Origin of the sequence: Paraburkholderia domus (assembly GCF_905220705.1) — a bacterium.
GTDB classification, from domain to species: domain Bacteria; phylum Pseudomonadota; class Gammaproteobacteria; order Burkholderiales; family Burkholderiaceae; genus Paraburkholderia; species Paraburkholderia domus.
This window is the reverse complement of record NZ_CAJNAT010000017.1, coordinates 1-115343: the sequence shown is the minus strand read 5'-3', so window position 1 is coordinate 115343 and position 115343 is coordinate 1. Positions and strand designations below refer to the sequence as shown.

Sequence of the window (115343 nt, the reverse complement as noted above, 5' to 3'; positions counted from 1 at the left end):
GGCCGATCGTCAGGTCAAACTGAACGGCAGGCGAATCGACCTCGACATGATCGAGCATCTGTTCCGGCGGCATCCTGCGATCAGAGAGGCGGCAGTCGTGCTCGCCGGACCGTCTCGCTCTTCGCTGCACCTGCACGTCAGCCTGCGCGACGATGCGCTCGGCGCGAACGGGGACGCGATTCGCGCCTGGTCGGCCACCGCGTTGCCTTACGGCCTGAGGCTGCCCGTCACGATCCACGGCGCGCTGCCGATCAACGCGAACCGCAAGCTCGATCGGCAAGCGCTGTTGAGATTCCACGAGCCGGTGGCGATGCCGTTGTTGGACGCGGGAACGCGGTCTGTGCTCGATGAGACGCCGCAGGCAAATGTGTCGTCCAACTCGCTCGAAGCCGGCATCGCACAAGCCTGGCATGACGTGCTCGGCCGCCCGCCCCGGAGCCGTGACGAAAGCTTCTTCGAGGCAGGTGGCCATTCGCTCGCGGCGATGAAGCTGGTGCTCGCGATTCGCCAGCGTCTGCCTGCCAACACGCATGTCGAGGTCAGCCACGTCTTCAAGTTTCCTTCGATCGCGACAATGGCCGAAGCGATGCTCGCACCGTACGAAGGTTCCGGCCGCGACCACATCATCGATGTCGCGATGCCCGATGCGGCTTCGCGAGAGCCGCTCTTCCTGATCCATCCGGTAGAGGGGTTGAGCCTCTGTTATCGCGGAATCGATCGATGGATTCCGAACCGGCGCATCGTCGCATTCAACAATCCGAGGCAGTTTGCCGACGCGAAATTTTCGACGTTGACGGAGATGGCGCAGCTTTACGTCGAGTGGGTGCGCGGGATAGCCGATGACGTGCCAGTCGCGCTCGGCGGCTGGTCCTTCGGCGGCGTCGTCGCGCTCGAAATGGCGCGGCAGATGCGCGCGCACGGCGGCGACGCGACGAAGGTCGTGATGATCGACAGCTACAACCTGTGTGGCTGCGATCCCGGCGACACATACCGGCGCATGCCGGAAATCGAAACCGATGTGGAACTCGCGCAAAGTCTGCGGAAGGAGATTGCGCACAATACGTATCTGTCGCTGTCCGCGACACCTCCCGCATTCGACGGCAACGTCGTGCTGCTTCAGGCGCAGGACGGCCGAGTGCCCGAGTTGGGACCCTGCAATGGCTGGTCGGGGCAACGCTGGCCCAAGCTGCGTGTTTGTCCGGTGGCGGGCGATCATAATCAACTATTTGGCCGCCATCTGGCGACGACCGCGATCGCAATCGCGTCGGCGCTCGACGAGCGGACTGACTGGCGGTGAATGCGATGACACGGATCGCCCCAGATATCGAGTGTTCGGTGCGTACGTTCACGGTTGCGTTCGACGCGAAACCCTTCGACATATTCGAGCTGCGAACGCGGGGAGAGCGACTGGTCGGCGTGAAGGCCGAGGTTTGCTGCGATCCGATGCAACCCGATGAGCGCCGAAAATGCTGCCTGATCGATGCGCCGATGATTCGTGGACGCATCGCCGGCACGCGCGTAACGGCGGACGGCGTGACCGTCTACTACCGGCCCGTCAGTGTGGCGTTCGCAAGCGAGTTGGTCGAGAATGCCGTGCATGATCCGGATGCATCGTTGAGTTATCCGTTCGCACGCATCGTGTCGCCGGGTGTGGAACCGGTATCCAGCGATGCCGACTGGAATCCGGCCCCTGAATTCTGTGCGGCGCTCGATCGCGACGAGATTCATTTTCGCGCGGCGTCGGTGAATACGCTGCGTGAACTGGGCTGGCATTCGGGCGTGGCCTATGATCCGGCCTGTTCGACCGGTGCGTTCCTCGCCCATGTGAAAGCGCACTTTCCGGCGACACACACGATCGGTCAGGATCGCAACGCCGGCATGGCCGCGTTGGCGCGCACGCGCCTGGACGAGGTGCACGTCGGCGACAGCATTACGCCGGCGCGAATGCCGCGTACGGTCGATCTGCTCGTGCTGAGACATCTGAACGTCGACGTCGTCACGTTCGCGCAGGCCGCGACGCTGTTCGATTCGGCAAGCGAAACGCTGCGTGCTGGCGGAATTTGTCTGGTCTTCGGGCACACGCCGGTGCAGTTGCCCGCCGCTTTCTTCGAGATGCGGGGCTACGACGTGCTGTCGCGACTCGCGGCAACGCCTTCGCGCGATGCGCTGTTCGAGTACTACGTGTTACGCAAGCGGTCGGGAGCACGATGATGAGCACGCAAGGCGACCAAACGATGAACCTGCTGAACGAGGCGGCCCGACGATATCCGGAGGCGATTTCGTTTTTGGCCGGACGTCCGCCGCAGGCGCACGTGAGCGCCCGGCACACGGGCGCATGGCTCGCGCATTTCATCGAGCGCACGGCGAAATCGCCGGACGACGAAGCGATACGATGGACCGATGCCGGCCAGTACAGCGACACCAGCGGCACGGTCCGCGAGACGGCGGCCGAATACCTGCGCCGCAGCGGACTTCCGATGGCTACTGCGCACGCCTGTGCGGTGACCAACGGTGCGCAGGAAGCATTCGCGATATGCCTCGCCGGGCTCGTGGGTCGCGATGGCGTCGCGTTCACGTCCGATCCGTGCTACATCGGTTTTTCCGGGGCGGCGCGTGTGCTGGGCATCGCGCTCGAGTGCGCACCGGACGACGGCAGCTTCATCGACCGGCTGCATGAGCGTCTTGTGGCGGGCGGACCGCCGGTCGCCTGCGTCTATGTCATTCCGGATTTTTCGAATCCCGGCGCACAGGTGATGTCGCTCGCAGACCGCGAGCGGTTGCTTGCGCTCGCGTCGACATATGAATTCACGATCATCGAAGATGCGGCTTACCGCTACTACCGGTTCAGTGGTACCGCGCTGCCGACGATCAAGTCGCTCGATCGCGACGGCCATGTCGTGTATGTGGAGTCGTTCGCGAAGACGGTGCTTCCCGGATTGCGCGTCGCCGTGATGTTCGCGGACCGGCAGGATGCACAGGCCGTGACGCTTGCCGACCGATTTTCATGGATCAAGAGTTATCTCTCCGTCGCAACCTCGCCGATCACGCAAGGCATGCTGGCGGGTTTGCTGATGCAGCAGGACTATCGACTGGAGCATTGGGTTGCGCCGCGCGTCGATGAAGTCAGGCGCAATTGCGAGCACATGTGCGAGGCGCTGGAGCGCGAGCTGGCTCCGCTGCGTGCGAGCGGCATCGCATGGCGCAAGCCCGAAGGCGGTTTCTTTCTGACCGTCGATCTCCCGTTCGTATTCGACACCGAAGGATTTCTCGACTGTGCACGCGACGACGGTGTACTGGCGATGCCGATGCAATTGTTTTCAACGATGGGTCGCGGGTGCAACCAGATGAGACTCGCATTCAGCAACGTGTCGCCAGCATCGATCGATGCCGGTGTCGCCCGGTTGTCCCGATTCATCGCCCGTCGTTGCGAAGCGACGCGGCCGGAGATGCGGGCGTCGCCATCGCCGGGTTGAGGCGCTCATGGCGGATCGACGATCACCCCCAATAGAGGCAGGAGGCAGCATGGAACCCGAAGAGCCGAAGCAGGACGACCGCGAAGACGACGATCCGTTCGAACACTGGCGCGTGGTGCGCAACGGGCGAGGCGATCATTCGATCTGGCCGAGCATCAAGGCATTGCCGGACGGATGGGAAGGATTGGGCGTCGAGGGCAGTCGTCACGCGTGTCTCGATTGGATCGAGCGGAATTGGAGCGGCCCGTCGCTGTGACCGGTGATGGCACAGAATCCTCGAATGTCGCGGGCCGACTCGCTGATCGCGGCACCGACTCCGCTGGTGACGGCTTCAGGGCCGGGTTTCGAGTTCTATCTGAAGCGCGATGATCTGCTCGCGCCGTGGGTCGGTTGCTCCAAGATGCGTTTTCTTTCGGCGCTGCATCCCGTGATCCGGGCTGAAGGTCACGATGCGCTGCTGTTTCTCGCATCGGCCGGTTCGTCGCTGGTTGCATCGGCCGCGTACGCGTGCACCGCGTGGGGAATCCAATGTCATGCGCTGGTGCAACCGCAAGCGGATACGCCCGGCGCCCGCGCCGCGATCTCGGCGGGGCTCGCGTTCGGCTGCCGCTATGAGCTGATGACGCATGGCGGATCGCTGCGAATGGCTACCTCGGAACCTCAACGCGCACTCGCGCGCCTGCGCTCGAGCGGGCTGTCGGTGCTGGTCATTCCGTTTGGCGGCGATCATCCTCAGGCACGTGTCGCGTACGTCGAAGCGGGATTGGAACTGGCGCGCGGGCTCGACGCGTTACCGGACGCGAACCGGCCGTCACGCGTCTATCTCGCGTGTGCGAGCGGCAGGCTTGCGGCGGGCATTGCCACGGGGCTGGCGGTATGGAACCAGGCGCGGCATGACGCGATGCGCGTGATGGCGGTTGCGGTGTCGCCGGCGGCGCCCACGACACGTGAGGCGTTCGCGCCGATGGTCGACGCGATGCTGGCGAGCGCGCGAACCGTGTGCGCGGGCGGCCTTCCGCAGCCGGAGACCGTGCTTGCGACGATCGAACCGGTCGACGGGCTTTTTGGCGGCGGCTACGGCGAAGCCGTGCCCGAAGCGACGGCGGCCGCGTCCTGGTTCGAGCGAGCGGTCGGCATCCGTCCGGACGAAACCTATACGGGCAAGGCACTCGCCGTGATGCTGTCGCGTGAGCGCGAGGATTTCAGGGCGCTGCTCTGGCTTTCGGGCGGTATCCGGCGTCCATCGGAGCGAGCGATTGACGAGGGCGATGCCGACCGTTTGTTGGTCCAGCAGCAGACGGCGGGAAATGGTCGATGAAGCGATTTCTGTTTCTCGCCGACGAACACATCGGCCATACGCATGCATCGATCGGCGTCGCACGCCGGCTTCAACGGCGTGGGCATTCGGTCGCGTTCGTCGGTGCTCGATCCGCACAGGCGATCGCCGATGCCGGATTCGCCTGCGAGCGCGAGGAGTGGATGGATGGACCGGGCGCGGCGGTTGAGCATGCGTCCCGCTGCGCCGGCAGGCTCGCGGCACTGCAAGACTGGCTGCGTGTCGCGGCCGGCGGCGCAACGCGCGTCATAGAGCGGCATGCACCGGATCTGCTTCTTTTTCAGCCGTTTCTTCTCGAGTTTTATCCGCTCTTTCATCGGCTCGGCGTCCCGGCAATTAGTTTCAGCACCAAGCCGCTGTTGAGTCCGGATCCGTTGGTTCCACCGTATACAAGCGCGACGGTGCCTCACGACGCCCTGTTCGAGCGCTGGAAGATCCGGTGCGAATGGTGGGGCGCGCGGGCGCGCTATGCCGCCTACCGCGCCGATTGTGTCTATCAGCAATGGCGAACGGGCGTGTCGCATCGTAGCGCGATGCTTGCCGCCGCGAGCGATACTGGATTTCCGTTGCGCGCCGAGAACGTGACGCGGCCGCTTCCGATCGATGTCGCGTTTCGATCGGTGCCGGAACTGGTGCTGCACGCGCGCGAGTTCGATTTTCCTCGTGTGAACACGCTGCCGGCTCGCATCGCGTATCTCGGCCCGTGCGTCGACACGGACCCAGTCCGGACGAACGCGTGTGCAACGCCACCCGGGGCAGGACCACTGATCTATTGCCACTTGGGCACGGTCGGTCGTCAGCAGGGGCACATGAAGCGGGATCTGTACCGTCAGGTGCTTGCAGCGTCTCGCCTAGCAACGGATTGGCGATGGCTCATCTCGACCGGCGACGAAGATACCGCGCGATGGCTGCGCGGACTTGCGAACGTGAACGGCCTAGGCATCGACATTCGCGTTTGGGTGCCGCAGATGGCCGCATTGTCGCGCGCGGACGTCGCGATTACGCATGGCGGCGCCAACTCGGTGAAGGAAGCGCTCCATTACGGAATTCCGTTACTGGTGCTGCCGCAATCGGCGGATCAGCCGGGGCTGGGCGCAAGAGTTGTGTATCACGGCGTGGGCATTGCCGAAGATGTGCGGCGATGCACGCCTGAACGAATCGCGCAACACGTGGGCGACCTGCTCGAGAACCCTTCGTATCGTGCGCGCGCGCTCGAGTTCAGCCGGATTTTTGCACGCTACGATCGCGACGAGGTGGCCGAGAACATGCTCGAGCAATACGCGGTCGGGCGCCGCGCTGGGCGGTGACGGCAATCGATCGGGCGAGCGCGAACGTGGCCTGCGCTTGGGAGTATGTCCGCCGAAGCGGCGGTGTCGGGCCGAACACGCAAATGGCCGACGTCGATGCGAACTGCATGAACCGCCAGCTGCCGGCCGTTCATGCTGCGCCGCGTCTCGTGCCGGAGAGAAAGGGGAGGGCGATCAATACAGGCCGTCCCGCTCGAGGGCGAGAAACAGGCGACGCACCGTTCGATCATTGAACGAACCGCCGCGCCGCTCGATCAATTCATACCGCACGTCGCTGGATGGGTCGCGTCCCACGAAAACCTGACGGATGCCTTCGCCGGCGATCACGTCGGAGTCGATGAGGACGTGACGGATGCGCAACCGCTCGATCGCGGCGTCGAGGTCCGACACGGCGAGCGCGATATGCTGGATACCTTGACCATGTCGGGCGATGAACCGGCTGATATGCGAATCCGCGCCGATGCCTTGGACCAGCACCACAATGGAGCGTCCAGCCTGGAGGACGGCGGAACGCATCCCCGTTCGATCGCTGGCGGTGACACGACGCTCGACTTCGCGAAATCCAAGTGCACCGCAATGCCAACGTAGCGCCGAATCCAGATCTTCGACTGCAAGTGCCACGTGATCGATCTCTATCACCAGATCGTGCAGCACGTTCATGGGTAAATTTTCAGCTTCGGATAGCGAGTCGGTCTGCATTGTCACTGCCTCTGTCGTCGAGGTTTCAACGGCAGTCGATCGACGAGCCCTGCGGCGGACGCGGTGGCATCCACTGCTGATCCCCGACATGACCGTCAATTGAAACGGCTATTGCAATGGCATTTCACACAACAATTTAGCTGCTCCTAACGGAAAGAGATTACTCCAAGAATCAGCGGCCACAAAGCAGATTTCAGCGAATTTATGCACGGAGAGCGCGTAACGGATCCGCGTCACCGGGCCGAGAAAGGTTCGCGGATGCGGACGTTTCAAATGGCGTCGAGACACGAATTCAATGCGTTTCAGGAATGCGGTTTTTTCTGAATTTCATAACCGCGCATTCGCCATTTTTCCAGCGCGCGGGCGCCGGTCGCACACGGCTGACTACCTCCGGCCATACGACCTCCGACGGCCCTATCGATTCGTCATTCACGATTCTGGATCGTCGCCTAATGTTGATTTCCTAGTAGGTGCAGTAATTCATGGCCGGGTGAACGCGCACGTAGCGTGGCAAGGTCGGCGTCGCCCGCCTCGTGATCTGACAGACGTGCGATCGGCGCGCGATCTGCTATGCCCAGCTTTCCACGTCGCCGGGCTTTGCACGGTGTGACGCGTGGGGAATAACTATTCGGCCAACGCCTTCAAGACTTACTTTCCGCAGGTCGCCGATCGAATTTGGGCGTAATTTCCCGGGCGCCCGGGTCGGTTAGGGTTTGCGTGGCGCTTCAGCGTCTATCAGGTGTCAAACGACACAAAGTTGTCCGGGAAATTGACTTAAAGTCGTCCCATAGGCAAATTCGGGAGCGCGTGATCTTGAAAAATCATTATTTATCAACGCGTTGTCGAATCATTGACGTAAAGTCGTCCCATTTAGCTGGAAGGCCGATGCCTTCAATGGCGAGATCTTGAGGCGGTTTTGCCGCGATGCCATGCCGATACGGTTGACTTGAGCGCCACGCGGCAAGTTCAGCCGGGCGCGCGAGAGCCGGGTGCAGGTGATAGGACTTGTACGGTCGCATGAACGACACGAGGCGATGCCATATCCAGGCTGACGTTGTTAGATCCTCCTGCAGCCAAGCTATCAACTGGTCGGTCCATTCGGCGTATGCGATCGCAAGAGGGCGATCCGGGCTATGTGCGAGCCAACCGGACAGACCCAATGCAGGCGTCGAGAGCCGGTGAACGCGATCGCATGTGCGAGCGAAGCCGAGCCAACTCAAATGCCATCCGAGGGCTGTCACTGTCTCGATGCTGACGGCATTGGTGGCGATGGTGAATTGCTGACGGCACAGCGTGCTCCACGCTGGCATATCGATGTTGCGAAGTGTGTGCCCAAAAAACGCGTCCTGAAATTGCAAGAGTGTTGACTCGAGTTCAAGAAACCGCTGCGTAAAGTGAGGCCAGTTCATCTGGCTGAAGCGAGGCCGGCCAGGCTCGGGTGAATCGGGTTTGGGACCGCGTGAGTCCGTGGAGGGCCGGGGTTGCCTTTCCAACAGATCGGGAATCATCGGCGGTGGAGTATCGTAAAGTCGGTTCGACATGCGTAGGTGGGCCGTGCGGCGAATCGAGGCTGCGCGATTGCGTTGCGCTGCTAGGAACTGGCCCGTCTGGGGATCGTGCTGTCGACGCGAGAGTTCCGAAAGGCGCGTGGTGGATTCGGCGACGTAAGCTTGCCACCTGCGCAGAATTCGAGCCGAGCGTCCCGATATCGGCGTGCATCGCCCAGCAGGCTTGTGCAAGTCCGGTACCCATTGCTTGCCGCATCGCACACAGACAAGTGGATACTCCGCCATGTTGCCCTGAAGCGTGTATTTAATGGGCCGTGTGCAACCGGGGCAACCGAGCCTGAGGGCGCGTTGATGCAGTGGACAACGCACGATGAAGCGCCACTGAAACCATGCGGCGTGAAAACCCTGCTGCAAGCATTCGCGACAGTAACGGAGTTCGGTGCTCGCGTTGGTAAGTCCGGGCGTGCTGTAGCAGAATGCGGTTGTCACGTCTGTCGGAGAAATCTGCAGCAGATCACCCAATCGTGCTGGGTCGAATCGATCGGCACGACGCAAATCTACGCCGTTTGTGGGAATTTCCTTCGGCGGCAGGAGGACCAGATTTGATAGTTCGTGCAACGTCAGCCGATTGCATAAAGAAAATTTCGACAGGCGCATCCACATGGATTCGCCGGCGGTGCTCCACTCGGGGCGTGACGTGAAGCGTGCTTCGGCAATGCTCTTCGCCTGCCAGAGAATCGGCGTTTCGTGTTCTTCTTGGCGATCATCGCGCATGATCCGTCACCTGCTGATTGCAGACAACGTGGTACTGCCGGCTTTCTGTGCCAGGACGTACCGACTGCGTTCGACCATCGATGTCCAGAACGGTGTATCGAAAGTCAACGTTGGGCTATCGCTAGCACTGCTAATCAGTAGAGAGGCTTCAGCAGCCGCCGTGAAATATTTCATGGGGATTTCGACCGGCCCGTCCAGCTGGGCCTTGATGTGGGCATCCTCGAATGCATGCCAGAGAGCGCCCGCGGAGTCCAGCATGCGCAAGCCGGCGTCATAGGCCTGAGGAACATGGAAGCGCGTATAGCACCAACCGGATGCCTCGGGATACTCGCCCTGATCATATGCCTTCAGCACGGCCCGACATTGTGCCGCTGAGGTGATGCCGCGAAACGCCAGCTCTTCAACCATAAATCGTGCGACGATCTGGCCTTTGTCCTGTGCCTGAAAGGCAGATTTTTGCGCGACCAGCTGAGATTGGCCAACCAAAAACACGAACAGACGCAATCCGTTGCTTTCCAGTTCATCGTGCAGGTCCCGCAACCATTCATAGTGAAGTTCATGCAAATTCTGGGCCTCGTCAGCAAACAGCACGATCCGTTCATCGCCCTTTGTATCGGCCACCTGTCTCAGTTTGTGCAAGAGCCGTCCGCGCAGGGCGGCCTTGGAGGCACCACTTTGCGCTGGATGATTCGCGGCGTACAGGAGGGCCGAGAAAAAGCTATTCTCTGAAGGTGTTTGCGATCGGGTACAGCGCATCTTGTAGATCGATAACCTGGGATGACGCCGCTCAAGATCGCGACGAATGAACTCGATGGCATAGGTCTTCCCGATACGCGGTCGCCCATGGATTAGCGCTCCAGTGATGTACAGCAGCAAACACTCGTCGACTAGAGCTCGAAAGGCAGCGATCGATGGCGTCGGGATCCGATAGGTGCGACGGCTGATCGGATGGTCCTCCAAACTTGCCGGTCGCGGTTGGGCGATAGCCATGAGTCTCCTCGAGTTATCGGTTTTGCACCGTCAGGTCACCGAGGTCGATAGGCGTTTGGTCGTCTTCCGATTGCTGTGATCGTGCGGCGGGAAGACTCGTTGCCTGGCTGGGTTCTTCCATCTGTGCGAGTTGCATCACTACGGTCCCATCCTTGCGGCTGCGTTTGGATGGATGACGTTGAGATTTCGAGAGCACTTGAACCGGATCCTGTTCGCCCGCGAAAACGAATCGGCCGAGGCGGCGCTGACGTAAAATATATCGACGCAAGCGCAATGTATGACGGCTGTATCGCCAACCGTCCAGTACGCTCAACCGACCCAACTCTGCCCCATTGGTCAGATACGCCCATGCTTCACGCATGTCGGTGGGGTTTGGATAAACCCGAATAGGTTGACGCAATAACCCGGTTGTTCGCTGAAGGACTTCGCTGCTGTAGCGCGCGCCATACAGGCTGATATAAGGTGCGGTGCCGCTTGCGACGCTACCTCGGACAGTGCAAAGATGAACCGACTGAAGTTGGTGCAGCCGGGAGCGTAGAAAAGTCGGCAGGGTTCGAACCGGTACAGTGTGATGGTCGAGCGCCAGGCGGAGTGCTTCAAGCGGGGTTCGTCCATTCAAGCCATCGTGTGGCGTGCAATGGTAGTTGGCGATGGTGACATCCAGCAGCTCTTCGAGTTCGTCAATCGTAATCAGTTGATCGACGGCCGTTTGCCTACCTTTCTTGCCGACGGGATCATTGGGGTGACGTCCTGTCGTGCCGTGCACCCTACGGGACATCCTGTCGGTCAGCGTCAGGAAAAAGCGTTCTATAAAGGGACGTCCCGTAGGTTCGCCAACGGGGCCTGCTTCCATTCGACAGCCGACGAACTCACAGACAGGAGCAAAGGTATCTTCGGTAAGGTGCGAGGCCGCATTGTCGACCTTCAGGACGTCCCAGCAGGCGTAGGCCAGTTCGGGTAGCTCGGAGACAAATCCCGCACCCTCCCGGTAGCCGAGGCCGGGAATCGTGAACTGATCACGTTTGCGTCGAGGGCGGAACGCATTCTGCAGCGTCGCGAGTACGTCGTGGTGATCGTATTCGGGCGCCGGAACAACGTGCCATCCAATCACGGCGCGGGTGCAGACGTCGATCATCGTTATCACAAACAGACGTTCGGTTTCGAGATCAACGCTGATGCCGGAAGGCTCGGTGAAACGCACACGTAGGCGCAGGTCCAGCTTGTGGCCGTCAAGCTCGATCACAGAGAACGGTCTGGCCGCCATTTGCCACGCGCCGTTGTCGCGCGGCAAGCGTAGGGGGATGCGATCCTCGAGCCGGCGCTTGACCCACCTCGCGAAAGAGCGATACCCCTTCTCGTCTTGGTTTAGAGGGTAGTCGGCTTCAGTTAGCCCGGCTTCATGGCATGCCGCGATCAGTTTGGAATGCGTTACGGTCAGGCCGTACAAGCGATTCGTCTGAGTCAGTCCTAAGCGGCCACTGCCAATCTGCCGTTCGATGATTCGGGGGAGTTGCGGCAAGTGCTCAAACAATTGCCCGACAGCGCCGGTCAGGCCGTGGGGCGATGTCTGGCGGTCCGCCCGCTTGCTTCGTCGATAGGTTTTAGCGCGTGCATGCGGAATAAGTCCCCGGAACCCCTGGATCCGGCCGTCAGTGTGTGCGGCAAGGCAGCGCGTGAGCAATCGTGAGAGGAAGCGGACGTCGATTTTATGGTCTCGCACGATGTCCACAATCGGCGCGCCGTTCAGGTAGGCCAGTATGGCTTGCTCACGTTGTTGGTAGATCGTTCGTCGCGATGAATCGAGCGCACCCGGATCCACGGACGGCCACGCCTGGAGGTTGGTGAGCGGTTCCGGGATGTCGCTACGTCGCACGATGCGCGGCCTTCGAGTACTGCTGTATTCGGGAGTTCAGCGTCCAGAGCTGAGTAACCAGATCGGGACTCAGGAGATCACCTGCGTGCAAGCCAGCAATGGCGGCAGTACGAATCAAAATCGGATCGTATCGGGTGAAGTGTTGCTCAAGCTCGAGAAACGATGCTTCTCGTTCGAAGAATGCGACGACATCTTTGGCCAGGGCGGCATCAATCAGGCGCATTCCGGTGTTCAGATAAGGTAACAATGTCATCCAGTTCTGGATCCAGATGCGGTGTTCGTCAAGATCGGCTGGCAGAATGGTTTGAATCAAAAGAGAGGAGGGCGTACCAACGGAAGAATCCTCATGAGGCGTCGATTCGCTGGCGAGCTCGAGTGCCAGACATTGGGGGTGGCCATTGAGCAGTAGCCAGAAAACGGCACGTGAATCACGTTGATTAGATACGAGGGCAGGCCGCTCGCAGTACGTCGTGACAGCCGGATTTGCTTCAAGCATGACCCAGAGTCGAACTTGATTAACCGAAGTGAGTACCAGTGTGCGTTGCAGCTTCGGCGACCAAACATGATGAAGCGTCTGCTTCGGCAGCCGGGAAACTGCCAGGGGTTCGGGTGGCTGCATGGCGACTATTCCGGACCAGCGATATGGGTCTACTTTAGGTCAAATTCAGCAAAATGGACAAGTTTGTGGCAATAAGAATTGACGCAAAGTTGACCAGCGCTGCTCGCTGCGCCTTATAAAATGGTCTTTGGGGGGGGACGACTTTGTGTCATTTGACAGTAGCCTGGTGGGAACTGTCGCGAAATCAGCCGATCCGGATGCCCGATCCGGGGGCTGGGGCAGGTTGCTGCCACGTGCGGAGCAGAGCCCCTTCGACTGAAAATCAGCATGAAAAGTATGAAGGATTGGCTAGTATGGATGAGGATACCCGGCTCCCCTGCACGTTGTGCCTTGCGCCTCCTGGCAGCCCCCCGCCCGATCGGCGCATGCCCGCGTCGATGGCAACGCGGCGGCCGTGCGAGGACGCGGACGCTGATGCGGACCCGAGACGTTCCGGCATTCCGGCGGAACCAGGCACCGGGCTGCGCGAAAGGCGGGCGTGTGGCGTCCGGCTGCGAGTCAGACTCCGGTGTGCTGCGGGTTCCCGGGCGCCCGCTGGACCTTGCCCGGGGGTGGGGGTGATGTATGACGACGGTGCTGCTGGTGGACGATGAGCCGGAGACGCTGGCGGCCTGGGAACTGTGCTGCGAGCACGACGGCTACGAAGTGAAAGCCGCAGGCGATGGCCAGGCGGCGCTGGCCGTCCTGACGACGGGCCCGGTTGACGTGGTCGTCGCCGACTGGCGGATGCCGAAAATGTCCGGCAGCACGCTCTGCCATCACATCCGGAACACATCCGGTCTGGCGGGGACGGTTTTTATCCTGGTGTCGGCCGAGTCAACTCCGCCCGCTTTTGTGCAGTACGACGGCTTTCTACGCAAGCCCGTCGATGTGCCGGAGCTGCTGGCGACGATGCGGCGCCTGCTCGCGGAGCACGCGGCCGACGGTGCCGCCGCGCACGGGCACACTGCGTCGCGTCACTGATACCGGGACGTGCAAGGTATCCATTCGATCCCGGCAGGTGCCCGGGAAACAGCAGGCTGGGCCTGGGAGGCGCCCGAAGGGCAGCGGGGAACACTCTGTCCACGCATGTGCGTGCACCGCGTCGCGTCTCACGGGAAGCCGACCTGGGAACGGGTGTCGTCGACGCATGCCTGCAGGTTCTGGTCCGGGCACCACGCAACCGTCCGATCCCATGAATACAGAAGATACAGAAAAAAGGTGGTCCTGGCTGAGGCCGATATCGCGCGCTTGGGTGGGAAGGAATTCGTGGTGCTGCTGCCGCAGTCGGCGCTCGAAGCGGCCTGCGCGATCGGCGAGCGTGTTCGGGCGGCCATCGCCGGCAGTGCGTTCGAGGTCGGCCTCGGGCGGTTGATCGAGGTCACGGTCAGCGACGGGGTGTTGCGGTTCGGCCGCGACGGCGACACGATCGACGCCATGTAGCGCGTTGCCGACGAACGTCTCCATCGCGCGAAACATAAAGGCCGCAACTGCGTGACAGCGGCGTAGCGGCAATTAGCTTGAGCAATCACCGGCGGATCACTCTGCAGGGAGACTTTCCCGACCGCTGACGGACGTCAAGGTCCAAATCCTGACAGCACTCCGAATAAGGCAGCTTTTCGTCCCCTGCTTGCCTGATTGCGCAAACAGGCCATTGACTACACTCACCACATTGACCTTAAGAGCCACGGCAAGCGCGGTGGCCATCGTCAGCAAGAGGACCGCAAGCCAGTGCTGGCGCGCTGGGTTCGTTGAGCGGAGTGCGGAAAACAGGGTTAGGGCGAAGTTGCCTCGGCACCGTTACACGGACGGAAACGGACAACCCGAACCTGCCGTTACCGCGAGATTCCGGCTCGACCGACCCGATGGGAATCGTGCACCCTCTCAGGGCACGCACTTCATTAGCGGCATGAGCGGAATCGGCGGACCTCAGCGATAGAGCTAGAAAAAGAGCAAGGAAGAGGCATGACACTTGCACACCACGGGCCCTCCACAGAGGGAGAACTGCGGCAGTGGACCGGGAGCGCTGAAAAACGATGAGATTGTGAGGTCCGTTCGGGAGCTTGGTGCGAGCTACCGTGCCGAGCGCAGTGAGTTCAGCCGAGGGTGCGACGTCGGTCGTTCCAGATCTTCAACGCCCGTAGGAGCTGCGAATGCTGCCCGCGACTGACCAAGAAACCAACGACATTATCGAGTACATGACGTGGCAGGCGCCCGACCTCACTGTCGAGATGGTACAGAAGGTCTATTCGGAGAACGTTTTACATGTCTGCCACGACGTCTGGGACGTTCATACCAACAACGACCGGTGGTGGGTCATAACCTCTCCGACAAACCTGTATTCGCAGGAGCAGTTTCCGAACATGGACCTCGCGCTGACGTTTCACGTTGGGCTGTGCCTGCGAATTCCTCGGAGCGAAAAACAGAAGCTCTCCGCGCTCCCGGTCGAGCCCTTTGCTGAAGCGTATCGCTGCCTCGACGAAGCGTCGGACGCACTGAAGCACGCGCAGGAAGTCGCCGATTGGCGACGATTGCCAAACCCGACTGACTGGCGTGTAACTCCCGAGACGGCGCGCCTGCTTCAGCACTGGCGGCACCACAACTTCAGCAGCATCCGCCCTTTCTTTTGTCAGGTCGAGGCAGTTGAAACGGCGATCTGGCTCACTGAGGTCGCGCCCCAGGCAGGTAAGGTGGGGGAGGGGTTTCTTGAACACCTCGCCAACGCCAACAACGACGCCAACCCGGAACTCATGCGCCTCGCCTTAAAGCTTGCAACGGGCGCGGGCAAGACTACCGTGATGGCGATGCTCATCGCATGGCAGACCATCAACGCGACGCGTCACCCGCAGAGCAAGCGCTTCACGCGCGGCTTCCTTGTAGTTGCACCCGGCATCACGATCAAGGATCGCTTGCGCGTCTTACAGCCGAATGATCCGGACAGCTACTACGCTAGCCGCGAATTGGTTCCAAGCGACATGTTGGAGGACGTAAACCGCGCCAAGATCGTCATTACCAATTACCACGCCTTCATGCTTCGCGAGCGTATCGACCTTTCCAAGGGCGGACGCTCCCTGCTTCAAGGACGTGGCGACGAACTGAACACCCTCGAAACCGATGGACAAATGTTGCAAAGGGTCATGCCCGATCTAATGGGCATTAAAAACGTTCTCGTGCTGAACGATGAGGCGCATCACTGTTACCGGGAGAAGCCTGGAGCGGATGACGAGGACGAACTCAAAGGTGATGACAAGAAGGAGGCGGAGAAGAACAGAGAGGCTGCCCGCGTGTGGATTTCCGGCCTTGAAGCGGTAAACCGCAAGCTGGGCGTGGCGCGTGTCATCGATCTCTCCGCGACTCCGTTCTTCTTAAGCGGTTCAGGCTATGCCGAAGGCACGCTCTTCCCGTGGACGATGAGTGACTTCTCACTCATGGATGCCATCGAATGCGGCATTGTGAAATTGCCGCGTGTCCCGGTGGCCGACAACATCCCTGGGGCCGAGATGCCTATGTTTCGCAATCTCTGGGAACATATCGGCAAGAAGATGCCGAAAAAGGGGCGGGGCAAGGGCAATTCGCTTGACCCTCTGAGCCTACCGCCGCAATTGCAGACTGCGTTGGAAGCTCTTTACGGTCATTACGAGAAGACATTCGAGCTTTGGGAGACGGCAGGGATTCGCGTACCGCCGTGCTTCATTGTGGTCTGCAACAACACATCCACGTCGAAGTTGGTCTACGACTACATCTCGGGCTTTCTCCGAGAGAACGATGACGGATCGAAGACCCCTATTGCCGGCCGCCTGGCGCTCTTCCGCAATTTCGACGAACACGGAAACCCGTTTCCGAGACCAAACACACTGCTGATCGACAGCGAACAGCTCGAATCAGGGGATGCGTTGGACGACAATTTTCGCAGCATGGCGGCTGATGAGATCGAGCGCTTCCGTCGCGAGATCATCGCGCGCGGCGGCAAGGCGGCCGAGGAGCTGCAGGGGGGCAAGGAACTTGCGGACGCAACGCTGCTTCGCGAAGTCATGAATACTGTGGGTAAGCATGGCCAGTTGGGTGGATCGATTCGCTGCGTTGTCTCCGTTTCCATGCTGACGGAGGGCTGGGATGCCAACACTGTGACCCATGTGCTGGGTGTGCGTGCTTTCGGCACCCAACTCCTGTGCGAACAAGTGATCGGGCGCGCGCTGCGTCGCCAGTCCTACGACCTGAACGAAGACAATCTCTTCAATGTGGAATACGCCGACGTGCTTGGTATTCCATTCGACTTCACTGCCAAGCCAGTCGTAGCACCACCACAGCCGCCGCGCGAGACCATCCAAGTCAAAGCGATGCGGCCCGAACGAGACGCACTTGAGATCCGGTTTCCGCGCGTTGAAGGCTATCGCATCGAGTTGCCTGAGGACCGTCTCTTGGCGGAATTCAATGATGACTCGGTGCTGGAACTCACGCCGGACCTCGTCGGCGCTACCGAGACTCAAAACTCCGGGATCATTGGGGAAAGGTCGGACCTCAATCTGGTTCATACCGGTGACGTGCGACCTTCGCAGGTTCTGTATGAGCTGACATCGCACCTTGTCCTGAACAAGTGGCGTGATCCGGGCGAAGACGCCAAGCTCCATCTGTTCGGCCAGCTCAAGCGCATCGGCAAGCAATGGCTCGACGGCTACCTTGTGTGCAAAGGCGGCACATATCCGGCGCAGCTCAAATACAAAATGCTCGCCGATATGGCATGCAACAAGATCATCGCTGGCATCAACCGCAAATTCGTGGGCGAGCGGCCCATCAAGGCCGTGCTCGACCCCTACAACCCCACCGGATCCACTGCGCTTGTCAATTTCAACACCTCCAAAACTGATCGATGGGAGACGGACGCACGCCGCTGTCATCTCAACTGGGTCATCCTCGACAGCGACTGGGAAGGTGAGTTCTGCCGTGTCGCTGAGTCTCACCCGCGTGTCCGTGCCTATGTCAAGAACCATAACCTTGGCCTCGAAGTCCCTTACCGCTTCGGCTCTGAGGCGCGCAAATATCTGCCCGACTTCATCGTGCTGGTGGATGACGGGCATGGCGATGACGACCTTCTGCACCTCATTGTCGAGATCAAGGGATATCGACGTGAGGATGCAAAGGAAAAGAAATCCACCATGGACACTTACTGGGTGCCCGGCGTGAATCACCTCGGCACACATGGCCGTTGGGCATTTGCCGAGTTCACGGAGGTGTACCAGATAGAAGCCGATTTTAAGGCCAAGGTCGAAAGCGAATTCAACAAACTGATCGAGTCCGTCGCCGCTTCGACGGTTGTAGAGGAAAAGTAACTATGGCCAGAACCCTCACCGCCAAGACCGTCGAAGCGCTCAAGCACGACGAGGCTACGCGGAAGAACATCCCCACCGCCGAATATCAATCGGTGATGCAGAAGGACGAGCAAAGCCCAGTGCGCGTCGCGTACGGACGTCGCAACCGCGACCTCGACCCGCAGCTCGTCTGGCGCGGCAAGGACGAGCAGGACTGGAGCGACCTCGTCGTTCACGCCCCGCCGCTGTACATCCAGGAAAAGGTCCACCCCAAGGCATTGATCGACGACTTGTTGAGTGAGACGCGGGAGCGCGAACACGAAGCCGGGCAGACCACCGCAGATCTCTTTGCCGACTTCAACGGCATCCCCAAGGGTGTAGACAAGACGGAGTTCTATCAACACGACCAGAACTGGTCGAACCGCATGATCCTCGGAGATTCCTTGCAAGTGATGGCGAGCCTAGCCGAGCGCGAGGGCCTGCGCGGCAAGGTGCAATGCATCTACTTTGATCCGCCCTACGGCATCAAGTTCAACAGCAACTTCCAGTGGAGCACCACCAGCCGCGATGTGAAGGACGGCAACGCCCAGCACATTACCCGCGAGCCGGAGCAGGTGAAGGCGTTTCGGGATACGTGGCGCGATGGGATTCACTCCTACCTGACCTATCTGCGGGATCGGCTGACGGTGGCGCGGGATTTACTAACGGATTCGGGATCAATCTTCGTCCAAATCGGGGACGAGAACGTGCATCGAGTGCGCATGCTCATGGATGAGGTGTTCGGCGACAACAATTTCATCGCGCAGATATCGACGAAAACCTCTGGCGGTTCTACCGGCGTCTATCTTCCGGGGGTAACCGACTACGTCCTGTGGTACGCCCGAGATCAAGAACAAACCAGGTACCGCGCGCTCTTTGGCTCAAAAGAGTTAGGCGAGGATGGCGCCGAGAAATACAGCCGCGTTCGTCTCGCGAACCTAGAGCGACGGGGCCTCAACTCAGTGGTGCGCGCCCCCAACGGGGAGCTGCCTGCTGGCTCACGTGTGTATCGCCAAGACAACCTGACTAGCCAAAGTGTTGGTCGGGAGAAGGGAGAAGGGGCCGCTTCTTGGTTCCCAGTGTCAATTGAAGGCAAGGAGATTCGGCCTTCGATCAAGGTCCGGTGGAAAACGAACGAAGCTGGTATGAGGCGCCTGCTTTGTGCTGAGCGAGTTGAGGTGACCGGCAACAGTCTGGCGTATGTCCGGTACCTTGACGACTTCAGCGCGTCGAACTCAAACAACGCATGGCTGAACATCGGTGGCGTTCAGAGTCGGGCTGATCCGAAAGTCTACGTAGTCCAGACACCAACAACGCTCATACAACGCTGTATCTCGATGACAAGCGATCCCGGCGATCTTGTCCTTGATCCTACCTGCGGTTCCGGCACCACTGCTACAAGATCAAGCGTGGGCGGCAGTTATCGCTGCCCGCAGCCAAAATCCGCAGTGGCGCCCGGTCGGGTGCGCTGTACGCGTACCCCCGGGAGAAGTCGGTTCAGCGCTTCATGGATCAGGTGCGTCGTCTTACAAAGCGATGTGTGCCGCTTCGAACGCGGGAGCTGATTGGACGGCTCAATCCCATCCTGCGGGGCTGGGGGCACTACTACAAGCGCTCCCACGTCCGGCGAATCTTCAACCGGCTCAACCGATGGATCGTGCGGCGCATCTGGTCGCATCGATTCAAGCGCTGGCGCAACATGGGCTGGAAGGTCTTGCCCGAGGCGCGGCTGTATGGCGAGTTCGGGTTGGTCAATCTTGTGCAACTGATACCTTCTATTGCGTCTCAGCATGCTGCATCTTCGTGAAAGCTGCATGCCGGAAAACGGCACGTGCAGTTTGAGCGGCGGACGGAGGCCAGCGCGTCAGCGCGCCTCCTCCGACCCAACAGCGACGAAGCCTGCGAACAACGCCGGGCAGCCGGCTGCGGAGTGGGTGGAGCCAAGGGCGGGGACCAAGGGGAACACGGGTCAGCCGCGCACGTGCCGGGCGCAGAACCGGGCAAGCGTGTCACAGGGGCTGGAACGTGTACGGCAAGCTGCGAGGCAGCGGAAGAAGGAGCGGTTCACCGCGCTTCTGCACCATGTCACGATCGATCGCCTTCGGGAGTCGTTTCTTGCGCTCAAACGCAATGCGGCGCCCGGGGTGGACGGTGTGACGTGGCGGTACTACGAAGCAGGACTGGAAGAACATCTCCAGCGTCTGCATGCGCAAGTACGGAGCGGAGCGTAGCCAGGAATGGCTAGTCCGTTTCATAGAGCATCGGATCGGCGACCAGCGCATCATCCGCCTTGTGCGCAAGTGGCTCAAGGCGGGCGTTCTGGAAGACGGGGAACTGAGCGTCAGTGAGACCGGTACGCCCCAGGGAGCGGTGGCTTCACCACTGTTCGCGAACGTGTACCTGCACTACGTCTTTGATCTCTGGGCCAATCGTTGGCGACGAAAGGAAGCCAAAGGCAACGTGATCATTCTGCGGTACGCGGATGATATCGTGGTCGGCTTCCAGCACGAAGACGACGCGCGGCGCTTCTGGGACGCGATGCGAGCGAGGCTGGAAGAGTTCTCGCTTGCGCTGCATCCGGACAAGACGAGGTTGCTGGAGTTTGGCCGCAACGCAGCGGGCAGACGAAAGCGCTACGGCCTTGGCCGGCCGGAGACTTTCACCTTCCTGGGTTTCATCTTTATCTGTGGGCGGTCTCGTCGTGGTGCCTTCCAGCTACAGAGGAAGACCCGAGGGGATCGTATGCGGGCGAAACTCAGGCAGATCAAGGAGGAACTTCGGAGGCGCATGCATGAACCGATTCCAGTGCAAGGGCAATGGCTCCGGCAGGTGGTTCGCGGGTACTTCGCGTACCACGCGGTGCCCACCAATTCACGGGCACTCAGCGCATTTCGATATCACGTCACCAATCTCTGGCGGCGCACGCTCCGGCGACGCAGCCAGAAGGATGCCATGACGTGGGAGCGAATGTCGCGGATCGCCAATGCCTGGCTCCCGCGCCCTCGAATCCTTCATCCGTGGCCAAACGAGCGATTTGCCGTCAAACACCCGAGGTAGGAGCCCGGTGCCCGAATTGGGCACGCCGGGATCTGTGCGGGGGGTGTTCAGTAATGAGCATCCCTACCGCGATCCGACCGAACCTCGAAATATCGGGTCGACGCACCGTTGCAGTGACGGTTTTGCTTCCACTCCGAACGAAGTAAAAGCATCACTTCCCCTCAGTCCAAATTAAATCCGTCACTTCGCATCGCGAGGTGCGTCCGGCAAGCTTAACCGTTGATTTCGAAAGGCAAGGTCAACGATTAGCGCTGCGTCGAAGAGTGCTGTCGGCCGAGTCGTTGCGTGGCGATTTTCCACCGGGCACGTTTCGGCGCAAAACAGTGCTATTCTGATAGGAATACGTATCGTAATCTTGCGGTTCGGCAGGCACATTTGTAACCGGAACCGCGCTTCCTCAGTTCATCACTGACTTCGTGAACGGCGGCTGTCGGGAAGGCACGCCAGCCTCTTGTCGACCCGCTTGAGCCACTCGAACCAGATTTACGACAGGCCGCTGGGCGGTCCACATGAGACGGTCGACGATGACGCGTTGACATGCCGATCGTGGCCGGTTCCGCCGCAAATCCTTGTCCGTCCCCCCACCGCAAGTGGACGCGCGGCACAACGGAACGCTTGGGTGTGTCACGGGCCGGCCGCTAAAGGCTGTCAGGCATTCGTCGGCCGACCAACGTCGGCCGGCGTCTTTATCCAACCTCAAGACTTTTAGATTGCCGCCGATTACGTTGCTCATCGGTATTTTCCCTATTCGGGTTACCTGTTCTTGACGGTCAACGCTCTTGTGAGCAGACTGTGTCGCAGATGAGCAGGTCTCTTGATCGCTTGTCCGGCAGCAGGGTTGCTGCCACAACTTACGTCGGCTATGAGAGCCCTCGACATACGCAAATCGCGTAGTCGGGGGCTTTTTGCATTTCTGGAGACAAACTTGCAGATCTCACAATCCACGCGCGAAGCAGCTTCTGCGCAGGGCACGCTGGTAGCGAGCGTCCAGATGGAACCTCGCATCGGGGAAAAAGCGGAAAACGTCGCGCACTCGATACGCCTGATTGAAGAAGCGGCAGCGGCCGGCGCGATGCTGGTCGTGCTTCCGGAACTCGCCAATACGGGGTATGTGTTCGAGAGCCGGGAGGAGGCGCTCGAACTGGCCGAACCGGTACCGGAAGGGGAAACCTCCTGCGCGTGGATAGATGCCGCGCGCTCGCTTGGCATCTATGTCGCTGCAGGTATCGCTGAGCGGGAAGGCAGTCGGCTGTACAACTCGGCGTTACTCGTGGGCCCGGACGGCTATATCGGCACGTATCGCAAGCTCCATCTCTGGAATGAGGAGAACCGGATTTTCGAGCGCGGCAACCTGGGTCTGCCGGTGTTCGAAACCTCCATTGGCAAACTCGCGATCGCCATCTGTTATGACGGCTGGTTTCCTGAAGTCTACCGGCTGCAGTCGGCGAAGGGCGCCGACATTATCTGTGTCCCGACGAACTGGGTACCAATGCCGGGTCAGCCGGAGCAGAGCGCTGCGATGGCGAACATCCTTACCGTCGCAGCGGCGCACAGCAACGGTGTCAGCATCGTATGCGCCAACCGCATCGGCGTCGAGAGGACGCAGCCGTTCATCGGGCAGAGTCTGATTGTCGGCGCACAGGGATGGCCACTTGCCGGTCCGGCCAGTCCAGACCAAGAAGAAATCCTGTACGCCCGAATCAACGTCGAACAGTCCCGCAAATCGCGACGGCTCAACGCCTTCAATGAAGTACTCAGCGACCGTCGCGACGACGTGTACGACCTCATGCTAGGTACGGGCTGGCCAGTGCCGCTGCGCTGACCTTGCACAGTTTCACCAACCACAACCCAACGGAGACATCCACATGAACCTCGCCAAAACCCTGCGGCCGCTTAGCGTAATTGCTACTGCGGTGACCATTTTCTCCGCCGCTCACGCCGCGGAACCCATCAAGATCGGTGTTGCGGTTGGCTTGTCTGGTGCCAACAGCGTGGTTGCACCTGCCGTAGTTCAGTCTTCACAGCTTGCAGTAGATGAGATCAATGCGGCTGGCGGCATTCTGGGCCGCAAAGTTGAGCTTGAGATCGTCGACGATGCCTCGGGTGCGGTTGGCGCCCAGAAAGCCTTCGACACGTTGGTATACGAGAAAAAGGTCGACGCAATCATTTCGATGGAAACCAGCGCAGCGAGAAATGCCGGCTTGCCGATCGTAGCGCGCGGTCGCGTTCCGTTTATCTACACCTCGTTTTACGAAGGTCACTCGTGCAGCCCATGGATGTATGTCAACGGCTGGGTGCCCGAGCAACAGGTCGCGCCGATCGTCGACTACATGATGAAGACCCAGAAGGCCAAGTCGTTCTTCCTGGTGGGTAGCGATTATGCGTTTGGCCGTGGCATGCTTGGGTTCACCCGAAAGTACATCGAGCAGCACGGTGGGAAGGTTGTCGGCGAGGAATATCTCCCGATCGACGGCACCGAATGGACACCTATTCTCTCGAAGATTCGTGATGCAAAACCTGACGCTCTGATCAGCGCAACGGCTGGTGGAGCCCCTAACGTCTCGCTGGCCAAGCAGTTGAAGGGCGCAGGCCTGACCGTTCCCTACGGCAACCTTGCCATTGATGAAGGGACGGCGAAGACTATGGGTGACGTTGCCAATGGCATGTACATGTCCGCGTCGTACCTCACGAGCATCGATAACAAGCAAAACAAGCATTTCGTCCAGGCCCTGGACAGCCAGTTCGGCGGCAAGGTGAAGACACCGAACGAGTTGTCCGAACCTCAATACGAGGCCTTCTATCTGTATAAGGAGGCCGTCGAAAAGGCTGGATCGACTGACGCATCCAAGGTGATCAAGGCGCTTCAGGATGTGTCTTTCGATGGTCCGCGAGGTCCCGTGTCGATGGACAAGAGCCGGCATGCTCCTCTTTCAATGCGGCTTGGCCAGGTTCAGCCCGACGGTTCGATCAAGATTCTGCAAACGTTCGATCGCGTCGATCCCGGCGCGCAGTGCCCGAATATCAAGTAACGGTTCGTAACTATATGGAGACTGGTCGAGACGTCAGCGTGGTCGTCCCACGCGTCTCGGCCGATGGAGACTACGATGGGCCTGTTATTGGACGTGGTAACGACTGCAGCCGTGCTGTTTATCGTGACAGCCGGACTGATGATGATCTTTGGCGTGATGAAGATCGTCAATTTCGCGCATGGAGCACTTCTGACGCTTGGCGGTTATGCAAGCTTTGTGATTACCCAGCTCAAAATCAACCCGTGGGTCGGGTTGCCGCTTGCGCTGGTGGTAGGGGCCGCTGTGGGGATGATTGTTGAGAGGGTGGTCGTACGGCCACTTTACAAGCGGCCTCTCGACGCAATCCTCGCGACATGGGGACTTGGCATCGTAATCGGGCAGTTGATCACGATGATTTTCGGCCGCGGCGTTCAGTTTGTCGAATCGCCGATAAATGGCGCGTTGCCGATCGCTGGCACCGAATACTCGACCTACCGCCTGTTGCTCATCCCGATCGCGCTCGGGATCTGGGGTGCGACGAGCGCCCTGCTCAACCGGACGCGCTTTGGCGTGAAAACGCGTGCAGTCATCATGAACGAAGACCTGGCAAAGGGTCTCGGGATCAATTCCGAACGTATTCGTTTTGTGATGTTTGGACTCGGCGCAGGCCTGGGCACACTTGCCGGCGCGCTCATCACTCCGTTGTCGAGTGTAGATCCTGGGATGGGTCTGCCATGGCTTGTCAGTGCGTTCCTGCTTGTGATGGTCGCAGGCAGTTCGATGACCGGCCTTCTTCTGACCTGCCTCGTGTTCGGCGCATGTCAGGTCCTCGTCAGCACATACGTTAGCCCCGTATTTGGGGGCGTCACGATTGCGGTTCTGGCCGCCCTGACGCTGCGCATTCGTCCGAGGGGGTTCTCCCATGCTTAACTTCCAAACCTTGTTGGGCCGAGCGAATCGTCCAGCAACAGAAGGTCGTCGTGATCGCAGTCGTGGCCTGGCCGGTCTTGGCGTGATCGGGATCCTGCTCGTTGCCGCGGGCCCGTGGGTGTTTGACACTTATCTGTTGAACGTGCTCATCAAAGCGTTCTTCTTCGCCATTGTCGCACTCACGGTCGATGTGTTGTGGGGATACACGGGCTATCTGACCTTCGGGCAGTCCGCGTTCTTTGGCGTGGGCGCGTATGCCGCCGGACTCGTGTTTACCCACCACGGGTTTTCGGTCGGGCACGCCATCGTGGCCTTTGTTCTCGCGGTAACCGTCGCGGGCGCAATCGGCGCATTTATAGGTTGGCTGTCCTTTTACCGGGGAGCGTCGCCCTTCTTCGCGACGGTCATCTCGCTCGTCTTGCCAATCGTGTTGGTCCAGGCGTTGCTATCCGGGGGCGAATGGACGGGCTCCAGTTCCGGGCTGACTGGATTCGACACGTTCGATCTGTCACTGGAGGCGTGGTACTGGGTCGCGGGTGTGGCACTGATCGCCGTGGCCGTTCTGGCATGGGTGATTGTGCGCAGCGATGGCGGCCGCGTGCTTACCGCAATCCGCGACAATGAATCACGATGCTCGTTTCTTGGTATTAACACGTCGATTGTGAAGATCGCACTTCTCGTTGGTGCAGCTGCGATCGCGGGCGCCGCAGGCTTCGGTTATGGGACGTTCAGCGGCGTCGTCGCGCCTGAACTTACCGGATTCGTATTCGGGACTGAACTGATTATCTGGGTCGCGTTGGGTGGACGAGGCACGCTGTGGGGACCCATGATCGGCGCTGTGCTGATCAACGTCGCCACCGCGTACCTAGGCGGGAGCCTTCCATTCGCGTGGCAGCTTATTCTCGGCGCGGCGTTCGTGATCGTTATCGTGCTGCTGCCGCAGGGCCTGGTGCCGGTGCTGCTCAAACCGTTCGGCCTCGGGCGGCAAGCAGCATTTCGCCCGCAATTGGCGGAGCGCCCCGTGCAGAAGATTGATACACCCACCGACGAGCCTGCATTGGTGATGACGGGTGTCGAGAAGCATTTTGGCAGCCTGAAAGTCCTGCAAGGGATTGACCTGCGCGCTGAAGAAGGGGAACTGGTCGGCCTTATCGGTCCGAACGGGGCCGGTAAGACAACGCTGATGCGTTGCATGAGCGATGGCGCCGAACGTTCTGCCGGCACCGTTCGCCTGTGCGGAAACGACATTCGTCAACTGCCCCCGGATCGTTGCGTGCGATTCGGATTGGGCCGGAAGTTCCAGAATGCCAACGTGTTCGAGAGCCTGACTGTTGCCGAGTGTCTGCGTATTGCGAGCGCTCGCGTCGAATCGCCGTCATGGTTCCGCCGGGCGGGAACCCTGGCATTGCCAGCATATGCGCTCGATGTCGTCCGTACCACTGAACTGGATCGGAAGCTGGACCTGGTTGCACACGATCTCTCGCACGGAGAACAGCAGGCGCTTGAGCTTGCGATGGTGCTTGCGTTGGAACCGCGGATTGTGCTGCTGGACGAACCTACTGCCGGACTGACCAAAACGGAACGTACGCAGATCGGCACAGTGCTGGCGTCTCTCGCACACCGCCACCACCTGTGCTGCCTGCTAGTCGAGCACGACCTGGATTTCGTCGAGAAAATCGCGACCCGCATCGTCGTGCTGCATCAAGGACAGATCGTCATGCAGGGAACCTTCCAGGAGGTCGTCAATTCCGACCTTGTCAAGACCATCTACGCAGGTACTGCGCACGGTGACGCACCTCCGCCTGCGTCGGCCAATCAATCGGGAGAATTGTCATGACCGACGCCGCACTGCAAGTCAATGACGTAACAAGTGGATACAAGGCCTCGATCGTCCTTCGGGATCTGTCCTTGTCGATTCCGAAAGGCGAGGCTGCGGCTTTGCTTGGCAAAAACGGCATGGGCAAGACTACTTTACTCAAGACGATCATGGGCTACCTGCCGAAGAAGCGCGGCGCCGTGAGCATGGGTGGTCAGGATGCGACGCGATTGACACCTTTCCGGATCGCCCGCCTGGGGGTTGCCTACGCCGCACAGGAAAAAGCCCTCTTTCAGGATTTGAGCATCTACGACAACCTGCGTCTCGGCCTCGAAGCCGACTCCATGTTTGAAGAGCGCTTTGAAGACGTCGTCGCGCTCTTTCCCGTGTTCAAGACACGCCTTCGCCAACCTGCGGGCACCCTGTCGGGCGGCGAACAGAAAATGCTGCTAGTCGCGCGCGCTTTGCTCATGAAACCTTCGATCGTGCTGCTCGACGAAATCACAGAGGGCTTGCAGCCTTCGGTGATTGACCGCATAGCGGAGGCATTGCTGTGGGAGCGCAAGCGTCGGGGAACCACGATGCTCATCGTCGAGCAAAACGTACCTTTTGCCTTGAAGGTTGCCGACCGCTACCTGCTCATGAAACAGGGTGAAATCGTCCAGCATGGTGACGCCCGGGATGCAGGAGCGGCAGACACCATTTTCGAACACCTCAAGGTATAACGAGCGCGCTCGGGCGCGACAATGAACATGTCTACCAATATCTATCAGCCTGTATCAGCGTTGGCGCTGCTCCAGCGCTTCGCGAAAGACCCTGCGACACGACGCGAATTCTTGGCCGAGTGCCGGGAGCGAATCCGCGTGCTTGATCCTCAACTGCAGGCCATGACAGCCGTGCTCGACGCGGCTGAGATAGTCGTCGAGGCCGAAACGGCGAGAGGTTCGCTGAGTGGCTTGCCGGTCGTGGTCAAGGATATTTTTGACACATATGACCTGCCGACCGCCTATGGTTCGAAAATTTACGAAGGACACCGTCCAGCGTCAGATTCCGCCGTGGTTACGCAATTGCGTCGCGCCGGCGCCCTGGTTCTCGGCAAGACCGTGACCTGCGAGTTTGCGTACATGACGCCCACGTTGACGCGAAATCCCGCTGCCCCGGATAGGACCGCTGGAGGCTCTTCCGCGGGCTCAGCCGCAGCCGTTGCTGCCGGCTACACTCCGTTCGCGATTGGCTCTCAAACGGGCGGGTCAACTATCCGGCCGGCATCCTACTGCGGTGTCGCCGGGTACAAGCCCACTTTCGGTCTCATCCCGACTGTGGGGATGAAGTGCTTCTCTTGGTCGTTCGACACGGTCGGGCTGTTTGCTGCCGGCGTAGGGGACGTGGCATATCTCGCGCAGTCCTTGAGCGGGCTTCAACTGGAGATTGCCGCGCTTGCAAGGCGACCAGTTATTGGCGTGCCCGAGTCGTACCCCTGGACCCAACCGACCGCTAACGCAAACCGGGCGCTCCAGCGAGCTGTCGATGCGGCCGAGCAAGCGGGCGCAGAAATACGATCAGTCAGGTTTCCGCCGTGGATGTCCGAATTGATTGACGTGCATCACGTCATTCAATCGTACGAGTCTTACCGGACTCTAGGGTTCGAGTATGACGGACATCGAGGGCAGCTGAGCCCGATGTTGTGCCGATTTCTGGAAGATGCGTCTAAAGTGACGATTGAGGAATACCTCACCGCATGTGATCTGACCGAGGCTACGAAAGCGGATCTGGCGCGTTGGTTCGAAGGCGTTGACGTGTTACTCACGCCGAGCGCGCCGGACGAAGCGCCGCTCGGATTTGAATCGACCGGTGACCCGGCGTTCAATCGGAACTGGACGTTGCTTGGCGCTCCGTGCGTCAGTGTCCCCGGTCTTCGCGGGGATGGCGGCGCACCGATGGGAGTGCAAGTGATTGGTCGCCGGTTTGATGATGCCCATGTTCTGCGCGTTGCTGCGTTCATCGAGAGCGCGCTGACGGGAGTACGCGTGAACAGATCAAAGGTGGATTTCTGACTGCATCCCGACACTGGGAAGGGGAGCAACCAATATGAGCAATGCAATTGAGGTGGCAGACAGCACGGGCTGGCGCATCGGCGTCCTGTATTCAAGGACCGGCGTCACGTCCGTAACTGAATCCGAGCATTTTTTTGGTACCGTACTCGCGATCGAGGAAATCAACGCAAACGGTGGTGTACTGGGCCGTCCGCTGGATCCCGTCGCCTACGATCCGAAAGGCGACCCCGATGAGTACCGCCGGCTCGCGGCTCGTCTGCTCCTGGAGGACGACATCAATGTCCTGTTCGGGTGCTCCACATCATCGTCCCGTAAGGCCGTACTGCCGGTCGTCGAGCGTACGAATTCGTTGCTGTGGTACTGCTCGATCTATGAGGGATTCGAATACTCTCCAAACGTGATCTACACAGGTGCAGTGCCGAACCAGAACAGCATGCAGCTGGCAGCATATCTTCTTCAACATAAGGCGGAACGATTCTTCCTGGTTGGTGCCGATTACGTCTATCCGCGCGAGTCAAACCGGATCATGAGAGACATGGTTGAGCAGCATGGCGGCGAGATCGTCGAAGAGATCTATTTACCCAGCGACGCCAGCGAAGAACAGCTCGACGAGGTCATACGTGACATCCGCTCCCTCGAGCCGGACGTTGTTTTCTCGACGCTCATCGGAGCGGGTGCACGCAGGTTCTACAGTTTGTACCGGGATCGCGGGATAGATCCGCAGCGGATTCCTATCGCGAGCCTTACGATGGCGGAAGGTGAGACCCAGTTGATTGGGCCGGAGCGCTGCGAAGGTCATCTGACCGCGGCGACGTACTTCAACAACCTGGACAACGACAGCAATCGCCGTTTCCTGGATTTGTGGCGGGCCCGTTTCGGAGAGCAACCGGCCAGCATGTGGTCCGAGATGGCCTACAATCAAGTCCATCTCTTCGCCCGCGCGTTGGAAAAAGTCGGCAGCCTCGATACGCGGAAGCTAGTTCGTGCGGTGCATCAGGTGACACTGGACTCGCCAGAGGGAATCCTCACAATCGATCCGGAGAACAACCACTGCGTGCTGACGCCGCGGATAGGGATTTGTCGGGCGGACGGACGCTACGAAATCGTCTGGCAGAATTCCGAGCCGGTGAAGCCGGATCCCTACCTGTCGACCTATGGTTTCGCTGATTTCTGGTTGAGGTGATACGCATGGACTCCAGCATTCGTCGACTATATGAGGACTTGCGAACCGTTCGGGTGGTTGTTGTACACCCGCCCGGTGAGGACCGCGATACCCTGGTGGATCAGTTGAGGCGCATCGGATGTCAGTTGAGCCTGGTGTGGCCGTTCCCGCCCACGCCTCCGAGTGGCGCAGATGTGATCCTCTTTCATGTAACTCAGGAGCTGCAAGGAGGTGGCGTCTGGTGTTCGAGCGAAGTGGACGCCACTCTCGTAGCGCTGGCGGATTATGAGAGTCCGACGACACTGAAGCTTCTTTTGAATACCCACGCGCACGGAGTTCTTACCAAGCCGTTCCGCTCAGCGGGCGTGTTGAACACGCTGGTGCTCGCGCGTTCTGCGAAGAACTTCCAGACCGTGCAGCAGCACAAGATTCGAAAGCTGGAAGACACGATAAAGTCGAGGCGGCAGATCGAAAAGGCGATTCGTGTGCTCATGGAGCACGAACAGATGAGCGAATCGCAGGCGTACGAACACATGCGCTCCCGCGCGACGGCCCTGCGCGTAACGGTTGCGGAAGTTGCCGGAATGGTCGTCGATGCGCGCGAGACCCTCGACAAACTAGGGTTGAATGACGGAACACGCCGGCGGCCATAGGCTGCGGTCACGTCCGTGAGTCATTTGGCTGGATATAGATAGATAAACATAGTAGACCGAAGCGTCTGTCACCGACTTTTCAACAGCATGGGCCGGCTGCTGCCATACGTAGAGGACTGTGGCCGATACCCCTCCCTCGCCTGCGCCAACGGCCCGCGAACGGATGTCGAAATTTGTGGGAGTGACAGGACTGCTCGTTTCATAACGTTGGTGACACATTTAATTCGCGTCGCCCAAACCCTTGTCCAGTAAGGCTCGACCGATACACGAACGTCGCATTCCCGCCAGTTGACACTTTTACTGTTGCAACGGTGACAGATTTAATACGCTCTACGCCAGCTGAAGGGCGAGCCGCTCGACCTGTGGGTGCAGAAGGATGTCGTGGTAGGCGTGCAATAAAGAGTTCGCCAAGGTTCGCGCCTTGGCATTTTTCCTGTGTCAATTTTCGTCAGGCACCTGGGGTTCGAGGCGCAGTGGAACGGTTACGCAAAAAAACCATAACCACTCCACTGCGCCTCGAACCCCAACAGCAATTCTTCGACGGCGCGAAGACTCAATTGGAAGCGAAAGGCAGTATGACTTTGCGTGGGGCAAGGGCTGGCCCGCCGTGGGGAAACCTGGGCGAACGTGACTCGCATGTTTGGAGCCGCATTCACGCGGGGGAAAAAGGCGAAACCTTGTTCCGGCCAGTGGCCTTGGCGTTGTACAGCGCTTCGTCAGCTGCCTTGATCACCGCGGTTACATCGCCGTCCTGCTCCGGTGTCCAGCTGGCCGTGCCGATGCTCGCGGTGACGCGTCCGTATTCGCTGCCCGCATGTTCGATGGCCAGTTCGCTGATCGCTTCCCTGATCTGTTCGGCGATCTGCGCGGCACCTGCAGGCGGGGTGTCCGGCAGCACCACGACGAACTCCTCTCCGCCGTAGCGCGCCGCGCTATCCACGGGCCGCCGGATGTTGTCGCCAATGCAGCGTGCCACCGCAGCGAGCGCATCGTCGCCCGCCTGGTGACCGTACGTGTCGTTGTAGGCCTTGAACCGATCGATATCCACGAACAGCAGCGAAAACATGCTGCGCGAGCGACGCGCCCGGCGCCACTCCTGGTCGAGAATCTCGCCCAGGGTACGGCGATTGTTGAGGCCTGTCAGGCCGTCGGTTCTCGCGAGCAGTTCCAGCTCCGATTCGGCACGTATCCGGCGCCGCAATTGCGCGCCCAGCAGGAACGAAAGCGCGACGAACCCGAGACCAAATGCAACCATTAGCGACCCGATTGTCATGGCACGCTGCCGCCAGGCGGCGTAAATATCCTGTTCGGCCTCGGCCACCATGATGATCAGCGGCAGATCCGGAAAATTCCTGAAGAGGTAGAGCCGGCGCACCCCATCGATTGACGCGGTGTCCGAGAAGCTGCCTTCCGGTGCCGACCTGAAATGCTGGAACGTGCTGGCCTTGCTGATATCGCGTCCGATGGTGCGCACGTCGTACGGCTGGCGCATCACCATGATGCCGTCCTGGCCGATCAGAGACACCGCGCCGTGGGATCCGAGCGACAGTCCCGCGAAGAGGTTATGGAAATATTCGAGGTTGACGGCGATCAGCACGACGCCGGCGAACGAACCGTCCGGATGGGAAAGCCGCCTGGTCAGCGCAATGCTGGGCGAGCCGCCCCGCAGGCGGGAGGCATATGGATCGCTGATATATAGGCCCACGTTCGGGTTGTCGCGCTGGATGATGAAATACTTGCGATCGGCAAAGTTGCCCTTGCGCGGGATGTCGCTGCCCGAGTCGATGACGATGTTGCCCGACGCATCCAGCACCAGCATCGAGCCCAGGTATTTGGCAGTTGCTGCGCGATCGAACAGCATCTGGCGGCGCTGACGAGGCGGCAACGCCAGCACGTCCGGGTCGCGCATGCCGTCGACCACCGCCTGCAGCGAGAGCGCGTAGAGTTCGAAATTCCGTTCGATGTCCCGCTCGGCAATCAGGGCAAGATTGCGCGATGTTTCACGGGCACGGTCCATTGCATCGAGCCGCCCCTGGTACAGTACCGTCGCGCACAAGGAAACCATGACCAGAGCGACGAAAATCCCGCCCCAGATAATCGCCTGGGGCGCCAGACGGCCGCGCCACAGTCGACCGGCAAAGGACGAAAGCTCGCAGCTCTTTCTTGTTACGGTCTCCACCCCACCCCCAATGCTCACGAAATCTGACCGCGCCTACCGATGCCGGCCGGGGCCAACAGTCGTGCGACGATCGTCATGCGCGGAGCAACGTTTCCAGATCCGGTCGCTGAAAGCGACGAAGATTTTACCGGTTCACCACTGCATTATCGGCAATTGGTCCGCTTTCTTGACCCATATCATATGCGCAATTGGCTCGCTATCTGGTGCAAATGGGGTCGTTTGCATGACAGCCGATCACGACGTCAGGCGAAAATTAAGTCTTCAAAGCTGTGATGGATTTATTAGTATGTAGAAAGGCATCTTCACCATGCATGCTGCCCGTTGCTTCCGCTGGAACCGTTCTTCGCTCCGGTCCGGCAGTCGCAGACGACGTGTTGTCAACGATGACAGCCCGGTCGCGCAAGACGGATGGCGATGCGTCTGCAGACGGATGCCGTTACGCGCGGTACATGCCAGATGGCGCGAGATGGTAATCCACCGCGCCGTCTGCCAGTTGGATCTGCTCGACGACGAATCTCCGTGCACCCCAACGCCTACAGCCAGGGGAAGGAGTGATGCATGACGACGGTGCTATTGGTTGACGACGAACCCGAGACCCTGGCAGCTTGGGAAATCTGCTGCGAGCGCGATGGATTCGACGTGAAAGCCGCGGGCGATGGCCAGGCGGCGTTGGCCGTCCTGACGTCGACCGCGGTCGACATCGTCGTAGCCGATTGGCGCATGCCAGTCATGTCGGGCAGTGCGCTGTGCCACCACATCCGGAACACACCCGGTCTGACTGAGACGGTTTTTATCCTGGTATCGGCCGAGCCAAGCCCGCCTGCCTTTGTGCGGTATGACGGCTTTATGCGCAAGCCCGTCGACGTCCCGGAACTGCTGGCGACGATGCGGCGCCTGCTCGCTGAGCACGCGGCCGAATGTGCCGCCACGCGGGGTCGCGCCTTGACGCACTGAACACGGCTGCAATCGACTCTGACATTCCCTGCAACGACGGTCTGAAAAAAGAAGGGGTAGCTGCACGCAGCAACTCAGACCCGTCAAACACGCCCTATGTTTACTTCGCGAACACCCTTCACATCACGCAGCGCAATCGCGGCCCGGTTCACCTCGTAGCGTGGCTGCTCGGCGTGCTCCATGCCCGGCAGACGCCACACTGGATATTCGAGTCGCTCGTCATCACCACCACCGCGCCGATCCCGAACAGGCGTTGCCACCACGGATGCACGGATGTGACATCCTGAGTAAGCACTCGATCGGGGCCGCCGAGTGCTTACCATTTGATCAGCGAACTCCGAAGCGGACCGAGGCCAGTATGCGATTAAACAGGCGCGATGGACTTGCACAGACCCCTGTGCGAGACGCTTCAGTCATAACCCTAAGCGATCGCTGCGCCTTCAATTACAGACCTTCCGTATTGAGCCCGTCAGGATGCATGCCATCTATGATCGACCGTCCCTCAGCGAAACCGGCCTGTTCCGCAGCTTCTGCAGTCAGCAGATCGGCGATCGGGTGAGCAAAGCTTACCCGCTGCGCAGACGCGTAACGAACGTCAGCTCCGGGGCGTGCAACGTAGCCGGTATAACCGAATGGGATATTCGGTGGGTGAGGCGAGTATTCAGCAACCGCGAGGACACGAATCGTAAAGCCGTTGTATTCGTCAAACCGTTCCTTTCCCTCAGCCATGGCGGTCTCCCATCATTTATGTGCACGGAATCGGCGTGTGCGGCTCACTCACCGTTTTCGTCGCACCATTCGATAGCCCATGCCCTCGCGCATGAGATTGCATCGGCCTCGTCGACAAAGGAAGCGATGTCGCCCGAATCATGCGTTTCGACGCGGTCTTCTGCGCTTCCAGGCCCGCGACTGATTCGGGCCCTCGCGACGTAATGCCCATCGCTGGCGCGACGTGCCCGGCAATCGATGTGAAACGCCTTGTATTCGAACTGCATCGATGGCTCCCAAACGGCGGTTCATTAGAAGAATAGTCGTTGCGTGGAACAACGTGGAGGTGCGCCGCGACAGATGTCCGCAACTTTGTTCCAATAGTCTCAGACCGGGCGACGGAAGAAGACCCTGCCTTCAATGTCAACGACTTGCGGATCGGCCGGCTCGCAGGCGAACCGCGAATCGCAATTGTGACGGGTTAGGATCCCAGCCACCGTCGGTATCCTGGAGAAATCCTGGCATGCCCGTCGACATGAAGAAGCTGCGCGCGTCGGCACAATCAGGACGCTCAGTCGTGGAGTAATGTAAAGGTGGTGAGGATTCCTTAAACAGAATCCATCGCTGCCTTCATGTGAGCGGCACGCGGGCAGCCAGCTTGGATTAAGAATGAACCCACCTTACGTCTTTTTCAAGTAGGCGCTGCACCATCCCTTTGCATTGACCAGCTTGCCGTCATAGATCGGACAGGGACCATTGGCGCTGCCGGGCTTACCCTGGTAGAGCTGACAATTTGCGCAAACCTGACCAGTCTGGTACTTCGGATATCTGGTCTTGTCCTCGTTGAGCGTTAACCGACCACCAGATTCACAATGAGAAGCAACAAGGCAATAAATGCGCCCATTGCGGCGATTGCAGCAATGACAACGACCACAGGATTCAGTTGCGTTGCTTCCGCTTCAAGATTTTTTCGTTTGTTGACACCAAGAAATGCCCAGAAGACCGCGCGGAACGCACGCACAACCTGAGCTTTGGCACTTTCAGCCATCCGTTGACCCTCCCTCATAAATCACAAAATGAGCTAGTGAGATCGTCACCATTCCTCTTCCTCGGCCTCTTCGGCGGACGCATCCACAAGCGTTTGGCCGTAGATCACCATGCACTCGGCGCACGGTGCTTGCATCAAAATACGGCGATGCCCATGTCGCTGAAGGCATTGTTCATGTTCCCAATAACGTAAGCTTGAGCAAGATGCTCCGGCCGGTAATCGTGACTTCCGCAGGCATCACAAAACCCCGCGCCGTTGCAAGCTTGATCATCACGTTCAGGCTCGCGCTGCCACTTTCATTTTCGCCGGCGGACTGAGCCGACAGCATCACAACACGGTGCGGAACTGCCTCGGGCACCTGCGGTCTCGCAACGCTCGTCGTTACCAATTGCTCTGGATGGGACATCGGGGTTAGCGCAAGAGTTGGATCGCGAAGGCCGGGCGAGCGTCGAGGGGCACGGACGAACTGAATCGGTCCAGTCACAGAAGTCTCGTGGCGATCCGCACCGGGTTCGAGCCTGCTGCATGCTGATCACTGAAACTCCCCTCGACCTCGACCAGCGCGAAGGTCGTGCTGTCAGGCGATACCGTGAGGACAACATCGCAGTGTACCGGCGTCGCTCGCGTGGCAACCGCGAGAGGTGCACCAGATTGAAGCCGCCATTACCCATAGTTGACTTCGTGTACCGTTGGATTCAACTGAACACCTCAATTTTCCTGCTGCCTTGCGAAAAACAGATCGCGTAGGGCAGTTGCATGCTAATACCATTAGCATATTCTGTAAATGTGTTTGCCTGGGGGCATTGTCCCCCGTACAGAGCTGTTCCGCCGTCCTGTCGATGCTCGCCGTGTACAGGCTGTGCAGACCCGCCTACCGGTGACTGCTTTCTCCAGATCATGCCGATGCGGAAACTCCGCGCGGGACTCGACTGACATCCGTCTCAAGCCGGGCTCAAATGGGACGGTTGTGAGCGCAATCCGACCGGAGCTCCGGGGGCAAGCGCGTTCGCAAGCGTCTGGCGCCGGTCATGCGCAGCGGTAAGCAACGTCGCTGTACCTTATAAATGGGATATGTAGTGACACCATCGAGACGACTATTTTGTCTCAATGGCATACATTTCCGTCGGCTCACCGACCAATCGGAATTCCGGTCGGGTCGATGTAACCCAGCCAATGTGCGACCCATAAACTGAGAAACAGGGTGATGGACAGCCCCACCCGCACTGCAAGCGACCAGGCCATCCTTCCGGTGCGTCCGCGGTCGTGGTTCATGAAATAAAGCGCAGAAATCAGGCTGCCGATGATCAGCGCGAATGCGATTGCTACGAGAACATCCTTCATTTCTGACTTCCTGACTGGTAAGAAGGATCTGAATGAACCAGGGCAGCCAGCTTGCGTCGCTCCGCTACCACATCACTTGCGCCGGTCGCCGGCCAGTCCAACGCGATCCCATCCTTCAGCGATTGGCGTGCGAGTGCCTGATAATCCCAATCATCAATCTGGTCATGCTTCATTGCACTGGCAATCTCACGTCGAAATTGTGGCGGAAAATCTGTATATGCGCTCGAAAGTGCTGCGTATTGTCGCGCATCGATTTCCTTTGACGAAGGTATGGAAGTCCAGATGACCACGCCAACGATCGCAATCAGTGGTACTGCGGTATAACTAAGTACGAACTTGGCTGGACTCATGAAATCTCACTATTCTCGATTACTAACTAATTCTGGGTGATAGGGACTTGCTACTCCACGCATTCAAGTCCCGAGTCCCGCGGATTCACTCTGCGCAGGAAGCGCTTTCCACTTTCAATCGTATCTACATCGTCGTCGAGGTGTAGCCACACAGACGGGAGGACTTACCCAAATTCAGGCGTCGATTCTCCAGCACACGTCTCCAATTGAAGGCCGAACCAGACGCCTCCAGTCTAGACACTCGCCGTCTTTCAGGCGTCTGGCCGTTGCGGATAAACGGAGATCGCTTACCCAACTCATGGACCGCGCATGTGCCAGCAACGCTTGCCTCGACGGCAAATGACGCGAGTCCTTCCAGGCGAAGCCGACATAGTTCGCCCCCCCACTGCACGACACAAGCGCATACGAGATGCCAAACACCGCTTCAAGTTTTTGCACGTGGAACGGCAATCCTGGATCGTCGCCAGTGAAATTGACAACGAGTACGCCAGAATCCGTCAATCTCTCGCGGCACGTGGCAAAGAACTCGAAGTTCGCGCACTGGTCAGACATTCCGCGGGCGCCGAATGCGTCGAGCAGGATCACGTCTGTCGCTATAGCGGCGTCTCGCATGTACTCTGCTCCGTCAGCGCAAATCACCTTGAACCGACCATCATCCGCCGGTATCTGGAAAACGTCGCGCAGGGCGATCACCTCAGCGCTGATTTCGATTGCGGTAATAGTGGATTCGGGCAGGCGGCGATAGCAGTATTTCGCCTGCGATCCGCCACCCAGGCCGATCATGCATATGTGTTCGGGTTGGGGTTGGAGGAGTAGAAACCCCATCATCGTGCGCGTGTAGCCGAGAACGAGCTCGTCTGGCGACCTGCGCGACATCGAGCTCTGTATCGCAAAATGATCAAAATGCAACGATATCCCACGCTTCGTTTCCAGCACGAACGGCCGCCCGTCGTCCAGCGGTGTCGATAAAAACTCGACAAATGCATCATAAGATGCCCAATCATCACTCATCTCAAGCATTCATCCTGGCAGCTGAAACGATCTGATGTCCAGACCTGACTTGCTCGCGCGACGGCCGTGATGCCTGTCATACGCACCTGATCAGACCTTCCTCAGATAGCACGCCTTAAGCATGAAACTGCCCGCGTCCATCCGGCAGTCCACTTCGTGATCACCTTCCACCAGACGAATGCTCTTGACGCGGATACCCACCTTCAGTGTGATTGAGGAGCCTTTGACGCGCAGATCCTTTACCAGAACCACCGAATCTCCGTCTGACAGGGCATTCCCATTTGCGTCCCTGATAACGTTCATCTCCGGCAGATCGTCCGACGCCTGCATCGAGTGGGGCGACCATTCGTGACCACAATCAGCACAAACATTTAGCGTGCCGTCAGGGTAGGTGTTCTCCTGGGCACAGTTGGGACACGGCGGCACATCCGACATACATTCTCCCTTCAAGTTATTCGAAGCGTGCAAAAACCAATGCGTGAGCGGCTCGCATCGTCCCGCCCGGCCACTTGGAGTGACGTTTAGATACACACATTCTATTATAATAGAACTCGACTATAATTACCCTTTCCAAGGTAAACGTCGGTTACGTCCTGACCTGGCGTTGCTGAACACAACCGGAACCGGCTCGACGAGGACATCACCATGTTTGATCTGGACGGAGTATTGCTATCACCTGACCGTCGACCCACTTCTCTGGGGGAGCAGGTGGGTAGCCGCGGAATTGTCGTCGTTGGCGTGGGCAAAGACGGGGAACGTGGCTTCCAGATGGCCTATCGGTTCAACTGCATTGGAAAACGGTTGGTGAGGGCAGGTGTCAATCTTGTCCTGATCTACCCGAAGGTATCCTCACGGTACGTGCTGGACCCACTGTCCGTCGCTAGTAGCCGCTTCCAGGGCAGCCCCGTTTTGCTGCTCGACGGGGATGGACATTTCTTCCGACGGCCGCAGCAGGCGCGCTCATTGAGCTTTGCGCACATGGATCGCGGCCTGCGACTGATCGTCGCAGCGAACATCGATCTGCAGGACAACGCATGGGCCGATTTGCTGCAGACATTTCTGTCCAGCACCCTGGAATCCGACGGGTATCCAGCAATACAGATTGAATGTCACCGCAGTACGAAGTCAGATTCACAGTGCCCGCCTTGAAAAAGCTTTCCCAGCGGGGCCCGATATGCGGGCGTGCCGTCTCCGCGGATCTGCGCGGGCGCGGTTGTGCTCGGGTCCAAACGAACCATGATGGGTTTCGCGCGGATACGCGACGACCAGTCGCACATCGGAACCAGCTTGTCGATTACCCTGCGCAGGCAGGGCGTTCATGAAAAACCGTGCCTCACCTTTGCGGTTGACACAAGACGCAATTGCAACAGCAATGACGTAAGCGGCCGCCAGGGGGCTAATGACCCGGTAAGTCTGGTGGGCTTCAGATCGTGGTCGAGGAATCTTGCGAAAGGGACAGGCTTCTGAATAAAGCCCAGTGAACTCGCCGGTAAAGCGGATTGCGGATTTCGAGGGGCGGACGAATCTGAGAGAGGCTGCGGGCAGGCGCGATGGACTTCTTTCAGAGGAGAGGCAAAGGTCTCGACACCGGAATCACTTTCAATCGATAAACGGGCGGGCGAAAGGGGCGTGGCCCACATTGCCGATGCAGGCGCGTGTGGTCCTGATTGCCGACAACGGCCGCTACGCCTCCGAATAGCTACGCACAAATAGGCAGAATTTTGATGGCACGCAAGATTTTCGGGAATGCTCTGGCCACTCGGGGCAAAGCACTCTTCCTTCCCATGCCACGGGCCGACGTAGATGCACTCATGCTTCAGCACCGGATGGCACTCGAGGCTGCGCGCGGCAGACACGGCGACGCGTCCGTTACGCGGCGGCTTTATATGGTTATCCTGATGACCCGTTATCTCACGGAGGACGGGCACGGACTACTCACTCTCGATAGCGTGCGTGAGGCGGAGCAGGAAGTGGCCGCGATCTTTGATCGTGGAGAAGCCGTGGGCGACTGGAGCTACCCGGACAAAGTGATTGGGCTGATTTCTACGGTCATCAATGAGTATGACAGGCAACTCAGGGAAACCCGTCTTCAGGCAATTCTTCGGGCGAACGAGCGTCTGGGTCGCCTGATCGCACACGGAGCTGCCATTGCCGCAGCGGAGGGCAACGGTTAGAGAGGTGGGGTCGGCGCGCGGCACTTTGTCACGGAAATAATCAACCTTCCACGTATCGTAAATCTAACTATACTGAAAGAAATCGCCTTGATTCAGGAGTGCCTGGCTCAAGCAGCGGGCTCCGGGCAGGACATCAAGACGAACAGGCCTGGCCGCAGGGAGAAACGTATGTTCAAGCATCTGCTGGTGCCGACTGACGGGTCAGCCCTCTCGGAAGCCGCGATCCAGATGGCGGTGACGCTCGCGAGCGAAAGTGGCGCCAAGGTTACGGGGCTTCATGTCATCCCGGAATTCCGTGTCCTGGCGTACGGCGCCGAAGTGATCGCAGACACCGAGGACCAGTTCATTCAGGCTGCTCGACAGCATGCGGATGACTACCTCATGGTCCTCACAAAAGCGGCCACCCAGGCCGGTGTCGAGTGCGATACGTTCACCAGGAACCGCGCTCACCCATACGAGGCGATTATCAGCGTGGCGGCGCAACGAAACTGTGATCTCATCGTCATGGCGTCCCACGGCAGAGGCGGCATGCGCGCCGTGTTGCTTGGCAGTGAGACCCAGAAGGTGCTGACGCACTGCCAGATCCCGGTTCTCGTCGTCCGGGAGCCGACATAGACCGGTGCGGGTTGTGTTGTGGAATCCAGCACGCCATCGACTGAATCAAAGCCGTCTCCGCCCCAGACGTACATTGTCGCCCGCACTTCGCTCGCGGCCATCCCGGGTGCGCATCTAGCCCCCCATCGTCTCCATCACCGGCACCACCACGAGGCTGGCAACGGTGACCGTTGACTTCAGGCTTTCGCGCGTGCACGGAAAACGTCGGCGACGTACTGAGCCGGTTCGGTATTCATTCGGCACGTCCGCTGCCCAGCACCCACACCGCGACAATCACCAGAAAGATCGAGCAGGAGCTCCACTGGGTCAGGACGCTAGACCACGCCAACGCTGGATCTGAAGTTGCCTCTGTATGGCCGGCCATATGCAGGAGCACACCGGGCGCGAGCTTTAACTGCCGTTCCACGGCCCACCACTTCAGAGTCAGGGCAATCGACGCCAGTCCGCTGCCGATCACGATGACGCCGAGGAACGGGTCACCACCCGTGCGGGGCCGCCGGGAAGCGAAGTGCCGCGTAAGGTATGTCAGGGCGGTGCCGTTGACGATGGCCGAGAGCATCACAAACCATAGTGGAAAGCGCAGGCTGATTGCCACCATGAAGACGATGATCGTCAGCACCTGTGGCCACGCTCTGCCGATTGCTTTCAGCCGGTTCAATTGCTCACTCATCGCGCGTCGTCCCTAAAAATATCAGCGTGGCACACTGGGGCGGTCATCACACGTGGGCTCCGTGCGGAACCCTTACCCATGAACACCATGATTGGCGAGTGTCCCGGACCGTGATCATGGCGGGGAGGTTGCGTGTTTCGTACGAAGCGCGGTGAGAATGCCCCTCAGAATATCGATGGGAGGCGGCGGACAACCCGGTATCGTGACGTCGACAGGCAAGAAGTTAGACAGTGGCCCACACACGGCGTAGCTTTCCCTGAACATGCCGCCTGTGCAGGCGCACTCGCCGACCGCGACGACGAGCTTTGGGTGGGGCGTTGCCTCGTAGGCCCGCCGCACCGCTTCCTTCATGTTCAATGTCAGAGGGCCGGTGACCAGCAGCATGTCGGCATGGCGGGGACTGGCGACGAACCTGATACCAAGACCTTCGACGTTGTAGTACGGGTTGTTGAGCGCATGGATTTCCAGTTCGCAGCCGTTGCAGGAGCCTGCATCGACCTCGCGAATGCACAGCGCCCGGCCGAGCACATCGAGTATTTCCTGCTGGATCCGGTGGCCTTCGGCCCGCCATGCGTCATCGCCCTCGGGCACGCGCAGAGTCGGCGTGCCAGTTGTCGCGATCTGTTTGAGAAGTTGCCACATTACAGGTCGTGTCCCGCGTAGTTCAGATTGAACGACTTGTTGATCAGCGGGAAATCCGGAACGATATTGCCGATGATCGCGTGCTCCAGGGCTGGCCAGATCTGCCACGACGGGTCGTGGCAGTGGCAACGCGAAATTGTCCCGCTAGCCCCGGTCTCCAGTGCGACGAATACGTCGCCGCGCCAGCCCTCGATCCAGCCGACCCCGCGGGATCGAGAGCCGTCGTGTTCAATCCGGGAGACGATCGCCCCACCCGGCAGATCGGCCAGGAGGGTGCGAATCAACCGGATAGATTCGTAGATTTCGCCGAAGCGGACCGCGACCCGGGCTGCCACATCGCCCCGGTCATCGCTGACCATCTGCGCCTGAATCTCATGGTAGGGCGCGTAAGGGTGATCGACACGCACATCGGTTTTCCGGCCGCTTGCTCGCCCAACCAGCCCGCACACGCCGAAGTGATCTGCCACCTTGGCGGAGAGTATGCCCGCTCCTGCAAAACGATCCTGCAGCCCCGATTGATCGTCGTAAATGCGTTGCATCACACGAACCTGCGCGTCGATCTGGTCGCACTGCGTCAGCATCGCTGTGATGGAACGCGCATCGATATCCTTCGCCACGCCCCCTGGCACGATCCGATCCATCAGATAGCGGTGTCCAAAAACCCGATCGTTCAGGCGGAGCCAGTCTTCCTTCAGGCGGGAAAACTGTGCGAGACCGTACGCGAACCCGGCATCGTTACCCAGCGCACCCAGATCGCCCAGATGGTTGGCAATGCGCTCGCGCTCGAGCAGCAGCGCGCGCAGCCACTGCGCGCGTGGCGGAATCTGTACATCGAGTGCCCGTTCGACCGCCATGCAATAGGCCCAGGTAAAGGCGACCGTTGTGTCTCCGGCGATACGTCCTGCGAGACGGTGTCCGTCGAGCGCTGGCACGTGCTCGAACAGCCGCTCGATTCCCCGGTGCGCATAGCCCAGCCGCTCCTCGAGGCGCAACACCTTTTCGCCGACGACCGAAAAGCGGAAGTGTCCGGGCTCGATCACGCCTGCGTGGATCGGACCGACGGCAATCTCGTGGACACCGTCACCCTCGACGTGGACAAACGGATAGTCGGCTTCCTGGGATTGAAACCGCTCGGTCCCGGAGGACAATTTCTGCAATGGAAAGTAATCGACAGGCCAGTTGCCATGATTCAGCCATGGCCGTGTATCTTCGGCGCCGATCGCACGCAGCCCGACCAGATCGTAGACAGCCCGTTGCATGCGTGTCGCGCACGGAAAGATTGCCGATATAGCCGGGTATCCGTCGCTGTCCCCATGCCCGTCGCCTACCGGCAACTGAAGCCACAGGATTCCGTCTTCCAGCGCGTAAGCTGCGGAGATCGCGAATGTGCCTGGCGCTTCTTCGGCACCCCACAGGGAGATCAGACGGCCACCCGTCTCGCGCACGGTGCCGGCGGTGCGGGTCCACGTGTCATGATCGACCCGTGCGAGAAAAGCCGAAGACCTGCCCGCGAACACGGACAGGCGAACCAGGTTGGGAAACCCGAATGCCTCGATGCGCATGTGTCACCCCGCAATCATGGCCGCCGCCTGCCGATACCACGTCGCAAGATAGGGCGGAATGTAGAGTCCCAGCATCAGACCGATGCCGAGATGGACGAACACAGGCAGCAACGCTGGCGGGTGTTCGAGAACTTTGGCCGTCGTGTCGCCGAACACCATGCCCTGCACGCGCACGAAGATGGCCGCGAACGCCACGGCAAGCGCGAGCAACAGGAAGGGCGTGGCCCACGGGAGTTTGCTCATTGCGGTCGTCAGGATCAGGAACTCGCTCGCGAAGACGCCGAATGGCGGCATGCCCAGGATCGCGAGCGCGCCGAGCATCATGCCCCACCCAACGGTCGGGCTCACGCGCAACAGGCCGCGGATGTCGTCAATCGCCTGGGTGCCGGCCTTCTGGGCCGCATGCCCGACTGTAAAGAAGATGGCCGACTTCACCAGCGAATGCACCGTCATGTGGAGCAGGCCCGCAAACGTCGCAATGGGGCCGCCGAGCCCGAATGCAAACGTCATCAGACCCATGTGCTCGATCGACGAATACGAAAAGAGCCGCTTGACGTCTTTCTGCCGGAACAGCGAAAAGGTTGCGACCAGCACCGAGACCAGCCCGAATCCGACCAGCAGGTTTCCCGGCAGGCCGTTATGGAGTGCACCATCGGCCAGCACCTTGCAGCGCAGCACCGCATAGAGCGCGACGTTGAGCAGCAGGCCGGATAGCACGGCCGAAATCGGCGTGGGGCCTTCGGCATGCGCGTCGGGCAGCCAGTTGTGCATCGGCACGAGGCCGACCTTGGTGCCATAGCCAATCAGCAGGAACACGAACGCGAGCGAAATGATGGTCGGGTCGAGACTGCCTTTGACCGCGTTCAGACTGGTCCAGAGCAGCGCGTCGCCGCCACCGAGCTGCCGGCTTGCGGCGAGATAGAGCAGGATCGTGCCGAACAGCGCCTGCGCGATGCCGACGCCGCACAGGATGAAGTACTTCCACGCGGCTTCGAGGCTGGCTGCCGTGCGATAGACGCTGACGAGCAGCACCGTCGCGAGCGTGGCAGCTTCCATGGCGACCCAGAGGATGCCCATGTTGTTGGTCAGCAGCGCGAGCAGCATCGCAAAGATGAACAGCTGGTACATGCTGTGATAAAGGCGCATGCGAGGGCCGGTCATCTTGCCGCGGTCACGCTCGATGCGCATGTACGGCCTCGAAAAGATCGACGTGGTCCAACCGACGAAGGCCGTCAGCGCGACGAGGAACACATTGAGCGGATCGACGAAGAACAGCTTGCCCAGCGCGAACGCAGGCCCGTGCGCCACGGTTTGCACGGCAAGCAGCGCGGCGGCCGCGAATGTGAGGAAACTGAACCCGACGTTGAGCTCTGCGGCGACATGGTGCTGTCCCACCAGCGCCAGACATGCGCCTGCGAAAAGCGGGATCCCGAAAACCAGCAGCAGTACCCAGGCTTCAGTCATCCTTGAGTTTTTCCAGGTGATGAATGTCCAGACTGTCGAACTGCTCTCGGATCTGGAACATGAACACGCCGAGGATCAGGATGCCCACCAGCACATCGAGTCCAATGCCGAGTTCGACGATCATCGGCATGCCGTTCGTTGCCGCGGCAGCGGCAAAGAACAGACCGTTCTCCATCGACAGGAAGCCGATTACCTGAGGGATCGCCTTCGCGCGGGTAATCATCATCATGAACGACAGCAGCACGCAGGCAAGCGCGATGCCGAGCGTGCCGCGTGCGACCGATGAGGCGAGCTGGCTGATCGGCGACGCCACGTTGAATGCAATGATCACGAGCACGATGCCGATCAGCAGCGTGGCGGGAATGTTGAGGAGCGGCTCCACGTCCGTCTTGACGTTCAGGCGCTGCACGAGCCTATAAAGTATCCAGGGGATCAGGCCAACCTTGAGCACCAGGGTGAGTGCGGCGGAGATATAGAGGTGCACGTCGGCGGTGACGTATCCGAGGATCACATTGGCTGACACGAGTGTCAGGCCCTGCAGCGTATAGAGGTGGATCAGCGACAGGATCCGGCGCTGGCTGAGCATCGCGAACGACAGCAGCAGCAGGATCGCGGCCAGGAAGTTGATGATCTGCGTGGCGAATCCGTGCATCACGCCCCCAGCAGAAAGTGAACGAGCATGCCGATGACGGCCAGCAGAAACGCTGTCGCGAGGAACTCCGGCACGCGGAAAATGCGCATCTTCGCGTTGGTCGTCTCGACGACCGCAAGCGCCGCGCCACCTATCAATAGCTTGACGAAGAGCGCCGGTATGGCGAGCAGCAGCGCCATCGGATTGCCGGCCTCGGCGATGCCCCACGGGATGAACAAGGCGAGGCCGATGCAGGAGTACGCGAACAGTTTGAGGCTCGCGGCCCATTCCATCAGCGCGAGATGCCGGCCGGAATACTCGAGGATCAGCGCCTCGTGGATCATCGTCAGTTCGAGGTGCGTGGTCGGGTTGTCGACCGGCAGGCGCGCGTTTTCGGCGAGCGACACCATCGTGAATGCGATCCCCGCGAACGCGAGGCTCGGATAGATCGCCAGTTCGCGATGGCTGAGCGTGGAGACGATGCTGGTCAGCAAGGTCGACTTCGTGATCAGTGACGCCGAAAAAAGGACCATCAGCAGGGCAGGCTCCGCGAGGAAGCCTACCAGCATCTCGCGGCGCGCGCCGAGCGTGCCGAACGCGGTGCCGATGTCCATCGCGGCCAGCGAGATTGTCACGCGAGCCAGCGCGAAAAGGCCTACCAGGGCGATCGCGTCCGCAGCCGGCGAGAGCGGCAGATCGGTGGAAAGCGTGGGCACGATCGCACAAGCGAGCGTCATGCAAGCCCAGACGACATATGGCGCGCCGCGAAATATGGGGCTGGCGTGGTCGGCGACGACCGACTCCTTGTTGAACAGCTTGTGAAGCATTCGGTAAGGCTGCCAGATGCTGGGCGCACGGCGGTTCTGCAAGCGCGCGCGGCACATGTTGACCCAACCGCCTAGCAAGGGCGCTGCTGCGAGCGCGAGCAGGATTTCCAGCCCCTGGGAGAGCAATCCGGAGAGTGTGATCATCGTCTCACCAGCATCAGCAGGACGATCAGCACGAGAAAGCTGTGCATCAGATAGACGGCAATGCGGCCTGTCTGGAGCAAGCCGGCCAGTGCCGCGATTCGCCGGACCAGTCGCTCGAGCGGCTCGTAAATCAGGGTCCACGCGCGATCCGTCACGGTGACGCTGTACGCGGGGTGTTCGTCGAACGGAGAGGGCAGCCGCCGTTCGATCCTGAACAGCGGCGCGAAGATCTCCCGGATCGGCTGCCCGAACCCTTCTGCCGTGTCCTGCATACGCGCGTTCACGAACGGAAAGCCGCAGGCCCAGGGGGCAGCACGTCGCAGGCGCCCATGGTAAAGACGGCGTACCAGCAGCCACGCGAGCCCGCAACAGGCAACGAAGAACAGCAGGAAAACCAGCGGCATGTAGCTGGCCCGGCCTACACTGGTGGGTGCGAGCAGCAGCCAGCCATTCCTCGCGACGGTGGCGCCGATCCCCGCGCCAATCAGCATCTGTGTGACGCGATCCAGAACGATCACGAACTGCACCGGCAACAGCCCGAGCAGCACGCATATCGCTGCGAGCCACACGAAGCCGACGCGCTCCCACGGACTTGCATCCCGTGCATCGCGTAACTTCGCCTCGCGAGGCTGGCCGAGAAAGATGATGCCGAAGAACTTGACCATCGTGTAGCCCGCGAGCGCGGCCACGAGAGCAATCAGCGCGGCGACGAGCGGGACCACCATGTTCAGGAACGGGTCAGGCAGCCCTGGCGTAAACAGAAAGCTCTGCAGCAGCAGCCATTCGGAGACGAAGCCGCTCAACGGCGGCAGACCCGCACTTGCAAACGCGCCCACGAGTGCAGCCCAGGCGGTCCACGGCATGAAGCGGATCAGGCCGCCCAGTCGCCCGAGATTGCGCTCGCCCGTCGCATGGAGCACGGAACCGGTGCCGAGAAACAGCAGGCTCTTGAATGTCGCGTGGCTGGCGATCTGATAGAGCAGGGCCGTCAACGACAGGGCAGCCAGCGCGCTCATTCCGTATGCGCGAAACAGGATCGTCAGCCCCATGCTGACGAACATCAAGCCGATGTTGTCGATTGATGAGTACGCAAGCAGCTGCTTCATGTCCGTCTGGATGGCGCTGAACACGACCCCGAACAGCGCGGTGAAGAGTCCGAGCATCAGCATGAGCACGCCCCACCACGCGATCTGCACGTGCAGCAGGTCGAACACTGTGCGCAACACGCCGTACAGGCCCGCTTTCAGGACGAACCCGCTCATGAGGGCCGATACCGGCGACGGCGCCGCCGGATGAGCCTCCGGCAGCCAGACATGCAGCGGAAATATGCCTGCTTTTGTGCCGAAACCGAACAGCGCCAGCAGAAACGCGATGGATGCCCAGAACACGTCCAGATGCTGTTGTCGCATGTTGGCGAACGTATAGTCGCCGGTATTGGCCTGTAACAGGCCGAAGCAGAGCAGGAGCGCCAGCGCGCCGACGTGGGAGATCAGGAAGTAGAGCCAGGCGGCCCGGCGAATCTCGGCGATGCGGTGATTGGTCATCACCAGGAAGGTGGCCGATATCGTCATCGTCTCCCACGCGACCATGAAGCAATATGCATCGTCCGCCAGCAGCAGCACCGCCATACTCGCGAGGCACACGTGATATTCGAAGCACAGCAATCCGGGTGGCGTGCCCTCGCCCTTGCGGAAATAACCGGCGGAGAACGCGCTTACACCCGTGCTTACCACGCCAAGTACCGTGAGGAAATACGCCGACAGGCCGTCGAGCCTCAGATGAAACGGCAGGTCCGGCAACCCGAGCGGCAGGACGGCTTCCTGGGGATCCGAAAATACACCTGCCAGGCCCAGTCCGCACAGAAGCAGACCGAATACGGCACCGAGCGGAAACAGGCCATGTGCCACCACGCGTGTGCGGTGCAGGTTCGCGAGTCCCAGAACCCCGACGACCAACCAGCCGGCGACCACCAGCAGCACGTAATGGACGACCAGCAGATGTTCCATCGGCGTTGTCTCCGGTGCCCTCAGACGTCCTGTCCGACGGTCAGTGTGTGGGGCGAAGGGTATCCCGGAACGGCCTCTGCCCGGTGATGACGTTCCATTTTTTTGACATACCGGTACAGGTCGAGCCCCATCGATTTCGTGATGGCTTCCGCGCGGGCATAGAGGTCAAGCCATCCAGGGACGGTGCCCTGTTTGACCCCGATGGCAATGGTGTTGCCTTCACGTCGTGCCATAGTGTGGAACAGTTTTCCATCGCATGCGCGGCGTATCCGGTCGAGGTGGGTGGCGAGTCGCGGGTCGCTGTTCAGCAGGTTGGCCACCAGCACACCTTCGTCACGCAGCGCGGCATGGCAGGCGTCGTAGAAGGACTGGCTCGACAGGCTGGCAGGCAACCCGAACGCATCGAAGCCGTCGAGCAGGATCACGTCTGCGACGCCGGCCCTGTCCGCGAGATATTCGGCCGCGTCGGCGTGCACGATCTGGAACCGTTCCGAATCGGGCGGGATGACAAACCATTCGCGTAGCGCGATGACTCTCACGTCGATTTCGACTGTGGTCACCCGTGCCGCCGGAAACTTGTGAAAGCAGTATTTGGACAGTGATCCTCCGCCCAGACCCACGATCAAAATGTCTTTGGGATCGGGGCGAAAGAGCTGGAACGACATCATGGCCCGCGTGTACGGCAGGTCGAGCTCGACTGGATCGCTCCTGCGCATCGAGCTTTGTATGCCGAGAGCGTCGAAACACAGCGACCGCGTGCGCAGGCCCTCGTGTATCACGGGTTCCCCGAAAGTCTTGCCCCATCGCTCCGCCAGGGCACGTCTGAACTGATTGTGATCGGCCGACAATTCATTCTTCTCCTGAAACTGCGCAGATCAGGTGCCGCGAACCTGCGTCATGCAACGACCGGATCGTCACGGCGACCTTAATGTATCAGCCCGAACGGTGCGGGTGTGGATGCGGGTGCCGCACCCACACCCGAGCGTTTTTCGAAACGCGACACCGCGTGTATGAGCATGCGTGTCGCGCTTTCGAACAGGGCATCAGGCTCGAGTATGACGGCCGCTTCGGCGAGACGCCCTTGCGTGATGGAAATCGCGATGACCAGGGTGATCGTATGAAAACTTGCATGCGCCATCCTTAACTGCTGGAGTTCCGGAAACTCATCGCAGCGCGTGCCGTCTTCATGAAGCCAGCGACCGAGTGCGCAGCTGCGCTCATTGGCGAAAGCGCATGTATTGAGCTGCACGCGCTGGTGGATCCCGCACCGCAACGAGACGCCCGCCATCCGGTGTTCTTCAAGCGTATCGTCAAACAGCATGGCACTTCTCCCAATACGTCACGCGCGGCACCAGGTAGCCTGTCGGCCGCCTGTTTTTGTCGTCTTGCAATCAACCGCGTGCTGAGTCTGCATCGTTGCCGCTGGGGACCCATCCGCAACATCTCCTGGCATCACCCGCCCCTCGGAGTGCACGTTGGCCAGGGGCATCAAGTTAGCAGTTAATGATAATTGCGTTATCATCCTAGCAGCTTTATTGATCCGATTCCACAGGGGATGATCCAGCGAGACGCACAACGAACTTGCCGGCTTTGTTCGGGGCGCCGGGGACATGTCTATCAACCGATGCCGGATCTGAAAGGCCATCTGCTGTGCCCGTGCGTTGTTTCGTCGGCGCATGGTCTGACCACGCGAACCAGGAGCCATTAGCCGATGCCAGCACAGTATTTCCGGAGCCTGACCGGGAAGAACCGGAGCACCGGGGCAGACAGGCAACTTGGTTTTTCGCTCACGTTCGTGGCGGGCGCTACTAACGCCGGTGGCTTTCTGGCGGTGAAGCAGTACACGTCCCATATGAGCGGCGTGGTGTCCTCGATTGCCGACCAGGCGGCGCTGGGCGATCTCACACTGGTTCTGGCCGGCGCCGCATCGCTGATCTCGTTCCTGCTGGGCGCCGCCTGTTCCGCCGTGCTCGTGAACTGGGGGCGGCGCCGGCGGCTACACAGCCAGTACGCGTCGCCGTTGCTGATCGAGGCCGTCCTGTTGCTGTGTTTCGGGCTGCTCGGCAGTCATCTGGCGCTGTGGGATACGCTGTTCGTACCAGCGACCGTTGTGCTCCTGTGCTTCATCATGGGTCTGCAGAACGCCATGATCACCAAACTGTCCGGTGCCGAAATCCGTACCACCCACATGACCGGAATCGTGACGGACATCGGCATCGAACTGGGCAAGCTCTTTTACTGGAATTCCGCGAGGACCGACCCTGGCGCACCCTTCGTACTGGCGAATCGGGCGAGGCTGAAAGTGCACGGAACGATGCTGGCCATGTTCGTCGTCGGTGGTTTTACCGGTGCGATGGGATTCAAGCACATCGGCTACGCGTCGACGGTACCGCTTGCGGGCGTGCTGATTGTGCTGGCTATCGTGCCACTGGTTGACGACCTGCGCGAGCAGGCCTATCGACTCGACCGACTCGACCGCTAGACGCCGGGCACGGGTCGCGAGACTGATTCCAGTGCAGCGTCGGTTGCGTTACCGGCACCTTTGCGGTGGCCGTCGTCGACTGATCTCAACAGTGCGCAGCGCAGCCGCCCGTTCAGGAGCCGGATCGATCCTCGATGCAGGAACGCTCTCCGGGCGTACGCGTGTGTGCATGGAAGAAGCGGCGAACTGACTGGCCGTCCTTCGCAATGGGTACCGCCAAATCATGATAATACAATTATCATTGACTTATCCTGAAATGCTAATAATATAGCAGGCTTGGGCAGGAATCTTGTTGGTCACGTTGCAGGCCGGGCTTGCGCGAAACGAGGTGTATGCCTGTGCGCGGCAGGGAGGTCGACGTGATTGATGCAAGTGTTCCGCTGCTGTCCCACGACTACACGCACCTGTATCTGCGGGACGTGATGGGTCGTCGCGGATTGATCGTCATTGGCGTGGGCAAGGCGGGCGAACGCGGATTCCAGATGCTTTACCGTTTTTCGGATATCTGCGACCGTCTGGAAGAATGCGGAGTCAACGTCATTTTTGTCTATCAGAAGGGATCGGCCCGCCATGTCCTGGATGCGACCTCCCTGCTCGGGGGCCGCTACAGGCAGAAGCCATTTCTGTTTCTTGATGACGACGGCCAGTTCTTTGTCGGGCCGCCGCACCCAAGGTCGCTTCGCGCCATTTACCTCGATCGGGAAATGAAGCGGCTGGACACGGCCGAAATCGCTTTGGGAAATGAAATGTGGGACCCGCTGCTGCGGGCTTTCTTTGCCCGGGTCGTCGCCGGTTTGATGCACTGAGCACGGCCGGCCGGTTCGGGCCTGGGTTACGGTTTACACAGGGGGCGGGTTGGTTGAGGCATTGATTCAGGTGGGCGGCACGTGGGGTTTGAACGGACACGGGTCGGCGAGGCTTGCCGTTCACGCATCCCGGTTCGTGAGCGACATCATCTGCATGGCGAACGGCCGGTCCGTCAATGCCAAGGATGTCATGTCGGTGATGTCCCTGCGGGCAAAGGCAGGCACCCAGCTGCACATTCTGGCAGCTGGTCCTGACGAGACCGCAGCGCTTGAGGCGCTCTCGGCCATGCTGTGTACGCAGGAATCCTCTTGACTGACCGCTGCAAGGGGGCGTGGCCTTCGCCTGCCGATTGCCCCTGCATCGGAATTTTTCGATCACGCACATGAAAAGAAAGAGGAAGGCGAACAGGCCGGTGGTCATAGAGAACGACCAGGTCGTTTCGCTGTACTTTGACGCGCGCGGGGTGCAGAGCACCATGTTGCGGCGCGATCCCTACGCCCTTGCGCTGGGTTACACGCGCACCATGATGGGCTTCCTGCTGTTCCGGCCATTCCCGCGCCGCATTTCGATGATCGGTCTGGGTGGCGGCTCGCTGGCGAAATACTGCTATCGCCATTTGCCCGACACCATGATTTCCGTCGTCGAAATCAATCCCCAGGTGATCGCGCTGCGCGACCGGTTTCATGTGCCGCGTGACAGTGAGCGCTTCAGGGTGGTTTGTGCTGATGGGGCGCAGTACGTCACGGTTCCGGATCACCGGCCCGATGTGCTGCTGGTTGACGGTTTCAATGCCGATGGCCTGCCCGCAGAGCTGGGCAGCAGAACGTTCTATGAAGCCTGTCGCCGCAGGTTGAGCGATGACGGCGTCCTGGTGGCCAATCTGGTAACCGACGAACCGGATTTCCATCGCTACCTGCGCTCGCTCAGGGAAGTTTTCGCGAACGCAGTGACCCTGGCACCGTCCGAAGGCAGTGAACACAACGTCACTGTTTTTGCGTGGAAAGGCGCGGATGAGATCCCGTCCTTCGCAACGATGCTTGACCGGGCGCGCGCACTCGGAACGACGCACGCGGTGAATCTCCATGCGACGGCCACGCGCATCGAGTACGGCAAGAAATTCAACTGGCATCGATATGAGCAAACGTGCTGAGCGGATGCGTCTATCGCTGATGGATGGCAACCCCTGCATGTTCGCGACCTGTTTGAGCAGGCGCATTCCCGAGGATAGAAGATGACAGCGGAAAGCCACAACGACAGCAACCCCTTGACCCATGCAGCCATCTGGGCGCTTGAGCGTCTGGCCCAGCAACGATACGGCCGCGATGCGCCCACGTTAAACTGGTCGGTCGCGCAGGAACTGCGTAACGCCGGGTTGGTATCCGTCCCAGCGAATGGGCGAGGCGGTGTGTCGATTACCCGGGCTGGACAGGATTTTCTGCGTGTCAGGGCGGAGATTTAGCGCACCGCGCCATGCGTTGCACGCCGTTGACTTGCCAGTCGCTGAATGGCTGGGCATCGGCGATGCGTGTGGGAATCACCGGCCACCGTGTGATTCTGGCGCCACGAAGATGACTCGGGCCACGCGATGTATTATAATTTAATTAACATAATTGGACTTCGCCCCCGTCATGGAAACGAAAAGCGCTCGACTCACGATTCTGATCGATCCTGTGAAGAAGGAAGCGTTCGAAAAGCTGTGCGCGGCGCAGGACCTGACGCCCTCACAGGTGGTGCGGCAACTGATCCGCGACTACCTCGATCAGCATGGTGTCAGCTACCGGACCAAAAGCGCAATTGGCGCGCGTCCGCGCCGAAAAACCGCCTGAGGTGCGCCTGCGCCAGGTCAGCGACGTGATCCCGCAGGCATCGCGCTGGGTGCTGGTTCCACGGCACCACGGGTCTCTTCGGCAGCGCGCTTCAGCCTGCATCGGGAAGATAGCACGATGAGGGTAACGTGACGATGTACGGCCGTCGCGGCCGCAACGATATGACAGGTCGCAGGATGCACCGACTTGAGACGAACGCAGAGTTGCTGTGCTTTCTCACGTTATCCGAGATATTTGCCTTTCGCACCACCGGAGCGTGGCTGCAGCCCGATCATCTTGTTGAGAGCACGAGGATCTGGCTGCGTCACCACAATCATCATGCCGACTGGCGCCTGCGGGTTGAATTGAGCCGAATGGCCGCGGATCTCGCGCAGCAACTCGTGAAGGCCGGTGACATCGTGCGCGGCCAACAGGACGCATCCTGGTTCTTCACCCGCGACATGCAGATCAACTTCGCGTCACCGCGGGTGATCGTCGTCTACGCCCGATGCGTGGCTGCCCTGAGCAGGGACATTAGCGGCCGTGCGGCATAGCCCTGGCATGCGACGCACCACCGATGCTGACTGGCCCATCCCGGTTCCCGGCACCTTGAATGTCATGTCTTCCTGGAGCCTTTGCATGAGGTGCCTATATCGACCGTCGTGAGTGCCTGCATGTTAGTGGACGCGTCACGCGGCGCTTCCGTTCCGGCCGCGCAGATCGCGGGGCCGTCAGCAGTTTCGTTAGCCGGTCAGCTCCTCGCCGATTGTCCAGTCCGAAGCGAGCCCCACGCCTTGCTTCAAACGGCGCGCGGTCCCGCGCAGGTTCAGGGGATGTGTCGTGGCCAGGCCGCGTGCACGCGCGAGCAGCGTATCCCGGGAGGGAAGTCTCGGCGCACCCTTCCAGGCAAATAGCGTGTAGTTGCCACTGTCCTCGGCCAGGAAAATGGAAAGCGACTCACCGAACACTGAACGCGCCTCGTCCAGGTAGTATGGAATATGGGGATCGTCGTCAACGAAGTTTGCGACCATCACCCCATCACCCGTGAGCCGCGCATGGCAAGCCGCGTAGAAGGCGGCGTTGCCCAGCTGTGCGGGCATGCCGTGTGCCAGAAAACCATCCACCAGAATCACGTCCGGGCACGCATCGTTGCTCCTGACGTATTCCGCCCCGTCCGCGCAGATTACTTCGAGCCGCTCATCATCGGGCGGAATGTGAAATGTGTCGCGCAACGCGATCACCCCGGGATCGATCTCGATGGCCACTATCCTTGTATCCGGAAGATGCCGGTAGCAGTACTTGGCCAGCGATCCGCCGCCCAGGCCGATCATGGAAATTCTGGTGGGCGCCGGCTGCAGCAGCAGGAATCCCATCATGGTCCGGGTGTAGCCGAGCGCCAGCCTGTCAGGGTCACGCCGGGACATGAAACTTTGCGTGGCCAGCAGATCGAAATGCAGCGAAAGCGCGTGCTCGGTTTCCAGCACCACGGGCGCACCGTTCGCGGATGGCCCGGCAAGAAACTTCATATAGGCGTCGAACGACGCGTGAGAGTGATCCATGCTGCGGTCTGAGTGACGTTCCTGTTCGGTTTCGGTCCACCCACCGCATTGGAATGATCGCGGCGTCTTCGGGCTGACTGGCGGCCCGCATTTGCACTCCGGTTCCAGTCCGGCCAGTCAGATGTCCGGTCTTCACGACCATTAACCTGCGACGGAACGGCTAGATCCATGGGGCACAAACCTGTTCCGCAGGCAGGCGGTTGACAATGATAATGATATTATCATGGCATACGCTCCTCGTTTGTCTGACATCCAGGCGCACCCGGGTCACTGTGATGATCGATCCAGCGAACAGCGCAACCCGTTGAAACACATCCTCATCAATGTCTGCATGCCGTTGACTGGCTCGTTAGCAGCTGGGTAGGGGTATGCGGGAAGATGATGCCTGGGTATGTGCGGGGACGAATCCAGAAGCCTGAGACCGATCGTGTTGCAGTCTACAGAATGGCATTTGCGAAACGCCGCCAGCGCATATAGCGGATGGAGTTGCCGTTCATTTCCAGTGACAAAGTTGATATCAGACTCGCTCACTCCGGGATGTCCTTCCTGACGGCGGTGAGCTTCCTTCCACATTCTGACCGGTGTTAGTCATGTCATTCACGCGTATTGTCGGAACCGGTAGTTTTCTGCCTTCGAACGTCATTTCAAACGCGGACCTGGCGTCGCAGCTTGCCAGCAGGGGCATTGAAACGAGCGACGACTGGATCTATTCACGCAGCGGTATCCAGTCCCGACGGTTTGCTGACCGTCACTCCCAAACGAGCGATCTTGCCGTAGCGGCCGCATCCCGGGCTCTGTCTGCAGCGGCAATCGAAGCGGATGTCGTCGATCTGATCGTCGTCGCCACCACCACACCCGATGCAATCTTTCCAAGCACAGCCTGTCTTGTCCAGCGGAAACTCGGAATATGAAACGGCTGTGCGGCCTTCGACATTCAGGCGGTGTGCGGTGGGTTCATCTATGCACTCACTGTTGCAGATGCGCTGATACGGGCCACTTCAGTCAGGACGGCACTCGTAATCGGAGCCGAGACATTTTCGAGGCTCCTTGATTTTGAGGACCGCAGTACCTGTGTGCTGTTTGGCGATGGGGCGGGCGCCGTGATCCTGAGGTCATCTGAGGAGCCGGGGATACTCGGCGCGGCCTTGCATGCCGACGGACACCACTCGGAAATCCTCAAGGTGTCGGGCAGCATTGCCGGTGGCGCTGTGTTGGGCGATCCGTTTTTGCGCATGGATGGGCCCGCAGTGTTCAAGCTGGCGGTCGGTGCGCTCCAGGCGGTAAGCGAGGAAGTCGCGGCAAAGTGTGGACTGGCGATGTCAGACTTCACCTGGGTCGTGCCTCATCAGGCGAACATCCGCATCATGGAAGCTACGGCACGAAAGCTGGGCATCCCGGTCGATCGTCTGGTCGCCACTGTCCACGAGCATGGCAACACGTCCGCTGCTTCCATCCCCCTCGCTCTGGATCAGGCTTATCAGGACGGCCGTATCTGTCGCGGTGACAGGGTGTTAATGCACGCGGTGGGTGCTGGCGTGACATGGGGTGCTTTGGCTATGCAGGCTTAGGCGAAATTCATAGGGAAGCCGATTTCCATAAGCTTTCTGCGCGACGGGAGTAGGGTGCCGCACCCTGTGTCTGCGGCGTTCCTGATTACGACAGAGCGGAAATGTAGACGACGGCAGGCAGCTGGCAACGCTCAGCGTGTGCTGCCGGTCGTCACAGGCACCAGGCGACACAGCGACGCTTCAGTTCTGCGTTAGAGATCATCAGCCGAGAGCCTTATCCGTTCGCCAGTACCCGGAAGCGCTTTCCGCACTACTGCCTGCAGCAGTTTGCGCCTGCCAAGCTCGAAAGCGAGCAGCAACTGTTTCGCGGTCCCGTTCGCAGCGCCGAGTTTTTCGCAAACCGCTTCAGATGGCAGCGTAAAGGCGCAGTATCCCCAGCCGAAGCGGTACGCCGAAAACCAGACGGCCGAGTCGGAAGAAAGAATTGGTGCAGTGAGATTCGTACCGGGCTGATCCATGGCTAATGCCTTCCTGTCCGATTGGAGTTGTTCAAGATTCCTGCACAGCGAACCTGGGGAAATCACAGTGTGGCGGTAATAGTGAGGCGTCTCACGCGGTGCTGTCCCGTTTGCCACGGCGCGCGAGTTTATTAGTCTACATCCGGGATCCTTCAGGCGAGATGCTTACTTGTGACAGCTGAGACGTCATGTGGTCCGGGACGAAGGGAATGCTGCACCCGCATCGGCGACGACCAGTGCAGTCATGTTGACGATGGCGCGCACCGTTGCGGACGGAGTCAGCACATGCACCGGCCTGGCCGCACCCAGCAGCATTGGACCGATCGTGACGTTGTTGCCTGCGGCCGTCTTGAGCAGGCTGTACGCGATGTTCGCCGCGTCGATGTTCGGCAGCACCAGCAGGTTCGCATCGCCTTCGAGCGTCGAGTCAGGCAGCACTTCGCGGCGCAGGTTGTGGTCGAGTGCGACGTCGCCGTGCATTTCGCCGTCCACCTGAAGGTCCGGCGCGCGCTCCCTGAGAATCTCGAGCACGTCGCGCATCTTTTGCGCGGACGGCGCATTGCTGGTGCCGAAGTTCGAGTGCGACAGCAGCGCGATCTTCGGCTCGATGCCGAAACGGCGCACTTCTTCGGCGGCCATGGTCGTGATCTCGGCGAGCTGCTCCGGCGTCGGATCGACGTTCACGTGCGTGTCGACCAGGAAAATCTGCCGGCCCGGCAGCACCAGCGCGTTCATCGCCGCATAGACGCTGCAGCCTTCGCGCTTGCCGATCACCTGATCGATGAAGTGCAGGTGACGATGTGTCGTGCTGATGGTGCCGCAAATCATGCCGTCGGCGTCACCCTTGTTCACCAGCATCGAGCCGATCAGCGTGGTGCGGCGGCGCATTTCGAGTCTGGCCATCTGCTCGCTGATGCCCTTGCGGGACATCATCTTGTGATAGTCCTGCCAGAAGTCGCGGTAACGCTCGTCGTGGTCGGTATTCACGACCATGTAGTCCTGACCCGCGACCAGACGCAGGCCGTAACGCGCGATGCGCTGTTCGATCACCGCCGGACGGCCGATCAGGATCGGTTTTGCGAGCTTTTCGTCGACGATGATCTGCATCGCACGCAGCACGCGCTCTTCTTCGCCTTCCGCGAACACAATGCGCTTTTTCTCCGGCTCGACGCTACGCGCCAGCTGGAAGATCGGCTTCATGGTCGTGCCGCTGTGATACACGAACTGCTGAAGATGCTGTTCGTAGGCGTCCATGTCCTCGATCGGACGTTCGGCGACGCCGGATTCCATCGCGGCCTTCGCCACCGCCGGCGCGACCTTGACGATCAGGCGCGGGTCGAACGGCTTCGGAATCAGATAGGCCGGACCAAACGAGAGGTCCTGAATGCCGTATGCCGTCGCGACGATATCGCTCTGCTCCTGGCGGGCCAGTTCGGCGATCGCGTTGACTGCCGCGATTTCCATTTCACGCGTCACCGTCGTCGCGCCCGCGTCCAGCGCGCCGCGGAACAGGAACGGGAACACCAGCACGTTGTTCACCTGGTTCGGGTAGTCGGTACGGCCGGTGCAGAGCACGGCGTCCGGACGCACTTCGAGCGCCAGTTCCGGCAGGATTTCCGGGGTCGGGTTGGCCAGCGCCAGGATCAGCGGCTTGTCAGCCATCTGCTTGACCATGTCCTGCTTCAGCACGCCACCGGCCGACAGGCCGAGGAAAATATCCGCGCCGCCGATCGCCTCAGCGAGCGTGCGAGCGTCGGTTTCGCGTGCGAAGCGTTCCTTGTCCGGGTCCATCAGTTCGACACGGCCCTTGTAGACCACGCCGGCCAGGTCGGTGACCGTGATGTTTTCGAGCGGCAGGCCGATGTCGACCAGCAGGTCCAGGCAGGCCAGCGCTGCCGCGCCCGCGCCGGACGACACCAGCTTGACCTCCTTGATGTCCTTGCCGACCACCTTCAAACCGTTGGTGATGGCCGCCGCGACGACGATGGCCGTGCCGTGCTGGTCGTCGTGGAAGACCGGAATCTTCATGCGCTTGCGGCATTCGCGTTCGACGATGAAGCAGTCCGGTGCCTTGATGTCTTCAAGATTGATACCGCCGAAGGTCGGTTCCAGCGCAGCGATCACCTCGACCAGCTTGTGCGGATCGGACTCGTTCAGCTCGATATCGAACACGTCGATGCCGGCGAACTTCTTGAACAGGACGGCCTTGCCTTCCATGACCGGCTTCGACGCGAGCGGCCCGATGTTGCCGAGACCCAGCACCGCGGTGCCGTTCGTGACGACGCCGACCAGGTTGCTGCGCGCGGTGAAACGGGCGGCGTTCAGCGGGTTTTCGACGATTTCCTCACACGCGAACGCGACGCCCGGCGAGTACGCCAGCGCGAGGTCGCGCTGGTTGATCATCTGCTTGGTCGGAGCGATCGCGATCTTGCCCGGCGTCGGGAACTCGTGATAATCGAGGGCGGCTTCGCGGAGTTTGCCCTGGGCTGGGGTAGGCATGATGTCTCCTGGTTAACAACATTTGCAGACAATGATAATGATATTATCACGTCAGCGACATGACGCAGAGGTGCTGGGACGCCAGACCTGGCGGCACCACGCGCGGGCCTGTAGCGACCCGGCAAGGCAGGACCACCGACAGAAATGAATCAAGGGAAAGCTCAGATGAATTCAGCTCCACGCAACTACGGCCTTGGGCGTCTGCGCCTGCATCCCGATCCGGTCAGTCCTGGTGGTCATCAGGCGCATCGCGACGTCATGCTGCAGGCGTCACCCGATGGCAGAACCGCCGTGCTCGTCGAGATCGAGGAGCGGTACAGCGATCATCATGCGACGGGTCCCGAACAGGAGGTCCGGTATGAGATTTCGGTATCTGATCTGGTCCAACTGATCCGGGCGCATGGTGCGCGCCTCTGAGATGGCTATTCACCTCGAGAAGGCCGCCGCACGTGCTGCGCGCTAACCGTGACGCCAAATCCCAAGGAGCGACCGCGTGACGAAAAAGGCTGTGAAGAAGCAGACACTGGACGTGGTGCCGGGCAACCTCAACGTGACGAGTGGACGCGCCGGCACGGACGTTACGGATCGCGCACGCACGGCGGCCGCGGTCACAACGCGACCAGCGAGCTCCTCGACGCTGGAAGGAGCGCGGGACTCCGGGTCTGCGGCCGCAACAGTTCCACCGCGGACCGGTTCACGCCGGATGAAAGCAAACGCACGTGTGCACGACGCCGGTGCCGCGCCACCGGATGGGTCCGCTGGAGAAAACGACGACGGCCGCTCGGGCCTGCGCGCGCTGGTCAAGCTCGGAAATGAGCGCGGGTTCGTCATTCGTGGGGAAATTAGCGATTGCCTGCCTGAGCGCCTCGGGCAACCGGACGCGATCGAAAACGTGATCAGAGCCTTCAGCGACATGGGCATCGCCGTATTCGAGCAGGCACCGGACGCCGAGTCCATGATGATGCACGATCATGCGGTCGCGAGTTCGTCTGATGAGCAGGTCGAGGAAGAGGCCGTGGCGGCCATCTCGAGCGTGGACGCCGAGTTCGGCCGCACCACCGATCCCGTGCGCATGTACATGCGCGAGATGGGTACCACTGAACTCCTCACTCGCCAGGGGGAAATTGCGCTTGCGCGGCGCATCGAAGAGGGTCGCAACGACGTGATCCGGGCCATCTCTTCGTGCCCGACAACGATTGCCGAGATACTGGCGATCGCTGACGGCGTTGCCAGCGGCGCAACCGCTATCGAAGAGGTCGTCGATGGGATGATTGACCCCGCTGCAGTGGAGACGGATGACATTATTGCCGTCGCGGAGGAAAGCGTCGACGGCGATCCGGTCCTCGACGAGGATCAGGGAGACGAAGATGATGACGGTGCTGAAGGCGCGTCGGCCGGTCTGCAGAGCGAGACCCTGAAGCGTGACGCGCTGGCGAAGCTGGCAACGGTAGCGGACTGGTTCGAGCAATTGCGGGATGCCTACGAAACGGAGGGTTACGGATCGGGGCGTTATCGCGCCGCACAGGCGGCGATCGAGACCGAACTGACGACGATCCGCTTCACGGCGCGCACGATTGAGCGTTTGACGAGCGCGTTGCGGGTATCCGCCGACGGGGTCCGGACCATCGAGCGCGAAATCGCGCGGATCGCGGTTGACCGGTGTGGTGTGCCTCGCGACATGTTTGTCGCGCATTTCCGGGGCAACGAGACCAACCCGGCGTGGCCGCAGCAACTCATCACAGCAGGGCACCCGTTCAGTTGCGTGCTGGAGCGAAACCTCCCTGCGATCCAGCTGGAACAGGAAAAACTGCTTGCTTTGCAAAAGCGGGTCGTGCTTCCGCTCGATGATTTCAGGGAGGTCTGTCGCGCGATGAGCGCAAGTGAAGCGACAACGCTGCGCGCGAAAGGCGAAATGATCGAAGCGAACCTTCGACTGGTGATTTCGATCGCGAAGCGGTATACGAACCGCGGTCTGCTGTTTCTCGATCTGATACAGGAAGGCAATATTGGTCTGATGCGGGCCGTTGACAAGTTTGAATACCGGCGGGGGTACAAGTTCTCCACCTATGCGACCTGGTGGATCCGGCAGGCCGTCAGCCGGTCGGTTGCCGATCAGGCACGCACCATCCGGGTCCCGGTCCACATGATCGAGTCACTCAACAAACTGAAGCGGGTCTCGCGCCAGATCCTGCAGGAAACCGGACGGGAACCCGACGCTGCGGTGCTGGCGGAGCGGATGGAGATGCAGGAAAACAAGGTTCGGGCAATGCTGCGGATCGTCAGGGAGCCGGTTTCCCTGGATGCGTCCGTCGGGGAAAACGAAGACACGTCGGTAGGCGACCTGATCGAGGACCCCGCGGCGATTTTGCCCGACGATGCAGCGCTCCAGGCCAGCATGCGGGATGCCGTCAGCGAGGCGCTCACGACGTTGACGCCGCGCGAAGCGAAGATTCTGCGCCTGCGTTTCGGTATCGATAGCGGCAGCGATCACACACTGGAGGAACTCGGACAACAGTTTGAGGTGACGCGCGAACGGATCCGTCAGATTGAAGCCAAGGCACTGCGCAAGCTGCGGCACCCGGCCCGGTCCGGGCGATTGAAGTCGTTCCTGGGCGAGGAGTAGAAACCAGAGGCGATACACGGCCCTACGGGGCCGTGTACACCGGATGAGAAACGAAGCGCCGCGGTGATGTGCAATTTAACAGACTGCGCGACCGTATCAGGGCATTCGACGCGGCGGCTGCCAATGCCTCGGGCGACAAGGCGTGAGCATCGGGCAAGGTTCGAGCGAGTATCAGGCCAGAAGGGTCGGTTGCTGTGACCGGGTGGCTGCTGCCGCCGGGTCACGGAAACGGCGGCAGCATGCGTTACCTATCCACCTGCACCAGCATCCGGAGTGATCATCGCGCGGTCAATGCGTGAACAGAAATACCATGAGCACTGAAAAAATCAATCTCGACATCCACAGGATTCTCACGCTGCTGCCGCATCGCTATCCGATCCTGCTGGTCGATCGGGTGCTCGAACTCGAGCCGCACAAGCGCATCAAGGCGCTGAAGAACGTGTCAATCAATGAACCGTACTTCATGGGCCACTTCCCGAGTCGTCCGGTGATGCCGGGTGTGCTGATTCTGGAAGCGCTCGCGCAGACGGCTGCGCTGCTGACCTTCTCGGAAGAGCCGCATGATCCGGCCAGCACGCTGTACCTGTTCGTCGGCATCGACAACGCGCGATTCAGGCGCGTGGTGGAACCCGGCGACCAGCTGATCCTGAACGCGACGTTCGAGCGGCACATGCGCGGTATCTGGAAGTTCAAGGCACGCGCCGAAGTGGATGGCGTGGTCGCGGCGGAGGCCTGTCTGATTTGCACGGTCAGACATGCGGATACCAACTGCCAGTAAGGCGCAACGGGGAATGCTGATCTCCTGGCAGAGTGACGGGCCATGACTCACGCCAGGACATCGTTTAGGGTGAGACGTGACCACTCGTAGTGGTCAAGTTATTTCGGACAGGCAGATAGGTTCTTTCACTGTCAGTTTCGTCTCGTAGGCAGCGAGCGACAGATAGCCCAAAGTCGAGTGCAAGCGTACGGCATCGACTTGGTGTCAAACGACACAAAGTTGACCGGGAAATTGACTTAAAGTCGTCCCATAGGCAAATTCGGGAGCGCGCGATATCGGAAAACCGTTTCTTATCAACGCGTTGTCGAATAATTGACGTAAAGTCGTCCCATTTAGCTGGACGGCTGACGCCTTCAATGACGACTTTTTGAGGCGATTTTGCCGGTACTTCTGAGTTGAGTGCCACGCGGCAAGTTCAGCAGGGCGCGTGAGAGCCGGGTGCAGGAGACGTTATGCGCTCGAAGGTCGAACCGATGAAGGACGTCGCGCGATTGATTCGCCGACACTTCGACGGCATTGTTGCCTGGACTCAGACGCGCCAAACCAACGGTTTCATCGAGGCTATCAACGGCCTGTTTCAAGCCGCCAAACGCAAAGCACGCGGATACGCTCGCTTCGAAACCATGCGTACGGTCCTGTTCCTCATCGCGGGAAGACTCAACTTCGCACGCTTTAATGAGCATGCCCGATGAGCCCCATTACCCACTCCGTTTTCAAAAGAGCCGAAAATTTCGACAAGCGCGTCCACATGGATTCGCCGGCGGTGCTCCACTCGGGGCGAGACGTGAAGCGTGCTTCGGCAATGCCCTTCGCCTGCCAGAGAATCGGCGTTTCGTGTTCTTCTTCTTCTTGTTGATCATCACGGGTGATTGTCACCTGCTGATTGCGGACAACGTGGTGCTGCCGGCTTTCTGTGCCAAGACGTACCGACTGCGTTCGACCATCGATGTCCAGAACGGTATATCAAAAGTCAGCGTTGGGCTATCACTAGCACTACTAATCAATAGAGAGGCTTTGGCGGACACAGCGAAATATTTCATGGGAATTTTAACCGAAGTGAGTACGAGTGTGCGTTGCAGTTTCAGCGACCACACATGATGAAGCGTCTGCTTCGGCAGCCGGGAAACTGGCAGGGATTGGGGTGGGTGAATGGCGACTATTTCGGACCAGCGATATGGGTCTACTTTAGGTCAAATTCAGCAAAATGGACAAGTTTGTGGCAATAAGAATTGACGCAAAGTTGACCAGCGCTGCCCGCTGCGCCTTATAAACTGGTCTTTGGGGGAGGACGACTTTGTGTCATTTGACACAAGGAGATCGGCTTTTACGAGTTCGCGCGCCGCGGCAAAGCGCTCGCGACCTATGACGGTCTGTATCGTCACCTATCCAATCACGCACTGCACGCCACGCTCTCTGCAGTCGACGACTATCTGGTCAAGGGCACCGACGGCAAGTATCACGTCCAGTACCGACCGCTTCTTGAGAAGATCCCGGCGGCAGTGCTGACCGCCTGCGTCGGCATCCTTCTCGCTGGTTTCGCCTGCGAGAAATCCGGACTCAGCACACCAATCATCTCGGCGACCCTTGTCGCGACGTGGAACGAATACCAGTCATTCGACGAAGCGCACAACCTGTGGGCCGGATCGACGCAAACCAAAGCTCACCAGCAATAAAAGGGGCTCCCGCGAGCAATCGGGAAGCGCCGCTTTGCCCAAGCGTGCGGTCGTACCGCCTCCCGCAGCTCGAGCGGGTGCAGGCGAAAAGCGCCCCGCCTGACCCCGTTGATTATCGTTACATCACCCGTGCCATCGCGTCACAACATGAACCACTGGCTGCGGTCAGTTCCATACCCGTAGGTTCTCGCGAAGTCATGAAGCCAGCCTAGCCGTCCACCGGTTTGCCGATCCACGATGTAATAGCGACCCGGTGGTAATGGCCCAAGACCCTCTTTCGCGACAGCAGCAGGATTATCCCGACCGGTGGACGTGCCTGAAAACGCGGAGAAAAAGCCAGCGCCCGGACACGATAGTGTTGAAGTGTTCTGCGAATTCAGGCTAAAGGTGCATGCAACTGGCATAAAAGCACTCGCCTTATCGGTAGCAGTTCGCGCGTGCGACCAAAATCGGTTGTCGGCCGAACCGGCCCAGCGCGAACAACGTGGGTTGACTGCATGCATCGCGCTTGATTTTGATGGGCTGCCCGAGCGTCAGTAATGAATAGCGGGCAATCGACACACCTGTTTCAGCGATCGTAAATATCGCTGTAGGTCCCAGTGGACTTCCCGGAATGTCATGCAGGAGCATTCGCTCCGTCAGGCGGGTGACTCCAGCAACGCGGAGTTCAGCAGTTGTGGACTCGACAAAACCGAGTTGATGGCGCCCCAGTCCGGCAGGCGACGAGTACGCAAACGGCGCCTTCGCGCTTCCTGGGAGTGAGCTTTCAGAACCAGGCGAACACGGTAGGCGACAACGTCGCCGGAAGTCTGCCACTAGGCCCACCAACTCGACAGTTCTGGTGGCGTTCCGATGTCGATAGGGGTTTTCGCGTAGCTGCAACGAATGAATAAATTTATGCTTGTAAAATATTTATGGATAGTTACTATCACGTCTATGCGCTGGAGATGGTCCGCAAAACCCGATCTGGGCGGGACAGTCTTGACGAGCAATGAAGCCTGGGGAAGTAAGGGCGGACATAACCACACGTGACGAAGAGCGCGGAGATCCCTCCATGAAAAAGGTATTTTCAGCAGAGTTACCTGGTCCGGATACGGGCGCTACGGCCGCCCGGTCGAGCGTCATTCCTTATGGGCTAATGGAGGCGGGCTTTGGGCAACGACGAAATGGTGGCAGCCATGAAGACGCTTCGACATTGCTGTCACGTCAGGCGAGCAGGAACACGTCGTCTCTATGGCGCCTGAACGACGCAGCGGGAGCGCGCAACCAATTGCCGCCCATCAAAAAATTACAAATTCATGACGAGTTTCATGGTTTTCCTGCGCATGCCTCGATCAAGCCGAACCTCCTTATGTCCACTCTGAAAGGACAAGCGTATTGGCTTGAATCCTTTTTTTCAGGTGTTCTATCTGATGCGGGATGGCTTCCTCAGGATACTCCCGCCTGCGAGCCCGCATGATTCTCACAGTCAGTACTGAGTCCGCTTGCTCATGACCTGACCGTCTCGGATGTGGTCGGTTCCGTCAGTACCTCGATGTGGACCTTTGCAACCCTTTTATCTAGTTGTTTTTTGGCCAATCCTAAACCATCACTTCGGAGTACAAAATGATTAACCGTAAGGCCGTTTTCGCTGCTGTCGGATCACTCGTAGCCTGCACTTCAGCGTTTTCCCAAAGCTCCGTTACGCTCTACGGCGAACTGGACGAAACGATCCAGTACGTACACAACACTGGGGGCCAGCACTCGCAGATCAGCCTTCAGGGAAGCCAGGTGGGAACCAATAAGTGGGGTCTTAAAGGAACAGAAGACCTGGGCGGTGGACTTCAAGCCGTATTTCGACTGGAAAACGGCTTCGACATCAACACCGGCAAAGCAAAACAGGGCGGTGCGTTGTTTGGGCGTTATGCATATGTGGGCTTGAAGTCGGATACCTACGGAACGATCCTTGCGGGACGTCAATACGATGCGTTGATGGATTTGGTGTACCCCGTTCAGCCGAATGACTATGGTTATTATTTCACCGCTCCGGGAGATGTAGACAACGCTGACGGTAGTGCACGAGTTAACAGCGAGGTGAAATGGCTGAGTCCAGATTGGGCTGGATTTCGCGCGGTAGCGGCTTATTCACTCGGTGGCGTAGCTGGCTCAGTGGGGTCCGGGCAGTCATATAGTCTTGCAACCTCGTACACCCGAGGGTCGTTGATGTTAGCGGGAGGCTACTCCCACGCTGACCAAGGGAACCCTACTCTCTCGACCCGTGGCACATCATCATTCGGCAGTTTGTTTCTAAGCCCTGTCAATGAAGCGTATTCGTCGGCGAAAGCAATTAATATCGCTCGCGCCGGTGCCAAATATTCGTTTGGCCCAGTGACGCTTGGTGGATACTATAGTTATTCGGAGTATCTCGCCGATGCATATTCGAAATTCAAAAGCGCTGAACGATACAACAACGGCTCCATCTATGCTGTTTGGACTATCACCCCGGCCGTGCTGGTACAAGTCGGCTACGATCTCATGAAATCTCACGGCGATTCGTCAGCTACGTACAATCAAGCAACGCTTATGGCAGATTATCTGTTATCGAAACAGACCGACGTTTACGCATCCGCTTCATATGGCCACGCTTCCGGTCAAAACGGAGCGGGGGCCGCACAAGCGGTCATTGCTGACTCTTATCCTGCTGCTGGCAACGCGAGTCAGACACTGGTCTTCCTCGGGATGCGTCATCGGTTTTAAAAATAGTGGTCTCATACGTGTAACAGACTTTGTTTGAGGCGAAACCGATGTTTTCGCCATAACGCCTGCACTCGCCAATTTGTTAGCGTGCGTCCGTGAGGGCGAAATGCCGCTAACCTATTGGCGATCAGGTGCGATTGTCGTGGCGGACTAGCAATCGCGCCCTTGGCAATTTTTCACCCGCATTAAACCGCTTCGCTCTTGGAGATAATTGTGATGTTTCAAATCCGCAAAAGAGTAATAACCGCCGTCGCATCGGCTGCTTTGTTCGGCTTAACGGTGCCGGTCGCGATGGCGCAGAATGCTGCGCCCGACTCGGTGGCGTCGACTCCGAAGCAGGTTCAGAAAGCCCAGCGCAAGGCCGCCCGAAAAGAAGCGCGGGCCAAAAAGAATGCCGAGCTTCGGAACCTTGAGAAAAACGGATCTGTACCGGGAAGCGATGATGTCCACTATCCGCAAGATCCTCAGAATGCGCAAACTAAATATGCGCCGGCTAAGCCGGACCCAAACAAGTAATCAACAAGGAGATTGCTCCCGGCATCGAATTCGGCGCCGGTTGCAACGTTGACATCGTGCTGCGCGGCGCGTCACCACGCAGGTACGCTCGCGACCTGCCGTGCAAAAAACTTCTGCGTCAGGACCGATTGGTCGCTTCCATCAAGTCTCGTGCACGCCCGACAAGAAAGTGATCGCCGCTTCAGGGAAGACGTTCTTATCGGGCGTCGCCGATGCGTCGACCTTAACGCAAACCCCATGCAAAGCTGTTCCTGAGGCCGGTCTGGTTGGAGCGAAAGTCCCGGCGGGGCAAGCGCGTCTGCGTCACTGATATCCCGCAATAGAGATACGGATCCGCGATGCCGCGATCAGGCGTGTACTGCGGTGCCGCCGACGCTAAGCTCATGATTTATGTGCAGGCCCCGATGATCGGCGGGAGCCAGGCGGCATGGGTGCCGGCGGGAGTGCGAGCGCCGTGGTTGGGCCGAAGGCAAGCCAGACCGCCGGCGCTTGAAGTGACGGACATGTCGGGGTTTACGCTCGTTCTGATATGAATGAATAGTTTTATGCTTGAAAATTATTTATGGATAGTTACTATTCGTTTAGGCGGCGGTCAAGTTGAAAGACTCTAGTTGCAGCTGGGCACATCAACCTTCGGGCGGGAGCGCGCGGGGACCATAGGAGCAGCGAATGCATAGCGTAAATCTGAGCGGAGCCGGCTGGGCAAAACGGCTGCTGGCTCATGGCATGCACTTCTTGAGCGACAGAGAAAAATGGGGTCAGATTTTCGGTAAGCTCGTGAATTTTGCCGTTCCAATATTGGCGCCAATTTGGACGCCAATTATTGATGGTCAGTATTATGTAATTTTTGCGGAGCGCATCACCGATGCTCAGTTCGACCGATAATCGCCTGCGTCTTCGCGTTGGCGTCGATTCAGGTGGCACCTTTACTGACATCTGTATGTTTGATGAAGTGAAGGGCGACATCTTCGTCTGGAAAGTGAGTAGCACCCCACAGGACCCTTCGCTTGGCATCGCGAACGCGGTTGAGCAGGGTTTGCGCGAGGTGTCGCGAGTCTCGGGACGGGACGCCGACGTCCATTACTTCGGTCACGGTACGACCGTCGCGACGAACGCGCTAATCGTCGGCCGTGGCGCTGAGACGGGCCTTATTACCACTTCGGGCTTTCGCGACGTTCTGGAGTTGCGTCGTCAGAAGCGGGACGCGCTGTACGACCTGCAAACCGAGAAGCCAAAGCCTATTGTTTCGCGTGACAGACGCCTTGAGGTTCCTGAGCGCGTGCTCTTCGATGGTCGTGTTTTCACCGAACTCGATGAAGAAGCCGTTCGTGCTGCAGCTCGCCAACTTGGTGCGGAGGGTATCCGGTCAATCGCTGTGTGCTTTCTGTTTAGCTACGTGAATCCCGAACACGAGCTGAGAGCAAGATGCATTGTTGAAGAGGAGATTCCCGGGGCTTACGTCACGGTCTCGCACGAAGTTGCGCGCGAGTTTCGTGAGTATGAGCGGTTCTCCACGACGGTGGTCAATGCCTACCTCGGCCCGATCATGAAGAACTATCTGCAGCGGCTAAAGCCTCGTCTTGATGAGATTGGCGTCAGGTCGCCCGTGCATCTCACGCAGTCGAACGGCGGCATTATCTCGTCCGAATCAGCTCAGCGTTTCCCTGCACGTACGGTACTTTCCGGGCCTGCGGCAGGTGTAATGGGTACCCTCGCCATTGCAGAAGCGGCTGGGTTCGAGAACCTGATTACCTTTGACATGGGTGGAACGTCTACCGACGTCTCCCTCATCAAGGGTGGCGTGCCAATCATGTCGAACCAGGCGGTCGTGCATGGTCACCCGCTGAAGCTTCCGATGCTCGATATTCACACCGTGGGCGCAGGTGGTGGGTCAATCGCATACGTTGATGCAGGCGGGCTGCTCAAGGTGGGACCGCGCAGCGCCGCTGCTGACCCGGGGCCGATCTGCTTCGAGCGGGGTAACAATGACGAGCCGACAGTCACCGATGCAAACGTCGTACTCCAGGTTCTGAACCCCGTTGCATTACTGAATGGCCGACTGCCAGTCAATCAGGCCAAGGCGAAGGAAGCCATCGCGAAGTTGGGTGAGCGCCTCGGGCTGGGAGTGATGGAGACCGCGCAAGGCATCATCAGTGTAGTCATCGCCAATATGGCAAAAGCGATTCGAGTCGTGTCCGTGGAGCGCGGACACGACCCACGCGATTACGTGATGTTCGGATTCGGAGGCGCAGGCCCGATTCACGCGTCGAGACTGGCCCGCGCTCTCGACATGCCAAAAATCGCCATCCCGAAATATCCAGGGATTATGTGTGCGCTCGGCCTGCTCCTGACGGACTTGCGAACGTCTACGTCCCTGACGCGGCTCCTGCCGCTTGAGGATGGAAGCTCTGCCCGTCTGCAGCAAGGTTTCGAAGAGCTTGATCAGCAGATTTCGCGGTGGTTTGAGGAAGAAGAGATCAAGGACGAGCGCAAGGCGGTCACCCGAACGCTCGACATGCGCTATGGCGGTCAGGGCTTTGAACTGAGCGTGCCGTGCCCGGCAGGGAAGTTTGACAAGCAGGCAATCGAGTTGCTTCGCGAGGCATTCGAAGATGCGCACCAGCTCACGTATGGTTACGTCGCGAAGAATGAGGCCATCCAGGTTACAACGCTGCGTGTCAGTGCCGTTGGTCGGGTCAGGAAGGCTGAATTCCAGGCACAGCCAGACGCAGTCACGCGAGCAGAGGATGCGATCGCCAGCATGCGGGAAGTCTGGATTCCGGAAGCGGGAGGTTTCACTGAGTGTCCGCTGTTCGACAGGGAGAAACTCGGCCCGGGACATTCCGTCGATGGGCCGGCCGTCATCAATCAAATGGACTCGACGACGTTGGTCTTGCCTGGCCAGACGGCCCGTGTCGATTCTTTCCTCAACCTGATTATCGAGGAGCGTTCATGAACATCAGCGAATCGATGTCCGGCCGTACCCCGGTAGACGTTCAACCTGCGAAGCTTGATCCAATCACCGTGGCGGTGATTGGGAGCGCGTTGTCGACCATTGCCGAAGAAATGGGCAAAGCACTCATCCGCGCGGCGTACTCCACGAATATCAAGGAACGACAGGACTGTTCGACGGCTCTGTTCGATACTGGGGGGCACATCATTGCGCAGGCAGAGCACATCCCAATCCATCTGGGTTCACTGCTGGGCATCGCCGGATACGTGCTCGAGCACCACGACATGACAACAATCCGGCCCGGTGATGTGTTCATCGGAAATGACGCATATACGGGCGGCGGCACGCATCTGAACGATATCGTGCTTATCGAGCCAGTGTTTTTCAAGGGAGAACTGGTTGGTTGGGTCGCCAACCTCGCGCATCACTCGGACTTCGTTGACCGCGGGCATGCCCATATCTTCCAGGAGGGGCTCCGGATCCCGCCCGTGCGACTGTATAAGCAGGGCGTGCTTCAGGATGACGTGATGGATCTCATCCTGCTGAACTGTCAGGTGCCGCACGAGCGCACAAGTGATTTCCGGGCACAGATGGCTGCAAATCGCCTGGGTGTGCAGCGCTTCCAGGATTTGTGCGAGCGCTATGGCCGCGACGTAGTTGATCAGGCTGCGGCCGAGATTCTCGACTACACAGAACGCCGTACCCGAGCGGGTATCGCGCTGATTGCAGATGGCGTATACGAGTTCCAGCACGAATTCGACACGAATCTGATTGACGACATTCTGGACCTCAAGGTTCGTGTCAGCGTGCAGGGTGAGGAACTGTTCGTTGACTTTCCTGACGCGCCACCACAGGTGCGGGCGCCAATCAACATGGTGTTCACGGCGCTGCAGGCAACGGTCTTTTTCGCGGTCAGAGCCCTTGTTGACCCGGATATTCCGGCGAACGCGGGCTTTCATCGTCCCATACACATATCGGCGCCCGCAGGCAGTGTGCTGAATTCCACTCCGCCTGCGGCGGTTTACAGCCGCACGGATATCGCCATGCGTCTTGTCGACATGATATTCGCCGCGCTGGCGCCGGTTCTGCCTGAGCGGGTAGTGGCCGCCTCGACTGGTGGGATTCTCCTTACAACGAGCGGTATGCATCCACGTACGGGACGCTTCTACGTCTACAACGAAATGCAGGGTGGAGGCATGGGCGCAAGGGCAAGAAAAGATGGACTCGACGGAGTTCAGGTTAATACGACGAACTCCGCCAACCTGCCCATTGAGGCGCTCGAAACGGAGCATCCGGTCATGGTCGAGTGCTACGAACTTGTGCGTGATTCGGGCGGACCCGGTGAGTACAGGGGCGGAATGACCATGAGGCGTAGAGTGCGGATACTTGACCACGAGGCGATGATTTCTGCTGGTGGTACAAACAGCCGTTTGTCGCCATATGGCATTTTCGGAGGACATGCTGGAAGTCCGGCGCGCGTCGAGATGCCGGAAGGCGCCCCACCTCTTGAGCGTCGCAAAAGCGTTCTCCAGGCAGGCCAGTCGGTTGGGATGGTCGCAGCCGGCGGCGGTGGTTACGGCGACCCGAGGCATCGCCCCCGTGAACTCGTGCTTCGTGATCTGAAAGAAGATCGAATCTCGGAGGCTGCTGCACGGGACATCTACGGCCTCGATCCCTCGCTGCTGTAACGTCCGGGGCGCCGTAACAGTCATCTTGTGCGGCGTCGGCCGGACAAACTGAACTTCTAATCGGATATGGTCATCGTGAACCAGTTGAACTTTATACAGGTCGTTGGATTTGGACCGAATGGGTGGGGCCTGACGCTGCTCAGTGGTGCGGTTGTAACCATTGCCGTAGCTATATGCGGGATGTTTCTGGGCATGGTATTCGGCACGCTGGGGGCGTGGGCTAAGGCGTCGAGGCGCAGACCTTTCGCCGGGATTGCTGACGCTTACACCACGATCATCCGCGGACTGCCAGATCTTCTAATCATCTACGTCATTTACTTCGGCGGGAGTGCAGTACTGACCTGGTTGCAGCCGTTCCTGGGTTCTACCGGTTTTGTCAATTTCCCCGGATTCCTTGCCGGCACAATTGCAATCGGTGTTACGTCGGGAGCTCAAAGCACCGAGGTCCTTCGGGGCGGCCTGAATGCCGTCAACAAAGGCGAAATCGAAGCGGCGCGCGCCTGCGGTATGAGGCGTCTGTTGCGCTTTCGCAGGATAGTCGCTCCGCTAACGTTGCGTCACGCCCTGCCGGGAATGGGTAACGTCTGGCTCAGTGCGCTGAAGGAGTCGTCGCTGCTGTCGGTGACGGGTCTTGCAGAACTGATGCGTCAGGCACAAGTCGGTGCCGGGTCCACGAGACTACCGTTCGATTTCTATGTTGCTGCTGCTCTCATTTACTTTGTTCTGTGCGCGGGGTCGACTCTTGCCATTCAGCGCGTTGAGCGGCACCAGGCCCGTAGCCTGACAGGGAGGGCATGATGGACCTGCCGTTTATCTACCAGACTTTTGTCCAGTTGCTACCAGGTATTCCGCTGACCCTTGGACTGGCTTCGTTCAGCGTCGTTCTGGGCGGTCTGCTGGGATTCATTATTGCACTGCTGCGACTCTCGCCGTCGTCAGCCGCCAGGGCACTGGCATGGGTCTATGTGCAGGTGATTCGTAGTGTGCCGCTGCTTGTGCTGCTTTTCATGATTTATTACGGCTTGAGCCAGTTCTCAACAATTCGCGCGAGCTTCCTGTGGCCCTTTCTGCGTGAGCCGTACTGGTGTGCTCTCCTTGCTCTCACCATCAACACGTCTGCCTACGCGAGCGAAATCATTCGCGGCGGGTTGCGCTCGGTTCCGCGTGGTCAACTGGAGGCGGCATATGCGTGCGGGATGCCCCGAGCACTGGTGATGCGTAGGATCATCCTGCCGCTTGCAGTCAGACAGGCGCTCCCCGCGTATAGCAATGAAATCATCGCGATGGTGAAGGCGACTTCCCTGGCGTCCCTTGTGACACTCATGGACGTGACGGGCATTGCTTCGTCCATTGCCACCGAAACATACCGGCCAATCGAGGTGTTTGTATCGGCGGGGATTATCTACTTCCTCATCACTTACCTCCTGACTCGGGCAGTGCATTGGCTTGAGCACCGGCTCAACCCTCATCTGCGGCCTCCAGTAATTGAAAACAACCAGCTCATTGAGGGGAACGCAGCATGAATACGGTTAGCAATCTGATTCGACCGAAGGCAGTCGAGTTGACAGGCATCCGCAAGCGGTACGGGAACCTTGAGGTGCTCAAGGGAATTTCACTTGAAGCACGCGAAGGTGAAGTGATCTCGATTCTCGGTTCGTCCGGTTCGGGCAAATCGACGCTGCTTCGTTGCGTCAACATGTTGGAAGTCCCGGATGCAGGGGAAATTACGGTTGCCGGTGAGCGTATCGGTATGTCGGGTTCAGCATCAAGCGGACCAAGACGCTACGACCTCAGGCAGGTTGACCGCATCCGTTCAAGTGTCGGCATGGTGTTCCAGAATTTCAATCTGTGGTCTCACAAGACAGTGCTGGAGAACGTCATCGAGGCACCTGTTCATGTGCAGCGTCGACCACGAAAGGAATGCATTGAAGAGGCGCGAGAACTCCTTGAGAAGGTTGGCATCTCTAACAGGGAGAGTTTCTATCCCGCCCAACTTTCCGGTGGTCAGCAGCAGCGCGTGGCCATCGCTCGCGCTCTGGCAATGCGACCTTCACTCATGTTGTTTGATGAACCGACATCTGCTCTCGACCCTGAACTGGTTGGCGAAGTACTCCGTGTAATGCGCCGCCTGGCAGACGAAGGCCGCACGATGCTCATCGTCACTCATGAGATGGGCTTCGCTCGGGAAGTGTCGAGCCGGGTGGTCTTCGTGGACCAGGGAATGGTGAAAGAAGAGGGAACGCCAAGCGAGGTCTTCGGTACAGGCCGATCGGTTCGTCTTCAGCAATTCCTTGCAGGGTAGTCCGAACACAGACAGTCAGCTAATCAATAACCCCACAAAGGATGCGAATATGAAAACTTTTAGACAACGCCACACGCGCTCGTTCGTTCTTGCAATGGCTGTCGCTGGCGTCGCCGCGCTATGGTTTGGACCGGCGGTCGCGCAGACTGCACCCAAGGAAGTGCGAATTGTCACTGAAGGTGGTTTCGTGCCATGGAACTATACGAAGTCCGACGGAACGCTGGCGGGCTTCGAAATTGACCTCGCACATAACCTGTGTGACCGTATGCACGTCAAGTGCACAATCACTGCGCAGTCGTTCGACAGTATGATTCCTGCTCTGAACGCTGGAAAGTACGATGCCATCATCGACGACATAGCCATTACGCCGAAACGCGAGCAGGTGATTGCGTTTTCGGTACCCTATGCCGCCCTCTGCTACACGTTCGGTACCCTGAAGAACAATGACGTTGCGAAGAAGCTTCCGGCGGACGGGCGGAAGATTCCGATTAGTGATGAGGCGGGGTCCACGAAAGCACTCTCTCAGGTAAAAGCCGCGCTTTCGGACAAGGTCGTCGGCACACTCTCTGCCGGCACGTCGGTGGAATTCGCAAACACGTATCTCAAAGGCATCTCGGTGCGCCAGTACAAGACACCTGAGTCGCGAGATCTGGACCTGTTAGCCGGCCGGCTGGATGCGGTCATTGGTGCAAAGGATTCGCTATTGGGAACTGCGGCGAAACCGGGCAACGAGAACATGGTGCTGGCGGGTCCCTGTTTCGAGGGCGGCGTCATTGGCAAGGGATCTGGCGTGGGGCTCCGTAAGGGGGACACAGAACTGAAGGCGATGTTCGACCAGGCTATTCGTGCTGCGCAGGCCGACGGGACAATCAAGAAGCTTTCGGAGCAGACTTTCCATATGGATGTGACCCCAACACAATGATTTTGGGAGCCATCCCGGCGTTTCCCCCGCCTGCCGTCTTCGGGGGTGCGTGCGAGGCACGTCGGGATGCATACGTATCGATGGACTGTGGTTTATCCACTTCCGCTGCTCCCTTCTCCAACAGAAAAGCATGAGCATGTCATCAATCAACGGACAACGTGGGTCGCGCTTCCGGGTTCGCGACCTAGCGACACTGATAGAACGAGACATTACCTCTGGGCGCCTCGGTGCTGGCGCGTGGCTCAAGCAGGTAGAGCTTGAACAGGTCTATGGCCATTCGCGCATTGATGTGCGGCAGGCGCTGGAGCACCTCGTCGAACGCGACGTCGTGGAGTCCATTCCCAATCGCGGCTACCGGGTTCAGGTGTTCACTCAGGAGCGGCTGCAGAACATCCGGCAAATCCGGGCCATTCTCGAGGTCTCGGCGGTCGATTCGATCGTCGGGAAAGCGGGCGCTGACGATATCAGGAATCTGAATATACTCGCTCAGGCATTTTCAGACGCCGTTGTTTCCGGCACAGCGACAGAGCAAGAGCAGTGCAACAGGGCGTTTCACAGTCGCTTGCTTTGCCACTGCAGCAATGGCGAGCTTGTAAAGATGATATTTGACCTGCGCGACCGGATCCCGCTAGCCGTGCGTCGTGAGAACAATACGTCAGTCATGCTTGCCAGGTCCGCGCAAGATCATTTCGATATGGTCGGGCACGTGGCAGACGGAAATCGTGACGCATTGCTTGAAACAATGCGCTGTCACGTCCTGGGACACAAGGACGGTGGCTGCTGAGGCAGCGTGCCTGGGTTCGGGGCCCTCAGCGGATGAAGACCTTTCGTCGTAACGATGAACGGTCACCCGCTTCCAGGCGGCTTTCGGCGTGCTCAGGCATGGCGTCGCACATCGCATCCAGCAGCACCGTAACAAGAAAGGTGCTAGCTGCGTACGAATCGAATACGAGTGTCGAGTGGATTCGCGCAGAAAGGCTGAAATCAGGAACAATACCCTGCGCCGGGAATGCCGGGTCTGAAACGACCGCCAGCTTAAAACCCAACTGCCTTGCGAAGTGGAGTGCCTGTATCGTTTCTCGTGGATACAAGGGCATCGCGAAGGCAAGGAGACACTTCGCGCCAGCCGCGTAGGCCTGCTCGAGCTGGTCCTCCGCGAAGGACCCGCCATTCGAGATGGGTCGAACGTCTGGATGGACTTTCGCTGCGAAGTAGGAAAACTGCGTCGCAAGACCGGCGGAGGCGCGAATTCCCAACGTCACGAGCGGAGAGGATTCGGCGAGGGCTTTCCCAAAGGCTCTGATTCGTTCGAGGTCGCCGAGCTGTTCCGAAAGCTCGGCGACATTTCGTGCTTCGGCTGCGACCGCTGCTTGATATTTGTTTGCGTTGGGTCCCGCACCGGAGGAAATCGTCGTCGGCTCTGCGAACGAACGAAGTGCGCGACGCATGTCCAGGAAGCCATCAAATCCCAATGCCACCGCGAAGCGGGATACGGATGGCTGACTGACATTCGCAAGCTCTGCTAGCTCCATGCTGGTCAGGAAGCCTATGTCAGCAGCATGGTCGACCAGTATCTGCGTAATGCGGCGATGCGCAGGTGTGAGTCGTTGCCCTTCGAGTCTGCCTTCGAGTTCGTTGCGCAATGTCTTGGAGGCAACTGGGCCTTCCGGGGGGCGCGCGGCAGATTTGGGTTTCACGTTGCGGGCTACGCCAGCCAAGTTGCTCTCCGGAATTTGAACGGGGGACTGTTGTAACACGTTTGGCATATTACCCGAAAGCATGGCGAGTTTGTGCTCCGGAGCATGGCTGCACCGGAGGGCGCAACCCGGAAGTGTTGGTGTTTTGGGTACCGATATTCCCCGGCCGAAACATGCTGGACGGCCGGAGAGAGTCGGGGCGGTTGCATTCGGCCACTGGCTTTTGTCAGTGCACCGGTACGCTTGCCCTGCGACAATCAGGCATTGCAGAGGACAGCGGAAATGGCTGCGACTTCCTGAGGTTTGCGGTGAGGGAAGGCGACCCCGAGGTTCCAGGGGAAGATGAAGTGAATCCACCGGTGCATGCGGATCACATAGGTCATCATGGAGCCGGTGAGTTGTACATACTCATCTTTGGTTTCCAGCTGATCCAGAGCGTCACTGTACATCTGGCCAACCTCGTGCATGTTTGTCAGTCCGAGGTCAGTCATGAATTCGAAGACGTTGAACGTGCCCGTCAGGAACTCCCGGGTCATCTTGATGAGGGTTGGGAGCTCGACGTCCGGATACTGCGAGACCTTCAGGAACCGGTACATGACATCAGCACCGACCAGCATGAGATACGCCTCAAGGTGTACCAGCACACTGAATGATTGCTGGCCACTGCCCGCGCCGCTATCAATGATGCCCCAGCGGATTTTCTGGATTTCGTCCGGCTCCGAAAGCCACACCCGTTCGACCTGGCGGTCGATTTCTTTCTTTGCTTCGAGCCAGTGTCCCTCGAATTTCTTGATCGTAGACATTTAAGCAACCCTCCGCACAACGATGTTGACGACATTTCTACGCGGCTCGGTGACTGTCTGTTCCCAGACATGCTCTCCGAGCTTGGCCAGCGTAGGCAAATCGCTTTCAAGGACCTCACCAAACTTGTTGACGAGTGCGCTCTCGGTAATAGCGCCGTAGGTGAGGCAGATTGTCTGGCCGGGTGCGTACAGGTACACGGCGCCCGGTGATCGCTTCACCATGTTCGATTTGCCCAGGTGGACGATTTTTGTAGGCATCCAGATAGCCTCGCCGGAGATTACGACGTGGCCCAGAACGCTATTGAGCGGCAGTTGCTTGAGGACTTGCGATACGACATCTGGATTGTCTTGCGCCAGCAGCTGCACGCGGAACTTGAGGTCCGGCCCCGGCGCATGGAATTCGAGCAGGTCAATTGACATGGATACTCCGTTTGGATGAAAACTTTCATGTGTAAAGCATGATGAAGAATAAAACAATTCATAAACGATTGCAACGCCTAAATTGATTCATGCTCGCGAACGGCGTCGAGAAGGAGAGATTGAGCCTGCAGGCTACTTTCACCATCCATAGGGTAGTGCCGCTGTGTGCTGGTCGAAGTCAGTCACGAACGTTGGTTTACACGTATTGAATGAAAATATACATTCATGTATAGTCAGTTGACCATTCATGCAAAGGACGTTGTGATGATCAAATTGACTCCGGGTAAGTTGACCTTGGCCCAGTTGCGCCGCGTGGCGCGCGAGAATGTTTCCATTGAGCTTGATCCCGATAGCTTCGAGGCAATCGACGCTGCAGCACGCACGGTTGCGGAGATAGCAGAAAGGGGGGTTCCTGCTTACGGCATCAATACGGGCTTTGGGCGGCTTGCCAGCACCCACATACCGCGTGAGCAACTCGAGTTGCTACAGCGCAACCTCGTGCTGTCACACTCAGTTGGCGTGGGCGAGCCGATGACGCGTCCGGTCGTGCGCCTGTTGATTGCTCTCAAATTGTCGAGTCTGGGCCGAGGCCACTCGGGAATCCGCCGTGAAGTGATGGGCGCGCTAATCAGCCTTTTCAATGCCGACGTGCTGCCGGTGATCCCCGTGAAGGGCTCGGTCGGCGCATCTGGAGACCTTTCGCCGCTCGCGCACATGTCGGCGGTGCTGCTAGGCGTCGGCGAGGTGTTCGCGAAAGGCGAGCGCATGAGCGCGATGGATGGTTTGAAACTCGTCGGACTCGCGCCGCTTAAGCTACAGGCAAAGGAAGGCCTTGCGCTTCTCAACGGCACCCAGGCGTCCGCCGCACTTGCGCTTTACAGCCTGTTTGCAATTGAAGACCTGTATCGCACCGCGCTGGCGGCAGGCGCGCTATCGGTGGATGCGGCGATGGGTTCGGTTGCGCCATTCGACCATCGAATCCATGCGTTGCGTGGTCACCAGGGGCAAATCGATGCGGCATTAGCCTATCGAACGCTTCTTGAAGATTCTGCAATCAACGCTTCCCACGCTGACTGCGACAAGGTTCAGGACCCGTACAGCCTGCGCTGCCAACCGCAGGTCATGGGAGCATGTCTTGACCAGATTCGACACGCAGCAGGAGTCTTGCTAATCGAAGCCAATGCTGTATCTGACAACCCGCTCATCTTCCCGGACACCGGCGAGGTGCTTTCTGGCGGGAACTTCCACGCCGAGCCCGTGGCGTTTGCCGCAGACAATCTTGCCATTGCGGCGTCGGAAATCGGCGCTCTAGCCGAGAGGCGGATTGCGCTGCTGATTGATGCGACCCTGTCGGGCCTGCCGCCGTTCCTAGTAAAGGATGGTGGAGTGAACTCCGGGTTCATGATTGCTCACGTCACCGCGGCGGCACTCGCCTCGGAAAACAAAAGCCTGGCGCATCCGGCATCCGTGGATTCACTGCCGACATCAGCGAATCAGGAAGACCACGTGTCGATGGCTACGTTCGCGGCCCGCAGGCTGGCCGATATTGCCGAGAATGTCGCCCATATTCTCGCGATCGAACTGCTCGCAGCGGCACAAGGGGTAGAACTGCGTTCCCCGTATGAGACAAGCCCGACTCTGCAACTGGTGATGCGCGCGATCCGCCGGGAAGTGGCTCACTACGACACAGACCGCTACTTCGCACCTGATATTGCCGCCGCCGCCTCACTCGTGCGGAGCGGCGAAATTGGAACGCATGCTCCGCTGTCTTTCACGTCAGAATCAGCCTCGTTTCGAGGAGGTCTCCTGTGAACAGTCCCGAACACGTTGATCCGCGTCTGGACCCGACCCGCACGATCCGCGCACCGCGCGGCGCGAAAAAGACCTGCGAGACCTGGATCGCGGAAGCCGCGTACCGGATGATCCAGAATAATCTGGACCCGGAAGTCGCCGAGCATCCGCATGCGCTGGTCGTGTATGGCGGAATCGGCCGTGCGGCGCGTAACTGGGATTGCTTCGATCAGATTCTCACGTCGCTGAAAGACCTCGAAGAGAACGAGACGCTGCTGATTCAATCGGGTAAGCCGGTCGGCGTGTTCAGGACGCATGCGGACGCACCGCGCGTGCTGCTGGCGAATTCGAATCTGGTGCCGCATTGGGCGACGTGGGAACACTTCCACGAACTCGATCGCAAGGGCCTGATGATGTACGGGCAGATGACTGCGGGCAGCTGGATCTACATCGGCAGCCAGGGTATCGTGCAGGACACCTACGAGACGTTCTTCTCGGTGGCAAACCAGCATTTCAACGGCGATCCTTCGGGCCGCTGGATTCTGACGGGCGGCTTGGGGGGCATGGGTGGCGCGCAACCGTTGGCCGCGACGATGGCCGGCTTCTCGATGATCGCGGTCGAATGTGATGAGACGCGTATCGATTTCCGCCTGAAGACGCGTTACGTCGACAAGAAAGCGGCGACGCTCGACGAAGCGCTCGCCATGCTTGAAGAAGCGAAGAAAACAGGCAAGCCGGTGTCGATCGGCCTGCTGGGCAATGCAGCGGATGTGTTCGCTGAATGCGTGACGCGTGGCATCACGCCGGATTGCGTGACCGACCAGACCAGCGCGCACGATCCGATTCACGGCTACCTGCCGCAAGGCTGGAATGTCGAAGACTGGCGCGAGCGTATGAAGACCGCCCCGGACTCGATTGTCACGCCGGCCAAGCAGTCGATGGCAAGGCAGGTGCGGGCGATGCTGACGCTGCAGGAACGCGGCGCGGCGACTCTCGACTACGGCAACAACATTCGTCAGATGGCTTTGGAAATGGGCGTTGAAAACGCGTTCGATTTCCCGGGCTTCGTGCCGGCGTATATCCGCCCGCTGTTCTGCGAAGGCAAGGGCCCGTTCCGCTGGGTCGCGCTGTCGGGCGATCCGGAAGACATCTACAAGACCGATGCGAAGGTCAAGGAACTGATCCCCGATGATCCGCATCTGCACAACTGGCTCGACATGGCGCGCGAACGTATTGCGTTCCAGGGCCTGCCGGCGCGGATCTGCTGGGTTGGCGTGAAGGATCGTTACCGTCTGGGTCAGGCGTTCAACGAAATGGTCAGGAATGGCGAGTTGAAGGCGCCGATCGTGATCGGCCGCGACCACCTCGATACCGGTTCGGTGGCAAGCCCGAATCGCGAAACCGAATCGATGAAAGACGGCTCGGACGCAGTCAGCGACTGGCCGCTGCTCAACGCGCTGCTGAACACCGCAGGCGGCGCGTCGTGGGTCTCGCTGCATCATGGCGGCGGGGTCGGCATGGGCTTCAGCCAGCACTCGGGCGTCGTGATCGTCGCTGACGGTACCGATGCTGCAAAGGAGCGCCTCGGCCGCGTGCTGTTCAACGATCCGGCGACGGGTGTGATGCGTCACGCAGATGCGGGCTATGAACTCGCGCAGGAAACGGCGCGCGAGGCCGGCCTCAACCTGCCGATGCTGGGCCGTTGGTCGTGAGCGCGACGCCATCGATGGCAAGCGTGTCGCTGATTCGCGGCGCGGATCTCGTGGCGGCGCCGTGGAAGAACGGCGGCGGCGTCACGCGTGAGGTGGCGGCGTTTCCCGCGGGCGCGACGCTCGATGTGTTCGCGTGGCGCGTGAGCGTTGCGGATGTCGCGCAAGCCGGTCCGTTCTCGCGCTTCGCGGGCATCGACCGGACGCTCGTGTTGCTGTCGGGCGCGCGAATGCTGCTTGTCGAAGCGGGGGGCCCTCATGCGGTCGTGCACACTCTCCGCGAGCCGCTCGATATCGCGCGCTTCGAAGGCGAGACGGCTATTGTTGCGCATCCCGTCGACGGCCCGACGCGCGACTTCAACCTGATGGTGCGCCGCTCATCCGCGCGCGCTGATCTCACGGTCTGGCGCAGCGGCGCATTCGACGTCCAGGATGCCGACACACTCCTGCTGTTCTGCGCGCACGGCCCTGTCGACATTGAACTCGGCGTGGGCGTGACGCACAGACTCAACGCGCTCGACACATTGCGTGTCGACTCGCCGCGCGGTGTCTCATGCAGGCTGCGAGGCGAGGGCGCGGCAGTGCTCGCCGTCCGCATCCACAAGCTTTCGGCTGACGAAGTCGCCGTTCAATCATGAAGCCAACCGTCTGGCGTAACCTGAGTCTGTGCCCGCATGGCGACCTTGGCGAGACGATCGCCGACGCAGCGATCGCTGTGCAGGACGATGGCACGATTGACTGGCTCGGCGCGATGACCCACCTTCCGGGGCAATACGCCGACTGGTATCGCGAAGACATTCAGGGGGCGTGGGTCACGCCCGGACTGATCGATTGCCAAACACATCTCGTCTATAGCGGACAGCGTGCAGATGAGTTTGCCGGGCGTCTCGAAGGCGTGGGCTATGAAGAGATTGCGTGGCGCGGCGGTGGCATCGTCTCGACCATGCGGGCGAAACGCGAAGCTAACGAAGACGCGCTATTCGCGCAATCCGCTGCGCGTCTCGAAGCGCTGCTCGCGGAAGGCGTCACGGCAGTCGAAATAAAGTCCGGATGTGGGCTCGAGCTCGAATCCGAGCGCAAGATGCTGCGGGTTGCGCGTCAGCTGGGCGAGCGGTATCCGGTGAAGGTGTACACGACCTTCCTTGGAGCACACGCATTGCCGGCCGAGTTTTCTGGCCGCACCGATGCATACATCGCCGAAGTTTGCGATCGCATGCTGCCTGCGCTCGTGGACGAAGAGGCCCTACGCGTACGACGAAACTCGCGCAGCGAGAGTTGAGCCGCTACTCGAACTTCTGGTGAACGGTGCCATCGAGGCGGTGCACGGCACAAAAAGTGATTGAGCGGTCCGCGTCACTGAATCGCTTATAGACAGCTCCGTGAGCAGGCTTCGTAGTCAAGCAACTGTAACAAAAAGGTAGAGCAAATGCTATCCCGTCAAGTCAACGTAGCGGCGTTCACATTGTCCGACGCGGCAATGGAATTCAACGCGCATCTGGAGCGGAACAAGGCCGATCAGAAGTCGCAGTATGCGGCTCTGCTCCAGGCTCCAATGTCATCGTTGGTCAGCAGCGTCAGTGACCGCGCAGATGTCTCTTCCGCGGCAATCCTCGGTTACAACTGACTCTCGATCCCGTCACGCCCGGACGAGACCATGGTGCCGATCGGGAACGCATCGGCCGTGCTGGCTTGGCTGGTGACCTAAACCGACAGTTCGAAACCTCATGAATCGATCAATGGAGCAAACGTCATGGCCATCTCCGCGACCGCTAGCCTCGCAGAATTCGTGTCCAATGTTCGGGAATTGTCCGCTGTCGTCGGTGGTCCTGACGCCCAGTTGAGGTGTGCCTCAACCTGATAACACATCGGTATCGATCGCAGTGTCCAGGAGCGGTCACTTGCCGCAAGGTGTCGTCCGGTTCAGGTGCGAACGACCGCCACGTTTCCACTCGGCGCGCGACAGCGCTAGTCGGACGCCATCGACGAAGCGGGCTCCGCAGTTCCCCAATGGGAAAGGCAAGGCATCGTCGTGTAGTACGGCTACGCCCGCTTCGCGCAGTTGCCGGGCAGCTTCTTCAAACACGACTGTATGGCAGATCAAGACGCCGACACTCGGATCAAGCTCTCTGCACCGCTTTATTAGGTTCGGTATCGCCGCGCGAATGACCTTGCGTCGCGCGCTCTTGGTTTGCGAGTTGACCGGAGTCTCGACTGCGTCGATCAACCAAACGCCATCATCCTTGATGCGCTGCAGATTGCCCTTCTTTTGACTTACGTCGAACTCGACATCAAGCCCGTACAGAGCCGAGGAGACGCCGCGGTAGAGGTTGTCGTGCTGGCTGAGTGTCACCGAATAGAAAAACCGGCGATCACCGCCGCGAGAATCTGGGGCCGACTCGCCAACAAGCAGCAACCGGATGCGTTCCGGCCGATACTCGTGTCGAAGTTTCTCGTACCAGTCAAGTTCAACCATGATTTCTAGCCCCAAGCACGTGCACCGACAGCCTATATTATCCCGGCGGGCTGCCGCTTCGGGTCACTCGGCGGCATTCGAAACCCCCGATCTGGGACGCCAAACGTACGAAAAACTCCGAATCTTGAGACCACCGCTGCTCGGGCGCTTCCGACCCAGCCTGACGGCGCGTGGCGAAGTCAATGCACCTTGAGTTGATTCGGTCGCTGCAGAATCGGACCAGCCCGCTGGTAGTGATTGCGTGAAGGCAGGCCGATCGGGTAGGGTGGCGACATCCCAACCACAACGAGGAATCAACAATGAACAAGCAGGAATTGGTGGATGCGGTCGCGGCGGTAACAGATGAAAGCAAGGCCGCGACCGGCGAGATGATCGACGCAGTGATCGCTGCGATCACCGGCGCGGTGACGAAGGGCGATACCGTCCAACTGATCGGCTTCGGCTCGTTTTCCACGGGTGCGCGCGCCGCACGGGTCGGCCACAATCCGGCGACCGGCGCCGAAATCCAGATCCCCGCGGCGAAGACCGTCAAGTTCACGGCGGGCAAGGCGTTCAAGGATGCCGTCAACGCGGCATGACGAAGGTGGCGATCGCGCCCAGCGACTACGCCGGGCTGCACAAGGAAGTCGTCAGTGTCGTCGAGTCGGCGCGACGCACGGCGGCACGCAACGTCAATGCCGTGATGACCGCCGCCTACTGGGAGATCGGGCGGCGGATCGTCGCCAGTGAGCAGGGCGGGCATGCGCGCGCCGGTTACGGACAGGCGCTGATCGCCCGGCTCGCGGACGACCTGACGCGCCGTTTCGGACGCGGATTCGGCAAGGCCAATCTGGCCAGCATGCGCGCCTTTTATTTGGCCTGGCCGGCGGCGGAGATTTTCCAGACAGTGTCTGGAAAATCGGCAGTTGCCGGAAATGTCCAGACGCCGTCTGGAAAATCGCTGCCGGCGAAAGACGTTGTCGACGCCACGGCAACGGCGCCCGATTACATGGCGCTAGTCACCCGTTTTACGCTGCCGTGGTCCGCCTATGTGCGCCTGCTTTCTGTGAAGACGGCGGCCGCCCGCGCTTTCTACGAAACAGAGGCGTTGCGCGAAGGCTGGTCGGTGCGCCAGCTCGACCGCCAGATCAGTAGCCAGCTTTACGAGCGGCTGGCGCTGTCGCGCAACAAGGCGGCCCTGCTCAGAAAAGCCGCAGATGTCCAGCCGGGTGATCTCCTCACGCCAGAGGAGGCGATTCGCGATCCGTTCGTCCTCGAGTTTCTCGACATCAAGGACGAGTACTCGGAGTCGGACCTTGAGGAAGCCCTGATCCAGCATCTGGCGGATTTCCTGCTGGAGCTCGGTGACGACTTTGCTTTCGTCGGCCGGCAGCGCCGCCTGAGAATTGACGACACGTGGTTCAGGGTCGATCTGGTGTTTTTCCATCGACGGTTGAGATGCCTGGTCATCATCGATCTCAAGGTCGGCCGCTTCAGCTATGCGGACGCCGGGCAGATGCATCTCTATCTGAACTACGCGCGCGAGCACTGGATGAAGCCTGGGGAGAATCCACCTGTCGGTCTGATCCTTTGCGCCGAAAAAGGTGCGGCCGAAGCACACTACGCGCTGGACAACCTGCCGAACAAGATTCTCGCGGCGGAATACCAAACGGTGTTGCCCGATGAGGCGATGATCGTGAAGGAACTGGAACGCACGACAACGGAACTGGAGCGGCGGACCGGAGCTGCGTAAGATCTGGTCCCGACGTCCGACAGGTCCCGTTCAACTGAAAGTGAGGCCGCGAGACGGTGCCGCATCGTCATGTGAGGTTAGACGGTGGGCCACCGTTGGCGAGGCATAGCCTCCTCGTAAAGCCGACCAGCGCAAAACGCGGTATGTGCTGGTACGGCAAAGCGCTAGCACAAGTGCGAGCGGCAAGGGCACCGCAACGCGTACCACGGCCATCAAAATCGTCAGCGCGAGGCCGCCGAGAGGTCCCTGCGGATATTGACCGACCAGGAGCGTTTGCCAATAGTTACGACTATTGTCGATTATTTCCTCGCGGCTCGTCACGAGGTGTATGTCCAGGCGCGGGAACGCAACCCGGCACGCTGGTCACCGTGCACGCGGGGCTGGACGCCAATCGGTAAGGTCACCCTCAATCCGGAGCGCGAGTCAGTCGTCACTATGGCCTCGTACGCCACACTTAAACAGCCTTTGGCTGCATGACTGAGTCGACAAGTACCTTGACACGCGCCGTTAGTCAGGTTCTCCCGCTTAGGAAGCCGGAAGAAAAATCCACCGAGGTGGATGGGGTTTATACCTGTAAAGCTACCCGTTCGGGTAGGCCGAGTAACCTAGCCCCGATATTCCTACCCTTTCATCTGGTTGTTCAGGCTGCCGGAAGTTGCTACCTTCCGACGTGGGGGCACTTTCAGGTCGACAATTCCGTATCAGTCAAAAAAGGCGCGAAAAAAGAAAATACTGCATTGAGGAGAAGCGCTTTGTGGCATCCGCTCCAAATCTAACATGTAGCGATCCAATGGAAGCGCGGCTGAATTATCAATTCGGTGACTGGGTCTGGTATTAAAGCAGACCGGCGATCTACGTGATGGTGTCCACTATTTTTCGCGAATTTGGTGAGTCCTGCGCGATCGCACAGAGTCGCTCCAGCAATCGGTGAGTAAGCTCCATGAATACCAATCTGATCGGAAGATGGCGAAACGAGTACGGATCCATTCTCGATATCCAGTCCCAGAGCCCAAGAGGTGCTCTGCAAGGCATCTACACGTCCGAAACCGGAGCGTCGGGTGTATACATTGTGAATGGATGGTCACCCGACGTCGAACTTTCAAATCAGCCGGTTGCGATTTCGGTCTTCTGGAGGCCGACTAACAGCACCAATGTCGATCCAAGTTGGACTTGGGTAAGCGTCATGAATGGTGTTCTGTTTCTCGATACCCCGGACCTGCAGCCAGTCATTCAGTTCTTGCACGGCATGGTCGCCTCCACACCGTTCGAGGCGGTTCAGGTCGAACGTCCCGGGGTCTACACCGAGTCACTCACTTTCCGAAGGGCGCCTAGCGGGGGAGTGCTCCCAGCGAGCCAATGCGACACTCCGCGCGGTGGGCGGACCGCAAAGCGTGCTGTCGTGACGTTGACCAATATCGAGCCGAATTCAGGCTACAGGCAAATCGATTTTACATATGGAGCGGACGGTAACTGTATCGGATCAGTGATGCAGTGTCCGGGTCAAGAGTGCCAGATTCAGGGCATCATCGACCCGACACCCCCAGGAAATATGCAAAGTCTCGCTCTGACCGGACTACATAGGACGGGCCGTACTTACACTGTGGGACTCGGAGGATTTATTGACCTGAATGCCTCGCGAGCAACGCTCGATCTTTTTGAATCGGATGCCGTCAGATATGCGAACAAATACGCCGGGGTTGCCATGAGCCAAGAACGATTCACTGTTTCGATCAGAAATCTCTGACCGGCCGTCAGGAAGACATAATGAGCCGAACGCGATTTCCAAAAGTGGCGCGAGCAACCATTCCCATGGAAGCCGTGGAGGGATCGCGTCAGGGTAGCGGAGCAAGCTCCTAGCCTTCTCCAGAGAATATTGGCACCGATCCCTCGCTGCCAGCCATGAAGCTGAATTTCGACACTGAAGCCGGATTCATCTGCATGCCGTCGACGGAATCCAATGCAGCTGCCTGCGACCTGTTACGGTGACCGAGTTTCTACCTCGAAATAAGTCTGACGTTCTCGTGGATCGACCAGAGCGCTAGAAGACGTTGACAAGTGGAAAGCGACGTACCCGTCTTCCGAGACAACTGGGGCGGGGGCAAAGAACGTTTTCTTCAACAGCACGCCGGCAGGATTCGTGGCTACCCATTCTTGGGAACCGCATCGAAGCTGAGCCTGATGCCGAAACCTGATTGCATCTCAAGCCAGTCAAGGGTGAGATTTTCGCTATCGAAGACAAAAATAGAGAATCGACGCGATAAGCGGAGACCATTTGGAGCCCGCGACGGGCACTGTTGCGATGCGCGCGACTACTAGGCTGCGCGGGATGCATGACCTTGCCAGTCACAAAGAACGCGACGAGCTGGCTAGCGGACAGCAGTCAACCCGTCGCGGCCTTCGTGCTTTCAGGATTGGGTTGCTGGGAGACGCGAGTCATATTGGCCTCGCTAAGCGCATAGTGCACATTGGAGTATTGTACTTAAGAGTGCTAACTGTCACGCTGCGTGCAAGAATGCGACGCGCTCGCTTGGGTGTGGAGGAATTGGGGTTCCTTCCAATGGAACTGCCATTTCCGGGTGCGATACACTCGCTCGCCGGTTCCACGCCCAAACACGCGATATGGGATCCCAGCGGTTTCCGACAGTACGATGGCAACACAATTGCCATCGCTGTCTCTCATGGCGTCAAGGTCCGTTTGGCCCTTGGCGTCAGCGATGCGCCAGACCTGCAATCCAGGCTGGTGTGATGAAGGCGAAGTTATCGCTTCGGCTTCTTTACTTTTACGGAGTAAACGTTTTGACAAACCAGTTCAATTCCAGAGCCGCGGGCCTGTTCGGTACGGGCGAGGGTCCCGCCCACGAGCGTATCGTGCTGACCACCTGCGCCAAGTCGGGTCTCCAGTCGATCATCGCCGTCTATAACACAACGCTCGGTCCAGCATTTGGTGGCTGCCGTTATTGGACCTACGCGCACGAGGCCGATGCGCTCCTCGACGCGTTGCGTCTTTCGCAAGGCATGGCTTATAAGAATGCGCTCGCTGACCTGCCATTCGGCGGTGGGAAGGCGGTCATTTTGCGCACGGCAGGACAGACCGACCGTTCGCAGCTATTCAGAGCATTCGGACGCGCAGTTGAGTCGCTCGACGGTCTCTATATCACCGCGGAAGATGTTGGGACAACCGTTGGTGACATGCGTGCAGCGCAAACGGAAACGCGCTACATCAGCGGGATGCCACGCGACGGCGGGTTCGGCGGCAACCCATCCCCGAAGACCGCGTACGGGGTGTTCGTCGGCATTGAAGCGGCCGTGCAGTATGTTCTGGGTCGCAGCAGCCTCGCGGGTGTGACGGTTGCCGTGCAGGGGCTCGGATCAGTCGGCTGGGATCTGTGTCAGCAGCTATCGGACGCAGGCGCGAAGCTGATCGTTTCGGATGTCGATGGCACAAAGGTTGCTTTGGCCCGGGATCGCTTCGGTGCACACCCAGTGGCGCCGTCGGAGATCGTCGGGGTAGAAGCCGACGTTTTCGCACCTTGCGCACTGGGTGCGGTGATTACTCCGACGGTCGCCGAACAATGCCGCTTTCGCATCGTTGCAGGTGGCGCAAACAACCAGCTCGCAACGCTCGAAGAAGGCGATACATTGCACCGCCGTGGCATCTTCTTTGCGCCAGACTTCCTGATCAATGCCGGCGGTATTATCAGTTGCGCGCGGGAATATCTGGGTGGAAGCGACGAGGCGACGGTGATGGGGGAGGTTGCAGGAATCCGGGAGCGGCTGCTGCAGCTTGCGCGGCGCGTCGAGCAGACCGGCGAAGCCCCCGCGCGCGCTGCTGTAAACTGGGCGCAGGAGAAGATTGAGCGCGCGTCCATGACTCGCAAGTAAGCGCAGGGAAATCACACAACGCCGCCATGCCGACGAGTATCAAGCGTGGCTGGCGGCACTCGTCTGGACCCAGACCTGAGGGAGTAATATTGCTTGGCTACGCCATGATTGTCAGTAACAGCAGGGATTTTCTGGAGGCTGTTACAAATTCAGCTACAGGCAAGCGAGGCGGGGTCAATGTCGCCAGACTGCGGCAAATAATCTGGCCCGCGAACACTCATTGGTGGCCGAGAAGGCCGCATGGCATGGCCGGATTCCGGACTTACCAACTCTTCGGCCTATGGTTGCTGACCCCGTGCGTGCTGATACTTTTACGGACGCTCATAAAAGCACCGATATCTTTCGTCTCGACCACCGGACTAACCTGCGTCAAGGCATGAACCAGCAAACACAGGATTCCAGCTCGTCCAATACCTGGATGTGGGTGGGTAAGCTTGCCCCGCCGCAGACGCAGCTTGAGGCGGTACCGCGCCACGCCTTACTGGCGAGACTCCAGCACCACGCGCCCAAGCCTCTTACATTGGTGATATCCGCCCCGGGCTTCGGCAAGACGACATTGCTCGCGCAATTGCGATTGGCGCTGCTTCAGCGTGAAGACGGCACTCCGGTAGCCTGGTTGTCACTGGATGAGGCGGACGCGGAGGCGAGCCGCTTTCTTGCCTATTTCCTTCTCGCGCTGGAAGACGCCGGACTGGACCTGGGGGGATTGTCTCCCCTGGCGCATTCGCAGACCCTTGATGCGCGTCCGCAGCGAACCGTGGCTACATTGTTGCAGGCGCTTGCGCGCGATGGCCGCCGGTTTTCGTTGATGCTCGATGACTACCATCGAGCGGCGTGCGACGCGGTCGATGAAATTGTCCTGACGCTGCTGGAGCGAGGCAGTCAGTGGCTCCATCTGGTTGTTGCGAGCCGGACCCGACCTTCGTGGCCCTTGGCAACGCTCAAGGCTCGCGGACTGGTGCACGAAGTTGAGGCCGGTGATCTTGTGTTGTCGCTTTCCGAAGCCTCCCAGATTCTCGGCCCGGAACTGGGGCAGTCTGCGCTTGCTACAGTTCATTCGAAGACCGAGGGCTGGGCGGTCGCCGTGCAGCTGGCTCGCCTGTGGCTTGCGCGCGGGAGCGGCTCGGCATTTGGACTCCCGTCCTTTTCTGGACGAGTCGCGGAGGTGGCCGAATATCTGGCCGAGCAGCTTCTGGACAACATGCCTGAGGACTGTCGAGAATTTCTGCTGGAGACTTCGCTGCTGGAGCGTTTCAACGCGGAGCTGGCCGATGTCACCAGGGCCCGGAATGACAGTGCCGCGATCCTCTCGCGGCTGACACAGTTCGAGGCCCTGCTTGTTCCACTGGACGCCGATCACAGTTGGTTTCGCTATCATCTTCTGCTGTCTGACTTTCTACGCCCAAGACTGGACGGACAACGGGCCGCAGAGATTCATCGGGCCGCGGCTGGCTGGCTGGCAGTGCAAGGCGACTGGGTCATGGCGGTCTCACATGCCCTGCGCGCCAACGACACCGAGCTTGGTGTGAGGCTTGTCCGCGCGGCGGGAGGATGGGAGCTGGTACTGCGCAAGGGCATTCTTTACACACAGGGCCTCCTTCAGCAGTTCGACGACCTTACCCGGCGCAGCGAGCCAGAGCTGGTTCTCATGCAGTCCTATCTGCACGCCAAGCTGGGCAACGAAGCGCTTGCGTTTGAGCTGTTGCGGCTCTCAGAAGTTGCGGTGAAGGGCGATGCGCGCCTCGAGCGTGATTTCGCAGTTATTCGTGCTCTGGTGCACACATACTTCGATCACTTTGACGACCTCGCCGACTGGCTAGGTACCGGGGCAGCAACGAGCAAGGACCTGCCCAACGATCCGCTCGCCCAAGGCACGCTGTTATGCGTCGACGCGGTCGGCGCGCTAGCGCAAGGGCGAATGGGTGACGCCATGCAGGCAGCAAGGGGCGCTCGTGCGCGGATGCATCTGGTTGCAAGCCCACTTGGAGAAAACTACTGTCTCATGCATGAGGCTTTGGCTCTTGCCATGAGCGGGCAGGTGACAGAGTCGAGAAAACTGATTGACGAGGCACTAGCGCTGGCGGAAACGAATTTCGGCACGGACAGTTCGCTGAAGGCCCTGGTTGGCTGTTTCAAAGCCCAGCATCTCTACTGGCAAGGGCTGCGGAGCGAGACGCAACACTGGATACGAGGCGCCCAGGACTCGCTCGAGCACACTGATGGCTGGCTAGACGTGTTTGCCGCCGTCGCTGAAATTTCCTGGCGTACCGGGCTGCGGCAACACGGCCTGCAGCACGCGCTTGCAGTGCTGGATCATACGTCCCAGCTCGCTCGCGACCGGCACTTGCCGCGGCTCGGACATCTGGTTCAGGCGTGGCGCGTCGATCTGCTGTCGCAATGCGGCCTTATTTCTCAGGCGCAGCGGGAGGCGCAGGCGGCAAACCTCGACACCTCCGCCCAATCGACAGCTGGACCCGGAACGGACTGGCGCAACCGTGAGGCCAGTGCGCTGGCGCTTGCGCGAGTGCAACTGGCAACAGGGGCTGCCGCAGCGGCGCTCTCGCGCCTCGAACGCGGGGCGGACACGTTGGAACGAGCCGGTCTCCATCTGCCAGCATTGCGTTTGCGTCTGATGGTCCTAGTCGCAAAACGCAGGGCAACGAATGGCGAAATCAGTCAGTCGGAAGTCAGCGAAATCCTTGCGCCCCTGTTACAGCATGGTTTGCCGGGCCTTCTGCTGGAGGTCGGTCCCGCCATACTACCGGTCGTGCAACGGCCAGAAGGTGGGCTGCCTCCAACCGTGTCTGCCGTCATTACGCAACTTCGTGGATGGCAGGCTCACCCGGTCCGCCCACGAGCCCAGTTCAGTGTCAAGGAAACGCGGGTGCTGACATTGCTGGCAAGCGGTCAATCCAACAAGGCCATTGCGCGTGCGCTCGACGTTTCCGAGAATACGGTGAAGTTCCACCTCAAGCAGATCTTCCAGAAGCTGGGCGTTGACAACCGCGCAGCGGCGATCAGTGCTGCATTGCAGCATGGGATCCTCTCCCCAGAGCCCTGAGCATAGGGCTTGTCCTCATCAACCTACCCATCCGGGTAGCCATTGCAACCTTTGCGGCTACGCCTACCCGTCGCCAGCGTTGAGTTCCGGTTGATGGTTTCATAAAGTGCAACTCAAGGACGGTTGGTATCGCATCGCAGTTGCGACCGAAAGCAATTCGCGACCTCGTTACGAACGAATAGTCGGCCGCAAACAGCGATACCACAATGAACAAGTCAGCCCTTCACAGGGGCGTCCTTACCGACATAGGCCGGGCAAGCAGGGTCGCCTCGTGGTCGACGATTGCAGGCGGCTGAGACGTTGCAAGGGGAGAGGGTGATGAGCGTTGGGTTGGAGGGAGATCTGGCAGCGCGCGCGATGTTGGCGATGGCTGCCGCACAGGCAAAGGCGTCGTCGCTGGACGACATCCCGGGTGAGCTGGCCAGTACATTCCGGCAATGCGTCGGTTACCGCCTTTTCACCGTGTCGGTCTTCGAAAACACTCCGGACCTCGTTGCGCAGCGTATCTGGAGCAGTCACCCGGGTGTGTATCCGGTTGGCGGCACCAAAGGCAGGCTGTGCGACGAGTGGGTACAACAGGTCCTCGGACGCCAGGAGGCATTCTTATGCCGCGACGAGGCAGACGTTCGTCGTGTGATACCTGACTATGAAACGATTTTTGGGCTCGGCTGTGGTTCGCTCCTAAACTTGCCGGTATGCCATTACGGTACGGTGATCGGCACGGTTAACGTCCTTCACGAAGCGCACTGGTTCACACCGAAGCGCGTGCAGGACAGCACGATGTTGTGTGCACTTGCCTATGCGCCGGTGTTGCTTGGTACTTCGCAGCCGGTCGGGTGAGAAGAGCGGGGGTGTCGCGAAGGCGTGACGCCAATGAAATACAGCTCGCGGCTAGAGAAGTCTGGGCTGCCGGTGACGGGCTAGTTCGTAGGAGAACGAAATGAACGTTCGCGATAACTCACTGCGCTGGTTGGTCGAAAAGTGGCTTGGACCGGCCTCTGCAGTACGAGTAACACGGTTCAGCCGGACGCGTGCCGATCGGACACGGTATGTCGGCGTCAAGGTATCCCGTCTGAACGACGCGCTGGCAGTTTTCTTTTTCCGACATGACGACGGCACGTGGTGTGTTTTTCCGGCGGATGTAACGCGCCCGGCTATGGGTGGGAACGTCCGCGAGCCACTGGCAGCGCACTGAGCGCGACCCGGCGATCATGCAGCCGGAACGCAATTCGACGAATTATCAACTCACGGGCAACCGGAAGGACCCGTGATGCAAGGAGACGTGTTGTGACAATAACTGGAAAGACCGTACGCGTGGCAACCGACGTTGGTGGAACGTTTACCGATCTTGTCTACTTCGAGTTCGATCCCGAAAGTGGCAGGCAGACTATACGAACCGCAAAATCGGATACGACGCCGCCCAATTTCGAACAGGGTATCTTGAATGTGCTGCGCAAGGCGGAGGTCCGCCTCGAAGACGTCAGCTTTCTGGCACACGGCACGACCGTCGTTATCAACGCGCTGACCGAGCGACGGGGCGTCAAAACCGGACTTATCACAAGCACCGGATTTCGAGATGTGCTCGAAATTGCGCGCGCAAACCGTCCGGACTTCTTTAACCTGCAGTGGGTCAAGCCGGGACCGTTTGTGCCTCGCCAGTTGCGCCGCGAAATCGCCGGGCGCATGCACTTTGACGGACAGGAACGTGAACCGCTGGACACCAAGAATCTTAAGCAGATTCTCGATGATTTCCGGCGCGAGGGCGTTGAGGCGGTAGCGATCTGCCTGTTGCATGCGTACGCCAATCCTGCCCACGAACAGGCGCTTCTCTCTGAGGTAAAGCGTCTCTGGCCGGAAGTCTCGGCTGTCGCGTCGCATCAGATTACACGCGAATGGCGCGAATATGAACGTTCGAGCACGACTGTGTTGTCTGCCTACGTTCAGCCAATTGCCTCGCGCTATCTGGATAGCCTCGAGCAGGGGCTGCGCCAGAGTGGCTACACCGCGCCCCTGTATGTGATGCAATCGAACTGCGGCGTTGATACCGTTTCGCATGCCCGTGACATTCCAATCACGATGGTCGAGTCCGGACCAGCCAGCGGTTTCTGGGGCGCGGCCGAGCTTGGTCGCCTGATCGGGGAACCGAACGTGCTGGCACTGGACATCGGTGGCACCACAGCTAAGTGTTCACTGATCCAGAACGGCCAGGTGGCCATCAAGACGGACTACTGGGTTGAGCGCGACCGCGTCAGCGCGGGCTATCCCATCATGGTGCCCGTGGTGGACCTTGTCGAGATCGGCAACGGGGGGGGCTCAATTGCCTGGATCGACGAATTCAGCAAGCTGCACGTGGGCCCTCAGTCGGCGGGTGCCTTGCCAGGACCTGCTGCGTATGGTCATGGCGGGACGAACGTAACCACCACCGACGCCAATCTGATACTGGGTCGCATCAACAAGGACTACTTCTGCGGTGGAGAGCTTGTCGCGGACATGAATGCTGTCGAGACGGCACTGGATCCGCTTGCCGCACGGCTGAACATGTCGCGCGAGGAAATCGCACGCGGGATCATCCGAATCGCCAACGACAACATGGTCAATGCGCTGAAGCTGGTCTCATTGAGCCGCGGCCACGATCCGCGTGATTTTACGCTCGTCGCATTCGGTGGAGGGGGCGCGATGCACGCTGTCGCGCTTGGGCAGGAGCTGGGCGCGAAGAAGGTGGTCATTCCGCGTGGAGCGTCGGTGTTCTCTGCATGGGGCATGACGATGTCGGACCTGCGGCGCGACATGTTCGTCAACCGGTTCTTTGAAGTGAATCGCGATGATGCCATCGCCGAAGCGCAGTCACTGCTCGACGAGTTGTCGGTCGCGGCGCTTGCACAGTTCACGAAGGAAGACATCGCGCCTGAGCGCGTAAAGCTCACGGTCCTGTGCAAGCTGCGGTACCAGAACCAGGAGCATGCGGTCGAGGTGCCACTGCGTGCGGGCGAACAGCTTGCCGCACACTGGGCGGCGATTGCCGACCGCTTTCACGCGACATACGAGCAGCAGTACACCTACCGTCTTGACGCGCCGCTTGAAATTGTCGGTTTCCACATCGTCTCGGTCGCGGAAATCGGCAAGTTGGACCTCGACGAGGTGCCCGTGACGGGCGCTGCAGTGGAGTCGGCCGTGAAAGGGCATCGCCTGGTCGATTATGCCCTGGAGGGTATTCACGAAGCGGTCATCTATGACAATGCGAAGCTCGAACCCGGTATGACCATCGACGGCCCGGCTGTTATTGAAGACTCTGGTACGACGATCGTGGTCCACCCGAAGAACGGTGTCAGCGTCGATCGCCTCGGCAACATTCATATCACCATCTGAGGACGACGGAGAACCGCAAATGAGTCAGATCGACATCTTTACACTCGAGATAATCCAGAATTCCCTGCAGGCCATTGCCGACGAGATGTTCGCTGCGATGCGCAAGACGGCAATGAGCCCGATCATCTACGAGGTGCTTGACATGGGCACGGGCATCACTGACGCGCACGGCGAAATTGCCAGCTCCGGCGCCGGAATTCCCGCTTTCGTCGGAGTGCTGGACAAGGCAGTCAAGCAAATCCTGGTGCACCATTCGCAGCCGGGGGAGATCGAGCCGGGCGACGTTTTTATTACCAACGATCCGCACAGCGGCGGGGTCACCCATTTGAACGATGTGGTGCTCGCAATGCCGGTGTTTGTGGACGGACATCTCATCGCGTGGACCGCCAATATCGCCCACTGGAATGACGTGGGCGGCATGGTTCCCGGATCCCTTTCCACCGATGCAAAAGACATCTTCCAGGAAGGGTTGCGGCTCGCCTCCGTCAAGCTGATTTCGAAAGGCAAGCCGATCCGTTCAGTCATGCAGATCCTGCAGGCAAACACCCGCATGCCCGACTTCATGGAAGGTGACCTGTGGGCGGGAATCGCAGCGGTGCGAAGTGGCGCAGGCCGCATCATTGAACTGGCGAACAAGTACGGAATCGGACTGTTTCTCCAGGCCGTGGACGATTTCATGGACCTTGGTGAGAAGGTGTCGCTCAAGGCTCTCGCTGATGCGCCGCGCGGGCGGTCAACGATGGAGGAGCCTCAAGACGACGGGCAGGTATTCAAGGTCACCGTGGAAATCACGGATACCGGCATGGTAGTCGATTTGCGCGATAACCCGGACCAGGCGGACGGGCCGACCAACCTGAGCCGCGACGGGACGGTGGTCGCGGCCCAGATGGCATTCAAGGCCGTAACCGCGCCCCAGGCCGCAACCAACGGCGGAACTTTTCGCCCGCTGAAGGTGCTTACCCGCCCGGGCACACTGTTCGATGCGCGCACTCCTGCAGCCGAAGGCTTTTACTTCGAAAACCTGATCCGGGTCTACGACCTGATCCTGCAGTGTCTCGCATCGCACCTGCCGGGCAGGTTGCCGGCCGGTAACTTCGCATCGGTCTGTGCAACCATCATCGGCGGTCTGCATCCGGATACGGGCCGGTCATTCACCCTCGTCGAGCCAGAAATTGGTGGCTGGGGGGGCGAACGAGGTCGCGACGGGAACAGTGCGATGTACTCGGGGCTGCATGGCGAAACCTACAACTGTCCGGTCGAAGTCTGCGAGGCCCGATATGGTCTATATGTCGACAGGATGGAGCTGAACGACGAGGCGGGTGGACACGGTCAATATCGGGGCGGGCGCGGCATCCGTCTCGACTACCGTGTCCGATCGGATGGCACCTTCCTGACTTGCGGCTACACACGCTCGAAGATCCCGCCTTGGGGACTGGAGGGCGGAGCCGACGGCTCCCCGAACTATGTCGAGGTGGTCCGCACAGACGGGCGCAGTGAGCGCCACTCAATGGTCAGCGGACTGATCCTGAAGAAAGGCGATGTCGTCCGCGTGCGGACGGGCTCGGGCGGCGGCTACGGCAATCCCGCTGAGCGCGCGCGCGAAGCGGTCATCGACGACGTGAAGAACGGCTATGTGAGTGCTGAGGTTGCCGAAAAAATCTACGGCGTCAAGGTGTAAGGCAGCCGCGTTGTTATAGAGATGAGTTCACGGGATTGACGATCATGTTTGCAGATAGCGTGTACATAGGGCGCCGCCAGGCGCTGCGAGAAAAGCTGCGCTCGGGAGTGGCCCTGCTCCTGGGCAATGTTGACTCGCCGATCAACTTTGCCCACAACGTTCATCCGTTCCGGCAGGACTCCACGTTCTCGTATTTTTTCGGACTGAGCCGTCCCGGACTGGCCGCGATCATCGACGTTGATAGGGGCGAAGACGTCGTGTTCGGCGATGACCCGGGTCTCGACGACGAAATCTGGCTCGGCGAGTCGACGACGCTTGCTAACCAGTGCGCGGCTGTGGGGTGTTCGCTGGTCAAACCGTACGGCCGGCTACAGGAGGTCATCGGCGAAGCCATACGGCGCGAGCGGGACGTGCACTTTCTGCCGCCCTATCGTGCGGAGACGACGCTCGACTTGTCGCGGCTTCTCGGTCATCAAACCGGCGATATTGGGACGCGCGCTTCGCCCGATCTCATCCGTGCAGTCGTCGGCCTGCGCGAAATCAAATCCGAAATGGAGATCGCTGAAATCGAAAGCGCGCTCTCGATCGCCGACGAAATGCATCGCACGGCGATGCGCTTGACGAGACCGGGTGTGCTGGAACGAGAAGTTGCCGCCGGAATGCGTCAGGTGCTCGGTCGGCACGGCGTACATGAGGCGTATCGGCCCGTGTTTACGAAGCGGGGAGAGATACTTCACAACTTTAACTACAACCTCCGTCTGGAGCGGGGTGATCTCGTAGTGAACGACTCTGGTGCCGTGAGCGCGCTCGGTTACGCGAGCGATATCACCCGGACGCTGCCCGTGGGCGGCCAGTTCGACCTGCGGCAGCGCGAGCTCTACGAACTGCTGCTGCAGGTTCAGACCGCCGCCATCGAGGCTATCCGCCCGGGGATGCCGTTCGTCGACGTACACCGGCTGGCGGCGTTGCGGATGGTCGAGGGCATGACAGCCTTGGGCTTCTTCAGGGGAAATCCGCTCGAGGTGGTCTCCTCTGGAGCCTATGCGATCTGCTTCCCGCATGGTCTTGGCCACCAGCTCGGGCTCGATGTTCATGACATGGAGTCCTTTGGCGAAGACCAGGTCGGTTATGACGAACAGTTTCACCGAAGCCCGCTCTTTGGAATGAGCAGCCTGCGGATGGCCCGGTGTCTGAAGCCAGGCATGGTACTGACCGTCGAACCGGGGATCTATTTCATCCCGGCGTTGATTCGACGCTGGAGTGCGGAACGCCGGCACGGGCAGTTCATCGACTATGACCGGTTCAACAAATACCTCGATTTTGGTGGAATGCGAGTTGAAGATGAGGTCCTGGTGACCGCGGGCGGGTCTCGTGTGATGGGTCCGGGCACGCCCAAAACGGTCGCAGAAGTGGAAGGCCTCTTGGCCGTCTAGTGAAGGCATCTGCCGGTTCTGTCGAGAATCAGCAATCGGCCGAATGGGGAGCAGGGAGGACATTCAGGTCTGAGGAATTTCAACCTGAATGAACTAGAAACGTGTAGTAATACTAACTATGTATTGTAGGAGACATTGCTGTGACACTTCGCTGTCTTTCTGGAATATTGACCAGTCTGTCCGCTCTCGCATTGGTATCGGCGCCTTTACAGGCCAGCGCCGACGAGTTCATCGGTTTCGGTCAGGCCGGTGTGCCGGGAGGGTGGGCGCTTGAGGCGTTCCCGGTCTTCCAGCATACCTCGCCGAACTCAAATACCATCTATTCGTCGTTCAACCCGGCCTACTTCACGGAAACCGGTTTTACCGGAACGCACCGTGACCAGTTCGAATTCTGGCTGAACGGCTCGGTTGGCTATTCGAACACGCACGGCGCGCCAGGCGGGAGCGGCTTCGGAGGCGCGTATCCTAATCTCGGTATCGAGTATTACTACAACGTGCTGGTACCCGACCAGCCGCCAGGATCGCCGGGTTACAAGACGTTCTGGACCAGCCCGACATTTACCATCGCGTTTCCCAACGGCAGTAGCAAGACCGCGGGCTTTGGCGCGGGTGCCAACCAGTACTCGTTTGGTTTTAACGTCAATAACTATCTGCAGATTGGCCGGTGGGGTATCACTTTCAACCCGATCGAGCTGAACTATGCCACTCGCAACCTGAATGAGACCGCCATCGCTGATGGCCAGATGGTGAAGTTCAAGGGCGGGCTGAGCGCTACCTTCATGGATGTGGCAGGGGGTTATCAGGTGCGTGACGACCTGTTCCTGGGTCTGCACCACGCGTACAGCATCTACAGCTGGAAGGGGTCCGATTTTCCGGAAATGCGCGAAGGCAAGATTGGCCCGAGCTTTACGTATTTCGGATTCGCGAAATACGGGCTGTATGTCTCGGGCAACGTTAACTTCGACTACTACACGTCTTCGAACCTGAAGAAGTCGGTGTCGGTGACTATGGCCATCGTGAAGAACCTGTGACGGTCCTGCGTTGATCTCGACCGAGCCAGCAGCCGCAACACGGCTGCCGTCCATCTCCAACCTTTATCGAAGGTAGAACATGAACCATCATTTTAACGGCGAACCCACCGATGCTCCCGTCACCGTGCGCTGGTTGAATCCTGTCGGCTATGCCGCGTGGGACACCCCGATCGGACAGTTGCTGCACTCTATCAAGCAACCGTCGACGACCGTGGAGGTCGTGTCATTCGACATGACCCCGACGCCGACGCACCTCGAATACCGGACCTATGAAGCATTGATTCACGAAAGAACGGTTGCCGTCTCGCGGGACAGCGCCGTAAAGGGTATCGACGCCCTGGTGGTCGGCTGCTTCTATGACCCGGCGCTTGAAGGTGCGCGGGAGATCTCCGGGCAGACGGTTGTTGTCGGTCCCTGCCAGGCGAGCGTGCAGATCGCGGTGAATCTCGCAAACCGTTTTTCCGTGATCGTTGGACGCGAGAAGTGGATTGAGCAGATGACCGATCGCATTCGAGGGTATGGACTGCTCGATCGCCTCGCGTCGATGCCGTCGCTGGGAATGGGCGTGAACGACTTCCAGGCGCACCCGGAAGTCACGCGCCAGCGGATTATCGAGGAAGCCAGGCGTGCGGTCGACGAGGATCATGCGGAGGCACTGATCCTCGGGTGCACGATCGAATTTGGTTTCTTCGAAGCAGTGCAACAAGCCGTTGGCGTGCCGGTCATCGACCCGGTCGTTGCTGCGTTCAAGATGGCCGAATCGCTTGCGAAGCTCAAGAAGCAGTTCGGATGGGCACCAAGCCGTGTCTGGAGTTGTGAACCGCCACCCGAGTCGGAACTTAGCGACTTCGGGCTCTTTCAAGGGCCCGCACCCATCGCCAACGCGGTGATGTTCTGACCACGAGCCAAATCGCGCGTGCGGGCACGCAGGTTTCCGACGCAATTTTCACGGAAAAGGAATTGCCATGAACAATCTTTCACAAGACGCGGGAGCGCCGCTCAAGTCGTCTTATGCCCCAGGTCTCTCGCCTGAACCTTCTACAGCTGGCGGACGCGGTCCCGCGGACGCATTGATTCCCGTTGGTCAGGTTTTCGAGGCGCTTCCGTTAACGTTCGAGCACCTGAAGAGCTGTCTCGCACTGTTTTTCGTCTTTGTAATCGAGGCGTGGGAGATGATGATCATCGTCTATACATCGCCCCTCATCTCAAAAGACTTCAACCTCGGACCGGTTGCGGTCGGTAACCTGATCGGGGCGATCTTTGTCGGTATGGGGATAGGCTCGATTGTCTGGGGTCCTATCTCGGACAGGATAGGACGAAAGAAGTCCATCATCTATAGCCTGGTGCTATACGGCGTCGTGTCCGTGGCCAGCGTCTTCTCTCCGGATTACTCGACGCTGTACGCGCTGCGTCTGCTGTCCGGTGTCGTGGCTGCCGGCATGCTGGTCGTGACGTTTCCATATTTTACGGAACTGCTGCCTGTGCGTTCACGCGGCCCGTTCACGGTGTACCTGGCCGCTGGTTGGCCGATCGGCATGCTGCTCGCGCTGGGCGCTACGGTCTGGATGATGTCGATGGGCTGGCGCTGGGTGATCGGGATGAGTTCGCTCGCCGCGCTGTGGGCGCTTGTCGTGGCATATCTGGTGCCCGAATCCCCGTACTGGCTGGCAGGGAAGGGCCGCCAGGAGCAGGCACGTGCAGTGATCCTTCGGCTCAGCCGCGGTGCGACGGTTATTTCGCCACAGCGACAGTTGCACGTCGAAGAGGTGAAACGTGGTGTCTGGAGTGACCTCCTTTCGGGCCGTGTCCTGGCCGTCACGTTATTGCAGATCGCGATCAATTTCACGTTTGCGTGGGGCTACTGGGGCCTGCAGTCGTGGTTGCCTACCTTGCTACAGCAGCGAGGTTTGAGTTTGCCGCAAAGCTACAGCTTCATTGCGATCTCGGCACTCTGCATGATTCCGGGCTATATGAGCGCGTCATACCTGACCGGAAAGTTCGGGCGCAAGAAGGTCATGATCGCGTATGTGGCTTTGTCGGCGATCGCCGGGTATGCGTTCGCCAACACACAAACGATGACGGCCCTCTATGCCAGCAATTTCGCGCTCGCATTCTTCAGCCTGGGCGCGTGGGGCGTGTGGGACACGTGGGTAGCCGAACTGTACTCGACTCGGCTGCGTACGGTCGGCTACAGCTGGGCCGTGCTGGCGCAGCGACTCGCGAACATCGCGGCTCCCACCTTCATCGGGTTGCTGGTAGCACAAGGGTCATCTTTCAATACGACCACGACGATTATCAACCTGTTCATGATTGCCACCGTCCTGATGGCATTGTTCCTGCCCGAGACAGAGGGGAAGGATCTCGCGTAGTGCAGGAAGCAGTCTCATGTACTGGGACTGACTGGCTGGCAGTGTTCCGACCAAAAACGGTTGGAGCACTACCTTAACCTGGCTGGCCTCGATCGATCGTATCGATAGGTCGACGGACTGTCGAACCGGGAGCGCCACAGTTCGGCCGGCTCGAAATGCGTGGGCGGACGGACTGGCTGGGCGCATGCAAAGAAGATACAAAGTGGATCAAGAACTGTTGAAAAGCACGACCGTAGGCGTCAAGATCGATGGCGCGCTCAGGATGCGCATGAGGACGGCAGCGGAACGCATACAACGTACGCCGCACTGGCTGATGAAACAGGCCATTTTCTCGTATCTGGAGAAAATCGAGGATGGCCAGTTTCCCGCTGAACTGCCCGGTGTGCAAGACCCGGCTGATATGGCTGACGGCACCACGCTGAAGCAATCGGACGACGGTGCATCGCACCCGTTCCTCGAATTCGCGCAGAACGTGCAACCGCAGTCGGTGCTGCGCGCGGCGATCACGGCCGCGTATCGCCGTCCGGAGCCGGAGTGCATGCCGTTTCTGCTCGGTCAGGCGCGCGTGCCGGCCAACCTCGCGGGTGACGTACAGGCGATGGCCAGCAAGCTGGTCGAGACGCTGCGCACCAAGAGCAAGGGAGGTGGCGTCGAAGGGCTGATTCACGAATTCTCGCTGTCGAGCCAGGAAGGCGTGGCGCTGATGTGCCTCGCCGAAGCGCTGTTGCGCATTCCCGATCGCGCCACGCGCGACGCGCTGATTCGCGACAAGATCAGCAAGGGCGACTGGAAATCGCACGTCGGTCAGGCACCGTCGCTGTTCGTCAACGCCGCGACCTGGGGCTTGATGATCACCGGCAAGCTGGTGACGACCAATAGCGAAACGGGTTTGTCGTCGGCGCTCACGCGTCTGATCGGCAAGGGCGGCGAGCCGTTGATTCGCAAGGGCGTCGATATGGCGATGCGCCTGATGGGCGAGCAGTTCGTCACGGGCGAGAACATTTCGGAAGCGCTGGCTAACAGCCGCAAATACGAAGCGCGCGGCTTCCGCTATTCGTACGACATGCTCGGCGAAGCGGCCACCACCGAAGCCGACGCACAGCGCTACTACGCGTCGTACGAACAGGCAATCCACGCGATTGGCAAGGCTGCGGGCGGCCGTGGCATTTACGAAGGCCCGGGCATTTCGATCAAGCTGTCCGCGCTGCACGCGCGTTATTCGCGCTCGCAGCAGGAACGCACGATGAGCGAGTTGCTGCCGCGCGTGCGCTCACTGGCGATCCTCGCGCGCCGCTACGACATCGGCCTGAACATCGACGCCGAAGAAGCCGATCGCCTCGAAATCTCGCTCGATCTGCTCGAAGCGCTGTGCTTCGATCCGGAGCTGGCCGGCTGGAACGGCATTGGTTTCGTGGTGCAGGCGTATCAGAAGCGCTGCCCGTTCGTGATCGACTACATCATCGATCTGGCGCGCCGCAGCCGTCATCGCATCATGGTTCGCCTCGTGAAGGGCGCGTACTGGGATACCGAGATCAAGCGTGCCCAGGTGGACGGCCTCGAAGGCTATCCGGTCTATACGCGCAAGATCTACACGGACGTGTCGTACCTCGCCTGCGCGAAGAAGCTGCTCGGCGCGCCGGACGCGGTCTATCCGCAGTTCGCCACGCATAACGCGCATACGCTTTCGGCGATCTATTACCTCGCGGGCAACAATTACTATCCCGGCCAGTACGAGTTCCAGTGTCTGCACGGCATGGGAGAGCCGCTCTACAAAGAAGTCACGGGCCGCGACAAGCTGAATCGTCCGTGCCGCGTGTACGCGCCGGTCGGCACGCACGAAACGCTGCTGGCGTATCTCGTGCGCCGTCTGCTGGAAAACGGCGCGAACACGTCGTTCGTGAACCGCATTGCCGATGAAACCGTCGCGATTCCAGACCTCGTAGCCGATCCGGTCGACGAAGCGTCGAAGATCGTGCCGCTCGGTGCACCGCACGCGAAAATTCCGCTGCCGCGCAATCTGTACGGCGCCGAGCGTCTCAATTCGATGGGCCTCGATCTGTCGAACGAGCATCGTCTGGCGTCGCTGTCGTCGGCGCTGCTCGCGAGCGCGCATCATCCGTGGCGCGCCGCGCCGATGCTCGAAGACAACGAGATCGCCGTCGGCGTCGCGCGTGACGTGCGCAACCCGGCCGATCAGCGTGACCTGGTTGGAACGGTGGTCGAAGCGACTTCGGACCATGTGAGCGCCGCGCTCGCGCACGCCGTTGCCGCTGGGCCGATCTGGCAGGCCACGCCGGTCGAAGCGCGCGCCGATTGCCTCGCGCGTGCCGCCGATCTGCTCGAAGCGCAAATGCACACGTTGATGGGCCTCGTGGTGCGTGAAGCCGGCAAGTCGCTGGCGAACGCCGTGGCGGAGATTCGCGAAGCGATCGACTTCCTGCGCTATTACTCCACGCAGATCCGTAACGAATTCTCTAACGACACGCATCGTCCGCTCGGTCCGGTGGTATGTATCAGCCCGTGGAATTTCCCGCTGGCGATTTTCATGGGCCAGGTCGCGGCCGCGCTCGCCGCCGGCAACACCGTGCTCGCGAAGCCGGCTGAACAAACGCCGTTGATCGCCGCGCAAGCCGTGCGTATTCTGCGGGAAGCCGGCGTGCCGGCCGGTGCGGTGCAACTGCTGCCGGGCGACGGCGAAACGGTTGGCGCCGCGCTGGTGGCCGATCCGCGCACCCGAGCGGTGATGTTCACCGGTTCGACCGAAGTCGCGCGCCTGATCAACAAGACGCTCTCGAATCGTCTCGATCCGGAAGGCAAACCGATTCCGCTGATCGCCGAAACCGGCGGCCAGAATGCAATGATTGTCGATTCGTCAGCACTCGCCGAACAGGTGGTGGCGGACGTGCTGCAGTCATCTTTCGACTCCGCCGGTCAACGGTGTTCGGCGTTGCGCGTTCTTTGTCTGCAAGACGATGTCGCCGATCGCACGCTCGAGATGCTGACAGGCGCGATGCGCGAACTGGCGGTGGGCAATCCGGATCGCCTCTCGATCGACGTCGGCCCGGTGATCGACCTCGACGCAAAGCGCGGTATCGACGCACACGTCGCGGCGATGCGCGAGAAAGGCCGCAAGGTCGAGCAATTGCCGATGCCGGAAGGCTGCGCACAAGGCACCTTCGTTCCGCCGACGCTGATCGAACTCGACAGCATCGACGAACTGAAGCGCGAAGTGTTCGGCCCGGTGCTGCACGTGGTGCGTTACCGTCGCAGCCAACTGGACAAGCTGCTCGAACAGATTCGCACCACGGGTTACGGCCTGACGCTCGGCATCCACACGCGGATCGATGAGACCATCGCCCACGTGATCAGCCGCGCACATGTCGGCAACATCTACGTGAACCGCAACGTGATCGGCGCGGTGGTGGGTGTTCAACCGTTCGGTGGCGAGGGTCTGTCGGGCACGGGTCCGAAAGCGGGTGGCGCGCTGTATCTGCAACGTCTGTTGGCGACGCGCCCGGCAGGGTTGCCGAAGTCGCTGGCGCAGGCGTTGGTGGCCGATGGGCCGTCCGACGGCACCGGGCAACACGGCCACAAAAACCAAAGCGTTGATCAGCTGGCCACCGCATTGCGCGACTGGCTGATCGCCGAGTCTGAACCGGCGCTGGTGGCTCGTTTCGATGGTTACCTCTCGTTAGGGCTCGCCGGCACGATGGCGGTGCTCCCGGGACCGACCGGCGAGCGCAACACCTACACGTTGGGTGCGCGCGGCACGGTGTTGTGTGTCGCCTCGACTGCGACCGGTGCGCGCGTGCAGCTCGCGGCGGCGCTGGCCACCGGCAACCACGCGCTGTTCGAAGGCGCGGCCGGCGAGCAACTGGTATCGCGGCTGCCTGCCGCGTTGAAGTCGTACGCAAGCGCGAAGAAGAGTGCCGATACGCAGTTCGATGCGGTGCTGTTTGAAGGCGATAGTGACGAACTGCTCGCGCTGGTCAAGGAAGTCGCGAAACGTCCGGGGCCGATCGTCTCGGTTCAGGGCGTCGCGGCACGCGCGCTGGAAAGCGGCGACGAGGACTACGCAATCGAACGTCTGTTGACCGAACGTTCGGTCAGTGTGAACACGGCGGCAGCCGGCGGTAATGCGAATTTGATGACAATCGGCTGAGCGCGATTTCGGTTGAACCGGCATTCACGGCGATTCCCGATGTCGAGCAAATGTGCCGGCAACCCGCAGTTAGTAGGTGAAGATCGGCTCTGATTTTTTGGGGGCGTTTCAAAGCGGCGACAGCAGAAAATGAAAATCAACCAACTGGAGGATGAATAATGGGTATTCGAGCGTTTAAAGGATGCGTGGGAGTGCTGGTTCTGGCGGCGACGTTTTGCGCTCACGCACAAGGTGGAGGTGAGCCGATTTCACCCGAACAGGCTTCGGACATTGTCGCTCGGCAGGCTAAAGACAAACAGCTTGCCGCCGACGTTCTTACGGCTGTTACTGGCGCTGGCGTTGATGGTTCAAAAGTTAAGGTGCGTGCCTACAAGGGTGTCGTCACGCTCCACGGCTCCGTGCCCGACGCCAATCAGGTGCAGACGGCTGGCACAACAGCGGCAACTGTGTCCGGGGTCACGGCGGTGAAAAACAAGTTGCGTGTTCGCAAATAACCATCGGGAGATCGGGGCCGTCATGGCCGCGCTTCCGATCCCTTGATGACCATGAAGGTGACACGCTCCGCGTGCACCAGCAACGAAGAATTTGCGGGAGTTGCAGACTCTCAAAGGGAGGAGTGGGAACGGAGTCGCAGGGGGCGGGCAGGTGGACTTGCCCCTGCATGACCGGACATGCGGTCACGCTTAGGTTGGTGAATTTGCTCGCTGGCGAAACTCGCGTGGTGAGCGGTATTTCAGGGCGCTGTGCGGATGCGACTCGTTGTAGTGGTCAAACGCGATGACCAGGTTCTGCAACGCCGTTCTCGCGTCCGGCTTGGGCATCCACGAGACGTAGTCTCTCTTCATCGTTTTGACGAAGCTCTCGGCCATCCCGTTGCTCTGCGGACTTCGGACCGGCGTCGTGATGGGTTTCAGGCCCACTTTTTTCGAGAACGTCAGCGTCTCCTCGGCAATGTAGCAGGAACCGTTGTCGCTGAGCCATTCGATTTCGTTGTCGGCCTTCAGCGCACTATCGAAACGGTTTTCTACAGCCTGAAGCATGACATCACGCACCATGTCTCCGGTATAGCCTCCAGTGGTCGCAACCCAGCTCATGGCCTCCCGGTCGCAGCAGTCCAGTGCAAAGATGACGCGCAGCGGTGAGCCGTCATCACAACGGAATTCGAAGCCGTCCGAGCACCAGCGCGCATTGCTCCGGTCCACCGCGACCCTGCCGTCGTGCCGGCGCGTGGATTGGGGATGTGGAGGGCGGCGCTCGAGCAGCAGGCCGTGGGTATGCATGACCCGATAAACCCGTTTTGCATTAACGCGAGGCTGCCCCTGTGCGTCCCGGTTTCGCCGTAGCAGGGCCCAGGCGCGCCGGTAGCCGTAAGTAGGCAAATCAGCAACCAGCCCCTGCAGCTCCGCAACGAGCGGCATGTCGTCACGGGCGGTCGTCTTGCGCTTGTCGACCCATTCAGCGTCGCGCTTTGATTTCACTGCGAGATTAGAGCGCGACACACCTAGGACTTCACAGACCGTCTTCATCGGTCGTCCCCCGGCAGCAATGGTGAGCGCGCAATCAATTTTTTTGTCCGGCCGTACTCCACTGCTTCGCGGAGGATTTCCACTTCCATCGTCTTCTTGCCCAGCAGTCGCTGGAGTTCACGAATCTGCTTCATCGCTTCGGCCAGGTCGGATGCCGGTACCACCTGCTCGCCGGCACTGACTGCTGACAGGCTTCCGTCCTGATAGAGCTTGCGCCAGGCGAACACCTGGTTTGCATTCACCTGATGACGACGGGCAACTCCGGATACGGTTGCGCCGGGCTCGAAGGTCTCGCGCACTATCGCAAGCTTCTCCTCGACAGAGCGCCGGCGGCGCTGTTCGGGCTGGGTCAAAACTTCAATGGGTTCCACGTTAGAGCTGGGCTTAAACATAGGCGTAAGACTACCTCAAAGTTTAAGCGTTACCTCGTGTCCGGTTTTCGCCGGGGCCGGCCCAACGACCTCGTACGCATTGCCCCTGCCGTAAAGGGAACAGGAAACTCAACTGGCGGCTTTGCAGTGTACGAAGTTGCGCAGCGCCCTGGATTGCCTTGGAACGCCAGCTTTTGCGCATTCTCAGTGCGCGTTCCACGCGGGCTCGCGGATCTCGCGCGCGCTGGGATGTTGGAGATCGGGAGCGGGACGCCGCCTGAAATGGAAGAGGGATGGAAAAGTCCTGACGCCCGGTCCTAGGGGTAGACCGGCCACACCAGCGACTCAATCAGCGAACCAGCGAGTGCCCGCTACATATGGCCGATGGAGGATCGCGCTCTTTTAGTACGAAACCCGAAATGTTGGGGAGTCTTCCGGGCGATTCCTGCGCCGGTCATAAATCCGTGTCGTGGCGATGTTGGCGTGACCGAGCCATTCCTGGACCCTGGCGATATCCGCTTCGTGCTCCAGTGCATTGGTCGCGGCCGTGGCCCGCAGACTGTGCACACCGAAACCCTGCACGTTGATGTGCACGGCTGCCGCGTACGCGAGCACGATCTTGTAGACGCCATCGGCCGTCAGGCCTGCGTGCGTCTTTCTGCGCGCCGGCTGGAAGAGGGGAGCGTCGGGTGAGTGGCCATGTTCTACGGCCTCAAGGTAAGCGTGGATGCGCCCGGCGCTGCCTGCATGCAACGGCAGATAGCGCAATTTGTTGCCTTTGCCGTGGATACGTAGATGGAGTACGCCGCGCCGGGCGTGGATATCTCGAACCGTGAGCTTGCATAACTCTTCCCGGCGCAGGCCGTGATACAGCAGCACCGACAGCAACGCGCGGTCGCGTTTGCCTTTGAGTGTTGTTGGATCTGGCGCATCCAGCAGCGCACGCGCCTGATGATCGCCAAGTGCCGGCGTCTTGCCTTCATAGCTGTCGACCCTGGGACGCTTTGCCCCTCTCACGGGATTGAAGTCGACGGCGTTCTTTTCACACAGGTATTCGAACAGCGACGACAGCGCGGCGAGCTTGCGCCGGATCGTTGCGCCGGACAATGCACGCTCCTCGAGCACTTTTCGCCAGGCGAGCACATGCGCGCGCGTGACGATGCGGAATTCGTCCGCCTGCCGGATCCCGGCGAAGCCCATGAAGTCCTGCAGGTCAGTCTGGTACGCCCGTCGCGTGCGCGGATTATCGAGATTGGCAAACCATTCGGCTTCGGCCGGCACCGCGGCAAGCTGGTGAAATTCCGCAGCCGTCAGCGGCCGGTCCAGCCGTTCGGCGATCGCACGACCGGTATCGGGGCGTGACGGCATGAGAGACCTTCCTTGGTAGTCCTGACTTACAGGATGCGCAGGTTGCGGATCCGGCCGATCCTGGGTGAGCGCTCGCAGATCAGTCCGGCGATGTATTCGGGCAACAGCGCGCGCGGGATATTGGCCGGCACATCGCTGACCGTCTGGGCTGGCACCTGGACGATGAAGTCGTCCGGCGCGCTCGCCAGACTGTGCTCATAACTTACGCGGTAGTCCACTTTGTTTTCTCGCCCTGTCGACAGACTCACTTGATCGCGCGCCACGCTAGGTACAGACCGCCCAGCGCAATGCCGGTCGTCCAGACGAACTGCCAGTTGCGCCGGTAGAACCCCACAAGCCGACGCGCGATGCGGGCCGTCCAGTGGTATTCGGTGTAAAAATGGGGCATGAATACGATGGAACTCTCCGGATCGTTTTCATACACCTCGGTCTTGCCGTCCCCCTCATACCATCGCCGGACACGTTCAAACATGCTGCCCCCGGACCCTGCGTCCACTTGGAAAGGACCGACAATACTATTGATAACATATTTTATCAATAGTAACCGCACCGAATAAAGCGCGGTGGACCGGTTCCGAAGAACCCACCCGCCCGCGCCCGGGAAGTCACTTTTTCTTCGGCTTGCTCGAGGTTGCGCCCTTGCGCTGTGAGAGGTCCGACGCAGCGACCTCTTTCTCCCTCCTGGTGGATTTCGGACCGCGCAGGATCTCGCCCGCGTCGGATGCGGGTTTCTTGCCTGTTGCCATGGTCGCCTCTCGTTGTGCTCGTATCCCCCCAATTCAGGGCACATTAATCGTATGACAACACCGGGGAATTACAAGGGGAATAGGGCTGTCGTTTGAGAACAGGTTCTATGTCAACCGGGCAAACTCAATGGCGCTACCAATAGTTAGCGGCATTGCGACAGTTTGCAAACATGCAATATCGACTGGGTGGTACTCACTGCTTCAGGCACTTGATGTAGGCGCTCAGTTCGCGACCTGCGCGCATAAGCTGACGGATAAGCGCATCGTAGCGGTCGCCCAGCTCATTAACGAGGCGCAGTTCTTCGGGGGAAGCAGGCGGAGGCATGCGGCAGAGTTCACCCAAAAGCCGCTGCCGTGCTGCTAGTGCATCCTGAAGCTTCGCATATGCCGGTTCGAGCACAAAGTCGCTTCGTTCCTTGCCCATGTCGTCGGCCAACTCTGAGGCGTGGCCCAGCACGAGATCGATCTCCTGTAGGACGACCGTCCACGCTCCGGCGGGATCCTGCGCATACCTTGTCCGTCGATGGCGACTGTACTCACGTAATGAGTAGGCCGTGTCGTTGCACGCGACATGTAATAAGGAAACTCGGGCGCTAAAGTCAACAAGTCTGGCTACAGCGCGGCGCGCCTTGACGGCGTCGTAGCCACCGACGCCGGTGACAACCGCGTGTTTGATGCCATCAGCGATTTTTCCGACGGCGTCGCCCCCTGCACCGACCGCGTCGATCAGATCCTTGAATAGCTTGATTTCCATCTCGGTGACCTCGTTGCTGGCCTCGTTCGGCCGCCGGTCGCGCGGCCCACCCAAGAACGATAGGACGAGGGCGGGGGCTGTCAAGGCGAGGTGAGTTGCCACGTTTGACGCTATAAGAAATTTTCCTTGGCCGCGAGTCTTGACGGCACCCTGAGAGGGTTTTCGACTCAAACGGAGTCACGTATGACCCAACGCTGTTTTTGCCACTGCCCGGTCGTAGCCGTCCGGGTAACGTTCGGACGGCAGAACTTCGACCTGTCGGGCATGGGCAGTCCGGCTATGTTGACGGAGCACGCCTATGGGTGCTCGCGTGAGGGCAACTGCGAACACCGCACGACCGAAGCGTGTCGCGTACGTCAGTCGAACGGTTGACCGCGCAGGGGGGGCCGGGCCCCTACTCGCAAAGTGGTCTGAGGGGAGAGACTGCTGCCCGGACGAGGTCGAGCGGATCAGCGTGTAACGGGCCACCCTAAGGAGAAGGGAATTTGCGCACGCTAGGCGTCTGCCAGATACGTGGCTCGAATGTCGCTCGACGACCCGAAGGGGCCCTTCCGCGTCCGCCTGAGAAGGACTGACTACGCACCTTCAGCGGACGTTCAACATGCTCGGGTCTTGATGTGACGGCGGCGAAATCAAATGACGTCTCGTTCGAATTTGCCAAAGGCGGCTAGTTCGAGCGGTTCCCACGCGAAGGCACGCCCGACCGTGACGTACTTTCCGTTCGAAACGGACGACAGAAACAAACCGTACCCTTCGCGCACAAAGTCATCAGCCAGCTGTCTCATTGGATCTGCATACGGAAACTGATGTAGGTTCCATATCACGTGTTCGCGGCAAAAATCTGTTTTGTGCAGCGCAGCCAGATGAGCGAGCAGTAGCTGATGGAAGCCAAACTCCGCACGCGCAAAAATGAGGCCGCTCTTTTTATGGTAAACAAAGTGGCCGGCCTGCCCCGAACGCACCTCGTCGAATACATACGCAAGCTGTTCCGCGTAAGCGAAATGCGCGTGCCGCCACAGGTAACGTTCTAAACCCTTCTCTATGGCAGGCTGTGGGACTGCCGTAAAATCCGACAGAAGCAGATCCGTTAGCTTAGGGGCATCACCAATCTGATATCGCATATGCCGTTCTCGTGGCGTCAGGAGATTGTCAGCAGGCAATTAACTCTACACCAGCCTTCGCTGAAAATTGATTCACATACGAATCTGCGCATTTCCTGGACGCCTGTTGTTGGCCGATCTGCGTGGCTGGTGATCGACTCTGCCCGACCCGTTGGTGGCACGCAGACTACGGACAGTTGCCCGCTAAAACCGGTAGCCGATACCAGCCAGGATCACATCCGTATCGCGGCTGTAGCGCGTCATCACGCGATTCCAGGTCAGTCGTGCCGACCAGCGCTGCGTGATGCGATACGAAGCCGACATCGACACGAGTCCGGACAGAATCCCATCGCCCGTGTCCCTGTTGTCGTCCGAATCGCCGTGGTGGATTGCTGCGTACGCACCCACACCGATACCGAGCGAAAGGTGGTCGTTGAAGAAAGCGCGCGTGAGCCAGAGTTGGGCAGTCGCGCCGTCGCGTCGCGCTGACAAACCGTTGCCTTCGTGCAGATAGCCGAGCGTCGCGTCGAGGTAATTCGTCAGGCCGCGTCGGTATTCGATCGCCTGCGCCGCCGATGTCTGCGAATCGAGGCTGTTCAGAATCGTCGCGCCGGCCATCAGAGCGATTTCATTGTTCGTGACTTTGTTCGAACGCGGCAGCGCGAAGTCGCGCGGGCCTGGCGTGTCGGGTGCGTCCAGTTGATAGCCGACGCCGAGCATGATCGCGGTGGTCGATGCGCCGTTGGCCACCTGTATGTGATTGAGTTGGAGATTGGCCGTCCACCGGTGCGATGAATACCAGCTGGCGCGTGCGCTGTAGACGACGCCCCAGCCGTGCGTATTCGAATAGCCCGCGCCTTCTTCGGCGGCCTCGGTGTCGAAGTAACGATACGGGCCGACGCCCAGCGCCACTACGAAACGCCGCTCCATCAGTGGAAGCCTGCCCCAAAGCTGGACGACGGGGCCGTCGCGGTGATGACCGGGAATATGTCCTTCGTTGATCCAGGTGATGCTGCTGGCGAAGTAACGGCCGAATCCCTCCGTGTAGTCGATCGCCCAAGCGTAGGAATGGCTATGCTCACCTTCCAACGGTCCGGTGTAAAGACCGAACTCCTGGGCCGACGCGCGGGCCGCCGCCGTGCAAAGCGCCGCAGTAGCAACGGCGAGAGTCCAGTTAATCTTCATCGTCGTATTAGCTGTCTCCGCGTTTCGGAAAGCGCTAGTGGCTGGTGGTTCCGCTCGATGCTCACGGGTATTGTGACAGGATTTCGCGGAGTACACCCTTAGAAAGACAAGCGGATGTACTAATTCATCAGGTTTCCGTGGACGACGCCTGTCAGCAGATTGAGTGGCGGTCGCGAAGCAGTTGCGCCCGGCTGAGATTGGACGATAGAGGCTGCGCTCCCGCTTATCCTCGGCCGCGGTGAACGCCTGCTTTCGGCGTTTGAGCAGTCATTCAAGGACGGCGCCCGACCGGCAGTTAGTGTTTAGGGTTGTAGGATGCCTGCCCTGATCCGTCGGCACGTCAACTCGCCCGGACGCCAGCGGGCAGGCGTCCTACAAGCCCCAAGGGAGGAAACCGCGGAGTGCTCC

Annotated in this window: 104 protein-coding genes and 4 pseudogenes (1 of these 108 running past the window's edge); 67 read left to right on the top strand and 41 right to left on the bottom strand. The window is 59.7% G+C overall.

Features of this window, described 5'->3' with window-relative positions:
• The 6 genes in view from KHO31_RS25260 to KHO31_RS25235 are tightly spaced (at most 49 nt apart) and all read left to right on the top strand, a layout consistent with a single transcriptional unit that may run on beyond the window.
• Positions 1-1297, top strand: the final stretch of a protein-coding gene (locus KHO31_RS25260; RefSeq protein WP_201078735.1) for a non-ribosomal peptide synthetase. 5639 nt of this gene lie to the left of the window's left edge; 1297 of the gene's 6936 nt are visible here — the last part of the coding sequence; the start codon falls outside the window, past its left edge; its stop codon occupies positions 1295-1297.
• Positions 1298-1302: 5 nt separating this feature from the next.
• Complete coding sequence (locus KHO31_RS25255; RefSeq protein WP_201078737.1) at positions 1303-2211, top strand: DNA methyltransferase family protein; 909 nt, start codon at positions 1303-1305, stop codon at positions 2209-2211.
• A 23-nt stretch (positions 2212-2234) separates the two neighbouring features.
• Entirely contained in the window at positions 2235-3473 is a 1239-nt protein-coding gene (locus KHO31_RS25250; RefSeq protein WP_201078739.1) for an aminotransferase-like domain-containing protein, read from the top strand.
• Positions 3474-3522: 49 nt separating this feature from the next.
• On the top strand, positions 3523-3729 hold the full coding sequence (locus tag KHO31_RS25245; protein WP_201078741.1) for an MbtH family NRPS accessory protein: 207 nt from the start codon (positions 3523-3525) through the stop codon (positions 3727-3729).
• Positions 3730-3753: 24 nt separating this feature from the next.
• On the top strand, positions 3754-4791 hold the full coding sequence (locus KHO31_RS25240; RefSeq protein ID WP_201078743.1) for a pyridoxal-phosphate dependent enzyme: 1038 nt from the start codon (positions 3754-3756) through the stop codon (positions 4789-4791).
• Positions 4788-6116 carry a nucleotide disphospho-sugar-binding domain-containing protein gene (locus KHO31_RS25235; protein WP_201078745.1) on the top strand — a complete coding sequence of 443 codons (1329 nt, stop codon included), beginning with the start codon at positions 4788-4790 and terminating at the stop codon, positions 6114-6116. The genes KHO31_RS25240 and KHO31_RS25235 overlap by 4 nt, the downstream gene beginning before the upstream one ends.
• A gap of 174 nt (positions 6117-6290) precedes the next feature.
• Here the strand turns inward: KHO31_RS25235 and KHO31_RS25230 are convergent, their stop codons facing one another.
• The 5 genes from KHO31_RS25230 to KHO31_RS25210 form a co-directional block, all read right to left on the bottom strand.
• On the bottom strand, positions 6291-6905 hold the full coding sequence (locus KHO31_RS25230) for a VOC family protein (RefSeq protein WP_236071460.1): 615 nt from the start codon (positions 6903-6905) through the stop codon (positions 6291-6293).
• A 734-nt stretch (positions 6906-7639) separates the two neighbouring features.
• Positions 7640-9097, bottom strand: a complete 1458-nt coding sequence (locus tag KHO31_RS25225; protein ID WP_201078749.1) for a hypothetical protein — start codon at positions 9095-9097, stop codon at positions 7640-7642.
• Positions 9098-9103: 6 nt separating this feature from the next.
• Complete coding sequence (locus tag KHO31_RS25220; protein WP_201078751.1) at positions 9104-10087, bottom strand: ATP-binding protein; 984 nt, start codon at positions 10085-10087, stop codon at positions 9104-9106.
• A 13-nt stretch (positions 10088-10100) separates the two neighbouring features.
• A complete protein-coding gene (locus KHO31_RS25215; protein ID WP_201078753.1) occupies positions 10101-11960 on the bottom strand; it encodes a DDE-type integrase/transposase/recombinase in 1860 nt (619 codons plus the stop codon).
• Complete coding sequence (locus KHO31_RS25210; RefSeq protein WP_201078755.1) at positions 11950-12579, bottom strand: hypothetical protein; 630 nt, start codon at positions 12577-12579, stop codon at positions 11950-11952. The genes KHO31_RS25215 and KHO31_RS25210 overlap by 11 nt, the downstream gene beginning before the upstream one ends.
• A 564-nt stretch (positions 12580-13143) precedes the next feature.
• Here KHO31_RS25210 and KHO31_RS25205 point away from each other — a divergent pair.
• The 14 genes from KHO31_RS25205 to KHO31_RS25140 all read left to right on the top strand — a co-directional run bounded on the left by KHO31_RS25205 (position 13144) and on the right by KHO31_RS25140 (position 30583).
• Complete coding sequence (locus KHO31_RS25205; RefSeq protein ID WP_201078757.1) at positions 13144-13542, top strand: response regulator; 399 nt, start codon at positions 13144-13146, stop codon at positions 13540-13542.
• Positions 13543-13779: 237 nt separating this feature from the next.
• A complete protein-coding gene (locus KHO31_RS39455; protein ID WP_328822577.1) occupies positions 13780-14001 on the top strand; it encodes a diguanylate cyclase domain-containing protein in 222 nt (73 codons plus the stop codon).
• A gap of 710 nt (positions 14002-14711) precedes the next feature.
• Positions 14712-17885 (top strand): BPTD_3080 family restriction endonuclease, encoded by a 3174-nt coding sequence (locus KHO31_RS25195; RefSeq protein ID WP_236559940.1) that lies wholly within the window; start codon positions 14712-14714, stop codon positions 17883-17885.
• 2 nt (positions 17886-17887) lie between these two features.
• Complete coding sequence (locus KHO31_RS25190) at positions 17888-19468, top strand: site-specific DNA-methyltransferase (RefSeq protein ID WP_201078759.1); 1581 nt, start codon at positions 17888-17890, stop codon at positions 19466-19468.
• Positions 19411-19710 carry a group II intron maturase-specific domain-containing protein gene (locus KHO31_RS25185; RefSeq protein WP_201078761.1) on the top strand — a complete coding sequence of 100 codons (300 nt, stop codon included), beginning with the start codon at positions 19411-19413 and terminating at the stop codon, positions 19708-19710. Before KHO31_RS25190 ends, KHO31_RS25185 begins: the two co-directional genes overlap by 58 nt.
• Before the next feature lie 398 nt (positions 19711-20108).
• A complete protein-coding gene (locus KHO31_RS25180) occupies positions 20109-20960 on the top strand; it encodes a reverse transcriptase domain-containing protein (protein WP_456238762.1) in 852 nt (283 codons plus the stop codon).
• A 931-nt stretch (positions 20961-21891) separates the two neighbouring features.
• Positions 21892-22782 carry a nitrilase family protein gene (locus tag KHO31_RS25175; protein ID WP_268963577.1) on the top strand — a complete coding sequence of 297 codons (891 nt, stop codon included), beginning with the start codon at positions 21892-21894 and terminating at the stop codon, positions 22780-22782.
• 43 nt (positions 22783-22825) lie between these two features.
• Positions 22826-23989 (top strand): substrate-binding protein, encoded by a 1164-nt coding sequence (locus tag KHO31_RS25170; protein WP_201078765.1) that lies wholly within the window; start codon positions 22826-22828, stop codon positions 23987-23989.
• A 75-nt stretch (positions 23990-24064) separates the two neighbouring features.
• Positions 24065-24898 carry a branched-chain amino acid ABC transporter permease gene (locus KHO31_RS25165; protein ID WP_201078767.1) on the top strand — a complete coding sequence of 278 codons (834 nt, stop codon included), beginning with the start codon at positions 24065-24067 and terminating at the stop codon, positions 24896-24898.
• Complete coding sequence (locus KHO31_RS25160; protein WP_201078769.1) at positions 24891-26735, top strand: ABC transporter permease subunit; 1845 nt, start codon at positions 24891-24893, stop codon at positions 26733-26735. The genes KHO31_RS25165 and KHO31_RS25160 overlap by 8 nt, the downstream gene beginning before the upstream one ends.
• The gene (locus KHO31_RS25155) at positions 26732-27439 is read left to right on the top strand and encodes a branched-chain amino acid ABC transporter ATP-binding protein (protein WP_201078771.1); all 708 of its coding nucleotides are present in this window, start codon (positions 26732-26734) and stop codon (positions 27437-27439) included. The genes KHO31_RS25160 and KHO31_RS25155 overlap by 4 nt, the downstream gene beginning before the upstream one ends.
• A gap of 21 nt (positions 27440-27460) precedes the next feature.
• Entirely contained in the window at positions 27461-28768 is a 1308-nt protein-coding gene (locus KHO31_RS25150) for an amidase (protein ID WP_201078773.1), read from the top strand.
• 34 nt (positions 28769-28802) lie between these two features.
• Entirely contained in the window at positions 28803-29951 is a 1149-nt protein-coding gene (locus tag KHO31_RS25145) for a transporter substrate-binding domain-containing protein (RefSeq protein ID WP_201078775.1), read from the top strand.
• 5 nt (positions 29952-29956) lie between these two features.
• Positions 29957-30583, top strand: coding sequence for an ANTAR domain-containing response regulator (locus KHO31_RS25140; RefSeq protein WP_201078777.1), 627 nt, complete (start codon positions 29957-29959; stop codon positions 30581-30583).
• 652 nt (positions 30584-31235) lie between these two features.
• Here KHO31_RS25140 and KHO31_RS25135 read toward each other — a convergent pair.
• Positions 31236-32711 carry a sensor domain-containing diguanylate cyclase gene (locus KHO31_RS25135; RefSeq protein WP_236071455.1) on the bottom strand — a complete coding sequence of 492 codons (1476 nt, stop codon included), beginning with the start codon at positions 32709-32711 and terminating at the stop codon, positions 31236-31238.
• A gap of 609 nt (positions 32712-33320) precedes the next feature.
• On the opposite strand from KHO31_RS25135, the gene KHO31_RS25130 reads away from it, so the two are divergent.
• Positions 33321-33716, top strand: a complete 396-nt coding sequence (locus tag KHO31_RS25130) for a response regulator (RefSeq protein ID WP_201078779.1) — start codon at positions 33321-33323, stop codon at positions 33714-33716.
• Positions 33717-34160: 444 nt separating this feature from the next.
• Here KHO31_RS25130 and KHO31_RS25125 read toward each other — a convergent pair whose 3' ends face one another.
• From KHO31_RS25125 to KHO31_RS25090, 9 genes are all read right to left on the bottom strand, one after another.
• Positions 34161-34445, bottom strand: coding sequence for a hypothetical protein (locus tag KHO31_RS25125; protein ID WP_201078781.1), 285 nt, complete (start codon positions 34443-34445; stop codon positions 34161-34163).
• 44 nt (positions 34446-34489) lie between these two features.
• Entirely contained in the window at positions 34490-34711 is a 222-nt protein-coding gene (locus tag KHO31_RS39450; RefSeq protein ID WP_236071447.1) for a hypothetical protein, read from the bottom strand.
• Between the two features lie 393 nt (positions 34712-35104).
• On the bottom strand, positions 35105-35320 hold the full coding sequence (locus KHO31_RS25120) for a high-potential iron-sulfur protein (RefSeq protein WP_201078909.1): 216 nt from the start codon (positions 35318-35320) through the stop codon (positions 35105-35107).
• Entirely contained in the window at positions 35275-35472 is a 198-nt protein-coding gene (locus KHO31_RS25115; protein WP_201078783.1) for a DUF2970 domain-containing protein, read from the bottom strand. Before KHO31_RS25115 ends, KHO31_RS25120 begins: the two co-directional genes overlap by 46 nt.
• 172 nt (positions 35473-35644) lie before the next feature.
• Positions 35645-35830 carry a hypothetical protein gene (locus KHO31_RS25110; RefSeq protein WP_211624344.1) on the bottom strand — a complete coding sequence of 62 codons (186 nt, stop codon included), beginning with the start codon at positions 35828-35830 and terminating at the stop codon, positions 35645-35647.
• Between the two features lie 770 nt (positions 35831-36600).
• Positions 36601-36813 carry a twin transmembrane helix small protein gene (locus KHO31_RS25105; protein WP_137958864.1) on the bottom strand — a complete coding sequence of 71 codons (213 nt, stop codon included), beginning with the start codon at positions 36811-36813 and terminating at the stop codon, positions 36601-36603.
• A complete protein-coding gene (locus KHO31_RS25100) occupies positions 36810-37163 on the bottom strand; it encodes a hypothetical protein (protein ID WP_201078787.1) in 354 nt (117 codons plus the stop codon). The genes KHO31_RS25105 and KHO31_RS25100 overlap by 4 nt, the downstream gene beginning before the upstream one ends.
• Positions 37164-37337: 174 nt before the next feature.
• Complete coding sequence (locus KHO31_RS25095; protein ID WP_201078789.1) at positions 37338-38174, bottom strand: spermine/spermidine synthase domain-containing protein; 837 nt, start codon at positions 38172-38174, stop codon at positions 37338-37340.
• 90 nt (positions 38175-38264) lie between these two features.
• Complete coding sequence (locus KHO31_RS25090; protein ID WP_201078791.1) at positions 38265-38609, bottom strand: zinc ribbon domain-containing protein YjdM; 345 nt, start codon at positions 38607-38609, stop codon at positions 38265-38267.
• 210 nt (positions 38610-38819) lie between these two features.
• Here KHO31_RS25090 and KHO31_RS25085 point away from each other — a divergent pair, with 210 nt between their 5' ends.
• The 3 genes from KHO31_RS25085 (at position 38820) to KHO31_RS25075 (ending at position 40963) form a co-directional block, all read left to right on the top strand.
• Entirely contained in the window at positions 38820-39323 is a 504-nt protein-coding gene (locus tag KHO31_RS25085) for a hypothetical protein (RefSeq protein ID WP_201078793.1), read from the top strand.
• A gap of 575 nt (positions 39324-39898) precedes the next feature.
• Positions 39899-40348, top strand: coding sequence for a Fis family transcriptional regulator (locus KHO31_RS25080; RefSeq protein ID WP_201078795.1), 450 nt, complete (start codon positions 39899-39901; stop codon positions 40346-40348).
• 168 nt (positions 40349-40516) lie between these two features.
• Positions 40517-40963, top strand: coding sequence for a universal stress protein (locus tag KHO31_RS25075; RefSeq protein WP_201078797.1), 447 nt, complete (start codon positions 40517-40519; stop codon positions 40961-40963).
• 232 nt (positions 40964-41195) lie between these two features.
• Here KHO31_RS25075 and KHO31_RS25070 read toward each other — a convergent pair whose 3' ends face one another.
• The 9 genes from KHO31_RS25070 to KHO31_RS25030 form a co-directional block, all read right to left on the bottom strand.
• Entirely contained in the window at positions 41196-41633 is a 438-nt protein-coding gene (locus KHO31_RS25070) for a hypothetical protein (protein WP_201078799.1), read from the bottom strand.
• Positions 41634-41747: 114 nt separating this feature from the next.
• Entirely contained in the window at positions 41748-42275 is a 528-nt protein-coding gene (locus KHO31_RS25065) for an NADH-quinone oxidoreductase subunit B family protein (protein ID WP_137958857.1), read from the bottom strand.
• On the bottom strand, positions 42275-43837 hold the full coding sequence (locus KHO31_RS25060; protein WP_201078802.1) for a hydrogenase large subunit: 1563 nt from the start codon (positions 43835-43837) through the stop codon (positions 42275-42277). The genes KHO31_RS25065 and KHO31_RS25060 overlap by 1 nt, the downstream gene beginning before the upstream one ends.
• A 3-nt stretch (positions 43838-43840) precedes the next feature.
• Complete coding sequence (locus KHO31_RS25055; protein WP_201078803.1) at positions 43841-45301, bottom strand: hydrogenase 4 subunit F; 1461 nt, start codon at positions 45299-45301, stop codon at positions 43841-43843.
• The gene (locus KHO31_RS25050) at positions 45294-45953 is read right to left on the bottom strand and encodes a formate hydrogenlyase (RefSeq protein ID WP_121113789.1); all 660 of its coding nucleotides are present in this window, start codon (positions 45951-45953) and stop codon (positions 45294-45296) included. The genes KHO31_RS25055 and KHO31_RS25050 overlap by 8 nt, the downstream gene beginning before the upstream one ends.
• Positions 45953-46903: a respiratory chain complex I subunit 1 family protein gene (locus KHO31_RS25045; protein ID WP_201078805.1), complete on the bottom strand. Its 951-nt coding sequence runs from the start codon at positions 46901-46903 to the stop codon at positions 45953-45955. Before KHO31_RS25045 ends, KHO31_RS25050 begins: the two co-directional genes overlap by 1 nt.
• Complete coding sequence (hyfB, locus tag KHO31_RS25040; RefSeq protein WP_201078807.1) at positions 46900-48909, bottom strand: hydrogenase 4 subunit B; 2010 nt, start codon at positions 48907-48909, stop codon at positions 46900-46902. The genes KHO31_RS25045 and hyfB overlap by 4 nt, the downstream gene beginning before the upstream one ends.
• A gap of 20 nt (positions 48910-48929) precedes the next feature.
• Positions 48930-49757: a fused MFS/spermidine synthase gene (locus KHO31_RS25035; RefSeq protein WP_201078809.1), complete on the bottom strand. Its 828-nt coding sequence runs from the start codon at positions 49755-49757 to the stop codon at positions 48930-48932.
• 77 nt (positions 49758-49834) lie between these two features.
• Positions 49835-50230 (bottom strand): CZB domain-containing protein, encoded by a 396-nt coding sequence (locus tag KHO31_RS25030; protein ID WP_201078811.1) that lies wholly within the window; start codon positions 50228-50230, stop codon positions 49835-49837.
• A gap of 390 nt (positions 50231-50620) precedes the next feature.
• Between KHO31_RS25030 and KHO31_RS25025 the strand changes: the two genes are divergently transcribed.
• The 7 genes from KHO31_RS25025 (at position 50621) to KHO31_RS24995 (ending at position 54557) form a co-directional block, all read left to right on the top strand.
• Positions 50621-51391 (top strand): YoaK family protein, encoded by a 771-nt coding sequence (locus KHO31_RS25025; RefSeq protein WP_201078813.1) that lies wholly within the window; start codon positions 50621-50623, stop codon positions 51389-51391.
• A gap of 359 nt (positions 51392-51750) precedes the next feature.
• Positions 51751-52197 carry a hypothetical protein gene (locus KHO31_RS25020; protein WP_201078815.1) on the top strand — a complete coding sequence of 149 codons (447 nt, stop codon included), beginning with the start codon at positions 51751-51753 and terminating at the stop codon, positions 52195-52197.
• A gap of 49 nt (positions 52198-52246) precedes the next feature.
• Positions 52247-52510 carry an HPr family phosphocarrier protein gene (locus tag KHO31_RS25015; protein ID WP_201078817.1) on the top strand — a complete coding sequence of 88 codons (264 nt, stop codon included), beginning with the start codon at positions 52247-52249 and terminating at the stop codon, positions 52508-52510.
• 37 nt (positions 52511-52547) lie between these two features.
• Positions 52548-53348 carry a fused MFS/spermidine synthase gene (locus KHO31_RS25010; RefSeq protein ID WP_407945963.1) on the top strand — a complete coding sequence of 267 codons (801 nt, stop codon included), beginning with the start codon at positions 52548-52550 and terminating at the stop codon, positions 53346-53348.
• 81 nt (positions 53349-53429) lie between these two features.
• Complete coding sequence (locus KHO31_RS25005) at positions 53430-53657, top strand: hypothetical protein (protein WP_201078819.1); 228 nt, start codon at positions 53430-53432, stop codon at positions 53655-53657.
• Positions 53658-53826: 169 nt separating this feature from the next.
• Positions 53827-54024 carry a ribbon-helix-helix protein, CopG family gene (locus KHO31_RS25000; RefSeq protein ID WP_011493367.1) on the top strand — a complete coding sequence of 66 codons (198 nt, stop codon included), beginning with the start codon at positions 53827-53829 and terminating at the stop codon, positions 54022-54024.
• Positions 54025-54152: 128 nt separating this feature from the next.
• Positions 54153-54557, top strand: a complete 405-nt coding sequence (locus tag KHO31_RS24995) for a hypothetical protein (protein WP_201078821.1) — start codon at positions 54153-54155, stop codon at positions 54555-54557.
• A 189-nt stretch (positions 54558-54746) separates the two neighbouring features.
• On the opposite strand, the gene KHO31_RS24990 is transcribed toward KHO31_RS24995, so the two are convergent.
• Entirely contained in the window at positions 54747-55562 is an 816-nt protein-coding gene (locus tag KHO31_RS24990; RefSeq protein ID WP_201078823.1) for a fused MFS/spermidine synthase, read from the bottom strand.
• A gap of 590 nt (positions 55563-56152) precedes the next feature.
• Here KHO31_RS24990 and KHO31_RS24985 point away from each other — a divergent pair.
• A pseudogene (locus KHO31_RS24985) lies at positions 56153-57130 on the top strand (beta-ketoacyl-ACP synthase III).
• A 191-nt stretch (positions 57131-57321) separates the two neighbouring features.
• On the opposite strand, the gene KHO31_RS24980 reads toward KHO31_RS24985, so the two are convergent.
• Together KHO31_RS24980 and KHO31_RS24975 are read right to left on the bottom strand one after the other, a co-directional pair.
• A complete protein-coding gene (locus tag KHO31_RS24980) occupies positions 57322-57588 on the bottom strand; it encodes a hypothetical protein (RefSeq protein WP_201078825.1) in 267 nt (88 codons plus the stop codon).
• Between the two features lie 186 nt (positions 57589-57774).
• Positions 57775-60087 (bottom strand): NADP-dependent malic enzyme, encoded by a 2313-nt coding sequence (locus KHO31_RS24975; RefSeq protein WP_201078827.1) that lies wholly within the window; start codon positions 60085-60087, stop codon positions 57775-57777.
• A gap of 165 nt (positions 60088-60252) precedes the next feature.
• On the opposite strand from KHO31_RS24975, the gene KHO31_RS24970 reads away from it, so the two are divergent.
• The 4 genes and pseudogenes from KHO31_RS24970 to KHO31_RS24955 all read left to right on the top strand — a co-directional run.
• Positions 60253-60504 (top strand): hypothetical protein, encoded by a 252-nt coding sequence (locus tag KHO31_RS24970; protein WP_201078829.1) that lies wholly within the window; start codon positions 60253-60255, stop codon positions 60502-60504.
• Between the two features lie 76 nt (positions 60505-60580).
• On the top strand, positions 60581-62710 hold the full coding sequence (gene rpoD / locus KHO31_RS24965; RefSeq protein ID WP_201078831.1) for an RNA polymerase sigma factor RpoD: 2130 nt from the start codon (positions 60581-60583) through the stop codon (positions 62708-62710).
• 310 nt (positions 62711-63020) lie between these two features.
• A complete protein-coding gene (fabZ, locus tag KHO31_RS24960; protein ID WP_201078833.1) occupies positions 63021-63488 on the top strand; it encodes a 3-hydroxyacyl-ACP dehydratase FabZ in 468 nt (155 codons plus the stop codon).
• A gap of 446 nt (positions 63489-63934) precedes the next feature.
• Positions 63935-64180: pseudogene (locus tag KHO31_RS24955) on the top strand (transposase); the annotation flags it as partial.
• On the opposite strand, the gene KHO31_RS24950 reads toward KHO31_RS24955, so the two are convergent.
• Positions 64161-64364, bottom strand: a complete 204-nt coding sequence (locus KHO31_RS24950; RefSeq protein ID WP_201078835.1) for a hypothetical protein — start codon at positions 64362-64364, stop codon at positions 64161-64163. The pseudogene KHO31_RS24955 and the gene KHO31_RS24950 overlap by 20 nt on opposite strands.
• A gap of 623 nt (positions 64365-64987) precedes the next feature.
• On the opposite strand from KHO31_RS24950, the gene KHO31_RS24945 reads away from it, so the two are divergent.
• Positions 64988-65161: a hypothetical protein gene (locus KHO31_RS24945; RefSeq protein WP_211624365.1), complete on the top strand. Its 174-nt coding sequence runs from the start codon at positions 64988-64990 to the stop codon at positions 65159-65161.
• A gap of 140 nt (positions 65162-65301) precedes the next feature.
• Here the strand turns inward: KHO31_RS24945 and KHO31_RS39445 are convergent, their stop codons facing one another.
• Positions 65302-65565, bottom strand: a complete 264-nt coding sequence (locus KHO31_RS39445; protein WP_236071443.1) for a tlde1 domain-containing protein — start codon at positions 65563-65565, stop codon at positions 65302-65304.
• A gap of 650 nt (positions 65566-66215) precedes the next feature.
• Between KHO31_RS39445 and KHO31_RS24935 the strand changes: the two genes are divergently transcribed.
• The 11 genes from KHO31_RS24935 to KHO31_RS24885 all read left to right on the top strand — a co-directional run bounded on the left by KHO31_RS24935 (position 66216) and on the right by KHO31_RS24885 (position 77062).
• Positions 66216-66620 (top strand): hypothetical protein, encoded by a 405-nt coding sequence (locus KHO31_RS24935; protein ID WP_211624342.1) that lies wholly within the window; start codon positions 66216-66218, stop codon positions 66618-66620.
• Between the two features lie 146 nt (positions 66621-66766).
• A complete protein-coding gene (locus KHO31_RS24930) occupies positions 66767-67897 on the top strand; it encodes a porin (protein ID WP_200654944.1) in 1131 nt (376 codons plus the stop codon).
• A gap of 216 nt (positions 67898-68113) precedes the next feature.
• A complete protein-coding gene (locus tag KHO31_RS24925; protein WP_200654943.1) occupies positions 68114-68413 on the top strand; it encodes an amidohydrolase family protein in 300 nt (99 codons plus the stop codon).
• Between the two features lie 669 nt (positions 68414-69082).
• Positions 69083-69298 (top strand): hypothetical protein, encoded by a 216-nt coding sequence (locus tag KHO31_RS24920; protein ID WP_211624340.1) that lies wholly within the window; start codon positions 69083-69085, stop codon positions 69296-69298.
• Positions 69279-71369: a hydantoinase/oxoprolinase family protein gene (locus KHO31_RS24915; protein ID WP_201078841.1), complete on the top strand. Its 2091-nt coding sequence runs from the start codon at positions 69279-69281 to the stop codon at positions 71367-71369. Before KHO31_RS24920 ends, KHO31_RS24915 begins: the two co-directional genes overlap by 20 nt.
• Positions 71366-73054, top strand: a complete 1689-nt coding sequence (locus KHO31_RS24910; RefSeq protein WP_236071441.1) for a hydantoinase B/oxoprolinase family protein — start codon at positions 71366-71368, stop codon at positions 73052-73054. The genes KHO31_RS24915 and KHO31_RS24910 overlap by 4 nt, the downstream gene beginning before the upstream one ends.
• Before the next feature lie 75 nt (positions 73055-73129).
• Positions 73130-73852: an ABC transporter permease gene (locus tag KHO31_RS24905; protein ID WP_201078843.1), complete on the top strand. Its 723-nt coding sequence runs from the start codon at positions 73130-73132 to the stop codon at positions 73850-73852.
• Positions 73852-74577 carry an ABC transporter permease gene (locus KHO31_RS24900; protein ID WP_201078915.1) on the top strand — a complete coding sequence of 242 codons (726 nt, stop codon included), beginning with the start codon at positions 73852-73854 and terminating at the stop codon, positions 74575-74577. Before KHO31_RS24905 ends, KHO31_RS24900 begins: the two co-directional genes overlap by 1 nt.
• Complete coding sequence (locus KHO31_RS24895; RefSeq protein ID WP_201078845.1) at positions 74574-75356, top strand: ABC transporter ATP-binding protein; 783 nt, start codon at positions 74574-74576, stop codon at positions 75354-75356. The genes KHO31_RS24900 and KHO31_RS24895 overlap by 4 nt, the downstream gene beginning before the upstream one ends.
• A 49-nt stretch (positions 75357-75405) precedes the next feature.
• A complete protein-coding gene (locus tag KHO31_RS24890; protein WP_201078847.1) occupies positions 75406-76278 on the top strand; it encodes a transporter substrate-binding domain-containing protein in 873 nt (290 codons plus the stop codon).
• A gap of 136 nt (positions 76279-76414) precedes the next feature.
• Positions 76415-77062, top strand: a complete 648-nt coding sequence (locus tag KHO31_RS24885) for a GntR family transcriptional regulator (RefSeq protein WP_201078849.1) — start codon at positions 76415-76417, stop codon at positions 77060-77062.
• A 25-nt stretch (positions 77063-77087) separates the two neighbouring features.
• On the opposite strand, the gene KHO31_RS24880 is transcribed toward KHO31_RS24885, so the two are convergent.
• From KHO31_RS24880 to KHO31_RS24870, 3 genes are all read right to left on the bottom strand, one after another.
• The gene (locus KHO31_RS24880; RefSeq protein ID WP_211624338.1) at positions 77088-77996 is read right to left on the bottom strand and encodes a MurR/RpiR family transcriptional regulator; all 909 of its coding nucleotides are present in this window, start codon (positions 77994-77996) and stop codon (positions 77088-77090) included.
• Positions 77997-78232: 236 nt separating this feature from the next.
• Positions 78233-78778, bottom strand: a complete 546-nt coding sequence (locus tag KHO31_RS24875; protein ID WP_201078853.1) for a cucumopine synthase-related protein — start codon at positions 78776-78778, stop codon at positions 78233-78235.
• Positions 78779-79198, bottom strand: coding sequence for a hypothetical protein (locus tag KHO31_RS24870; RefSeq protein ID WP_201078854.1), 420 nt, complete (start codon positions 79196-79198; stop codon positions 78779-78781).
• Between the two features lie 264 nt (positions 79199-79462).
• On the opposite strand from KHO31_RS24870, the gene hutH reads away from it, so the two are divergent.
• The 4 genes and pseudogenes from hutH to KHO31_RS24850 all read left to right on the top strand — a co-directional run.
• Positions 79463-81010 carry a histidine ammonia-lyase gene (hutH, locus tag KHO31_RS24865; protein WP_201078856.1) on the top strand — a complete coding sequence of 516 codons (1548 nt, stop codon included), beginning with the start codon at positions 79463-79465 and terminating at the stop codon, positions 81008-81010.
• Positions 81007-82701, top strand: coding sequence for a urocanate hydratase (gene hutU, locus KHO31_RS24860; RefSeq protein WP_211624336.1), 1695 nt, complete (start codon positions 81007-81009; stop codon positions 82699-82701). The genes hutH and hutU overlap by 4 nt, the downstream gene beginning before the upstream one ends.
• A gap of 14 nt (positions 82702-82715) precedes the next feature.
• Entirely contained in the window at positions 82716-83336 is a 621-nt protein-coding gene (locus tag KHO31_RS24855; RefSeq protein ID WP_201078917.1) for a HutD/Ves family protein, read from the top strand.
• A pseudogene (locus tag KHO31_RS24850) lies at positions 83333-83935 on the top strand (imidazolonepropionase); the annotation flags it as partial. The gene KHO31_RS24855 and the pseudogene KHO31_RS24850, both read left to right, overlap by 4 nt.
• 657 nt (positions 83936-84592) lie before the next feature.
• Here KHO31_RS24850 and KHO31_RS24845 read toward each other — a convergent pair.
• On the bottom strand, positions 84593-85171 hold the full coding sequence (locus KHO31_RS24845; protein WP_201078859.1) for a hypothetical protein: 579 nt from the start codon (positions 85169-85171) through the stop codon (positions 84593-84595).
• A 284-nt stretch (positions 85172-85455) separates the two neighbouring features.
• Here KHO31_RS24845 and KHO31_RS24840 point away from each other — a divergent pair.
• The 14 genes and pseudogenes from KHO31_RS24840 to KHO31_RS24775 all read left to right on the top strand — a co-directional run.
• Positions 85456-85749: pseudogene (locus KHO31_RS24840) on the top strand (HU family DNA-binding protein); the annotation flags it as partial.
• Entirely contained in the window at positions 85746-86903 is a 1158-nt protein-coding gene (locus KHO31_RS24835; protein WP_201078864.1) for a PDDEXK nuclease domain-containing protein, read from the top strand. The pseudogene KHO31_RS24840 and the gene KHO31_RS24835, both read left to right, overlap by 4 nt.
• Positions 86904-87843: 940 nt before the next feature.
• Positions 87844-88647, top strand: a complete 804-nt coding sequence (locus KHO31_RS24830; protein ID WP_201078866.1) for an avidin/streptavidin family protein — start codon at positions 87844-87846, stop codon at positions 88645-88647.
• 1052 nt (positions 88648-89699) lie between these two features.
• Positions 89700-90785 carry a Leu/Phe/Val dehydrogenase gene (locus KHO31_RS24825; protein ID WP_236071439.1) on the top strand — a complete coding sequence of 362 codons (1086 nt, stop codon included), beginning with the start codon at positions 89700-89702 and terminating at the stop codon, positions 90783-90785.
• A 376-nt stretch (positions 90786-91161) separates the two neighbouring features.
• Positions 91162-93846, top strand: coding sequence for a LuxR C-terminal-related transcriptional regulator (locus tag KHO31_RS24820; RefSeq protein WP_201078870.1), 2685 nt, complete (start codon positions 91162-91164; stop codon positions 93844-93846).
• 318 nt (positions 93847-94164) lie between these two features.
• Positions 94165-94686 carry a GAF domain-containing protein gene (locus tag KHO31_RS24815; protein ID WP_201078872.1) on the top strand — a complete coding sequence of 174 codons (522 nt, stop codon included), beginning with the start codon at positions 94165-94167 and terminating at the stop codon, positions 94684-94686.
• Positions 94687-95133: 447 nt separating this feature from the next.
• Positions 95134-97212: a hydantoinase/oxoprolinase family protein gene (locus tag KHO31_RS24810; RefSeq protein WP_236071435.1), complete on the top strand. Its 2079-nt coding sequence runs from the start codon at positions 95134-95136 to the stop codon at positions 97210-97212.
• A gap of 19 nt (positions 97213-97231) precedes the next feature.
• Positions 97232-98890 (top strand): hydantoinase B/oxoprolinase family protein, encoded by a 1659-nt coding sequence (locus KHO31_RS24805; RefSeq protein ID WP_201078874.1) that lies wholly within the window; start codon positions 97232-97234, stop codon positions 98888-98890.
• A 44-nt stretch (positions 98891-98934) separates the two neighbouring features.
• A complete protein-coding gene (locus KHO31_RS24800) occupies positions 98935-100323 on the top strand; it encodes an aminopeptidase P family protein (RefSeq protein WP_201078876.1) in 1389 nt (462 codons plus the stop codon).
• Positions 100324-100463: 140 nt separating this feature from the next.
• Positions 100464-101354: a hypothetical protein gene (locus KHO31_RS24795; RefSeq protein WP_201078878.1), complete on the top strand. Its 891-nt coding sequence runs from the start codon at positions 100464-100466 to the stop codon at positions 101352-101354.
• Positions 101355-101433: 79 nt separating this feature from the next.
• Positions 101434-102252, top strand: a complete 819-nt coding sequence (locus KHO31_RS24790) for an aspartate/glutamate racemase family protein (RefSeq protein WP_201078880.1) — start codon at positions 101434-101436, stop codon at positions 102250-102252.
• A 67-nt stretch (positions 102253-102319) separates the two neighbouring features.
• Complete coding sequence (locus tag KHO31_RS24785; RefSeq protein ID WP_201078882.1) at positions 102320-103723, top strand: MFS transporter; 1404 nt, start codon at positions 102320-102322, stop codon at positions 103721-103723.
• Positions 103724-103940: 217 nt separating this feature from the next.
• Complete coding sequence (putA, locus tag KHO31_RS24780) at positions 103941-107885, top strand: trifunctional transcriptional regulator/proline dehydrogenase/L-glutamate gamma-semialdehyde dehydrogenase (RefSeq protein ID WP_201078921.1); 3945 nt, start codon at positions 103941-103943, stop codon at positions 107883-107885.
• A 158-nt stretch (positions 107886-108043) separates the two neighbouring features.
• Positions 108044-108379, top strand: coding sequence for a BON domain-containing protein (locus KHO31_RS24775; RefSeq protein ID WP_201078884.1), 336 nt, complete (start codon positions 108044-108046; stop codon positions 108377-108379).
• Between the two features lie 189 nt (positions 108380-108568).
• Here the strand turns inward: KHO31_RS24775 and KHO31_RS24770 are convergent.
• The 6 genes from KHO31_RS24770 to KHO31_RS24745 form a co-directional block, all read right to left on the bottom strand.
• A protein-coding gene (locus tag KHO31_RS24770; RefSeq protein WP_236071432.1) for an IS3 family transposase occupies positions 108569-109803 on the bottom strand; the annotation gives its coding sequence in 2 pieces (ribosomal slippage) (positions 108569-109449 and positions 109449-109803; 1236 coding nt in all).
• Positions 109804-110184: 381 nt separating this feature from the next.
• Positions 110185-111150: a tyrosine-type recombinase/integrase gene (locus tag KHO31_RS24765; protein ID WP_201078886.1), complete on the bottom strand. Its 966-nt coding sequence runs from the start codon at positions 111148-111150 to the stop codon at positions 110185-110187.
• Between the two features lie 26 nt (positions 111151-111176).
• Positions 111177-111368, bottom strand: coding sequence for a hypothetical protein (locus KHO31_RS24760; protein WP_201078888.1), 192 nt, complete (start codon positions 111366-111368; stop codon positions 111177-111179).
• 26 nt (positions 111369-111394) lie between these two features.
• On the bottom strand, positions 111395-111622 hold the full coding sequence (locus tag KHO31_RS24755; RefSeq protein ID WP_201078890.1) for a hypothetical protein: 228 nt from the start codon (positions 111620-111622) through the stop codon (positions 111395-111397).
• Positions 111623-111755: 133 nt separating this feature from the next.
• On the bottom strand, positions 111756-111896 hold the full coding sequence (locus tag KHO31_RS24750; protein WP_201078892.1) for a hypothetical protein: 141 nt from the start codon (positions 111894-111896) through the stop codon (positions 111756-111758).
• Positions 111897-112089: 193 nt separating this feature from the next.
• Positions 112090-112650, bottom strand: coding sequence for an HD domain-containing protein (locus KHO31_RS24745; protein ID WP_201078894.1), 561 nt, complete (start codon positions 112648-112650; stop codon positions 112090-112092).
• 183 nt (positions 112651-112833) lie between these two features.
• Between KHO31_RS24745 and KHO31_RS24740 the strand changes: the two genes are divergently transcribed.
• Positions 112834-113022: a hypothetical protein gene (locus KHO31_RS24740; protein ID WP_201078896.1), complete on the top strand. Its 189-nt coding sequence runs from the start codon at positions 112834-112836 to the stop codon at positions 113020-113022.
• Positions 113023-113282: 260 nt separating this feature from the next.
• Here KHO31_RS24740 and KHO31_RS24735 read toward each other — a convergent pair whose 3' ends face one another.
• Positions 113283-113771, bottom strand: a complete 489-nt coding sequence (locus KHO31_RS24735) for a hypothetical protein (protein WP_201078898.1) — start codon at positions 113769-113771, stop codon at positions 113283-113285.
• Positions 113772-113954: 183 nt separating this feature from the next.
• Positions 113955-114935, bottom strand: coding sequence for a hypothetical protein (locus tag KHO31_RS24730; RefSeq protein ID WP_201078899.1), 981 nt, complete (start codon positions 114933-114935; stop codon positions 113955-113957).
• Positions 114936-115343 lie beyond the last annotated feature (408 nt).

Coding starts and splice junctions, on each gene's coding strand:
- KHO31_RS25255 (WP_201078737.1), top strand. CDS start 1,303: ATGACACGGATCGCCCCAGATATCGAGTGTTCGGTGCGTACGTTCACG.
- KHO31_RS25250 (WP_201078739.1), top strand. CDS start 2,235: ATGAACCTGCTGAACGAGGCGGCCCGACGATATCCGGAGGCGATTTCG.
- KHO31_RS25245 (WP_201078741.1), top strand. CDS start 3,523: ATGGAACCCGAAGAGCCGAAGCAGGACGACCGCGAAGACGACGATCCG.
- KHO31_RS25240 (WP_201078743.1), top strand. CDS start 3,754: ATGTCGCGGGCCGACTCGCTGATCGCGGCACCGACTCCGCTGGTGACG.
- KHO31_RS25235 (WP_201078745.1), top strand. CDS start 4,788: ATGAAGCGATTTCTGTTTCTCGCCGACGAACACATCGGCCATACGCAT.
- KHO31_RS25230 (WP_236071460.1), bottom strand. CDS start 6,905: ATGTCGGGGATCAGCAGTGGATGCCACCGCGTCCGCCGCAGGGCTCGT.
- KHO31_RS25225 (WP_201078749.1), bottom strand. CDS start 9,097: ATGCGCGATGATCGCCAAGAAGAACACGAAACGCCGATTCTCTGGCAG.
- KHO31_RS25220 (WP_201078751.1), bottom strand. CDS start 10,087: ATGGCTATCGCCCAACCGCGACCGGCAAGTTTGGAGGACCATCCGATC.
- KHO31_RS25210 (WP_201078755.1), bottom strand. CDS start 12,579: ATGCAGCCACCCGAACCCCTGGCAGTTTCCCGGCTGCCGAAGCAGACG.
- KHO31_RS25205 (WP_201078757.1), top strand. CDS start 13,144: ATGACGACGGTGCTGCTGGTGGACGATGAGCCGGAGACGCTGGCGGCC.
- KHO31_RS25195 (WP_236559940.1), top strand. CDS start 14,712: ATGCTGCCCGCGACTGACCAAGAAACCAACGACATTATCGAGTACATG.
- KHO31_RS25190 (WP_201078759.1), top strand. CDS start 17,888: ATGGCCAGAACCCTCACCGCCAAGACCGTCGAAGCGCTCAAGCACGAC.
- KHO31_RS25185 (WP_201078761.1), top strand. CDS start 19,411: ATGGATCAGGTGCGTCGTCTTACAAAGCGATGTGTGCCGCTTCGAACG.
- KHO31_RS25180 (WP_456238762.1), top strand. CDS start 20,109: ATGCGCAAGTACGGAGCGGAGCGTAGCCAGGAATGGCTAGTCCGTTTC.
- KHO31_RS25170 (WP_201078765.1), top strand. CDS start 22,826: ATGAACCTCGCCAAAACCCTGCGGCCGCTTAGCGTAATTGCTACTGCG.
- KHO31_RS25165 (WP_201078767.1), top strand. CDS start 24,065: ATGGGCCTGTTATTGGACGTGGTAACGACTGCAGCCGTGCTGTTTATC.
- KHO31_RS25160 (WP_201078769.1), top strand. CDS start 24,891: ATGCTTAACTTCCAAACCTTGTTGGGCCGAGCGAATCGTCCAGCAACA.
- KHO31_RS25155 (WP_201078771.1), top strand. CDS start 26,732: ATGACCGACGCCGCACTGCAAGTCAATGACGTAACAAGTGGATACAAG.
- KHO31_RS25150 (WP_201078773.1), top strand. CDS start 27,461: ATGAACATGTCTACCAATATCTATCAGCCTGTATCAGCGTTGGCGCTG.
- KHO31_RS25145 (WP_201078775.1), top strand. CDS start 28,803: ATGAGCAATGCAATTGAGGTGGCAGACAGCACGGGCTGGCGCATCGGC.
- KHO31_RS25140 (WP_201078777.1), top strand. CDS start 29,957: ATGGACTCCAGCATTCGTCGACTATATGAGGACTTGCGAACCGTTCGG.
- KHO31_RS25130 (WP_201078779.1), top strand. CDS start 33,321: ATGACGACGGTGCTATTGGTTGACGACGAACCCGAGACCCTGGCAGCT.
- KHO31_RS25125 (WP_201078781.1), bottom strand. CDS start 34,445: ATGGCTGAGGGAAAGGAACGGTTTGACGAATACAACGGCTTTACGATT.
- KHO31_RS39450 (WP_236071447.1), bottom strand. CDS start 34,711: ATGCAGTTCGAATACAAGGCGTTTCACATCGATTGCCGGGCACGTCGC.
- KHO31_RS25115 (WP_201078783.1), bottom strand. CDS start 35,472: ATGGCTGAAAGTGCCAAAGCTCAGGTTGTGCGTGCGTTCCGCGCGGTC.
- KHO31_RS25105 (WP_137958864.1), bottom strand. CDS start 36,813: ATGAAGGATGTTCTCGTAGCAATCGCATTCGCGCTGATCATCGGCAGC.
- KHO31_RS25100 (WP_201078787.1), bottom strand. CDS start 37,163: ATGAGTCCAGCCAAGTTCGTACTTAGTTATACCGCAGTACCACTGATT.
- KHO31_RS25095 (WP_201078789.1), bottom strand. CDS start 38,174: ATGAGTGATGATTGGGCATCTTATGATGCATTTGTCGAGTTTTTATCG.
- KHO31_RS25090 (WP_201078791.1), bottom strand. CDS start 38,609: ATGTCGGATGTGCCGCCGTGTCCCAACTGTGCCCAGGAGAACACCTAC.
- KHO31_RS25085 (WP_201078793.1), top strand. CDS start 38,820: ATGTTTGATCTGGACGGAGTATTGCTATCACCTGACCGTCGACCCACT.
- KHO31_RS25080 (WP_201078795.1), top strand. CDS start 39,899: ATGGCACGCAAGATTTTCGGGAATGCTCTGGCCACTCGGGGCAAAGCA.
- KHO31_RS25075 (WP_201078797.1), top strand. CDS start 40,517: ATGTTCAAGCATCTGCTGGTGCCGACTGACGGGTCAGCCCTCTCGGAA.
- KHO31_RS25070 (WP_201078799.1), bottom strand. CDS start 41,633: ATGAGTGAGCAATTGAACCGGCTGAAAGCAATCGGCAGAGCGTGGCCA.
- KHO31_RS25065 (WP_137958857.1), bottom strand. CDS start 42,275: ATGTGGCAACTTCTCAAACAGATCGCGACAACTGGCACGCCGACTCTG.
- KHO31_RS25060 (WP_201078802.1), bottom strand. CDS start 43,837: ATGCGCATCGAGGCATTCGGGTTTCCCAACCTGGTTCGCCTGTCCGTG.
- KHO31_RS25055 (WP_201078803.1), bottom strand. CDS start 45,301: ATGACTGAAGCCTGGGTACTGCTGCTGGTTTTCGGGATCCCGCTTTTC.
- KHO31_RS25050 (WP_121113789.1), bottom strand. CDS start 45,953: ATGCACGGATTCGCCACGCAGATCATCAACTTCCTGGCCGCGATCCTG.
- KHO31_RS25045 (WP_201078805.1), bottom strand. CDS start 46,903: ATGATCACACTCTCCGGATTGCTCTCCCAGGGGCTGGAAATCCTGCTC.
- hyfB (WP_201078807.1), bottom strand. CDS start 48,909: ATGGAACATCTGCTGGTCGTCCATTACGTGCTGCTGGTGGTCGCCGGC.
- KHO31_RS25030 (WP_201078811.1), bottom strand. CDS start 50,230: ATGCTGTTTGACGATACGCTTGAAGAACACCGGATGGCGGGCGTCTCG.
- KHO31_RS25025 (WP_201078813.1), top strand. CDS start 50,621: ATGCCAGCACAGTATTTCCGGAGCCTGACCGGGAAGAACCGGAGCACC.
- KHO31_RS25005 (WP_201078819.1), top strand. CDS start 53,430: ATGACAGCGGAAAGCCACAACGACAGCAACCCCTTGACCCATGCAGCC.
- KHO31_RS25000 (WP_011493367.1), top strand. CDS start 53,827: ATGGAAACGAAAAGCGCTCGACTCACGATTCTGATCGATCCTGTGAAG.
- KHO31_RS24990 (WP_201078823.1), bottom strand. CDS start 55,562: ATGGATCACTCTCACGCGTCGTTCGACGCCTATATGAAGTTTCTTGCC.
- KHO31_RS24980 (WP_201078825.1), bottom strand. CDS start 57,588: ATGGATCAGCCCGGTACGAATCTCACTGCACCAATTCTTTCTTCCGAC.
- KHO31_RS24975 (WP_201078827.1), bottom strand. CDS start 60,087: ATGCCTACCCCAGCCCAGGGCAAACTCCGCGAAGCCGCCCTCGATTAT.
- KHO31_RS24970 (WP_201078829.1), top strand. CDS start 60,253: ATGAATTCAGCTCCACGCAACTACGGCCTTGGGCGTCTGCGCCTGCAT.
- fabZ (WP_201078833.1), top strand. CDS start 63,021: ATGAGCACTGAAAAAATCAATCTCGACATCCACAGGATTCTCACGCTG.
- KHO31_RS39445 (WP_236071443.1), bottom strand. CDS start 65,565: ATGCCAGTTGCATGCACCTTTAGCCTGAATTCGCAGAACACTTCAACA.
- KHO31_RS24935 (WP_211624342.1), top strand. CDS start 66,216: ATGAAAAAGGTATTTTCAGCAGAGTTACCTGGTCCGGATACGGGCGCT.
- KHO31_RS24930 (WP_200654944.1), top strand. CDS start 66,767: ATGATTAACCGTAAGGCCGTTTTCGCTGCTGTCGGATCACTCGTAGCC.
- KHO31_RS24925 (WP_200654943.1), top strand. CDS start 68,114: ATGTTTCAAATCCGCAAAAGAGTAATAACCGCCGTCGCATCGGCTGCT.
- KHO31_RS24920 (WP_211624340.1), top strand. CDS start 69,083: ATGCATAGCGTAAATCTGAGCGGAGCCGGCTGGGCAAAACGGCTGCTG.
- KHO31_RS24915 (WP_201078841.1), top strand. CDS start 69,279: ATGCTCAGTTCGACCGATAATCGCCTGCGTCTTCGCGTTGGCGTCGAT.
- KHO31_RS24910 (WP_236071441.1), top strand. CDS start 71,366: ATGAACATCAGCGAATCGATGTCCGGCCGTACCCCGGTAGACGTTCAA.
- KHO31_RS24900 (WP_201078915.1), top strand. CDS start 73,852: ATGGACCTGCCGTTTATCTACCAGACTTTTGTCCAGTTGCTACCAGGT.
- KHO31_RS24895 (WP_201078845.1), top strand. CDS start 74,574: ATGAATACGGTTAGCAATCTGATTCGACCGAAGGCAGTCGAGTTGACA.
- KHO31_RS24890 (WP_201078847.1), top strand. CDS start 75,406: ATGAAAACTTTTAGACAACGCCACACGCGCTCGTTCGTTCTTGCAATG.
- KHO31_RS24885 (WP_201078849.1), top strand. CDS start 76,415: ATGTCATCAATCAACGGACAACGTGGGTCGCGCTTCCGGGTTCGCGAC.
- KHO31_RS24875 (WP_201078853.1), bottom strand. CDS start 78,778: ATGTCTACGATCAAGAAATTCGAGGGACACTGGCTCGAAGCAAAGAAA.
- KHO31_RS24870 (WP_201078854.1), bottom strand. CDS start 79,198: ATGTCAATTGACCTGCTCGAATTCCATGCGCCGGGGCCGGACCTCAAG.
- hutH (WP_201078856.1), top strand. CDS start 79,463: ATGATCAAATTGACTCCGGGTAAGTTGACCTTGGCCCAGTTGCGCCGC.
- KHO31_RS24855 (WP_201078917.1), top strand. CDS start 82,716: ATGGCAAGCGTGTCGCTGATTCGCGGCGCGGATCTCGTGGCGGCGCCG.
- KHO31_RS24845 (WP_201078859.1), bottom strand. CDS start 85,171: ATGGTTGAACTTGACTGGTACGAGAAACTTCGACACGAGTATCGGCCG.
- KHO31_RS24835 (WP_201078864.1), top strand. CDS start 85,746: ATGACGAAGGTGGCGATCGCGCCCAGCGACTACGCCGGGCTGCACAAG.
- KHO31_RS24830 (WP_201078866.1), top strand. CDS start 87,844: ATGAATACCAATCTGATCGGAAGATGGCGAAACGAGTACGGATCCATT.
- KHO31_RS24820 (WP_201078870.1), top strand. CDS start 91,162: ATGAACCAGCAAACACAGGATTCCAGCTCGTCCAATACCTGGATGTGG.
- KHO31_RS24815 (WP_201078872.1), top strand. CDS start 94,165: ATGAGCGTTGGGTTGGAGGGAGATCTGGCAGCGCGCGCGATGTTGGCG.
- KHO31_RS24805 (WP_201078874.1), top strand. CDS start 97,232: ATGAGTCAGATCGACATCTTTACACTCGAGATAATCCAGAATTCCCTG.
- KHO31_RS24800 (WP_201078876.1), top strand. CDS start 98,935: ATGTTTGCAGATAGCGTGTACATAGGGCGCCGCCAGGCGCTGCGAGAA.
- KHO31_RS24790 (WP_201078880.1), top strand. CDS start 101,434: ATGAACCATCATTTTAACGGCGAACCCACCGATGCTCCCGTCACCGTG.
- KHO31_RS24785 (WP_201078882.1), top strand. CDS start 102,320: ATGAACAATCTTTCACAAGACGCGGGAGCGCCGCTCAAGTCGTCTTAT.
- KHO31_RS24775 (WP_201078884.1), top strand. CDS start 108,044: ATGGGTATTCGAGCGTTTAAAGGATGCGTGGGAGTGCTGGTTCTGGCG.
- KHO31_RS24765 (WP_201078886.1), bottom strand. CDS start 111,150: ATGCCGTCACGCCCCGATACCGGTCGTGCGATCGCCGAACGGCTGGAC.
- KHO31_RS24755 (WP_201078890.1), bottom strand. CDS start 111,622: ATGTTTGAACGTGTCCGGCGATGGTATGAGGGGGACGGCAAGACCGAG.
- KHO31_RS24750 (WP_201078892.1), bottom strand. CDS start 111,896: ATGGCAACAGGCAAGAAACCCGCATCCGACGCGGGCGAGATCCTGCGC.
- KHO31_RS24745 (WP_201078894.1), bottom strand. CDS start 112,650: ATGGAAATCAAGCTATTCAAGGATCTGATCGACGCGGTCGGTGCAGGG.
- KHO31_RS24740 (WP_201078896.1), top strand. CDS start 112,834: ATGACCCAACGCTGTTTTTGCCACTGCCCGGTCGTAGCCGTCCGGGTA.
- KHO31_RS24735 (WP_201078898.1), bottom strand. CDS start 113,771: ATGCGATATCAGATTGGTGATGCCCCTAAGCTAACGGATCTGCTTCTG.
- KHO31_RS24730 (WP_201078899.1), bottom strand. CDS start 114,935: ATGAAGATTAACTGGACTCTCGCCGTTGCTACTGCGGCGCTTTGCACG.